At 70.6% G+C, this 112,579-nt stretch carries 105 protein-coding genes and 3 rRNA genes (2 of these 108 only partly in view); 50 read left to right on the top strand and 58 right to left on the bottom strand.

Annotated elements, in window-relative coordinates:
• Positions 1–715, top strand: partial view of a sensor histidine kinase gene (locus J2W45_RS14215; RefSeq protein WP_310133045.1) — the 3' portion only. The gene continues 710 nt to the left of window position 1, outside the view; only the last 715 of its 1,425 coding nucleotides appear in the window; its start codon lies off the left edge, out of view; it ends in the stop codon at positions 713–715.
• Between the two features lie 38 nt (positions 716–753).
• On the opposite strand, the gene J2W45_RS14210 is transcribed toward J2W45_RS14215, so the two are convergent.
• Positions 754–1,587 carry an aldo/keto reductase gene (locus J2W45_RS14210; protein ID WP_310133044.1) on the bottom strand — a complete coding sequence of 278 codons (834 nt, stop codon included), beginning with the start codon at positions 1,585–1,587 and terminating at the stop codon, positions 754–756.
• Positions 1,588–1,592: 5 nt separating this feature from the next.
• Positions 1,593–5,225, bottom strand: a complete 3,633-nt coding sequence (locus J2W45_RS14205; protein ID WP_310133041.1) for a bifunctional proline dehydrogenase/L-glutamate gamma-semialdehyde dehydrogenase — start codon at positions 5,223–5,225, stop codon at positions 1,593–1,595.
• Between the two features lie 83 nt (positions 5,226–5,308).
• On the opposite strand from J2W45_RS14205, the gene J2W45_RS14200 reads away from it, so the two are divergent.
• Entirely contained in the window at positions 5,309–6,898 is a 1,590-nt protein-coding gene (locus J2W45_RS14200; protein ID WP_310133039.1) for a phytoene desaturase family protein, read from the top strand.
• Positions 6,899–6,983: 85 nt separating this feature from the next.
• Positions 6,984–7,532, top strand: a complete 549-nt coding sequence (locus tag J2W45_RS14195) for an SRPBCC domain-containing protein (protein WP_310133038.1) — start codon at positions 6,984–6,986, stop codon at positions 7,530–7,532.
• Positions 7,533–7,601: 69 nt separating this feature from the next.
• Here J2W45_RS14195 and J2W45_RS14190 read toward each other — a convergent pair whose 3' ends face one another.
• The gene (locus J2W45_RS14190) at positions 7,602–8,567 is read right to left on the bottom strand and encodes a DNA-3-methyladenine glycosylase family protein (RefSeq protein ID WP_310133035.1); all 966 of its coding nucleotides are present in this window, start codon (positions 8,565–8,567) and stop codon (positions 7,602–7,604) included.
• A 96-nt stretch (positions 8,568–8,663) separates the two neighbouring features.
• Between J2W45_RS14190 and J2W45_RS14185 the strand changes: the two genes are divergently transcribed.
• Positions 8,664–10,034 (top strand): FAD-binding oxidoreductase, encoded by a 1,371-nt coding sequence (locus J2W45_RS14185; RefSeq protein WP_310133032.1) that lies wholly within the window; start codon positions 8,664–8,666, stop codon positions 10,032–10,034.
• 9 nt (positions 10,035–10,043) lie between these two features.
• On the opposite strand, the gene J2W45_RS14180 is transcribed toward J2W45_RS14185, so the two are convergent.
• From J2W45_RS14180 to J2W45_RS14170, 3 genes are all read right to left on the bottom strand, one after another.
• Entirely contained in the window at positions 10,044–10,604 is a 561-nt protein-coding gene (locus tag J2W45_RS14180) for a thioesterase family protein (RefSeq protein ID WP_310135042.1), read from the bottom strand.
• A 96-nt stretch (positions 10,605–10,700) separates the two neighbouring features.
• Positions 10,701–12,509 (bottom strand): 2-succinyl-5-enolpyruvyl-6-hydroxy-3-cyclohexene-1-carboxylic-acid synthase, encoded by a 1,809-nt coding sequence (gene menD, locus J2W45_RS14175; RefSeq protein WP_310133030.1) that lies wholly within the window; start codon positions 12,507–12,509, stop codon positions 10,701–10,703.
• Entirely contained in the window at positions 12,502–12,858 is a 357-nt protein-coding gene (locus J2W45_RS14170) for a PLDc N-terminal domain-containing protein (RefSeq protein ID WP_310133027.1), read from the bottom strand. The genes menD and J2W45_RS14170 overlap by 8 nt, the downstream gene beginning before the upstream one ends.
• A gap of 42 nt (positions 12,859–12,900) precedes the next feature.
• Here J2W45_RS14170 and J2W45_RS14165 point away from each other — a divergent pair, with 42 nt between their 5' ends.
• Entirely contained in the window at positions 12,901–13,212 is a 312-nt protein-coding gene (locus J2W45_RS14165) for a DUF4229 domain-containing protein (RefSeq protein ID WP_310133025.1), read from the top strand.
• Here the strand turns inward: J2W45_RS14165 and J2W45_RS14160 are convergent.
• Genes J2W45_RS14160 through J2W45_RS14150 form a run of 3 tightly spaced genes read right to left on the bottom strand, consistent with a single transcriptional unit; the run spans position 13,200 to position 16,357 of the window.
• Complete coding sequence (locus J2W45_RS14160) at positions 13,200–14,183, bottom strand: 1,4-dihydroxy-2-naphthoate polyprenyltransferase (protein WP_310133024.1); 984 nt, start codon at positions 14,181–14,183, stop codon at positions 13,200–13,202. The two genes, J2W45_RS14165 and J2W45_RS14160, sit on opposite strands and share 13 nt — an antisense overlap.
• Before the next feature lie 26 nt (positions 14,184–14,209).
• Complete coding sequence (locus tag J2W45_RS14155; RefSeq protein ID WP_310133021.1) at positions 14,210–15,436, bottom strand: AMP-binding protein; 1,227 nt, start codon at positions 15,434–15,436, stop codon at positions 14,210–14,212.
• Positions 15,437–15,445: 9 nt separating this feature from the next.
• Positions 15,446–16,357 carry a 1,4-dihydroxy-2-naphthoyl-CoA synthase gene (locus J2W45_RS14150; RefSeq protein WP_310133018.1) on the bottom strand — a complete coding sequence of 304 codons (912 nt, stop codon included), beginning with the start codon at positions 16,355–16,357 and terminating at the stop codon, positions 15,446–15,448.
• A 55-nt stretch (positions 16,358–16,412) separates the two neighbouring features.
• Between J2W45_RS14150 and J2W45_RS14145 the strand changes: the two genes are divergently transcribed.
• Positions 16,413–17,405, top strand: a complete 993-nt coding sequence (locus J2W45_RS14145) for an o-succinylbenzoate synthase (protein ID WP_310133016.1) — start codon at positions 16,413–16,415, stop codon at positions 17,403–17,405.
• 2 nt (positions 17,406–17,407) lie between these two features.
• Here J2W45_RS14145 and J2W45_RS14140 read toward each other — a convergent pair whose 3' ends face one another.
• The 10 genes from J2W45_RS14140 to J2W45_RS14095 form a co-directional block, all read right to left on the bottom strand.
• Positions 17,408–18,427 carry an HAD-IIA family hydrolase gene (locus tag J2W45_RS14140; protein WP_310133013.1) on the bottom strand — a complete coding sequence of 340 codons (1,020 nt, stop codon included), beginning with the start codon at positions 18,425–18,427 and terminating at the stop codon, positions 17,408–17,410.
• Positions 18,402–20,087: a hypothetical protein gene (locus tag J2W45_RS14135; protein ID WP_310133011.1), complete on the bottom strand. Its 1,686-nt coding sequence runs from the start codon at positions 20,085–20,087 to the stop codon at positions 18,402–18,404. The genes J2W45_RS14140 and J2W45_RS14135 overlap by 26 nt, the downstream gene beginning before the upstream one ends.
• 110 nt (positions 20,088–20,197) lie before the next feature.
• Positions 20,198–20,314: ribosomal RNA gene (rrf, locus tag J2W45_RS14130) — 5S ribosomal RNA — on the bottom strand.
• A 133-nt stretch (positions 20,315–20,447) separates the two neighbouring features.
• A 23S ribosomal RNA gene (locus J2W45_RS14125) occupies positions 20,448–23,561 on the bottom strand.
• Positions 23,562–23,998: 437 nt separating this feature from the next.
• A 16S ribosomal RNA gene (locus tag J2W45_RS14120) occupies positions 23,999–25,521 on the bottom strand.
• Together the 16S, 23S and 5S rRNA genes form the textbook arrangement of a ribosomal RNA operon.
• 702 nt (positions 25,522–26,223) lie before the next feature.
• Positions 26,224–27,291, bottom strand: a complete 1,068-nt coding sequence (gene ccsB / locus J2W45_RS14115; RefSeq protein WP_310133008.1) for a c-type cytochrome biogenesis protein CcsB — start codon at positions 27,289–27,291, stop codon at positions 26,224–26,226.
• 9 nt (positions 27,292–27,300) lie between these two features.
• Positions 27,301–28,929 (bottom strand): cytochrome c biogenesis protein ResB, encoded by a 1,629-nt coding sequence (gene resB, locus J2W45_RS14110; protein WP_396427091.1) that lies wholly within the window; start codon positions 28,927–28,929, stop codon positions 27,301–27,303.
• Positions 28,913–29,653 carry a cytochrome c biogenesis CcdA family protein gene (locus J2W45_RS14105; protein ID WP_310133004.1) on the bottom strand — a complete coding sequence of 247 codons (741 nt, stop codon included), beginning with the start codon at positions 29,651–29,653 and terminating at the stop codon, positions 28,913–28,915. Before J2W45_RS14105 ends, resB begins: the two co-directional genes overlap by 17 nt.
• A gap of 1 nt (position 29,654) precedes the next feature.
• Positions 29,655–30,272, bottom strand: a complete 618-nt coding sequence (locus tag J2W45_RS14100; RefSeq protein ID WP_310133001.1) for a TlpA disulfide reductase family protein — start codon at positions 30,270–30,272, stop codon at positions 29,655–29,657.
• Positions 30,269–30,988 (bottom strand): histidine phosphatase family protein, encoded by a 720-nt coding sequence (locus tag J2W45_RS14095; RefSeq protein ID WP_310132998.1) that lies wholly within the window; start codon positions 30,986–30,988, stop codon positions 30,269–30,271. The genes J2W45_RS14100 and J2W45_RS14095 overlap by 4 nt, the downstream gene beginning before the upstream one ends.
• A gap of 154 nt (positions 30,989–31,142) precedes the next feature.
• Between J2W45_RS14095 and J2W45_RS14090 the strand changes: the two genes are divergently transcribed.
• A complete protein-coding gene (locus tag J2W45_RS14090; protein ID WP_310132996.1) occupies positions 31,143–31,904 on the top strand; it encodes a JAB domain-containing protein in 762 nt (253 codons plus the stop codon).
• On the opposite strand, the gene aspS is transcribed toward J2W45_RS14090, so the two are convergent.
• On the bottom strand, positions 31,834–33,162 hold the full coding sequence (gene aspS, locus J2W45_RS14085) for an aspartate--tRNA(Asn) ligase (RefSeq protein ID WP_310132993.1): 1,329 nt from the start codon (positions 33,160–33,162) through the stop codon (positions 31,834–31,836). The two genes, J2W45_RS14090 and aspS, sit on opposite strands and share 71 nt — an antisense overlap.
• 64 nt (positions 33,163–33,226) lie before the next feature.
• Between aspS and J2W45_RS14080 the strand changes: the two genes are divergently transcribed.
• On the top strand, positions 33,227–34,411 hold the full coding sequence (locus J2W45_RS14080) for an acetyl-CoA C-acetyltransferase (protein ID WP_310132991.1): 1,185 nt from the start codon (positions 33,227–33,229) through the stop codon (positions 34,409–34,411).
• A gap of 65 nt (positions 34,412–34,476) precedes the next feature.
• Here J2W45_RS14080 and J2W45_RS14075 read toward each other — a convergent pair whose 3' ends face one another.
• Genes J2W45_RS14075 through J2W45_RS14065 form a run of 3 tightly spaced genes read right to left on the bottom strand, consistent with a single transcriptional unit; the run spans position 34,477 to position 38,133 of the window.
• Positions 34,477–35,604, bottom strand: a complete 1,128-nt coding sequence (locus J2W45_RS14075) for a bifunctional 2-methylcitrate synthase/citrate synthase (protein ID WP_310132988.1) — start codon at positions 35,602–35,604, stop codon at positions 34,477–34,479.
• 57 nt (positions 35,605–35,661) lie between these two features.
• Positions 35,662–36,561, bottom strand: a complete 900-nt coding sequence (gene prpB, locus J2W45_RS14070) for a methylisocitrate lyase (RefSeq protein ID WP_310132986.1) — start codon at positions 36,559–36,561, stop codon at positions 35,662–35,664.
• Complete coding sequence (locus J2W45_RS14065; protein WP_310132983.1) at positions 36,562–38,133, bottom strand: MmgE/PrpD family protein; 1,572 nt, start codon at positions 38,131–38,133, stop codon at positions 36,562–36,564.
• Positions 38,134–38,164: 31 nt separating this feature from the next.
• On the opposite strand from J2W45_RS14065, the gene J2W45_RS14060 reads away from it, so the two are divergent.
• Entirely contained in the window at positions 38,165–38,803 is a 639-nt protein-coding gene (locus J2W45_RS14060; protein WP_310132981.1) for a LysE family translocator, read from the top strand.
• Between the two features lie 66 nt (positions 38,804–38,869).
• Here J2W45_RS14060 and J2W45_RS14055 read toward each other — a convergent pair whose 3' ends face one another.
• Both J2W45_RS14055 and J2W45_RS14050 read right to left on the bottom strand, forming a co-directional pair.
• On the bottom strand, positions 38,870–39,400 hold the full coding sequence (locus tag J2W45_RS14055; protein WP_310132979.1) for a YbhB/YbcL family Raf kinase inhibitor-like protein: 531 nt from the start codon (positions 39,398–39,400) through the stop codon (positions 38,870–38,872).
• A gap of 9 nt (positions 39,401–39,409) precedes the next feature.
• Positions 39,410–40,183, bottom strand: coding sequence for a polyprenol monophosphomannose synthase (locus tag J2W45_RS14050; RefSeq protein ID WP_310132976.1), 774 nt, complete (start codon positions 40,181–40,183; stop codon positions 39,410–39,412).
• Between the two features lie 149 nt (positions 40,184–40,332).
• On the opposite strand from J2W45_RS14050, the gene trhO reads away from it, so the two are divergent.
• The gene (gene trhO, locus J2W45_RS14045) at positions 40,333–41,220 is read left to right on the top strand and encodes an oxygen-dependent tRNA uridine(34) hydroxylase TrhO (RefSeq protein WP_310132973.1); all 888 of its coding nucleotides are present in this window, start codon (positions 40,333–40,335) and stop codon (positions 41,218–41,220) included.
• A gap of 131 nt (positions 41,221–41,351) precedes the next feature.
• Complete coding sequence (locus J2W45_RS14040) at positions 41,352–42,938, top strand: Na+/H+ antiporter (RefSeq protein ID WP_310132971.1); 1,587 nt, start codon at positions 41,352–41,354, stop codon at positions 42,936–42,938.
• Positions 42,939–42,995: 57 nt separating this feature from the next.
• Here J2W45_RS14040 and J2W45_RS14035 read toward each other — a convergent pair whose 3' ends face one another.
• Positions 42,996–44,438, bottom strand: coding sequence for an LssY C-terminal domain-containing protein (locus J2W45_RS14035; RefSeq protein WP_310132968.1), 1,443 nt, complete (start codon positions 44,436–44,438; stop codon positions 42,996–42,998).
• A 45-nt stretch (positions 44,439–44,483) separates the two neighbouring features.
• Between J2W45_RS14035 and J2W45_RS14030 the strand changes: the two genes are divergently transcribed.
• The 3 genes from J2W45_RS14030 (at position 44,484) to J2W45_RS14020 (ending at position 46,883) form a co-directional block, all read left to right on the top strand.
• A complete protein-coding gene (locus tag J2W45_RS14030; protein ID WP_310132965.1) occupies positions 44,484–45,260 on the top strand; it encodes an isocitrate lyase/PEP mutase family protein in 777 nt (258 codons plus the stop codon).
• Between the two features lie 164 nt (positions 45,261–45,424).
• A complete protein-coding gene (locus tag J2W45_RS14025) occupies positions 45,425–46,447 on the top strand; it encodes an MDR family oxidoreductase (protein ID WP_310132962.1) in 1,023 nt (340 codons plus the stop codon).
• Positions 46,448–46,484: 37 nt separating this feature from the next.
• Positions 46,485–46,883: a DUF1304 domain-containing protein gene (locus J2W45_RS14020; RefSeq protein WP_310132960.1), complete on the top strand. Its 399-nt coding sequence runs from the start codon at positions 46,485–46,487 to the stop codon at positions 46,881–46,883.
• A gap of 88 nt (positions 46,884–46,971) precedes the next feature.
• Here the strand turns inward: J2W45_RS14020 and J2W45_RS14015 are convergent, their stop codons facing one another.
• The gene (locus J2W45_RS14015; protein ID WP_310132959.1) at positions 46,972–48,240 is read right to left on the bottom strand and encodes an FAD-dependent oxidoreductase; all 1,269 of its coding nucleotides are present in this window, start codon (positions 48,238–48,240) and stop codon (positions 46,972–46,974) included.
• A gap of 23 nt (positions 48,241–48,263) precedes the next feature.
• On the opposite strand from J2W45_RS14015, the gene J2W45_RS14010 reads away from it, so the two are divergent.
• Positions 48,264–48,653 (top strand): DUF1304 domain-containing protein, encoded by a 390-nt coding sequence (locus J2W45_RS14010; protein ID WP_310132957.1) that lies wholly within the window; start codon positions 48,264–48,266, stop codon positions 48,651–48,653.
• A gap of 40 nt (positions 48,654–48,693) precedes the next feature.
• On the opposite strand, the gene J2W45_RS14005 is transcribed toward J2W45_RS14010, so the two are convergent.
• Entirely contained in the window at positions 48,694–49,080 is a 387-nt protein-coding gene (locus tag J2W45_RS14005; RefSeq protein WP_310132954.1) for a hypothetical protein, read from the bottom strand.
• A gap of 105 nt (positions 49,081–49,185) precedes the next feature.
• On the opposite strand from J2W45_RS14005, the gene J2W45_RS14000 reads away from it, so the two are divergent.
• From J2W45_RS14000 to J2W45_RS13975, 6 genes are all read left to right on the top strand, one after another.
• Positions 49,186–50,367: an ROK family transcriptional regulator gene (locus J2W45_RS14000; protein WP_310132952.1), complete on the top strand. Its 1,182-nt coding sequence runs from the start codon at positions 49,186–49,188 to the stop codon at positions 50,365–50,367.
• Between the two features lie 138 nt (positions 50,368–50,505).
• Complete coding sequence (locus tag J2W45_RS13995) at positions 50,506–51,621, top strand: ABC transporter substrate-binding protein (RefSeq protein WP_310132949.1); 1,116 nt, start codon at positions 50,506–50,508, stop codon at positions 51,619–51,621.
• Positions 51,622–51,749: 128 nt separating this feature from the next.
• On the top strand, positions 51,750–52,580 hold the full coding sequence (locus J2W45_RS13990) for an ATP-binding cassette domain-containing protein (RefSeq protein ID WP_310135038.1): 831 nt from the start codon (positions 51,750–51,752) through the stop codon (positions 52,578–52,580).
• Positions 52,581–52,630: 50 nt separating this feature from the next.
• Entirely contained in the window at positions 52,631–53,854 is a 1,224-nt protein-coding gene (locus tag J2W45_RS13985) for a sugar ABC transporter permease (RefSeq protein ID WP_396427120.1), read from the top strand.
• Positions 53,855–53,973: 119 nt separating this feature from the next.
• Positions 53,974–54,891, top strand: a complete 918-nt coding sequence (locus J2W45_RS13980) for a CPBP family intramembrane glutamic endopeptidase (RefSeq protein ID WP_310132947.1) — start codon at positions 53,974–53,976, stop codon at positions 54,889–54,891.
• Positions 54,892–54,966: 75 nt separating this feature from the next.
• Positions 54,967–55,203, top strand: coding sequence for a hypothetical protein (locus tag J2W45_RS13975; protein ID WP_121263242.1), 237 nt, complete (start codon positions 54,967–54,969; stop codon positions 55,201–55,203).
• A gap of 100 nt (positions 55,204–55,303) precedes the next feature.
• Here the strand turns inward: J2W45_RS13975 and hemL are convergent, their stop codons facing one another.
• The 11 genes from hemL to hemE all read right to left on the bottom strand — a co-directional run bounded on the left by hemL (position 55,304) and on the right by hemE (position 65,154).
• A complete protein-coding gene (gene hemL / locus J2W45_RS13970) occupies positions 55,304–56,614 on the bottom strand; it encodes a glutamate-1-semialdehyde 2,1-aminomutase (RefSeq protein WP_310132943.1) in 1,311 nt (436 codons plus the stop codon).
• Entirely contained in the window at positions 56,602–57,528 is a 927-nt protein-coding gene (gene hemB / locus J2W45_RS13965) for a porphobilinogen synthase (RefSeq protein ID WP_310135035.1), read from the bottom strand. The genes hemL and hemB overlap by 13 nt, the downstream gene beginning before the upstream one ends.
• A gap of 117 nt (positions 57,529–57,645) precedes the next feature.
• Positions 57,646–58,452 (bottom strand): uroporphyrinogen-III synthase, encoded by an 807-nt coding sequence (locus J2W45_RS13960; RefSeq protein WP_310132940.1) that lies wholly within the window; start codon positions 58,450–58,452, stop codon positions 57,646–57,648.
• On the bottom strand, positions 58,449–59,450 hold the full coding sequence (hemC, locus tag J2W45_RS13955) for a hydroxymethylbilane synthase (protein WP_310132939.1): 1,002 nt from the start codon (positions 59,448–59,450) through the stop codon (positions 58,449–58,451). Before hemC ends, J2W45_RS13960 begins: the two co-directional genes overlap by 4 nt.
• Complete coding sequence (locus J2W45_RS13950; protein ID WP_396427090.1) at positions 59,447–60,643, bottom strand: ferrochelatase; 1,197 nt, start codon at positions 60,641–60,643, stop codon at positions 59,447–59,449. Before J2W45_RS13950 ends, hemC begins: the two co-directional genes overlap by 4 nt.
• Positions 60,640–61,371, bottom strand: coding sequence for a hydrogen peroxide-dependent heme synthase (hemQ, locus tag J2W45_RS13945; RefSeq protein WP_310132936.1), 732 nt, complete (start codon positions 61,369–61,371; stop codon positions 60,640–60,642). The genes J2W45_RS13950 and hemQ overlap by 4 nt, the downstream gene beginning before the upstream one ends.
• A 49-nt stretch (positions 61,372–61,420) precedes the next feature.
• Positions 61,421–61,636: a DUF3618 domain-containing protein gene (locus J2W45_RS13940; protein WP_310132934.1), complete on the bottom strand. Its 216-nt coding sequence runs from the start codon at positions 61,634–61,636 to the stop codon at positions 61,421–61,423.
• On the bottom strand, positions 61,626–62,045 hold the full coding sequence (locus J2W45_RS13935) for a phage holin family protein (protein ID WP_310132931.1): 420 nt from the start codon (positions 62,043–62,045) through the stop codon (positions 61,626–61,628). Before J2W45_RS13935 ends, J2W45_RS13940 begins: the two co-directional genes overlap by 11 nt.
• 35 nt (positions 62,046–62,080) lie before the next feature.
• Positions 62,081–62,401, bottom strand: coding sequence for a hypothetical protein (locus J2W45_RS13930; protein ID WP_310132929.1), 321 nt, complete (start codon positions 62,399–62,401; stop codon positions 62,081–62,083).
• A 9-nt stretch (positions 62,402–62,410) separates the two neighbouring features.
• Complete coding sequence (gene hemG, locus J2W45_RS13925) at positions 62,411–64,006, bottom strand: protoporphyrinogen oxidase (protein WP_310132927.1); 1,596 nt, start codon at positions 64,004–64,006, stop codon at positions 62,411–62,413.
• 5 nt (positions 64,007–64,011) lie between these two features.
• Positions 64,012–65,154, bottom strand: coding sequence for a uroporphyrinogen decarboxylase (gene hemE, locus J2W45_RS13920; protein ID WP_310132926.1), 1,143 nt, complete (start codon positions 65,152–65,154; stop codon positions 64,012–64,014).
• Positions 65,155–65,252: 98 nt separating this feature from the next.
• Between hemE and J2W45_RS13915 the strand changes: the two genes are divergently transcribed.
• The 4 genes from J2W45_RS13915 (at position 65,253) to J2W45_RS13900 (ending at position 71,286) form a co-directional block, all read left to right on the top strand.
• Positions 65,253–66,560, top strand: coding sequence for a glutamyl-tRNA reductase (locus J2W45_RS13915; protein ID WP_310132923.1), 1,308 nt, complete (start codon positions 65,253–65,255; stop codon positions 66,558–66,560).
• 22 nt (positions 66,561–66,582) lie between these two features.
• Complete coding sequence (locus J2W45_RS13910) at positions 66,583–67,206, top strand: GNAT family N-acetyltransferase (RefSeq protein ID WP_310132921.1); 624 nt, start codon at positions 66,583–66,585, stop codon at positions 67,204–67,206.
• Positions 67,207–67,279: 73 nt separating this feature from the next.
• A complete protein-coding gene (locus J2W45_RS13905; protein WP_310132919.1) occupies positions 67,280–68,668 on the top strand; it encodes a glycine--tRNA ligase in 1,389 nt (462 codons plus the stop codon).
• A gap of 77 nt (positions 68,669–68,745) precedes the next feature.
• A complete protein-coding gene (locus J2W45_RS13900; RefSeq protein WP_310132917.1) occupies positions 68,746–71,286 on the top strand; it encodes a bifunctional lysylphosphatidylglycerol flippase/synthetase MprF in 2,541 nt (846 codons plus the stop codon).
• A gap of 9 nt (positions 71,287–71,295) precedes the next feature.
• Here the strand turns inward: J2W45_RS13900 and J2W45_RS13895 are convergent, their stop codons facing one another.
• Complete coding sequence (locus J2W45_RS13895; RefSeq protein WP_310132914.1) at positions 71,296–72,363, bottom strand: PrsW family glutamic-type intramembrane protease; 1,068 nt, start codon at positions 72,361–72,363, stop codon at positions 71,296–71,298.
• Between the two features lie 121 nt (positions 72,364–72,484).
• On the opposite strand from J2W45_RS13895, the gene J2W45_RS13890 reads away from it, so the two are divergent.
• The 3 genes from J2W45_RS13890 (at position 72,485) to J2W45_RS13880 (ending at position 75,946) form a co-directional block, all read left to right on the top strand.
• A complete protein-coding gene (locus J2W45_RS13890) occupies positions 72,485–72,886 on the top strand; it encodes a hypothetical protein (RefSeq protein ID WP_310132912.1) in 402 nt (133 codons plus the stop codon).
• Positions 72,887–72,902: 16 nt separating this feature from the next.
• Positions 72,903–74,879 (top strand): M13 family metallopeptidase, encoded by a 1,977-nt coding sequence (locus tag J2W45_RS13885; RefSeq protein WP_310132910.1) that lies wholly within the window; start codon positions 72,903–72,905, stop codon positions 74,877–74,879.
• Between the two features lie 158 nt (positions 74,880–75,037).
• Entirely contained in the window at positions 75,038–75,946 is a 909-nt protein-coding gene (locus tag J2W45_RS13880) for a serine hydrolase (RefSeq protein ID WP_310132906.1), read from the top strand.
• A gap of 16 nt (positions 75,947–75,962) precedes the next feature.
• On the opposite strand, the gene J2W45_RS13875 is transcribed toward J2W45_RS13880, so the two are convergent.
• The 5 genes from J2W45_RS13875 to J2W45_RS13855 form a co-directional block, all read right to left on the bottom strand.
• Positions 75,963–76,451 carry a GbsR/MarR family transcriptional regulator gene (locus tag J2W45_RS13875; RefSeq protein WP_310132903.1) on the bottom strand — a complete coding sequence of 163 codons (489 nt, stop codon included), beginning with the start codon at positions 76,449–76,451 and terminating at the stop codon, positions 75,963–75,965.
• Between the two features lie 67 nt (positions 76,452–76,518).
• Positions 76,519–78,213 (bottom strand): ABC transporter permease, encoded by a 1,695-nt coding sequence (locus J2W45_RS13870; protein WP_310132902.1) that lies wholly within the window; start codon positions 78,211–78,213, stop codon positions 76,519–76,521.
• Positions 78,210–79,163, bottom strand: a complete 954-nt coding sequence (locus tag J2W45_RS13865) for an ABC transporter ATP-binding protein (RefSeq protein ID WP_310132900.1) — start codon at positions 79,161–79,163, stop codon at positions 78,210–78,212. The genes J2W45_RS13870 and J2W45_RS13865 overlap by 4 nt, the downstream gene beginning before the upstream one ends.
• A gap of 57 nt (positions 79,164–79,220) precedes the next feature.
• Positions 79,221–80,105 (bottom strand): hypothetical protein, encoded by an 885-nt coding sequence (locus J2W45_RS13860; protein ID WP_310132899.1) that lies wholly within the window; start codon positions 80,103–80,105, stop codon positions 79,221–79,223.
• A gap of 180 nt (positions 80,106–80,285) precedes the next feature.
• Complete coding sequence (locus tag J2W45_RS13855) at positions 80,286–80,906, bottom strand: hypothetical protein (RefSeq protein ID WP_310132896.1); 621 nt, start codon at positions 80,904–80,906, stop codon at positions 80,286–80,288.
• A 72-nt stretch (positions 80,907–80,978) separates the two neighbouring features.
• Between J2W45_RS13855 and J2W45_RS13850 the strand changes: the two genes are divergently transcribed.
• Positions 80,979–82,322, top strand: coding sequence for an MATE family efflux transporter (locus tag J2W45_RS13850; RefSeq protein ID WP_310132894.1), 1,344 nt, complete (start codon positions 80,979–80,981; stop codon positions 82,320–82,322).
• Between the two features lie 81 nt (positions 82,323–82,403).
• Here the strand turns inward: J2W45_RS13850 and J2W45_RS13845 are convergent, their stop codons facing one another.
• Positions 82,404–83,612 (bottom strand): amidohydrolase, encoded by a 1,209-nt coding sequence (locus J2W45_RS13845; protein WP_310132892.1) that lies wholly within the window; start codon positions 83,610–83,612, stop codon positions 82,404–82,406.
• A gap of 665 nt (positions 83,613–84,277) precedes the next feature.
• Entirely contained in the window at positions 84,278–85,351 is a 1,074-nt protein-coding gene (locus J2W45_RS13840) for a LacI family DNA-binding transcriptional regulator (protein WP_310132889.1), read from the bottom strand.
• 69 nt (positions 85,352–85,420) lie between these two features.
• On the opposite strand from J2W45_RS13840, the gene J2W45_RS13835 reads away from it, so the two are divergent.
• Positions 85,421–86,686, top strand: a complete 1,266-nt coding sequence (locus J2W45_RS13835) for an MFS transporter (RefSeq protein ID WP_310132887.1) — start codon at positions 85,421–85,423, stop codon at positions 86,684–86,686.
• A 313-nt stretch (positions 86,687–86,999) separates the two neighbouring features.
• Here J2W45_RS13835 and J2W45_RS13830 read toward each other — a convergent pair whose 3' ends face one another.
• A complete protein-coding gene (locus tag J2W45_RS13830; protein ID WP_310132884.1) occupies positions 87,000–88,058 on the bottom strand; it encodes a lactonase family protein in 1,059 nt (352 codons plus the stop codon).
• 59 nt (positions 88,059–88,117) lie between these two features.
• On the opposite strand from J2W45_RS13830, the gene nucS reads away from it, so the two are divergent.
• From nucS to J2W45_RS13810, 4 genes are all read left to right on the top strand, one after another.
• The gene (gene nucS, locus J2W45_RS13825; RefSeq protein WP_310132882.1) at positions 88,118–88,813 is read left to right on the top strand and encodes an endonuclease NucS; all 696 of its coding nucleotides are present in this window, start codon (positions 88,118–88,120) and stop codon (positions 88,811–88,813) included.
• Entirely contained in the window at positions 88,813–89,238 is a 426-nt protein-coding gene (locus tag J2W45_RS13820) for an SseB family protein (protein ID WP_310132881.1), read from the top strand. The genes nucS and J2W45_RS13820 overlap by 1 nt, the downstream gene beginning before the upstream one ends.
• A gap of 37 nt (positions 89,239–89,275) precedes the next feature.
• The gene (locus J2W45_RS13815) at positions 89,276–89,953 is read left to right on the top strand and encodes an HAD hydrolase-like protein (protein ID WP_310132879.1); all 678 of its coding nucleotides are present in this window, start codon (positions 89,276–89,278) and stop codon (positions 89,951–89,953) included.
• 105 nt (positions 89,954–90,058) lie between these two features.
• Entirely contained in the window at positions 90,059–90,514 is a 456-nt protein-coding gene (locus tag J2W45_RS13810; RefSeq protein ID WP_310132876.1) for a hypothetical protein, read from the top strand.
• 74 nt (positions 90,515–90,588) lie between these two features.
• Here J2W45_RS13810 and J2W45_RS13805 read toward each other — a convergent pair whose 3' ends face one another.
• A complete protein-coding gene (locus J2W45_RS13805; RefSeq protein ID WP_310135030.1) occupies positions 90,589–92,493 on the bottom strand; it encodes a BglG family transcription antiterminator in 1,905 nt (634 codons plus the stop codon).
• 201 nt (positions 92,494–92,694) lie between these two features.
• Between J2W45_RS13805 and J2W45_RS13800 the strand changes: the two genes are divergently transcribed.
• The 10 genes from J2W45_RS13800 (at position 92,695) to J2W45_RS13755 (ending at position 101,454) form a co-directional block, all read left to right on the top strand.
• Positions 92,695–93,003, top strand: coding sequence for a PTS sugar transporter subunit IIB (locus tag J2W45_RS13800; RefSeq protein WP_310132874.1), 309 nt, complete (start codon positions 92,695–92,697; stop codon positions 93,001–93,003).
• Positions 93,004–93,051: 48 nt separating this feature from the next.
• Positions 93,052–93,318, top strand: coding sequence for an HPr family phosphocarrier protein (locus tag J2W45_RS13795; RefSeq protein ID WP_121263210.1), 267 nt, complete (start codon positions 93,052–93,054; stop codon positions 93,316–93,318).
• Between the two features lie 2 nt (positions 93,319–93,320).
• Positions 93,321–95,036, top strand: coding sequence for a phosphoenolpyruvate--protein phosphotransferase (gene ptsP / locus J2W45_RS13790; RefSeq protein WP_310132869.1), 1,716 nt, complete (start codon positions 93,321–93,323; stop codon positions 95,034–95,036).
• The gene (locus J2W45_RS13785; RefSeq protein WP_310132866.1) at positions 95,033–96,553 is read left to right on the top strand and encodes a PTS mannitol transporter subunit IICB; all 1,521 of its coding nucleotides are present in this window, start codon (positions 95,033–95,035) and stop codon (positions 96,551–96,553) included. Before ptsP ends, J2W45_RS13785 begins: the two co-directional genes overlap by 4 nt.
• On the top strand, positions 96,550–96,987 hold the full coding sequence (locus J2W45_RS13780; RefSeq protein ID WP_310132864.1) for a PTS sugar transporter subunit IIA: 438 nt from the start codon (positions 96,550–96,552) through the stop codon (positions 96,985–96,987). Before J2W45_RS13785 ends, J2W45_RS13780 begins: the two co-directional genes overlap by 4 nt.
• Before the next feature lie 10 nt (positions 96,988–96,997).
• Complete coding sequence (locus J2W45_RS13775; RefSeq protein ID WP_310132861.1) at positions 96,998–98,170, top strand: mannitol-1-phosphate 5-dehydrogenase; 1,173 nt, start codon at positions 96,998–97,000, stop codon at positions 98,168–98,170.
• Between the two features lie 110 nt (positions 98,171–98,280).
• Complete coding sequence (locus tag J2W45_RS13770) at positions 98,281–99,411, top strand: type III polyketide synthase (RefSeq protein WP_310132857.1); 1,131 nt, start codon at positions 98,281–98,283, stop codon at positions 99,409–99,411.
• Positions 99,408–99,935: an isoprenylcysteine carboxyl methyltransferase family protein gene (locus tag J2W45_RS13765; RefSeq protein ID WP_310132855.1), complete on the top strand. Its 528-nt coding sequence runs from the start codon at positions 99,408–99,410 to the stop codon at positions 99,933–99,935. Before J2W45_RS13770 ends, J2W45_RS13765 begins: the two co-directional genes overlap by 4 nt.
• Positions 99,932–100,972, top strand: a complete 1,041-nt coding sequence (locus J2W45_RS13760) for an NAD(P)/FAD-dependent oxidoreductase (RefSeq protein ID WP_310132853.1) — start codon at positions 99,932–99,934, stop codon at positions 100,970–100,972. Before J2W45_RS13765 ends, J2W45_RS13760 begins: the two co-directional genes overlap by 4 nt.
• Before the next feature lie 143 nt (positions 100,973–101,115).
• Positions 101,116–101,454, top strand: coding sequence for a ParB family protein (locus tag J2W45_RS13755; protein WP_310132848.1), 339 nt, complete (start codon positions 101,116–101,118; stop codon positions 101,452–101,454).
• A 99-nt stretch (positions 101,455–101,553) separates the two neighbouring features.
• On the opposite strand, the gene J2W45_RS13750 is transcribed toward J2W45_RS13755, so the two are convergent.
• The 3 genes from J2W45_RS13750 to J2W45_RS13740 form a co-directional block, all read right to left on the bottom strand.
• Entirely contained in the window at positions 101,554–103,284 is a 1,731-nt protein-coding gene (locus tag J2W45_RS13750; RefSeq protein WP_310132846.1) for a hypothetical protein, read from the bottom strand.
• An 89-nt stretch (positions 103,285–103,373) separates the two neighbouring features.
• A complete protein-coding gene (locus J2W45_RS13745; protein WP_310132842.1) occupies positions 103,374–104,315 on the bottom strand; it encodes a hypothetical protein in 942 nt (313 codons plus the stop codon).
• Between the two features lie 48 nt (positions 104,316–104,363).
• The gene (locus tag J2W45_RS13740) at positions 104,364–105,569 is read right to left on the bottom strand and encodes an MFS transporter (RefSeq protein WP_310132840.1); all 1,206 of its coding nucleotides are present in this window, start codon (positions 105,567–105,569) and stop codon (positions 104,364–104,366) included.
• Between the two features lie 145 nt (positions 105,570–105,714).
• Between J2W45_RS13740 and J2W45_RS13735 the strand changes: the two genes are divergently transcribed.
• A complete protein-coding gene (locus J2W45_RS13735) occupies positions 105,715–106,185 on the top strand; it encodes a MarR family winged helix-turn-helix transcriptional regulator (RefSeq protein WP_310132837.1) in 471 nt (156 codons plus the stop codon).
• A gap of 19 nt (positions 106,186–106,204) precedes the next feature.
• On the opposite strand, the gene J2W45_RS13730 is transcribed toward J2W45_RS13735, so the two are convergent.
• Positions 106,205–106,708 carry a hypothetical protein gene (locus tag J2W45_RS13730; RefSeq protein ID WP_310132836.1) on the bottom strand — a complete coding sequence of 168 codons (504 nt, stop codon included), beginning with the start codon at positions 106,706–106,708 and terminating at the stop codon, positions 106,205–106,207.
• Positions 106,709–106,755: 47 nt separating this feature from the next.
• Between J2W45_RS13730 and J2W45_RS13725 the strand changes: the two genes are divergently transcribed.
• Positions 106,756–107,118, top strand: a complete 363-nt coding sequence (locus tag J2W45_RS13725; protein WP_310132833.1) for a nuclear transport factor 2 family protein — start codon at positions 106,756–106,758, stop codon at positions 107,116–107,118.
• A 12-nt stretch (positions 107,119–107,130) separates the two neighbouring features.
• Here the strand turns inward: J2W45_RS13725 and crcB are convergent, their stop codons facing one another.
• Genes crcB through J2W45_RS13710 form a run of 3 tightly spaced genes read right to left on the bottom strand, consistent with a single transcriptional unit; the run spans position 107,131 to position 108,472 of the window.
• Positions 107,131–107,505, bottom strand: a complete 375-nt coding sequence (gene crcB, locus J2W45_RS13720; protein WP_310132832.1) for a fluoride efflux transporter CrcB — start codon at positions 107,503–107,505, stop codon at positions 107,131–107,133.
• A complete protein-coding gene (locus tag J2W45_RS13715) occupies positions 107,502–107,891 on the bottom strand; it encodes a fluoride efflux transporter FluC (protein WP_310132830.1) in 390 nt (129 codons plus the stop codon). The genes crcB and J2W45_RS13715 overlap by 4 nt, the downstream gene beginning before the upstream one ends.
• A 56-nt stretch (positions 107,892–107,947) precedes the next feature.
• Positions 107,948–108,472 carry a universal stress protein gene (locus J2W45_RS13710; protein WP_310132828.1) on the bottom strand — a complete coding sequence of 175 codons (525 nt, stop codon included), beginning with the start codon at positions 108,470–108,472 and terminating at the stop codon, positions 107,948–107,950.
• Between the two features lie 86 nt (positions 108,473–108,558).
• Between J2W45_RS13710 and J2W45_RS13705 the strand changes: the two genes are divergently transcribed.
• From J2W45_RS13705 to J2W45_RS13690, 4 genes are read left to right on the top strand one after another with little or no spacing between them, the layout of a single operon-like run.
• Positions 108,559–108,987 carry a phage holin family protein gene (locus J2W45_RS13705; RefSeq protein ID WP_310132826.1) on the top strand — a complete coding sequence of 143 codons (429 nt, stop codon included), beginning with the start codon at positions 108,559–108,561 and terminating at the stop codon, positions 108,985–108,987.
• Positions 108,984–109,262: a hypothetical protein gene (locus J2W45_RS13700; protein ID WP_310132825.1), complete on the top strand. Its 279-nt coding sequence runs from the start codon at positions 108,984–108,986 to the stop codon at positions 109,260–109,262. The genes J2W45_RS13705 and J2W45_RS13700 overlap by 4 nt, the downstream gene beginning before the upstream one ends.
• The gene (locus J2W45_RS13695) at positions 109,252–110,292 is read left to right on the top strand and encodes a YihY/virulence factor BrkB family protein (protein ID WP_310132822.1); all 1,041 of its coding nucleotides are present in this window, start codon (positions 109,252–109,254) and stop codon (positions 110,290–110,292) included. The genes J2W45_RS13700 and J2W45_RS13695 overlap by 11 nt, the downstream gene beginning before the upstream one ends.
• Before the next feature lie 41 nt (positions 110,293–110,333).
• Positions 110,334–110,990: an NUDIX domain-containing protein gene (locus J2W45_RS13690; RefSeq protein WP_310132820.1), complete on the top strand. Its 657-nt coding sequence runs from the start codon at positions 110,334–110,336 to the stop codon at positions 110,988–110,990.
• A gap of 21 nt (positions 110,991–111,011) precedes the next feature.
• Here J2W45_RS13690 and J2W45_RS13685 read toward each other — a convergent pair whose 3' ends face one another.
• Both J2W45_RS13685 and J2W45_RS13680 read right to left on the bottom strand, forming a co-directional pair.
• Entirely contained in the window at positions 111,012–112,001 is a 990-nt protein-coding gene (locus J2W45_RS13685) for a hypothetical protein (protein WP_310132819.1), read from the bottom strand.
• 335 nt (positions 112,002–112,336) lie between these two features.
• A protein-coding gene (locus tag J2W45_RS13680) for a sensor histidine kinase (protein WP_310132818.1) crosses the window boundary here: on the bottom strand, positions 112,337–112,579 show its 3' portion. It continues 1,434 nt past the right edge of the window; the window shows 243 of its 1,677 coding nt (coding positions 1,435–1,677); the start codon falls outside the window, past its right edge; it ends in the stop codon at positions 112,337–112,339.

Genomic DNA, 112,579 nt, shown 5'->3' with positions numbered 1-112,579 from the left:
TGCGAGCCACGAGCTCCGGACGCCGCTGGCCGTGCTCCGCGGACAGCTGGAGCTGGCCGAGCTGGATGCGGGCGACGCCGACGCTCTGCTGCAGGACATCCGCTCATCCCACGCCACGGCCATCCGTCTCGCGCAGCTGGCGAACAACCTGCTCGAGCTGTCGCGCATCGAGGCGGGACCGTCGAGCGGGCGCATCGACTGGCGGACGCTCGTGGACGAGCTGACCGACGCGATCGACCGCGCCCGGCTGCTCGTGAGCAGCGACGACGACGCCACCGGGATCTCCGTCGACTTCGAATACGACCCGCGGCGCCGCCCGGACGCGGGCGCGCGCGTTGCGTTGTCGCCCACGGACTTCGGCCGCATCCTGGACAACCTGCTCGGCAACGCGATCACGGCGATCCGCTCGTCGGACGGCGATCACGCGGAGGCGACGGTGACCGCGTCGCTCGCCCTGTCGGCGGAGGCGCAGGGCGCCGAGTCGGTGGTGCTCACCGTCCGGGACTCCGGCCCGGGGATGCCGGAGGCGTTCATCCCGGTCGCGCTCGACCGCTTCACCCGCGCGGACGGCGCGCGCACCGGCCAGTCGGGCGGTGGACTGGGTCTCGCGATCGTCGGCGCGCTGGCGGGGGCGGCGGGCGGCAGCGTGGAGTTGCGGAACGCGGAGCCCTCGGGGCTGACCGTGACGGTCACGCTGCCGCTGCTGCGGGACTGAAGGTCGGTCTCCCGGTCCCCCGGCCTCCCGGCCCCCGGTCAGTGACCTGTGTGATCGGAGTCGACGCCCGCGTCCGGGCCCTCGTCGAGCCGGTCGAGCTGGGACAGATCGTCGGCGTCGAGCTCGAAGTCGAACACCGCGAGGTTCTCGGCCATGCGCTCGGGATTGCGCGACTTCGGGATGGCGACCAGCCCGTTCTGCACGTGCCAGCGCAGGACGATCTGGCTGGGGGTGCGCCCGTGCTTCGCGGCCAGGTCGGCGAGGACCGGCTCGGCCAGCAGGTCGCCGCTTCCGCCGATCGGGCTCCACGACTCGGTCACGATGTCGTGCTCGCTGTCGTAGGCGCGCTGCTCCCGCCGCGGGATCGCCGGGCTGAGCTGGATCTGGTTGACCGCGGGGGCGACGCCCGTCTCGGCGAGGAGACGGTCGATGTGCGCCGGCTTGAAGTTGGAGACACCGATCGCGCGCGCCTTGCCCGCCTCTCGGAGCCGGATGAACGTCTCCCAGGTGGACACGTACTGGTCGCGCTGCGGGAGGGGCCAGTGGATGAGCAGCAGGTCCACGTAGTCGAGCCCCAGCCGCTGCAGGCTCGCGTCCAGACCCGCCACAGCGCGGTCGTCGCCCTGGTAGTTGCCGTCGAGCTTCGTCGTCACGAACCATTCGTCGCGCGGGACACCGCTCGCGGCGACTCCGCGACCGACGCCGACCTCGTTGCCGTACTTGGCGGCGGTGTCGACGTGGCGGTAGCCGATGCCGGCAGCGGCCACGACCGCCTGCTCCACCTCGGCGTCGTCGAGCGGCCACGTGCCGAGACCGAGCTGCGGGATGCTGCCGCCACCGGCCAGCGGGAGGGAGGGGATCGAACTCGTCATGCCTGTCACCCTACGCGCGACTCGATGACCCCGTCCGACAGTGTCGTCGGGTTGCCGAACCGGTGGTTGGTGATCGAGATCGCCTGCTCGTGGAGGAACGTCAGCACCTCGACCCGCCCCGACGGCGTGACCGGACCGTGGTAGACCGCGACGTCCGGCGTTCCGCCCAGGGCGGCCGCGAGCGCCGCGGGGTCGCCGCCGATGAGGCGGATGCGGTGAGCGGTGATCCGGCGGCCGCGCACCCGCGACAGCCAGTGCGCATCCGACTCGACGGTCACCTCGACCTCCCGTTCGCGCAGCAGGGCGAGCATCCGCTTGGGCAGAGCTGCCGGCGTGCTGACCGTGAACGGCGAGCGCGCGACCGTCGCCGCCGCCATGACCCGCAGCAGCTCGGGCAGCGAGCTGCCCTCCGACAACCGGATCGCCACCGGGACCGGGCGATACCGGAACAGGTTCCGCTCGACCCCGAGCTCCGAGACGTCCTTCACCCGGTGGTATTCGGTGGCCACCGCGATCGCGTCGCTGAGCGCGGAACGCCGCACGAGGTCGAACGACGGGTAGTCCATCGACGACTGCCCCGATTCGATCAGGTCCGAGACGCGCGGTTCGAGCCCGCGCAGGTGCAGGCTCGAGCTGGAGCTGCCCGCCTCCGGCACCCACGAGCCGAGCCCGATCAGGTAGTTCGGCCCTCCGGCCTTGGCGCCGGCGCCGACCGACGACCGCTTCCACCCGCCGAACGGCTGACGGCGCACGATCGCGCCGGTGATGCCGCGGTTCACGTAGAGGTTGCCCGCCTCGGCGGTGTCGAGCCAGTGCGCGAGCTCCTCGGCGTCGAGCGAGTGGAGCCCGGCCGTCAGCCCGTACTCGACGGCGTTCTGGTACCGGATCGCCTCGTCGAGGTTGCGCGCGGTCATGATGCCGAGAACGGGTCCGAAGAACTCCGTGAGATGGAAGTACGATCCCGGCGCCACGCCCGTCCGGATCCCCGGAGACCACAGCCGCCCCGAGCCGTCCAGGGGCTTCGGCTGGACGAGCCACTCCTCCCCGGCGCCCAGCGTGGTGAGTGCATGCAGCAGCTTGCCCGACGCCGGTTCGATGAGCGGGCCCATCTGGCTGGCCGGGTCCTGCGGGTATCCCACTCGCAGGCTCGTCGTCGCGTCGACGAGCTGATTGCGGAACCGCTCGGACGTTCCCACCGAACCGACCAGGATGACCAGGCTGGCGGCGGAGCACTTCTGTCCCGCATGCCCGAACGCGCTCCTGACGATGTCGGCGACGGCCAGGTCGTAGTCGGCGCTCGGCGTGACGATGATCGCGTTCTTGCCGCTCGTCTCTGCCAGCAGCGGAAGGTCCGGCCGCCACGACCGGAAGAGCCGCGCGGTGTCGTACGACCCGGTGAGGATGACTCGGTCGACGCGCGGGTCGGAGATGAGCTGCCGGCCGAGGTCGTTCTCGGCGACGTCGACCAGCGCCAGCACCTCGCGCGGGATGCCCGCCTCCCACAACGCCTCCACCATGACGGCGGCCGCGCGGCGCGCCTGGGGCGCCGGCTTGATGATCACGCCGCTTCCGGCGGCGAGCGCCGCCAGAACCGACCCGGCGGGGATCGCGACCGGGAAGTTCCAGGGCGGCGCGACGACGGTGAGGCGGGACGGCACGAACCGCGCGCCCTGCACCGCATCCAGCTCGCGTGCCCGCGTCGCGTAGTAGTGCGCGAAGTCGACGGCCTCGCTCACCTCGGGGTCGGCTTCGGCGATGGTCTTGCCGGTCTCCGCGGCCATGACCTCGATCAGGCGGTCGCGATTCGCTTCGAGGGCGTGGCCCGCGCGGTCGAGCAGCACCGCGCGGTCCTGCCCGGAGCGTGCGCCCCACGCGGCGCCGGCCTCGGAGACCGACTGAAGGATCCCATCCAGTCGCGACGCGTCGGTGATGACCGCGGCTTCGATGGTGTCGACGCCGATGCTGGTCGACTCCGCGCGGACGAGGATGCGCCGCCCCCAGCCGCGGTTGGCGGCCCGGGACGGATCGGTGTCCGGCGCGTTCCGGAAGGCGTCCGGCGCCCGCAGCTCGGCGCCCGCGGACCCGCGCGTCAAGCCGAGCACCACGCTCGTCAGCCCCTCGTCGCCGCCGGGAGCTGCGTCGGCCGCGGGAGGATGCGTGAACGACGGCGCCGAGGCGTCCTGCCACTCGCGCGTCCGGTCCTGCTGCCGGTTCGGGACAGGCGTCGCCCCGCGCTGCCGGTCCGCCTCGAACTCGGCGACCGACGCGAGGAACCGCTGCTTCTCGCGCTCGAACAGCGTGGGGTCGGATCCCAGCTCGAAGACCGCGGACATGAAGTTCTCCGGGCTGGCGTTCTCCTCCAGCCGGCGGATCAGGTAGGAGATCGCGACATCGAACTCGCGCGGGTCGACCACCGGCGTGTAGAGCACCAGGCGCCCGACCGTCCGGGTCACGACCTCCGCCTGCGCCGTCGCCATGCCCAGCAGCATCTCGAAGTCGATCCGGTCGGTCACCCCGCGGCGCGACGCGAGCAGCCAGGCGTACGCGATGTCGAACAGGTTGTGCCCGGCGACCCCGATCTTGACCGCATCCGCGTGCTCGGGGGTGAGCGCCCAGTCGAGCACCCGCTTGTAGTTGGCGTCGGTCGACTGCTTGCTCGAGTAGGTCGCCAGCGGCCAGTCGTGGATGGTGGCGTCGACCCGCTCCATCGCCAGGTTGGCGCCCTTCACCACGCGCACCTTGACCGGGGCCCCGCCCTGGATGCGGCGCTGCGTCGCCCACTCGGTGAGCGTCTGCAGCGCGTCCAGCGCGTCCGGCAGGTACGCCTGCAGCACGATCCCCGCCTCCAGCCCGAGGAACTCGGGCCGGCTGAGGATGCGCATGAACACCGCCATCGTCAGGTCGAGATCGCGGTACTCCTCCATGTCGAGGTTGATGAACTTCGGGGTCGGCGAAGCCGCCGCGAGCTCGTAGAGCGGCGTCAGGCGGTCGACGACCCGGTCGACGGTCTCGTCGAACGCCCACATCGACAGCTGCGAGGCGATCGAGGAGACCTTGATCGAGACGTAGTCGACGTCGTCGCGCGCGAGCAGCGTCCGCGTCCCGTCGAATCGCCGCAGCGCCTCCTTCTCGCCGAGCACCGCCTCGCCGAGCAGGTTGAGGTTGAGGCGCGAGCCGTGACCCGCCGGGTCACCCGGCTCGCGCAGGCGGGCGAGAGCGGGGCCGAGCTTGTCGGGCGTCGCGTCGACCACCAGGTGGCCGACCATCCGCCGGAGGACCAGTCGCGCCAGCGGGATGACCACCCACGGCAGCACCGGACCGAACACTCCGCCGAGCCAGATCGCGGCGCGCTGCCACCACGGAAGGAATCGCGGGATGCGCTTGGCGACCCGCTGCAGGTTGTAGCCGGCGACGAACAGGTCTTGCGGACGCGCGACGCCGTCGACGAAGCCGACCGCGAACTCCAGACCCTCGGGATCGCTCAGCACCCCCGCCAGCCGCTCGGCGGCGGGGTCCCGCCGCGCCGTGGAGCCGTCGGCTCCCCGCCCGCTCTCGGCGAGCCACCGTCGCACCAGCTCGACCGCCTCGTGAGCGATCGCCGCCGGGCGCGTGTCAGCGCCATCTGTTGCATCGACCATGGTGACGACACTATTACCCGGCCCCGAACGCTCCCGGAAGCGACCTGAAGATGTGGATAACTCATCGCGGCTAGAGTCGATCCATGACCGACCGCTCCACCTCGTCCTCCGCCGCGACGCACGACATCGTCATCGTCGGCGGCGGCCACAACGGCCTCACGGCGGCCGCTTACCTGGCCCGCGCGGGCAAGTCCGTCATCCTGCTCGAGCGCCTGGACGACGTCGGCGGCGCCGCGGTCAGCGCGCAGGCGTTCGCGGGTGTCGAGGCGCGCCTGTCGCGCTACTCCTACCTCGTGAGCCTGCTGCCGCAGCGCATCATCGACGACCTCGGGCTCGACATCCGCCTGGCCCGCCGGCGCTACTCCTCCTATACCCCTGTGCCCGGCGACCCCGCCGGCGCGGGTCTGCTGATCGACAACACCGACCACGCTGCCACCGCCGCCTCCTTCGCGCGCATCGGCGCGGCCGACGACGCCGCCGGGTTCGACTCCGTCTACCGCAGCACCGGCGAGTTCGCCGCGGCGCTGTGGCCGACGGTCACCGAGCCGCTGCTCACCCGGTCGGAGGCGCGCGCCCTGGTGGGCGACGACGAGCTCTGGGATGCGCTCATCGAGCGGCCGATCGGCGAGTTCATCGAGTCCCGCGTGCAAAGCGATCTCGTGCGCGGCGTCGTCGCGACCGACGCCCTGATCGGCACGTTCGCCAGCGTCTCGGACCCCGACCTGTCGCAGAACCGCTGCTTCCTCTACCACGTGATCGGCCAGGGGACGGGCGAGTGGGATGTGCCGGTCGGCGGCATGGGCGCGGTCACCGGCGAGCTCGCCCGCGTCGCCCGGGAGGCCGGAGCCCGGATCGTGACCGGCGCCGAGGTGACGCGCATCGACCCCGACGGCACGGTCGAGTATGTCCGCAACGGCCACGAACGGCGGGTCGAGGGCGCGACGGTCCTCGTCAACGTCGCCCCCGATGTGCTCGACGGCCTGCTCGGCGAGACGCCGGAGCCGCCGCGCGAGCGGGCGGAGGGCGCCCAGGTCAAGGTGAACCTCCTGCTCGAGCGCCTCCCCCGCCTCCGCGACGACGCCATCGACCCGGCCGCGGCCTTCGGCGGCACGTTCCACATCAACGAGACGTACAGCCAGCTCGAGGAGGCGTACGCCGGGATGACCCGCGGCGTCATGCCCGAGCTCCTCCCCTGCGAGATCTACTGCCACACCCTCGCCGACCCGAGCATCCTCGACCCCGAGCTGGCGGCGACCGGCGCGCAGACCCTGACGGTGTTCGGGCTGCACACCCCCGACCGATGGCTCACCGACGAGAACAACGACGCCACCCGGCAGCGGCTGCAGGATGCGGTGCTCGCGTCGCTCGACTCGGTTCTCGCCGAGCCGATCGAGAGCCTGCTGCTGACCGACGCGAACGGCAGGCCCTGCATCGAGACGAAGACGACGCGCGACCTGGAGCAGGCGCTGAACATGCCGGGAGGCAACATCTTCCACGGCCCGCTCTCCTGGCCGTTCGCCGAGGACGACGAACCGCTCGCCACCCCGGCCGAGCGGTGGGGCGTCGCCACCCGGCACCCGCGCATCCTGCTCTGCGGCTCCGGAGCCCGGCGCGGTGGAGCCGTCAGCGGCCTCGGCGGTCACAACGCCGCGATGGCCGTGCTCGAAGGCTGAGAGCTCTCGAAACCAGCCCTCTGCCGCTTCCGGGCCGGCGTGACTAGTGTGTGCATCACCAGAGGCTGAGCCGACGGAGGTCACCATGATGCCGCAGCCGACAGGACGACTCGTCCGCAAGGACGACGGGGTCTATCTCGTTCTCGATCGCATGTTCCGTGCGCCCATCGAGGAGGTGTGGACGTACTTCAGCCGGTCCCCCCGGCTGGCCGAGTGGCTGGGCGAGTACACCGGCTCCGGTTCGACCGGCGCGGTGAAGCTGCGCATGACGGCCGACGGCGACGACGCGGAGTGGCAGGACGTGACGGTCATGGAGTGCGCGGCGCCGCACCGGCTCCACGCGGACATCGGAGCAGCCGGGTCCTCCCATCGCATGTTCGTGCACCTGACCGAGGCGACGGGCCGCACCACGGTCACCGTCGGGCGGCGGCTGCGCTCGCTGACCGAGGAGGCCGACGCCGGGCCGCGCTGGGACTACTACCTCGACCGCCTGGTCGCCGCGCATGACCACAAGCCGGCTCCCGAGTGGAGCAGTTACGGTCCCGTGATGATGGACCACTACAAGTCGCTGTGCCGGGAGCTCGACCGCGACCTGCGCACCGACGCCGCCGCCGCGCGCGCCGGCCGCGCCTGACGCAGTCCACCGTGCCGACGCGCGCCCGGCCAGGGCGGCCCAAGCCGGCCGCCGCCCCACGCGCACGGCTCAATGCCAGCGGTGATCCTGCAGCGTTATCCGCGGACCGCGTCGCTGGAAGCGGAACCCGCTCGCCAGGATGAGCCGCACGACCCGCTGCCGGTGGCCGCGCCACGGCTCCAGCAGCTCCAGCATCCCCTCGTCGTCGACGCGGCTCCCGGTCAGCGCCTCGCCGACCTGGTGCGCGAGGTGGTAGTCGCCGACACTCACCAGGTCGGGATGCGCGTGGGAGCGCTGCAGCGTCTCCGCGGCCGTCCAGACCCCGACGCCCGGGATGGTCTTCAGCGCGGTCTCCGCCGCGGCGAGCGTTCCCGCGCGCTCCACGCCCCGCTCCAGCGAGGGTGCGACGGCGAGCACGGCCTGGACGGTGCGTGCCCGGCCCGGGTCGACACCTGCGCGATGCCATTCCCACGACGGGATCCCCCGCCACTGCTCCAGCGTCGGGACGACGCGCATGCCCTCGGGCGCAGGGCCGGGCGCCGGCTCGCCGTACCAGCGCAGCAGCCGCGCCCACGAGCGGTACGCCTCCAGGCTCGTCACACGCTGCTCGATGATCGCCGGGATGAGCGCCTCCAGCATTCGGCCGGTGCGAGCCAGGCGCAGACCGGGGTTGCGGTGGCGGCTGTCGCGCAGCAGGGGGTGGCCGCTCACGTCGAGGCCCGACCAGTCGTCGTCATGTCCCAGCAGACCCGGGACCGCGGCGATGGCCCACTCGGCGCCCGGCCCCCAGGCCGCTGCCGCGACGGAGCCGTCGGGCGACGGACGTTGGATGCGCAGCGTCGCCGCGCCGTGCGGGGTGCGCCACGTGCGCCACATCCCGCGCAGATCCCACGCGGTGGTGGGATCGTAGGGACCCCGGGCGAGCAGGGCGAGCGTGCCCGGCATGTCGAGAGGGCCGGACGGACGGTACACGGTCTCCGCGTCGGGCGCCGCGCCCCGCCCGGCGGCGCGGGGTGCGGGCAGGACGGCGGACATGCTGGAATGCTACGTCACGCGGCTGACCTTCCGGCGTGCGCATCTCGCCCCCCGAGGCCCTTCCCGCGCGTCGGGGGTCTCCCCTAGATTTCCGCCATGGGAATCGAACTCGACACGTCCGCTGTCGCGCGCCTGCGCGACGCCGTGACCGGAACCGTCTATGTCCGCGGCGACGAGGGGCTCGCCGCCGAAGTCACCTGCTTCAACCCCGCCATCCGGCATGATCCCGACATCGTCGTCGCCGTCTCCGACGAGCAGGATGTGGTGGAGGCCGTGCTCTTCGCCCGCTCGGCCGGCCTGCCGGTCCGCGTCCAGGCCACCGGCCACGGCGCCGAGGCGCCGATCGACGGCGGCATGATCATCACCACGCGCGGCCTCGACGGCCTCACGATCAACGCCGACGCACGGCTCGCCCACATCGACGCGGGGCTCCGCTGGGCGCCGGTCATCGTCGCGGCGGCGGAGCACGGTCTCGCTCCGGTGACCGGGTCGTCCACCAGCGTCGGAGCGGTCGGTTACAGCCTCGGCGGCGGCCTCGGCCCGCTCGCCCGGCGTTACGGCTTCACCTCCGACTGGATCCGCGGCTTCCGCGTCGTCACCGCGGACGGCCGCATCGTCGTGGCCGACCGCGAGACCAACGCCGACCTCTTCTGGGCGCTCCGGGGCGGAAAGGGCGGCCTGGCGGTCGTCACGCGCATGACGCTGGAACTCGTCCCGCTGCGTTCCCTCTACGGAGGGAGCGTCTTCTTCGAGGGCGGCGCGATCGAACCGGCGCTGCGCGCCTGGGTCGACTGGTCCGCCGAGCTGCCGGATGAGGCGACCACCTCCGTCGCACTGCTCACGGTCCCGGATGTGGACGGGCCGCCGCCGCCCCTGCGCGGCCGAACGGTCCTCAGCGTCCGCTTCGCCTTCCCGGGCGACACCGCCGAGGGCGAGCGCCTGTTCGCCCCGATCCGGGATGCGGCCCCCGTCTACCTGGACTTCGTGGCGGAGATGCCCGCCACCGCTGTCGCGAGCATCCACAACGATCCGGAGGAGGGCGGCCCGACCTGGATCCGCGGCTACATGCTCGACACCTTCGATCAGGACGCGGCGGACGTCATCCTGGAACTCGCCGGCCCCGGCTCGGGTTCGCCGTTCCTCGCCGTCGAGCTCCGTCAGCTCGGCGGCGCCACGGCGCGCGACACCGATGACGGCTCGGCGGTGGGCGGTCGCGACAGCGGCTACACGCTCACCCTGCTCGCAGCGGACCCGTCCGTGTTCGCCGACGCGGCCCCCGCCCGCGCGCAGGCGATCGCCGAGGCGCTGCGCGACCGCATCTCGGCCGTCACCAACGTGAACTTCGCCGGCGACCTGGCCGACCGCGCGGCCTTCGAAAGCGGGTGGCCCAGCGATGTCGGCGAACGGTTGACCGCGGCACGCGCTCAGTGGGACCCGGAGAAGGTGTTCGCCTTCGGGCCTTCGTGAGTCGGCGGCTCACTCACTCCAGACGCTGGGCGCCTCGACGCGCGTCGAGGGCAGCCCGGCGTCCGCGCCCCACTGCAGCAGCCACTCCGGCACCGCGACGTCGGTGGGCGACGGACCGACCGCCTCCAGCAGCTCGGCGATCGATACGACGCCCCCCGAGCGCTTCAGGAAGCGTCCCCGGATGAACGCCTGCGTGTAGATCTCGCCGTCGACGGTGAAGCGCTGCTCCACGTAGACCGCCTTCTCGTCGAAGCCGAGGATGCGCGACTCCACGACGAACGGCTGCCACAGCTCCAGAGACTTCCGGAAGGAGATCGTCTCGGAGGCGACCACCGGATACCAGCCGCGGCGCTTGAAGATCGCCCAGACGCCGTTCCGTTGCAGCAGATCGAAGCGCCCGATGTCGGCGATCGACAGGTACACCCCGTTGTTCATGTGCTTGAGGATGTCGAGGTCGGTCGGCAGCACCCGGAAGCGGGTGCGCGCCACATCCCAGTGGCCGAGGCGTGGCCCGAAGCGCGAGAGGATCGCGTGAAGCATCGTCCGGAAGATCATGTGCACGCGGGCAATGGTAGTGATCAGCTCACGGATCGGCGCATTCGTTGTACGCCGTCTCCAACCGAGGCGGCGTCGGGCCGATGCGGCATTGTGCGCACCGCATGACGCTCAGCGCGGGAGCGGCACCTCGAGGATGCTGACGCCGGCGGGCGGCGCGGACAGCGCCTGATCGAGTTCGCCCTTGGTGCGCGCGACGCCGTGGTGCCAGCCGTAGGCGGCGGCGAGGGCGGCGATGTCCACCGAGTGCGGCGTGTACAGCACGCGATCGAACGCCGTCGCCGGCGCGGTGGCGGCGACCTCCAGACCGTCGAAGATGGTCCCGCCGCCGTCGTTGCCGACGACGACCTGGAGGTGCGGATGCGTCTCGCCTACCCCGAGGAGCAGCGATCCCGCGTCGTGCAGCAGGGCGAGGTCGCCGAGCAGCACCCGGGTGACACCCGAGGGCGCGCCGGCCTGTTCGGCCGCCGCTGCGGCGGCGCGGGCGATGCCGGTCGCCGTCGCGATGGTCCCGTCGATCCCCGCGAGACCGCGGTTCGCGTGCACGACGATCTTCTTGCCCGGCACGATCCGGTCGACATCCCGGATCAGGCGGGAGGCGCCCAGCACCAGGCGATCGTGCGGCCAGGTGTACCGCCAGACCGCCTCCGCCAGGATCGTCCGCGTGATCGGCGCGCGCACGGCCGCGAGCTCCGCCTGCGCGAAGGCCAGGGCATCCGCCGGATCGAACGACCGTGCCTTCTCGACATCCGGGGCGACGGCCGCCGGATTCGCCTCCTGCTCGGCCAGTTCGGCGATGCGGCGGCTCGCGAAGACCCAGCGGCCGACCCAGCCGCGCACCTCCGGCGACCGGAGGTCGGTGGATGCGTCGGCGCGGACCCCGCCCACGACCCGCGCCCGGCGAGCCGGGTTGTAGGCCTGCGCCCCCGTCGGCGCCACGACGACGACCTCGACGTCATCGCGGGTCAGCAGAACGGGAACCTCCCGGCTCAGGGTCGGATGGCCGAACACGATGGCGCGCTGGACGGCGCCGCCGAAGTCCTCGTCGCGCAACAGCTCGCGGTACGAGACCACCAGGTTGGGCCCGAAGTGTGCGCCGCTGGAGACCTCCGCGACCAGCGGGAGGCCGGCCTCCCGGGCGAATTCTTCGGCGCGCGGCCCGGCGTCGGCGCCGGCAACCACGACCGACCGCAGGCCCGGCTCGATGGTGACGATGGCACGTCCGAGGGCCTCGGTGCCGGCCGTGGAGGGCAGTGCCCCCGTGATCGGCTCCGGCAGCTCAGGAACCGCCGTCGAGAGCGGCTCCCGGAAGGCCACGTTCAGGTGCACCGGGCCCGGGTCGGCGCTGTCCGCACCGACGGCCGAGCGGACGGCCGTCTCGGCCAGCGCTGCGGCCCGGGCGTCCTCGCCCTCGTCGCCCGCCGGCGCCTCCACATCCTCGGACCAGCGCACGGCCGCCGCGTACAGTCCGTCCTGCTGGGTGGTCTGATTCGAGCGGATGCCGCGCAGCTCCTGGGGGCGGTCTCCGGTGAGGACGATCAGCGGGATGCCCGCCTCGTGCGCTTCGAGCACCGCCGGGTGCAGGTTCGCGGTCGCGGTCCCGCTGGTGGTGATGACGACGGCCGGCGCTCCGGTCTCACGCGCAAGGCCCAGTGCGAGGAATCCCCCGGACCGCTCGTCGATCCGTACGTGGAGACGCGCAGAGCCGGAGCGTTCCAGCTCGGCCGCGACGAGCGCCAGCGCCTGCGACCGCGATCCGGGGCTGACGACGAGGTCGCGCACACCGTTGCGGACCAGGCCGGCGAGGAGGGACAGAGCGAAGTCGGTCGCCGGGTTGCCCGTGGCCCGGCCGGCGAGCGCGGTCGTGCCCGCTTCGGTGGATGCGCCCGTGGCGTCGCCCGCCTGCGGGCGGTCACCCATCCCGGCGGCCGGTCTGGTCGTTGTCGGGACCGTTGTCGTCCAGCTCGGCCAGCTCCTTCTCGAGCTGGCGGATGCGCTCCTCCTGGTCGTGGTCCAGGCGCAGCTTGCCGAGGAACTCCGGGTCGTCGTCAGGCGCGGTCACGCGGCGCCCGACGTCGGATCTGCGGCGTCCGCGTCCGATGAGGAACCAGAGGATCCCGCCGATGACTGGGATCAGGATGATGATGAGCAGCCACACGGGCTTGGGGAGGCCACGCACTCGAGAACGGTCGAACAGGGCGCAGTCTGCCACCGAATAGATGTAGAACACCACGGCTGCGACGCCGAGGGCTATCCAGAGGCGAACCATGGGTCAATCGTAACTCTCAGAGACGGTCTCTAAGCTGGGAGGGTGAAGCGGATTCCCTCTTGGATCACCTACACCGTGCTGCGCCTGCTGGTGTTCGCGGTGCCGCTCGCGATCCTGCTGGTGGTGGGTGTGGTCTGGTGGCTCGCGGTGATCGCCGCCGCCCTCATCGGGCTCTGCCTCTCGTACATCTTCCTGAGCCGTCCCCGCAACGCGGTCTCCTCCGATCTCTACGCCGTCCGCCACCGCGAGACGCCCGCACACTCGGAGGACGACGACGTCGAGGACGCCGCCGTGGACGGTGCGACCGAGGACCGCGACACGGGAACCGGCCGGCGCGACGGTCAGAAGGCGTAGGCGACGCCGAGCGCGATCCCGACGAGCAGGCCGGTGATGCTCGTCAGCTGCAGGGCGGTGATCAGTTCGCGCGGCGTGCGGCCGAACAGCGTGATGACACAGGCCGGTAGCGCCGCCAGGAGCGCGAACATCCCGAACCAGGCGAACGGGTAGAACACCGCGAGCACAGCAAGGATGCCGAACGGCACGAGAAGCAGCACGCAGAACACGATCCGCGACGCGACGCTTCCGAGCAGCACGGCGAGCGTCCGCTTGCGGGCCTGACGGTCGGGCTCGATGTCGCGGATGTTGTTGACCATCAGCACCGCGCAGGCGATGAGCCCCGCGATCACGCCGCCGTACCAGGCCTCCTGGTTGACCGTTCCGGCCAGCATGAAGGTGGTGCCGACCGTGGCGACGAGCCCGAAGAAGACGAAGACGAAGAGTTCGCCGAGCCCGTAATAGCCGTAGGGGCGCTTCCCGCCGGTGTAGAACCAGGCGGCCGCGATCGCAGCGGCGCCGATCAGCAGGACCCACCAGTGCTGGGTGAGGATCACCAGGATGAGACCCGCGACCGCCGCGAGCGCGAAGAACGTGAGGGCCACCGTCAGCACCGCGCGCGGCGCAGCCTTGCCGGAGCCCGTGAGGCGTCCGGGCCCGACCCGGAACTCGTCGGTGCCACGCACCCCGTCGGAGTAGTCGTTGGCGTAGTTGACGCCGATCTGCAGCAGCACCGCCACGGCGAGGCAGAGCAGGGAGCGTACTGGGTGCCAGACGCCGGGACCTTCGGCGATCTTCGCCGCGCCGACGCCGATCAGCACGGGGGCGATGGCCAGCGGAAGCGTGCGCAGGCGCGCCCCAGCGATCCAGTCCGCGGTCGTGGCGGGCTTGACGGCCGCGGCGGCGGCACCCGGACGTCCGCTCCGGCCGCCGCGCGGTCCGCGCGCCGTCGGCGGGATGGTCCGCTGCATGCGTGGCTTGTTCTGACTCATCACAGAGCGAATCGTAACAACATCGGCTATGCCTCCCGGTCCGCGGCGAGCGCCGTCACCGCGATGCGGTCGGGCTTGCCGCTCGATAGCCGCGGCACGCGTGCCACCTCGAGGATGCGATCGGGTGCGGCAGCGCGCCCCAGTCGCTCCGCGACGATCCGGCGCAATTCGGAAACGCCCAGCGACGCTGCCCCCTCCACGACGACGACCGGCACCTGTCCCCATTCGGGATGCGGCACACCGACGACCACCGCGTGGCCGAATCCTGCGACCTCCTGGACCGCCCGCTCCACCGCATCCAGCAGAACTTTCTCGCCGCCCGAGATGATCACGTTGTCCGACCGTCCGAACACCGCGACCTCTCCGTCGGCGCCCACCTCGCCGAGGTCACCCGTCCGGTACCACCGGGTTCCGTCCGCCTCGTGGAAGGCAGCGGCCGTCCGTTCCGGATCGCCGAGGTACCCTTCCGCGAGCACGGGCCCGGAGATCTCGAGGAGTCCGTCGACGGCTCGAACGGTCGTCGTCCCGATCGGCATCCCGTCGTACACGCACCCGCCGGCCGTCTCGCTCGACCCGTATGTCGTCACGATGCGCGCGCCCAGCCGCTCCGCGCGATCGCGCAACGTCGGCGTCAGCGCCTGGCCTCCGACGAGAATGCCGTCGAACGCCCGAAGAGCCGCGCCCACCTCTCGCGACCCCGCCTCGGCGCCCTCCACCAACCGCGCGAGCTGCACGGGCACGAGCGAGGTGTACCGGAGGTCGCCGGTGAGCCGCCGCGCCGCCTCGGCGAAGCGTTCCGCGTCGAAACGCCCTTCGCCGTACAGCACCGGCTCGCTCTCCGCCGCCAGCGACCGGACCAGCACCTGCGCGCCGGCCACGTAGTGCACCGGAAGCGCCAGCAGCCACTGGCCCTGCCCGCCGAGAGCGCCGGCGGAGGCTGCAGCGCTCGCCAACAGCGCGTCCGCCGACAGTGCCACGCGCTTCGGCACACCCGTGGACCCTGACGTCTCGATGATCAGCGCCACGTTCTGCGCCACCGTGTCGCCCTGGCTCGGCCACGTCGTCGCGACGCCGCCGTCGCCTGACCTCTCGTCACCGGCGTCCGCTCCACCGGGCGCGGGGCCACCGGACCCGTTTGCCTGGTGCCGCGCCCGCGGAACCACGGCATCGCCGCTTCCCGTCAGTGCCTCCCGGAGAGCGACGAACACCTCCTCCGGGTGGGAGGCGTCCACGACCCGTACCTCTCGTGACATGCGCCCGCCTCAGTACTGCCAAGGGAACGGCGACCAGTCCGGTTCGCGCTTCTGCAGGAACGCGTCCCGGCCCTCCACCGCCTCGTCCGTTCCATACGCCAGGCGCGTCGCCTCACCCGCGAACACCTGCTGGCCCACCAGCCCGTCGTCCACGGCGTTGAACGCGAACTTCAGCATGCGGATCGCGGTCGGCGACTTGGTGAGGATCTCGTTCGCCCACTCCAGGGCGGTCGTCTCGAGCTCGGCATGCGGCACGACGGCGTTCACCGCCCCCATCTCGTACGCCCGCCGAGCCGAATACTCCCGCGCCAGGAAGAACACCTCGCGGCCGACCTTCTGCCCGACCTGGCGAGCGAAGTACGCCGACCCGTAGCCGGCATCGAAGGAGCCGACGTCGGCGTCCGTCTGCTTGAACCGCCCGTGCTCCTCGCTGGCGATCGTCAGGTCGCACACGACGTGCAGCGAGTGGCCGCCCCCCGCCGCCCATCCCGGAACGACCGCGATGACGACCTTCGGCATGAATCGGATCAGGCGTTGCACCTCGAGGATGTGCAGCCGACCGCTGCGCGCCGCGTCGATGCTCGAGGCGGTCTCCCCTTCGGCGTACTTGTACCCGTCCCGGCCCCGGATGCGCTGGTCGCCGCCGGAGCAGAACGCCCACCCGCCGTCCTTCGGGCTCGGCCCGTTGCCGGTCAGCAGCACCACCCCGATCCGCGGATTCGTGCGTGCGTCCTCCAGCGCGGCGTAGAGCTCGTCGACCGTGCGCGGCCGGAACGCGTTCCGCACCTCGGGCCGGTCGAACGCGACGCGTGCGATGCGCCCGGTGACATCGTGGTGGTAGGTGATGTCGGTGAGATCGCCGAAGCCGGGGACCTCGCGCCACGCGCCGGGATCGAAGAGTTCTGAGACGTCCGCTTGCATGTGTCCAGCCTACGGTTCAGGCACCCGCGCGGCCGGGCCGTGCAACACTTGGTGGATGCTTCCGGAACTCGCCGACCTGTTAGCAACTTCGCGGGTCGTGTCGCTCCCGATGACCACCCGCTTCCGCGGCATCACGGTGCGCGAGGCGGTGCTCTTCGAGGGGCCGCTGGGGTGGACGGAGTTCTCCCCCTTCGTCGAGTACGACGATCGTGAGGCGTCCGCCTGGCTCCACGCCGCCATCGATTTCGGCTGGCGGCGCACCCCGACGGCACTGCGCGATCGCATCCCGGTCAACGCCACCGTCCCGGCGGTCGACGCGGACGATGTCCCGGGCGTGCTCGCCCGCTACAGCGGCGCACGCACGGCGAAGGTCAAGGTGGCGGAGCCGGGTCAGACTCTCGCGGACGACGTCGCCCGGGTCCGCGCGGTCCGAGAGGCGCTCGGACCGGAGGGCCGCGTGCGCATCGACGCCAATGCCCTGTGGAACCTCGACGAGGCCGAGCACGCCATCCACGCCCTCGCCCCGTTCGATCTCGAATACGTCGAGCAGCCGTGTGCAACGGTCGACGAGCTCGCCGAGCTGCGCCGCAGGATCAAGTACATGGGCATCCCCGTCGCGGCGGACGAGAGCGTGCGCAAGGCGACCGATCCGCTCGCGGTGGCGCGGGCGGGCGCGGCGGACCTCCTCGTCGTGAAAGCTCAGCCGCTCGGCGGCATCCACTCCGCGCTGCGGATCGTCGAGGAGGCGGGCCTCCCGGCAGTCGTCTCCAGCGCGATCGACACCTCGGTCGGCATCGCCATGGGCGCGCACCTCGCCGCCGCGCTCCCCGAGCTCGAGTTCGACTGCGGTCTCGGCACCGTAGCGATGTTCGTCGACGACGTCTCGGACGACCCGCTGACTCCGCGCGATGGCGTCATCCCGGTGGTGCGCCCCTCCGTGTCGTCCCGACGGCTGGATGCGCTGCGCGCCGACGATGACCGGACGGCCTGGTGGCTCGACCGCGTCCGGCGCTGCCACCGCATCCTCGAGCGGAACGCCGCGCTCTAGCCTCAGCCGTAAAGACGTTCGGGGACGTTCAGCCCGTAGATCGCGCGGCCCGAGTCCCAGATCGCGGCGCAGGCGGCGCGCAGCAGGTTCAGCGGGTCGGACCCTTCCGCCACGATCTTCACGTCGTTGCCCTCGATCGTGACCGTCGCGTCCCCCACCGTCACCGAGCCGTTCCGTGCGGTCTTCACCGCCGGATACGGTTCGCGGAGGCCGCGGAGGTCGCGCAGGATGTACGTGGGACGCGACTCCGCATCCGCCGACAGCAGCTGCTTGCCGCCGTCGATGCCGGTGAGCACCAGCACCGAGAGGATGCCGGCCCGGTTCGCTCCCAGGATGTCGGTGTCCAGACGGTCACCGATGAAGAGTGGGGTCTGCGCTCCGAACCTCGCCACGGCCTCGTCGAAAATGGCCCGTTCCGGCTTGCCCGCGACCAGCGGCAGCCGGCCGACGGCCGTGTGCACCGCGGAGACGAGCGTTCCGTTGCCGGGCGCGATGCCGCGCGCGACCGGAATGGTCCAGTCGGTGTTCGTCGCAATCCACGGGCGCTCCGCATCCGACCGGCCCTGGAGGGCGAAGGATGCTTCCGCGAGCTGCGCCCAACCGATGTCCGGAGAGAATCCCTGGATGACCGCCGCGGGATCGTCGTCCGCCGAGCGGGTGACCCCGAAGCCGGCCTTCTGCACTTCGTCGACCAGCCCGTCCCCGCCGACGACGAGGATGTTGGCGCCGGCCGGCACATGCTCGGCGAGCAGGCGCACGGCTGCCTGGGGCGACGTGACCACGTCAGACGGTTTCACGGAGAGTCCGAGCTCGCTGAGGTGCTCGGCGACGGACGCATCCGTGCGGGAGGCGTTGTTCGTGATGTAACCGACACGCACGGTTTCCGCTGCAGCATTCAGGCTGTCGACGGCATGCGGGATGGCGTCGGGCCCCTTGTAAACGACACCGTCGAGGTCGGCGAGCACCAGGTCGACGCCGTCCAGCGGCGCCGCACCGTCAGTGTTCCGTCGGAACAGCGCCATCCTGCGCGTCCTCCCCCTCGTCGGTGTCCGCCGCAGCGCTGTCAGCGTCAGCGGCGTCGGTCTCGTCTGGGACGTCGACCTCGTCCGGGACCTCGACCTCGCCCGGGGCCTCGACCTCGTCGGCGTCGGCGAACTCGACCTCTTCCTCGATGACGTCGATCGTCTCCTGCTCGTCGACGGCGTGCGCCTGGTCGAAGGCGGCTTCAGCCCGCGCAGCGCGCTCGCGCCACCGCGCGGCCTGCTCGTCGCGGCCCAGCTCCTCGAGCACCTCGGCGTAGGCGTGGAACAGGTCCGCGCTGTAGCTGAAGGCCCGATCCGGGTCGAGCTGCGGGATCTCGAGCTCAGCGAGCGCGGCCTCCGGCTGGCCCAGATCGAGGCGCGCGCCGGACATCGCGATGGCAAGGGATACCTGCACATCGGGCGACAGGGTCGAGCGGTCGACGGACCGCCCGAGCTCGAGCGCTCGATCGGGACGGCCCACTCCGCGCTCGCTGTCGACCATCAGGGGCAGCTGGTCGTTCGACCCGGAGATGCGCCGATACGTCCGCAGCTCGCGCAGGGCCAGCGCGAAGTCGCCGATGGCGTACGCCGTGATCGCCAGTGTCTCGCGAACCACGGCGACACGACCGGCTCGCCGGGATGCGGACACCGCGTGGCGGTGAGCAGCCTCGGGATCGGTATCGATCAGCCGGGCGGCCATGACGAGGTGCTTCGCGACCCAGTCCGCGTTGTCCTTGCTCAGTGTCTTGAGCTCGACGCGAGCCTCACCCGGGAGGTCGCGCGCCTGGACGTCCTCGGGGATGTCCGGGTCGTCGTGGCGAGGACGGATCGACTGCAGCTCGCGGGCGCGCTGCGCCTCCGCGTCCAGCTGCCGGTCGCCGTCGCGGGCGTCACGGTCACCACGCGCCGGTCGGCCGTCACGGGTCCAGAGCTTCTCGTCGCGAGCGGGCCGGTCGCGGCGACCGTCGCCCCCCTGGTAGCGGGATGCGCCACCGCGGGACTCAGCGCCGTCACGGCGGCCGTACCCACCACGCTGCTCCGCACCGCGCGAGTCGTCGCGCCCACGGTAGCCGTCGCGCGGGGCGCTCGACCTCCGGTCGCCGTCCCCGCTCGGACGGTAGCCTCCGGAGCGCTCGGGACGACCCTGGCCGCTGCGACCCCTTTCGCCGCCGGCGCGGTAGCCGCCCTCACGGTCACGGTCTCCACCCGGGCGACCCTTCCACGGCGCACCGCTGCCGGATCGATCCCGCGAGGCACCGCCCGTACGTGGACGGTCGCCGCCTTCGTCGCGACGCGGGCGGTCACGCCAGTTGCCGTCGGTGCGCGGACGGTCCTGCCGACCACTCTCCGTGCGCGGACGGTCGTACCGACCACCTTCCGTGCGCGGACGGTCGTACCGACTACCTTCCGTGCGCGGACGGTCGTACCGATTACCGTCTGTGCGTGGGCGGTCGTATCGGCCGCCGTCGGTACGCGGGCGGTCGCCGGCGTCGTCGCGGCGCGGTCGGTCGCGCCAGTTGCCGTCGCGAGGCGAGCTCTTCCGCTCGCCATTGCCGGATGCGCGTCGCTGGCTGTCGCCGGATCGCGCGGGCCGCCCGGGCTGTTGCCTGCGGGCGGGACGCTCGCTGCTCGCGTTGTCGTCTGCCGGTGTGTCGCTCACGGCGTCTCCTGTCGGTCTCGGCGGGTCGTGGCCAGCCTATGCGTGGTGCGGCGTTCGACCCCGTTAACGCGAAATGGCCACCCATCACTGGGTGGCCATCTCACAAAGAAGTCCGGCGGTGTCCTACTCTCCCACAGGGTCCCCCCTGCAGTACCATCGGCGCAGAGAGTCTTAGCTTCCGGGTTCGGAATGTAACCGGGCGTTTCCCTCTCGCTATGGCCGCCGAAACACTATTGATGTATCAAAGTGAACGTCGAGCGTTAGCTCGAATCAGTTCTCGACCGTACATCGAGAACCACATAGTGGACGCGAACAATCTTGGCCCCTCATAGCTGCCTTACAACGTTTATGAGAGTGGTGATTATCAAGTTATCGGCTTATTAGTACCGGTCAGCTCCATGGGTCTTTAGTCCCCACTTCCACATCCGGCCTATCAACCCAGTAGTCTAGCTGGGAGCCTCTCGCCCGAAGGCATGGAAATCTCATCTTGAGGCCGGCTTCCCGCTTAGATGCTTTCAGCGGTTATCCATCCCGAACGTAGCTAACCAGCGGTGCTCTTGGCAGAACAACTGGCACACCAGAGGTTCGTCCAACCCGGTCCTCTCGTACTAGGGTCAGATCCTCTCAAATTTCCTACGCGCGCAGCGGATAGGGACCGAACTGTCTCACGACGTTCTAAACCCAGCTCGCGTACCGCTTTAATGGGCGAACAGCCCAACCCTTGGGACCTACTCCAGCCCCAGGATGCGACGAGCCGACATCGAGGTGCCAAACCATGCCGTCGATATGGACTCTTGGGCAAGATCAGCCTGTTATCCCCGAGGTACCTTTTATCCGTTGAGCGACAGCGCTTCCACAAGCCACTGCCGGATCACTAGTCCCGACTTTCGTCCCTGCTCGACTTGTCAGTCTCACAGTCAAGCTCCCTTGTGCACTTACACTCGACACCTGATTGCCAACCAGGTTGAGGGAACCTTTGGGCGCCTCCGTTACTTTTTGGGAGGCAACCGCCCCAGTTAAACTACCCACCAGGCACTGTCCCTGAACCGGATTACGGTTCTAAGTTAGATATCCAGAGTGACCAGAGTGGTATTTCAACAATGACTCCACCGACACTGGCGTGCCGGCTTCAAAGTCTCCCACCTATCCTACACAAGCCACACCGAACACCAATACCAAGCTGTAGTAAAGGTCACGGGGTCTTTCCGTCCTGCTGCGCGTAACGAGCATCTTTACTCGTAGTGCAATTTCGCCGAGTTCGCGGTTGAGACAGCTGGGAAGTCGTTACGCCATTCGTGCAGGTCGGAACTTACCCGACAAGGAATTTCGCTACCTTAGGATGGTTATAGTTACCACCGCCGTTTACTGGGGCTTAAATTCTGAGCTTCGCCGAAGCTAACCCTTCCTCTTAACCTTCCAGCACCGGGCAGGCGTCAGTCCGTATACATCGTCTTGCGACTTGGCACGGACCTGTGTTTTTAGTAAACAGTCGCTTCCCACTGGTCTCTGCGGCCTTCAAACGCTCCCGGAGCAAGTCCGTTCACGCCTCAGGCCCCCCTTCTCCCGAAGTTACGGGGGCATTTTGCCGAGTTCCTTAACCACGATTCTCTCGATCTCCTTGGTATTCTCTACCTGACCACCTGAGTCGGTTTGGGGTACGGGCGGCTGGAACCTCGCGTCGATGCTTTTCTCGGCAGCATAGGATCACCCATTTCGTCAATGAAGACTACGCATCGTGCCTGGGCCTATGCGAGAGACGGATTTGCCTATCTCTCGGCTTACACACTTACACCGGGACAACCATCGCCCGGCTGGGCTACCTTCCTGCGTCACACCTGTTAATACGCTAGCCGCACCAGCATGGGGTCGAGCGTTAGGCCCGGACCTTCACCCCGAAGGGATCCGTGTCCAGGATTAGGACTCTTAGCACCACTGGATTAGCTTGGGCGGTTCTTCGCCGGTACGGGAATATCAACCCGTTGTCCATCGACTACGCCTGTCGGCCTCGCCTTAGGTCCCGACTTACCCAGGGCGGATTAGCCTGGCCCTGGAACCCTTGGTCTTTCGGAGGACGGGTTTCTCACCCGTCTTTCGCTACTCATGCCTGCATTCTCACTCGTGTGGCGTCCACGGCTGGTTTACACCGCCGCTTCACTCGCCACACGACGCTCTCCTACCCATCAACACGGCTGGACCACGAAAGCCTACCAATAATGTCAATGCCACAACTTCGGTGGCGTGCTTGAGCCCCGTTACATTGTCGGCGCGGAATCACTTGACCAGTGAGCTATTACGCACTCTTTCAAGGGTGGCTGCTTCTAAGCCAACCTCCTGGTTGTCTGTGCAACTCCACATCCTTTCCCACTTAGCACGCGCTTAGGGACCTTAGTTGGTGGTCTGGGTTGTTTCCCTCTCGACGATGAAGCTTATCCCCCACCGTCTCACTGCTGCGCTCTCACTTACCGGCATTCGGAGTTTGGCTGACGTCAGTAACCTTTTGGGGCCCATCGGCCATCCAGTAGCTCTACCTCCGGCAAGAAACACGCAACGCTGCACCTAAATGCATTTCGGAGAGAACCAGCTATCACGAAGTTTGATTGGCCTTTCACCCCTATCCACAGCTCATCCCCTCAGTTTTCAACCTAAGTGGGTTCGGTCCTCCACGACGTCTTACCGTCGCTTCAACCTGGCCATGGATAGATCACTTCGCTTCGGGTCTAGGACATGCGACTGAATCGCCCTATTCAGACTCGCTTTCGCTACGGCTACCCCTCACGGGTTAACCTCGCCACATATCGCTAACTCGCAGGCTCATTCTTCAAAAGGCACGCTGTCACCCCTACAAGGAGGCTCCAACGGTTTGTAAGCAAACGGTTTCAGGTACTATTTCACTCCCCTCCCGGGGTACTTTTCACCTTTCCCTCACGGTACTTGTCCGCTATCGGTCATCTGGGAGTATTTAGGCTTATCAGGTGGTCCTGACAGATTCACACGGGATTTCTCGGGCCCCGTGCTACTTGGGATACTCTTCGCGCCATTGGACCATTTCGGTTACGGGGCTGGCACCCTCTGTGGCTGGCCTTTCAATGCCATTCACCTATGATCCTTTGTAACGCTCGCTGTTCGGCAGAAGCAGCAGAAAAGTCCCACAACCCCGACCATGCAACGCCTGCCGGCTATCACACATGATCGGTTTAGCCTCTTCCGGTTTCGCTCGCCACTACTAACGGAATCGCTTTTGCTTTCTCTTCCTGTGGGTACTGAGATGTTTCACTTCCCCACGTTCCCTCTACCCGCCCTATATATTCAGGCGGGAGTCACTGGGTCACCCAAAGGGCCCAGCGGGGTTTCCCCATTCGGAAATCCTCGGATCAAAGTTCGTTTATCAACTCCCCGAGGCTTATCGCAGATTACTACGTCCTTCTTCGGCTCCAGATGCCAAGGCATCCACCGTTTGCTCTTAGAAACTTGAAATCACATGAGTTTGAATCGATCGGCGTCTCATCTGCCGAAGCAGACTTTGACGCAGATTGACCAATGATCTAATCAGTACTCGAAAATACTGTGATCATCTTTTGTGATCCGAACCCGAAGGTTCGAATCTAAGATGCTCGCGTCCACTGTGTAGTTCTCAAAGTACGGGCGGTACCCTTCCTGCCGGCCAGTCATGCCGACGAGAAAAGGTCCAGAGGTTCGGTTCTCATCCGATCGGATGAGGTCCGGTCCCTCAGGACCCAACAGCGTGCATGTGCGGGGCTTCCGAGTCCGAACCGTTCCTACCTGCAAGAGGTGTACTGAGTTCGAGCTGTTCAGCTCCGCACCAATGTCAATGTTCCACCCATGAGCTAACCGGCTGAGACGTTCGCTCAGATCCGGCGCCTGGACACCCGAGGGTGCCAGATGCTCCTTAGAAAGGAGGTGATCCAGCCGCACCTTCCGGTACGGCTACCTTGTTACGACTTAGTCCTAATCACCGATCCCACCTTCGACGGCTCCCTCCAAAAGGTTGGGCCACCGGCTTCGGGTGTTACCGACTTTCATGACTTGACGGGCGGTGTGTACAAGGCCCGGGAACGTATTCACCGCAGCGTTGCTGATCTGCGATTACTAGCGACTCCGACTTCATGAGGTCGAGTTGCAGACCTCAATCCGAACTGAGACCGGCTTTTTGGGATTCGCTCCACCTTACGGTATTGCAGCCCTTTGTACCGGCCATTGTAGCATGCGTGAAGCCCAAGACATAAGGGGCATGATGATTTGACGTCATCCCCACCTTCCTCCGAGTTGACCCCGGCAGTCTCCTATGAGTTCCCGCCATTACGCGCTGGCAACATAGAACGAGGGTTGCGCTCGTTGCGGGACTTAACCCAACATCTCACGACACGAGCTGACGACAACCATGCACCACCTGTTCACGAGTGTCCAAAGAGTTCCCTATTTCTAGGGCGTTCTCGTGTATGTCAAGCCTTGGTAAGGTTCTTCGCGTTGCATCGAATTAATCCGCATGCTCCGCCGCTTGTGCGGGCCCCCGTCAATTCCTTTGAGTTTTAGCCTTGCGGCCGTACTCCCCAGGCGGGGCGCTTAATGCGTTAGCTGCGACACGGAAACCGTGGAATGGTCCCCACATCTAGCGCCCAACGTTTACGGCGTGGACTACCAGGGTATCTAATCCTGTTCGCTCCCCACGCTTTCGCTCCTCAGCGTCAGTTACGGCCCAGAGAACTGCCTTCGCCATCGGTGTTCCTCCTGATATCTGCGCATTCCACCGCTACACCAGGAATTCCATTCTCCCCTACCGCACTCTAGTCTGCCCGTACCCACTGCAGGCCCGAGGTTGAGCCTCGGGTTTTCACAGCAGACGCGACAGACCGCCTACGAGCTCTTTACGCCCAATAATTCCGGACAACGCTCGCACCCTACGTATTACCGCGGCTGCTGGCACGTAGTTAGCCGGTGCTTTTTCTGCAGGTACCGTCACTTTCGCTTCTTCCCTACTAAAAGAGGTTTACAACCCGAAGGCCGTCATCCCTCACGCGGCGTTGCTGCATCAGGCTTGCGCCCATTGTGCAATATTCCCCACTGCTGCCTCCCGTAGGAGTCTGGGCCGTGTCTCAGTCCCAGTGTGGCCGGTCACCCTCTCAGGCCGGCTACCCGTCGTAGGCTTGGTGAGCCGTTACCTCACCAACTACCTGATAGGCCGCGAGTCCATCCTTGACCGAAGTTCTTTCCACGTACAGGAGATGCCTCCGTACGTCGTATCCGGTATTAGCTTCCGTTTCCGGAGGTTATCCCAGAGTCAAGGGCAGGTTACTCACGTGTTACTCACCCGTTCGCCACTAATCCCCTAGAGCAAGCTCCAGGTTCATCGTTCGACTTGCATGTGTTAAGCACGCCGCCAGCGTTCGTCCTGAGCCAGGATCAAACTCTCCGTAAATGTTTAGCTCCACAGTCGCAAGCGACTGGGAAACATAGTGCAAGCTTGGACAGGAAATGTGTCCGCGCACTGCGAGTTTGTCTTGACTAGTTTCGAATATCTACTGACATTCTGTTTCTAATCCAAAGGAATCTCGCATCGACCACTAGACTAGGTCTAGACAGTCAATGCCGAGGTTGTTTGGCATTTGACATTGTGCACGCTGTTGAGTTCTCAAGGATCGGACGCTCTCGCCTTTCAACCTTCCGGCTGTCTCTGCGAGGCAACTTCTCTACCTTACCACTCTCAGTCAGTTTGTCAAGTCGGCGTTTCGTGTTCCTCGTTGGCCCGATATGTGGTGGGCACAACCGATTCACACGACCCGGTCCGGTTAGACCTGCTCAGTGAGTGGGTGTTAATCCTAAGCGCAGCAAGCGAACTTATTCAAGTTCAGGTTTGCCGCTAGGCTTTGGATTCTGGTCCCGCTTGAGGCCGGGGAGCTCTTCCGCTCTCCCGCACCTTTGGGGTGACAAGTAAGTACTTTACGCAGGGCTCCGGAGCGGTGCAAATTCGGCCGCAGCCCGGGCGTGTCGCGCTTGACTTCCGCGGAATCACGCGGAACTTGCCCACCAGCGAGCCTGCTGGGCTGCTCCGCAACGCGAAGAACCCCTCGCGAGCCGGCGGCTCTCGAGGGGTTCTCCGTATGGGTGTTCTGACGACCGATCACAGACCCGAGTACGCGTGGAGTCCGTGGAAGAAGACGTTCACGATGCCGAAGTTGAACAGCACCGCGGCGAAACCGATGATCGCCAGCCACGCGGAGCGGGATCCGCGCCAGCCGCGCGTCGCCCGCGCGTGGATGTATCCGGCATAGATCACCCAGATGATGAAGGTCCACACCTCCTTGGTGTCCCATCCCCAGTACCGGCCCCATGCCTTCTCGGCCCAGATGGCTCCGGCGATCAGAGTGAAGGTCCACGCGATGAAGCCGACGATGTTGATCCGGTACGCGAGGTTCTCCAACGCGACCGAACTCGGAAGGGTCGACAGGAACCGGAACTGCTGCGGGCGGGACTCCGCCACCTGGCGCTCGCGCCGGTACTGCAGCAGCTGCAGTCCGGACAGTGCGAACCCGAGGGCGAAGAACGCCGTGCCCAGCACGGCCACGATGATGTGGATGACCAGCCAGTACGACTGGAGCGCCGGCTGGAGCGGAACCACCGGAACGTAGTACCGCAGGAGTGCGATGCCCTGCAGTACCAGGACCAACCCGAGTACGAAGGTTCCGACGTACTTGATCGGCCACCGCAGGTTGGCCACCAGGAACACCCCGATGATGACGAGCGTGCCCGTCATCGAGAACTCCCACATGTTGGCCCACGGGACGCGCGCCGCGGCGATCCCTCGGAGCACGACTGCGACGAGATGGAACGCGAACCCGACGATCGTCAGGGCGAACGCCCACTTCAGAGACGCACCACCGCCGGACCCGTTCATGACGTCGTCCTCGACGCGCGTGCTGATGCGCGACGACAGACGGCCGAGAGCGGAGGACGGCGGCGGCGGGGTGTCCGCAGGCGCGCCGCCGATGATCGTCCGCGCCGGCGCGCCGACCGGTGCGGCCACTTCGGCGCGACGCGCGACAGCGCTCGGGACGACGGCCGCCTCGACTGCGGTCGCCCGGGCGCCTCGTCGGGCGAGATCGAGCGCGAAGGCGATGAACGCCGCCGCATAGAGACCCATCGCCGCGTACAGGAACACGGTCGACAGTTGAGCCAGGGTTTCGGTCACGATGCCAGCCTAAGTCGTCGGAGGTCCGGTGAGGACCCGGGAATGCTGATCGGCGACGGCCGTCACCGCCGCGAGGAGGTTGGGGTCGTCGCCCCGGGCGAGACCGGCGTACTCGAGAGTGAGCGAGCCGTCGGCGTTCTCGATCGCCTTCACCCACAACCGCCGCCGGGGGACGAACAGCGAGGTCAGCAGCCCCAGCAGGATGAGCACGGCGAACAGCAGGACCCAGACCTGCGCGGGATCGTGGTGGACCTCCAGGGTCGCGAAGCGCTTGACGCCGTCGAGTGAGATCGTCCCGAGGCCGTTCGGCAGCTCGACCGTCTGCCCTGGCTTGAGCTCGAGCGCCTTGGCCTTCGTGGGCGGACCGGCCAGCTGCTCCAGGGTGTCGGTGTTGAGGCTGTAGACGGACTGGGGCACCCCGTCGTCGACGCCGAGATCGCCGGCGTACACGTTCAGGCTGAGCACCGGATCCCGCAGCCCGGGGAACTTGGAGGCGAGCGCGCCTTGTGCGGTCTGGCTCGCCGTCACGGTCGGATAGAAGAAGCCGATCATCCCGACCTGCTCCTTCAGCCCGTCCGGGATCTTCACGAACCCGAGGGACGTCAGGTTCGGATCCGCTTGCGGGATGAAGGGCACCGAGTCGCTGAACACGACCTTGCCCGCCGTGTCCTTGACCGTGATCGTCGGGGCGTAGCCGTTGCCGAGCAGGTACACGTTGGTCCCGCCGATCGCCAACGGGTCGTTGACCTTGATCACCGTGTTCGCTCGCGCATCCCCCGGCCCATTCGTCGTGACATGAGCTGTGTAGTCGAGCGGGGTGCCGATCGCATCCTGGTTCCTGGTCTCGTAGGCCACGTCGAGCTTGTTCACGGCGATCGAGAACGGGGCGAGCGAGGAGTCGCGGAAGAAGCGCCCGGGATTGAACGAGTTGTACGACGGGAGGCTGTTCACGAAGCTCTGCCCTTCGACCACGATCTTCTGGCCGGTGTACCCGAATCCGCCGCCGACGCCGATCGCGAGCAGCACGCCCAGCAGCGCGATATGGAACACGAGGTTGCCGCTCTCGCGCAGGTAGCCGCGCTCGGCCGAGACCGACGTCGACCGCGCATCCTGATACAGGGCGACGCGGTAGTGGTTCGCCTTCAGCACGTCCCGGGCGCTCACGATCGGGTCGACGCCGCGGCCGCGAAGGTCGGCGGGGAGGATCCGCGACTGGAAGCCGGCCATGCGCGACAGCCGGACGGGCGTCTTCGGCGGCTTCGCCCGCATCGCATCGAAGTGGTGCCTGGTGCGCGGGATGATGCACCCGATCAGCGACGCGAACAGCAGCAGGTAGATCGCCGAGAACCACACCGACGTGTAGACGTCGAAGAACTGCAGCTTGTCGAGAACCGGCGCGAGTGACGGGTTGTCGGTGAAGTACTTGGTGACACCGTTCGGGTCGGAACTGCGCTGCGGCACCAGCGATCCCGGGACGGCGGCGATCGCCAACAGCAGGAGCAGGAACAGCGCGGTGCGCATGCTCGTGAGCTGGCGCCAGAACCAGCGGAGCCACCCGAGCGGGCCCAGCTTCGGCTGGACGACGTCGGGATCCTCGCGCGGGGGCGCCGAGTCGATGTGGTCAGAGGGCCGGCTCAAAACCTTGGATCACCGCCAAGAACTGGGACATGAGCTCGCTCCACAGGCCGGTGACCATCAGGATGCCGATGACCACCAGCAGAACGCCGCCGATGATGTTGATCGCCCGGATGTGCCGCTTCAGGAAGGCCACCGAGCCGGCGACCCAGTCGAAGCCGAGCGCCACGAGGAGGAAGGGGATGCCGAGGCCGATGCAGTAGAACAGCCCGAGAAGCGCTCCGCGCCAGGGCGAGCCGCTGCCGACGCTCAGCGCGCTGATGGCTGCGAGCGTCGGGCCGATGCACGGCGTCCAGCCGAGGCCGAAGACGATGCCGAGCAGCGGCGCCCCGATCAGCCCGGTGGCCGGGCGCCACGACGGCTTGATGGTCCGCTGCAGGAACGAGAACTGCCCGATGAAGACGAGGCCCATCACGATGACGAGGGCTCCGAGGATGCGGACCACGACATCCTGCCAGCGCACCAGCCAGTAGCCCAGCGCACCGAACGCGGCTCCATAGGCGACGAACACGATGGCGAAGCCCAGGATGAACAGGGCCACCCCGGTGAGCAGCCGCGAGCGGTCGCGCTTCGCACCCGGGTCGCTGATGCCGCCGACGTAGGCGAGGTAACCCGGGACGAGCGGAAGGACGCACGGGGATGCGAACGAGACCAGTCCCGCCAGGAGTGCGATCGGCAGCGCGAACAGGAGCTGCCCGCTGAAGACGATCTGACCGACGCCGCCCACGTCAGTGCTCGGCCACGGCGTCGGAGATGAGGGAGTCGAGGATGCTCTTGTCCGGGATGGCGCCGAGGATGCGCGCGGCGACACGGCCCTGCTTGTCGACGACCAGGGTGGTCGGCGTGGCCTTCGGCGGCACCGTCTTGCTGAACGCCAGGAGCACCGAGCCGGTGTCGCGGTCGAGCACCGACGGGTAGGTCACTCCCTTGTCCTTCTCGAAGCTCGCCGCGGTCTGGGCCGAGTCGTAGAGGTTGACGCCCAGGAAGTCGACGCCCTGATCGGCGTACTTCTGGCTGAGCTCCTGCAGCGCGGGAGCCTCCACCCGGCAGGGCGGGCATCCGGCGTACCAGAAGTTGACCACCAGGACCTTGCCCGCGTACTGGCGGGAACTGACGGTGCTGCCGTCCTGCAGCGTCCCGGTGAAGGTGACGGCTTCCCCACGGTTGCCTGCCGCGTACTCGCTGACGGTGCCGTCGCCGGCGATGTAGTTCTGCCCGTTGCCGGACCGGTACTGCGTCGCGAGGCTGTCGTTCGCGGTGCATCCCGTCAGGGCGAGCGCTGTCGCAGCCGCGATGGCGACGACGGATGCGACGAGGCGAGAACGGACGCGGGACCGGATGCTCACACGGCCCCCACATCGGTGGCGGCGACCAGGAGGCTCGCGGCCGGCTCGACATACGAGACCTCGGTGAGGCGCTGCGACTCGGGGGTGTTGCCCAGACGCCCTGACGGTGCGGCCGCGGACGGCTCGCCCGTCTCGCTCGCAGTCTCCGGGGCGACCGCCGCCGCGAGCTCGAACGTGGTGATGCTCGACAGCACACAGCGGCGCTTGCGCGGATCGTGCGGGTAGCGCTCGCCCGCGACCGAGAGATGCGTGACCCAGATCGGGAGCTGGTGGCTGACCAGGACGACGTCGCCGGAGTCGACCGACTCGAACGCGTCGTGGACGGCGAGCAGCATGCGCCGCTCGATGCTCACGTAGGGTTCGCCCCAGCTCGGCCGCAGAGGATTGACGAGGTACGGCCAGTACGCGGGCTTCCGCACGGCGAGCTTCATCTTCGTGCCCTCGAACCGGTTCGTCGGCTCCATGATGCGCTCGTCGACGATCGGCTCGAGCCCGAAGGCGGCGGCGATCGGAGCGGCGGATTCGCGGGTCCGCTGAAGCGGGGAGACGCGCAGCGCCGTGATCGGCCGACCGCGCTCCGCGAGATCGTCCGCGGCGGCCTGCGCCATCCGGTGGCCGAGTTTGGAGAGGCCGAAGCCCGACAGCCTGCCATACAGGATGCCGTCGGGATTGAACACCTCGCCATGTCGGACGAGGTGGACCTGGCTCGCTACCACCGGTCCAGTCTACGGAGGGGTTCCCCTTGAATTCACTGAGCGCGGGATCGGTCAGCATGAGCGCACTTTCTCCACAGACAGCCGCCGGCAGAAGTTGTCCACAGATCGTCGCCTTCACGACCTCTCAGGGGGCATCCCTTTCTAACGTCGAGCCATGGCCGACGAGGAAGAAGAGGGTGAGGCACTTGCGAACATCCCCCATCACGACCGCCCGCGAGAACGCATGCGACGACTGGGCATCGGATCGCTCACCGATGACGAGGTCCTGGCGCTGGTGCTGGGATCGGGGCAGACGGGGCGCAGCGTGCTGGCGCTGGCGCGCTCCGTCCTCCGGCGCACCGGCGGGTTCCCCGGCCTGGCGACGATGGACTTCGCCCGCCTGGAGAATCTTCCGGGCGTCGGGCCGGCCACGGCGGGGCGGCTGGTCGCCATCACCGAGATCTGGCGGCGAGCCGGTGCATCCTCGGCGTGGACCAGGCTGGTCGACCAGAAGGCCGTCGCGGATGTCGTGCGGCCCGAGCTGCTTCACCGCGACAGCGAGCGCTTCGTGGTCGTCGTGGCCGACCGGGCTTCCCGGCCCATCGAACTCGTCCTCCTGCGGGACGGCGGAGTCGACGAGTCCGCCATCCAGCCCGCGGACGTGCTGCAGGCGGTCCTCACCCGCGGTGGACGGTCGTTCGCCGTGGCGCACAACCACCCGTCGGGCGTGCTCGACGCATCCGTCGCCGACCTCATGCTCACCCGGCGGCTGGATCAGTCCGCCGCGACGCTCGGGCTCCGCTTCCTCGGCCACGTGCTCGTGGCCGGCGACGCCTGGACATCGCTGCCCGCTGCAGGCTCCGCCGCTACGGGGTCAGGCGCGTCGGTCCGCGGAAGAGGTAGGTCGTCTCGCGCAGGTTCGAGAGGTGCAGCATGAGCATCAGCACCCGGGCGAGGCCCATGCCGAAGCCGCCGTGCGGCGGGATGCCGTACCGGAAGAACGCGAGGACGTCCTCGAGCTCCTCCACGGACAGACCCTTCTCGACCGCCTGCTTCTCGAGGATGTCGACGCGGTGCTCGCGCTGGGCGCCCGTGGAGATCTCGACGCCGTTGAAGATCAGGTCGTAGCTGCGCGTGATCGACGGGTCCTCGGGATGACGCATGTGGTAGTACGGGCGGATGCTCGCGGCATAGTCCGTGAGGAAGACGAACTCGTGGCCGTAGGTCTCCTTCACGTACGCGGAGATCTGGCGCTCGCCCTCCGGGTCCATGTCGTCGTCCTCGCGCTGCACTTCGTAGCCGCGCTCCGCGACGATGCGCTTCGCCTCCGCGAGAGGGATGCGCGGGAACGGCGTGGAGGGCACCGTGATCTCGACGCCGAACAGGCGCTCGATCTCCTCGCCGTGCTTCTCCTTCACCGCGGTGAAACCGGCGACGAGGAGCTCCTCGTGCACCTTCATGACGTCCTCGTGGCTGTCGATCCAGCTGATCTCGGTGTCGACGCTCGTGAACTCGGTCGCGTGACGGCTGGTGAAGCTGGGGTCGGCGCGGAACGCCGGGCCGATCTCGAACACCCGGCCGAAGCCTGCAGCCTGGGCCATCTGCTTGAAGATCTGCGGGCTCTGCGCCAGGTAGGCGGTCGTCTCGAAGTAGGGCAGCTCGAACAGCTCGGCGCGCGACTCGGAGGCGGAGGCCATGAGCTTGGGGGTGTGGATCTCGACGAAGCCGTTGTCGACCCAGTACTGGCGCAGCGCGTGCTCGAAGGTCGTCTGCACGCGGAAGATCAGGTTGTGACGCGGCTCGCGGAGATCGAGGAAGCGCCAGTCCATGCGCTTGTCGATGCCGCTGTCGGCGGCGATCGGGGTCTCCGGGATGGCGGTCGTCTCGACCTCGAGGGTCGAGAGCCGGATCTCGATGCCGCCGAGCTTGACGCGCTCGTCGTGCTTCAGCTCGCCCGTGGCGCGGACGAACGTGCCCTGGGACAGCGAAGAGATGGTGACCGCGGGCTCGTCCGCCACGACCACGCCGTCGTCACCGACCGTCCGCGGGTTGACCAGCTGCACGGCGCCGGACTCGTCGCGCAGGACGACGAACTGCACCTTCTTCTGGTCGCGGACGGTCTCGACCCATCCGGCGACGCTTACGGGGCCGTCGGGCAGGGCGGCGAGGTCTTTGATCAGAACGCGTGCGGTCACGAGCCCCAAGCCTACCGGTGCGGTCGGTGTGAGAATGGAGGGACCAGGCACGAAGGAGTAGCCCATGAGTTCCGACGACGTCGTCATCCTGTCCGCCGCCCGCACCCCGCTGGGGAAGATCAAGGGGACGCTCGCCTCGCTGACCGCCGTGCAGCTGGGGACGATCGCCGTCCAGCGCGCGCTGGAGCGGTCGGGCGTCGGTGCGGACGCGGTCGACACGGTGCTGTTCGGCCAGGTGCTCCAGGCGGGAGCCGGTCAGAACCCGGCACGTCAGACGGCCATCGGCGCGGGGATCGGCTGGGATGTGCCCGCCACGACCATCAACAAGGTGTGCCTGTCGGGCCTCGCCGCCGTGATCGACGCAGCCCGGCTCATCCGGACGGGCGAGGCGACGGTCGTCGTGGCCGGCGGCCAGGAGTCGATGACGAACGCGCCGCACATCCTGCCCGGGTCGCGGATGGGCTGGAACTACGGCTCCATCCAGGCGCTCGACTCGGCAGCGCACGACGGGCTGACGGACGCCTTCGACGGGGAGTCGATGGGCGCGTCCACGGAGAAGTACACGGAGAAGCTCGGCCTGCGGCGCGAGGCTCAGGACGAGTTCGCGGCGCGGTCACACCAGCGAGCCGGGGCGGCGGCGCAGAACGGGGTGTTCGCGGACGAGATCGCACCGGTGACGATCCCGCAGCGCAAGGGCGACCCGGTCATCATCAGCACCGACGAGGGGGTGCGACCCGACTCGACGCCCGAGACCCTGGCGGGTCTCCGCCCGAGCTTCGCAGCGAACGGCACGCTGACCGCAGGCAACTCCTCCCCGCTGAGCGACGGTGCGGCCGCACTGGTGCTGACCAGCCGGGAGAACGCGGAGCGGCTCGGGTTGGAATGGCTCGCCCTGGTGGGGGCGAGCGGTCAGGTCGCCGGACCAGACAACTCCCTCCACTCGCAGCCGTCGCGCGCGATCGACGCAGCGCTGCGGCGCGCCGGGTGGAGCGTCTCCGAACTCGACCTGATCGAGATCAACGAAGCGTTCGCCGCGGTGGCGCTGCAGTCCATGTCGGACCTCGGTCTGGACCCGGCCAAGGTGAACATCCACGGCGGGGCGATCGCACTCGGACACCCGATCGGCGCCTCCGGCGCCCGACTGGCGGGTCATGCGGCGCACGAGCTGGCACGACGCGGCGCGGGGCGGGCGGCGGTCGCGCTCTGCGGTGGGGGCGGTCAGGGCGAGGCCCTTCTGCTCTACCGCTGAATCGCGCCGCGGTCGCGGGGGCGGGGCCGGGCGCAGCCCGACCGCTCCCCCGGACCGCCGACGCGTCAGCGCTCGAGGTGGCGCTCGGTGGGTCCGGTGTACTGCGACAGCGGGCGGATCAGCGAGTTGGCGGCGTACTGCTCGAAGATGTGCGCGGTCCATCCGGTCACGCGAGCCGCGGCGAACAGCGGTGTGAACGTCTCCGTGTCGAAGCCCATCAGGTTGTAGGCCGGCCCGGACGGGTAGTCCAGGTTCGGCTTGATGTTCTTCCGCTCCGCCATGGCGGACTCGAGGGCGTCGTAGAGATCCAGCAGCTCCTGGCGGTCGTAGTGCTCCACCAGGGTCACGAGCGCCTCGCGCATGGTCGGCACGCGGGAGTCGCCGTTCTTGTAGACGCGGTGGCCGAAGCCCATGATCTTCCGCTTCTCGGCGAGCGCCGTGTCCAGCCACTCGGCCGCGCGATCGGCGGTGCCGATCTCGTCGAACGCGTGCATCACGGCCTCGTTCGCACCGCCGTGCAGCGGTCCCTTCAGGGCGCCGATGGCACCGGTGACGGCCGAGTACACGTCCGACAGGGTGGACGCGATCACGCGGGCGGTGAAAGTGGACGCGTTGAAGGAGTGCTCCGCGTACAGGATCAGCGAGACGCGGAAGGCGTCCACCACGACGTCGTCGGGCACCTCGCCGAACGTCAGCCAGAGGAAGTTGCGCGAATAGTCGAGGTCGTCACGCGGTTCGACCGGGTCCAGCCCGCGCTTGCGCCGCTGGATGTAGGCGACGATCGCGGGCAGCTGTGCCAGCAGGTACAGCGCACGACCCTCGTTGAGGTCCCGGTCGAGGATGCCGTCGGGCTGCTGGAGCGTCGCATCCAGCCCGCCCAGTTGGCTCACGGCCGTTCGGAGCGCGTCCATCGGGTGCGCCGATGCCGGGATGTCGTCCAGGGCGCGACGAGTGCGGTCGTCGAGGCGGCGCATCGAGCGCTCCAGCGATTCGAACGCCTCCAGTTCGTCATCCGTCGGCAGCTCGCCGTGCCACAGGAGGTACGCGACCTCTTCGAAGGAGCAGTGCCGTGCCAGCTCCTGCACCGGGTAGCCGCGATACAGCAGCGAGTTCGTCTCGGGGTTCACCGACGAGATGGTCGTCGTGTCGACGACGACGCCGGCGAGGCCCTTGTGGATCTCGGGGTCGGTCATGTGAGCTCCTTTGCTGGTGGCGGGGCCGCCGGCCCGGCGGATCGCCGCGGACGATGCCTAGCGGCGCACCTCGAAGTTGTACACCGAGGTGTCGAACGCGTTGTATCCCTCGTAGTCAATCAGGTCGTACAAATCCGCGCGATGCTGCATGCTGCCGAGCATCGGCTCCAGCGTCCCCTCGCTCAGGAGCTGGTCGAGGCCGCGTTCGGCCGCACCCATCGCGAGGCGGAGCAGGGAGACCGGCCAGATGACGATGTTCACACCGACGTCGCGCAGCTGGTCGACGGTGAACAGCTCGCTCTTGCCGAACTCGGTCATGTTCGCCAGCACCGGTACGTCCACGGCTTTGCGTACCGCCTCGAACTCCGAGAGGTCCGCCATGGCCTCGGGGAAGAGCGCATCAGCGCCCGCGTCGACGAGCGCCTTCGCGCGGTCGATCGCGGCTCCGAGGCCCTCGACCGCCCGGATGTCCGTGCGGGCCATGATGAGCAGGTTCGCGTCCCGGCGCGCATCGACGGCGGCGCGGATGCGCTTGAGCGCGGTGTCCTCGTCGACGACCTGCTTGCCGTCGAGGTGGCCGCAGCGCTTCGGGTTCACCTGGTCCTCGATGTGGAGTCCGGCGACGCCGGCGTCCTCGAGTGTCTGGACGGTCCGGGCCACGTTCATCGGCTCGCCGAAGCCGGTGTCCGCATCCACGAGGGCAGGCAGGTCGGTCATGCGGGCGATCTGCGCGGAACGTCCGGCCACCTCGGTCTGGGTGGTGAGGCCGATGTCGGGCAGCCCCAGCTCGGCGGAGAGCACGGCGCCGGAGATGTAGACGCCCTCGAAGCCCTTGCGCTCGATCAGGCGGGCGCTCAGCGGGTTGAAGGCGCCCGGCATGCGGATCAGCTCGCCGGAGGCGAGGCGGGCACGGAAGGCGGCGCGCTTCTCGTGAGCGGGAACAGAGGAGTACAGCATCTAGAACAGTCCCTTCGGCGCGGGCACCGAGGCGAGCACGCCCGTCCGCGCGGTGATGGTCAGACCGCCGAGCTCGGCGGCACTCAGCTCGGGAAGCCGCTGGGCGAGCGTCAGGAAGCGCTCCACCTCGGCGTCCTCGAGCACGCCCGTGGAAAGCGTGCGGAACTTCGCGATGTAGTCGTCGCGCGCGAACGGGCGGGCGCCGAGAGGGTGCGCGTCGGCGACGGCGATCTGGTCCTCGATGACGCGACCGTCCGCCAAGGTGATGACCACGCGACCGCCGAACGCCTTCTCGGCCGGGTCGGTGGAGTGGTACCGGCGGGTCCACTCCCCGTCCTCCGTGGTGGTGACCTTGCCCCACAGCTCGACGGTGTCGGGACGGGCCGCACGCGAGGGCAGGTAGGAGTCGACATGGTGCCACCCGCCGTCCTGCAGAGCGACGGTGAAGATGTACGGGATGCTGTGGTCCAGCGTCTCGCGCGAGGCCGTGGGGTCGTACTTCTGCGGATCGTTCGCGCCGGAGCCGATCACGTAGTGCGTGTGGTGAGACGTGTGGATGACGATGCTCTCCACGCGAGACGGGTCCGCCGCCTCCGGATGCTCGTGGTGCAGCTTGCGCGCGAGGTCGATCCACGCCTGGGCCTGGTACTCGGCCGAATGCTCCTTCGTATAGGAGTCGAGGATCGCGCGCTTGGGCTCGCCGCGGCCGGGAAGCGGGACGTCGTACGACGCGTCCGGCCCGTCGAGCATCCACGCGATGACGCCGTCCTCGCCCTCGTAGATCGGGGTAGGGCTGGTCTCGCCGCGGAGCGCGCGGTCGATGGCCTCGACGGCCATCTTCCCGGCGAAGGCAGGCGCGTGAGCCTTCCAGCTCGAGATCTCGCCCTTGCGGGACTGACGGGTGGCCGTCGTCGTGTGCAGCGCTTGACCGATCGCCTGGAAGATCGTCTCGGCCGGAAGGTGGAGGAGCGTCCCGATCCCCGCGGCTGCGGACGGCCCGAGGTGGGCGACATGGTCGATCTTGTGGCGGTGCAGGCTGATGGCCCGCGCGAGGTCGATCTGGATCTCGTAGCCGGTGGCGATGCCCCGGACCAGGTCGCGTCCGGTGAGTCCGTACGCCCGGGCCGCGTGCTGGGCGACGGCGACGATCGGCGGGATGTTGTCGCCGGGGTGCGAATACTCGGCGGCCAGGAAGGTGTCGTGGAAGTCGAGCTCCCGCACGGCGACGCCGTTCGCCCACGCGGCCCACTCGGGCGAGACCCTCGTGGTCGGCCACTCGCCGAACACCGTGGAGCCGTCCTGCGGGTGCTCCGCGGCCTCGGTCAGCTCCTCGAGCTGGCGCGACGGGATGGGGTGGGCCAGCGCCTGCGCCCGGGCGGACACAACCGGCCGGCGTGTCAGCGACGCGGCGGCGACCGCCGCGTTGTCGATCACGCGGTTGATCACCATGTCAGTGACGTCCGCATCCACCTCCACCGGGTCGGTCGCGACCTCCGCGATCTTCCACGCCAGCTGATCCTGGCGGGCGAGGTTCTCCTCGCTGCTGTGCACACGAACGTTGTGGAGCTTCACGTATCGAACCTACCTCCCCTACGCTCGGCTCATGGTTCCTGGCCCCGCTCTGCTGGCGTTCGCACTGGCGTCGCTCGCGCTGATCGTCATCCCGGGGCCGAGCGTGCTGTTCGTGATCGGGCGGGCCCTCGCCCTGGGCCGGGTCGGCGGCCTGCTCAGCGTGCTGGGCAACGCGCTCGGGATGCTGCCCTTGATCGTCGCCGTGGCGCTGGGCATCGGCGCGGTCGTGGCGCAGTCCGTCGTGCTGTTCGACGTGATCAAATTCGTCGGCGCCGGATACCTGGTCTACCTGGGCATCCAGGCCATCCGCCATCGCCGCCACACCGCGGTCACGCACGAGGCGACGCCGGTTCCGCGATCGCGCTGGCGGATCCTCGGCGAAGGATTCCTGGTCGGCGTGACGAACCCGAAGTCGCTCGTCTTCTTCGTGGCCGTGCTGCCGCAGTTCGTCGATCAGCAGGCGGGCGCGGTCCCCCTGCAGCTGTTCGAGCTGGGTGTGGTGTTCCTCGTGCTCGCGCTCGCCTCGGACAGCGTCTGGGCGCTCATCGCCGGGACGGCCCGCGAGTGGTTCGGTCGTTCGCCCAAGCGCGTCGAGCGTCTCGGGGCGACGGGTGGGGTGCTGATGATCGGGCTGGGCGGCGTCCTCGCCGTCACCGGAGTCAAGCACTGACCCACGGTCACGGCGAGGGCGGCGCGTCGGACGAGGCCGTCGACGGCGTGGCCGTCGCGGTCGGGATCAGATGTCGCCGGCGGTGGCCACCGGGGTGAGGACGGCGCGGGCGAGCGTGTGGAAGTGCACGTTGAAGCCCAGCACCGCCGGGGTCGACGCCGGGTCGAGGTCGAGTCGCTCGACGTCGAGGGCGTGGACGACGATGTTGTAGTGGTGGGTTCCCGTGCCCGGAGGCGGCCCCGCCCCGGTGAAGCTCTTGGCACCCAGCTCGTTGGACAGCATCGCGGCGCCCTGCGGCAGGCCGCCGCCGCCCTCGGCTCCGGCGCCCGTCGGGAGCTCGGTCACGGTCGCCGGGATGTTGTAGACGGCCCAGTGCCAGAAGCCTGAACCGGTCGGCGCGTCCGGGTCGTGGATCGTCACCGCGAAGCTCTTGGTCTCGGGAGGGAACCCGGTCCACGACAGCTGCGGCGAGATGTCGCCACCGCCGCCGCCGGCGCCCCACTGTTCGCGGGAGAGCGGGCGGCCCTCCGCGACGTCGTCGCTGGACACGGAGAAGGAGGGAACGGCGCCGAAGCGCTCGAGAGGATCTTCAGCCATGGCGCCAGGCTACGCCCGCGCCACAGGCTCCGCGGTCGGGGCCGGAGTGCGCTTGCGGAACCGGCGCGGCAGACCGGTGACACCCCACAGCGTCACACGCAGCATCGCCTCCACCACGATGCCGCCGCCCATCTTCGACGCGCCGCGCTCACGCTCCACGAACGTGATCGGGACCTCCACGATCGACAGCCCCGCATCGTACGCACGTCGCGTCATGTCGATTTGGAAGCAATAGCCCTGGCTCTCGGTCCGGTCGTACTGCAGGGCCCGGAGCGCCTCCGCGGTGAACGCGCGATACCCGCCGGTGACATCCTTCACGGGGAGCCCGAGAGCGATGCGCGAGTACGCGCTGCCGCCGCGGGAGATCGCCCGGCGACGCGCCGGCCAGTTGACCACCCCGCCACCCTCGACCCAGCGGGAGCCCAGCACGACATCCGCACCCGGACGGTCGACGCCGCGCAACGCCGCCAGCAGGCTGGGCAGTTGCTCCGGCTGGTGGGATCCGTCCGCATCCATCTCGACGATGGCGCCGAATCCGGCGTCCAGCCCCCAGGTCATCCCGGCGCGATAGGCCGCCCCCAGACCCTCCTTGCCCGACCGGTGCATCACGTGCACGTTCGCGTCGGTCGCGGCCAGCGCGTCCGCCAGCTCACCCGTGCCGTCCGGGGAGCCGTCGTCGACGACGAGGACCTCGGCCTCGGGCACCGACGCCCGCACACGTCCCACGATCGAGCCGATGTTCTCGCTCTCGTTGTAGGTGGGGATGATGACCAGGGTTCGCACGACCCGCCTTTCTGTCAGGGGCGCGCCCCACGGACCTCATCCACACTGTCCTAGGAGTCTGAACAGCAGGCGAACGACTCTTCCGGCGCTCACAGGCTCCACGATCCTACGATCCGGGCGCGACGGAAAGGCTCGCCTACGATGAACCGGTGGCTGTGCCGAAAGTGATCCTCTTCTACGTCTTCGCGCCGCTGCCCGACCCGGAGGCCGTCCGGCTGTGGCAGCGGACGCTGTGCGAAGCCCTCGGCCTGCGCGGCCGGATCCTGCTCTCCGCGCAGGGAATCAACGGAACGCTGGGCGGCGAGCTCGACGCGCTGAAGCGCTACCTGCGGGTCACCAAGGAGTACGGAGCCTTCCGCGCGCTCGACGTCAAATGGAGCGAGGGATCCGGCCTCGATGCGGACACCATGAGCCTCGACTTCCCCCGGCTGTCGGTGAAGGTCCGGGAGGAGATCGTCTCGTTCGGCGCCCCGGAGGAGCTCCGGGTCGACGAGAACGGCGTCATCGGAGGCGGAACCCGCCTCGCACCCTACGAACTGCACGAGCTCGTGGAGCGACGCGACGATGTCGTGTTCTTCGACGGCAGGAATCGGTTCGAAGCGAGCGTCGGCCGCTTCCGGGACGCGATCGTGCCCGAGGTCGACAACACCCGCGAGTTCGTCGAGGCGCTCGACAGCGGGGCGTACGACCACCTCAAGGAGCGGCCCGTCGTCACCTACTGCACCGGCGGCATCCGCTGCGAGGTGCTGTCGTCGCTGATGCGGTCGCGCGGGTTCCAGGAGGTGTACCAGCTCGACGGAGGCATCGCGCGCTACGGCGAGGCGTACGGCGACGACGGGCTGTGGGAGGGATCGCTCTACGTCTTCGACGGGCGCGGCTCGCTCACCTTCAGCGATCACGCCGCGGTCATCGGGGCCTGCGTGACCTGCGGAGCGGCCACGAGCCGGATGCGCAACTGCCCCGACCCCGCGTGCCGCGAACAGCTCGTGGTGTGCGAGACCTGCGACACCGCGGCCTGCGCACGGCACGCGGCCTGACGTCCGCTGCGTGACGGTACGCCGCCTGACGGTCCGGCGCTGATTCGTCCACATCGCGGACGGCGAACGCGTTCTCCACCGACTCCGGGAAATCTTGGCGCGCATCTTGCGTTGCGGCCATCATGAACAGCATGGATCCGGTCACCACCATCGTCTGGATCGTGTCGTTCGTTCTCGTCACGGTCACCGTCACGGGCCTTTCGCGCCGGGTGGGATGGTCCGCGCCGGTCGTGCTCGTGTTCGTCGGCGCAGCGGCGTCGTTCGTGCCCGGCGTTCCGACCGTGGCCCTGGAGCCCGAGGTGGTGCTGTTCGGGCTGCTCCCTCCCCTCCTCTTCGCCGCCGCGATCCAGACCTCCATCGTCGACGTCCGCGCCAGGCGCGACGGCATCCTGCTGCTCTCTGTCGGCCTAGTCGCGTTCACCGTCGTCGTGGTGGGGTTCACGACCTTCCTGGTTGTGCCCGCCATCACGCTCGCGGCGGCGTTCGCGTTCGGGGCGGTGGTCGCGCCGACGGACACGGTCGCGGTCCAGGCCGTGGCCGGCCGGGTCCGGCTGCCCCGACGGCTCGTCACCGTGCTCGAAGGCGAGAGCCTGCTCAACGACGCCACGGCGCTGGTCGCCCTGAACGCGAGCATCGCGGCGATCATCAGCGTCCTGAACCCGTGGGCCGTCGGCGGCGACTTCGTCCTCGCCGTCGTGGTGGGCGTGGGCGTCGGGCTCGCGGTGGGGCTGCTGCTCGCGATCATCCGGAAGCAGCTTCGGTCGCCGGTGCTCGACACCTCGCTCGCGCTGGTGACGCCGTATCTGGCGTTCATCCCCTCGCAGTTCCTGCACGGGTCGGGCATCCTCTCCGTGGTCGTCGCGGGGCTCTACCTGGGCTACCGCTCCCCGACGATCCAGACGGCCGAGGCGCGGATCGCGGAGACGATCAACTGGCGCACGGTGAGCTTCCTGCTCGAGAACGCGGTCTTCCTCTTCATCGGGCTGGAGCTGCGGTCGATCCTGTCGGCGGCGTTCACGTCGGGAATCACGGTGCCCGACACGATCCTCATCAGCGTCGTCGTGCTGCTCGCCATCTTCCTCGCGCGATTCCTCTGGATGATCGGCACCACGGCGCTGTACCGGTACGGTCCGCGACGCCTCCGCGAGCGCGGCTGGTCCTGGCCGACGGGGATCGCCGTGTCGTTCGCCGGGATCCGCGGCGTGGTCACGCTGGCGGCCGTCTTCCTGCTTCCGAAGGAGACGCCGCACCGCGAGTTCCTCCAGTTCCTGGCGTTCGTGGTCGTGGTCGGGACCCTGCTCCAGGGGCTGGCTCTGCCGTGGGTGATCCGCCGGCTCAAGCTGCCACCGCCCGATTTCGCGCAGGAGGCGAGCGAGATGCAGCGGCTGCTGGCGGAGGCGCAATCCGCCGGTCTGGAGCACCTGGAGTCGCAGGTGACCGGCGACGAGGACGAGCGGGTCATCGAGCGGCTGCGCATCAACGCGCTCTTCCTCTCGGATGCGCTCGAGAATCCGTCGCCGGATGAGGCCGCCGACCTGCCCCTCGAGTACCGGAGGCTCCGGCGCACCATGATCGTCGCCGAGCGTCAGGCCGTGCTCGAAGCCCGGGCGGAGGGGCGCTACCAGGAGCCGGCGGTGCGGTCGGTGCTGGCGTTCCTGGATGCGGAGGAGACGGCGCTCAAGGCGGGAGGGACGGACGGCAAGAAGTCGCTGATGTGAGCGGCTCGGTGCGGCACCAGCGGCTCGGTGCGGCACAGCGGCACCAGCGGCGCATCCTCAGCGGACCACGGTGTCGTCGCCGGGCGCATCCATCGCGGCAAGCGCGCCGGGCGTCGGGACGGCGGACGCACCGGGGACGCCGCGGCTGGGCCGCTGCCGGAGGTCGCGCGGGCGGCGCGCCCACAGTCGCGACCGCTTCGACGAGAGGGCGAGCACCACGAGGATGTCGAGCGCCAGCCCGAGGAGGTTGTTGTGCAGCGACACCTGCGGGCCGCCGTTGAAGAAGTCGATCGCGGACAGCACGATGATCAGGGTGCTGTACGACATGGCCGCGATGCGCGCCCAATTGCTGCCGAAGTAGATCAGCAAGGCGAGCAGGAAGTAGACCACCAGCCCGGCCGCGAACACCCCCATGGCGATGCCGAGCACGAGGCTCGCGGACTCCCGCTCGTCCGGGCTCACCGCCCCGGCGGCCAGCTCCGAGCCGACGAACTTCTGCCAGTCGAGGACGTTCAGCACGATGTATCCGACGCCCGCCAGGATGCGCAGCAGCATCAGCAGCACGCCCAGCGTCGTCGGCACCGGCCGGCGCTGCACCAGCGCGAGCCGGCGCGCATCCGCGTCGGCGGCGACGGAGACGCTCTCGGCGTCCACGACCACCCGGGTCAGGTCCACGACCGGCAGGTCGCCATCCGTCTCGATCGTGTCCCCGCCTCCGTTGCGCGCGTGATACCCGGTCGAGAAGTCCCGGATGACGTCCACGCCGACGCCGATCCCCGCATCCATCAGGGTCGCGACGATGTGGTCGCGTTCGATGTCCGTGTTCGCGTCGATCTTGTGGGTGATCTGGAGGGTGAAGAGCGAGAAGCCGACCGAGCGATCGAACGTCCCGGCGGCCAGCCAGTCGACGCGCCGGCCGCCCGGGAGCAGCCAGCCCTCCGGGCATCGCCAGAAGCGCACGTGGTGCCGCTTCGCCGGGTTGCCCTTCACCTCCTGCTGGTAGGCCACATCCTGCTGGCGCCCGAACAGGAACAGCGGGCTCACCGGCGCCTCGTCGTAGCTTCGGCGCAGCAGCGTCCCGGTGATGATGCGCCAGCTCGAGCGGGCGGTGATCTCGTCCGCTCGGGTCCACCCCGCCTGGCGCATCGCGTCGTCGAGCTGCGCCTCCGAGCCGAGGAACGCCAGGTTGATCGGGTCGCCGAGCAGTCCGTCACTGGTCCGCGCGCGACCGATGAAGTAGTCGGGCACGTAGATCTCGGTCAGGATGCGGTGCAGCCGCGGCAGCACCAGGTACGCGAGCACGACCCAGAACAGCACGAAGAACAGGATGAGGAACCAGCCCCACTCGAAGCTCTCCGTCAGCACCAGCCACGCGAGCCAGACCGCCGACAGGCCGCCGACCAGGAAGAACAGGTAGTCCAGGGTCGAGCTCCGCGAGGCGCGGCGGCGGGATGCCGAACGGCTCTTCGGCACCTCCTGCGGCTCCCCCGTGCGGGCCATGGCGCCATCCTAGAGCCCGCGATCGCCGCGACGTAGGGTGTGCCTATGACCAGCATCCAGGCGCGCGGCGCCGAACTCCGCCGACTGCACGAAGCACCCGAGCTCCTCCAAGTCGTGAACGTCTGGGACGCGATCAGCGCCCGCGTCATCGCCGACCTCCCCGACACCCGGGCGCTGGCGACGGCGAGCCACTCCATCGCGGCGACCCTCGGGTACGAGGACGGCGAGAACATCCCCCTCGACCTGATGCTCGACATGGTCGGCCGCATCGTGCAGGCCACCGACCTCCCCGTCAGCGCCGACCTCGAAGGCGGGTACGGCGACGCCGGCGAGACCATCCGGCGCGCCATCGGCGTCGGTGTCGTGGGCGCCAACCTCGAGGATCGGATGCGCCCCTTCGACGACGCCGTCGCCGAGGTGCGGGCCGCCATCAGGGCCGCGGAGGCCGAGGGCGTCCCCTTCGCGCTCAACGCCCGCACCGACGTGTTCGTCCGCAATGCCTTCCCCACCGACGACGAGAAGATCGAGGAGGCCGTGCGGCGCGGCCGCGCCTTCCTCGACGAGGGTGCGACCTGCGTGTTCGTCCCCGGCAAGCTCGACGAGCGGACGGTCGAGCGGCTCGTCGGCGGCCTGGGCGCGCAGAAGCTGAGCGTCATCGCGGTTCCCGGGTCGCTCGCCCCCGCCCGGCTGCAGGAACTCGGCGTCGCGCGCGTCTCGTACGGCCCGTGGACGCAGCGTGTCGCCCTCACGGCGCTGCGGAATTCGGCGCTCGAGCTGTACGCGGGCGGCGAGCTTCCCCTCGGGACCCAGCCGCTCAACTGACGCGCCCCGGCGGCCCTGCTGCCAACCCGGCACCGTTGACGCGTCCGGCACGGCCCGGTGACGCTGACGCCCGCGTCCCGCGCCACCTCCGGCGCGGCCCGGAAACGCAGACGCGCGCCGAGGCGCGCCCGGACCCCTTCGATCCCCCGGCGTAGGGTGAGGGCATGAGCGACTTCCGCGCCCTCGTGATCGAACAGCAGGTCGACGGCGGACGGATCACCGCCCACCGCGCGGAGGTGCGCCGGGTCGACGACGCGTTCCTCATGCCGGGCGATGTGACGATCGCCGTGGAGTTCTCCGACCTCAACTACAAGGACGGTCTCGCGATCGCCGGTCGTCCCGGCGTGGCACGCACCTCGCCGCTCATCCCGGGCATCGATGTGGTCGGGACCGTGCAGCAGTCGCGCGACCCGCGGTGGCATCCGGGCGACCGCGTGGTGCTGAACGGCGCCGGGCTGGGCGAGTCCCACCACGGTGGCCTCGCGGAGCGGGCGCGCGTCGACGGGTCCGCGCTGGTGCGCATCCCGGACGCCCTCACCTCGGAGCAGGCGGCGGCGATCGGGACGGCCGGGTTCACCGCGATGCTCGCCGTGCTGGCGCTGGAGCGGAACGGGATCGACCCGCAGGAGGTCGCCGAGAGCGGGAGCAGCATCCTGGTCACCGGAGCGGCCGGCGGCGTCGGATCCGTCGCGGTCGCCCTCCTCGCGAAACTGGGTTACCCGGTCACCGCGTCCACCGGCCGTGCGGATGAGGTGCGCGACTACCTGACGGACCTCGGCGCGACCACGATCATCGACCGCTCGGAGCTCGACGCGGCCGGCAAGCCGCTGCAGTCGCAGCGCTGGGCGGGTGCGGTCGACTCGGTCGGCAGCCAGACGCTCGCGACGGTGCTCGCGCAGACCCGCTACGGCGGAGTGGTGGCGGCGTGCGGACTCGCGCAGGGCCCGGACCTTCCGGCGACGGTGCTGCCGTTCATCCTGCGCGCGGTGACGCTCGTCGGGATCAACTCGGTGGAGGCGCCGGCCGCGCTGCGGGAGACCGCGTGGCGGCGCCTCGCCACCGACCTCGACGAGGAGTCCCTCGCCGCGATGACACGGTTCGTCGCGCTCGCGGACGCGATCCCGGCCGCGGAGGACATCCTCGCCGGCCGGCTCCGGGGACGCACCGTCGTCGACGTCCGCGGCTGAACCCGGAGGCGGGTGGACCCGTCGGTATGCTGACGCCATGATCGTCCTCGCCACCGTCGTGGTCACTCTCGCCGCCGCGCTGCACATCGTCATCTTCTTCATGGAGAGCGTCGCCTGGACCCGGCCGACCGTCTGGCGCCGGTTCGGGGTGGCGAGCCAGGCGGCGGCGGACACGGTGCGCCCGATGGCGTACAACCAGGGGTTCTACAACCTGTTCCTGGCGATCGGGGCGGTGGTCGGGCTCATCCTCTACGGCGTCGGGCAGCATGCGGCGGGACTGGCGCTCATCATCTTCACGACGGCCAGCATGATCGCGGCCGCGGTGGTGCTCGTCACCACGGGCCGCGGCTACCTGCGCCCGGCGCTCATCCAGGGCACCCTGCCGCTGCTCGGCCTGGTGCTGCTGCTCGTGGGGCTGGCGACCGGGCAGAGCTGAGCCGGGCAGAGCTGACCGGGCCCTGCTGACCCGGGCAGAGCTGACCACCGGCGGGCTGACCGGGCAGCGGCCCAGCGCTCGCGCCGGTTCAGCGCAACTCGGGCGCAACGGACTCCGGCCGGAGCCCCCGCCCGATCAGCCGCGAGCTCACCATCTGCACCACCGGCGTCGCCGCGGCGAGCGCCAGACGCAGCGGGGCCGGCAGCGGATGCGGGAGCAGGCGCACGCCCTCCGGACGCGAGATGAAGCGGTGCGCCGCGAGCTGGATGCGCTGCATGGCGGCGACCGGGGGCGTGCGCCGTCGCTGGATTCCCTCCAGCAGCCTCAGGTCCACCTCCCCGGCAGCATCCGCCGTGAGCGCCTCGCGCGCATCCGCCGCGGGACCCAGCTCGCGCAACGTCGCCGTCAGGGCGTTGGCCGTCGCCACCGCATCCTGGATCGCGTAGTTCACGCCGACGCCGAACGCGGGCGACATCGCGTGCGCCGCATCCCCGATGGCGAGGAAACCGCGCCGGAACCATCGCGGCAGGCGGTCGATCTGCACGCTCAGCAGCTTCACCTGGTCCCACTCGGTGATCGTCTCGAGCGACGCGCGCAGGTGAGGTGCCGCACCGGCGACCGCCTCCCGGAACGCCTCGAGCCCGGACTCCCGCAGGCCGTCGAACCCGCCCTTCGGGATGATGAGCCCCGCCTGCACGTAGTCCTGGCGCTCGATCGTGACCACCATGCCGCCGTCGCCGATGTAGGCCAGCGTGTGCGGTGAGGAGCCCTCGGGCTTCGGCAGGCGGAACCACAGCACGTCGATGGGGACGCCCGTCCGCCGCGGACGTAGGCCCGCCGCCGCGCGGAGCACCGAGTCCCGGCCGTCCGCCGCGACGACGAGCCGCGCCCGGATCTCGAGCGGACCGTCGGGCCCCTGCGCCAGCACGCCGCGGACCACGTCCCCCTCGCGGACGAGGTCCGTCGCCTCGGTCTCCATCAGCAACCGGAAGTTCGGGTGGCGGGCGGCGTCCTGGGCGAGGAAGGTCAGGAAGTCCCACTGCGGCGCGAGCACCAGGAAGTCGTCGGGGGCGCCCAGCCGGCCGAAGTCGATGGGGTGGAGGCGGTTCCCGTTCACGACCACATCGAGCGTCCGGATGCCCGTGTGCGGAAGCCCGAGGAAGGCATCGCGCAGCCCCAGCTCGCCCAGCACCCCGACGGTGGACGGATGGATGGTGTCGCCGCGGAAGTCGCGGAAGAAGTCGGCGTGCTTCTCCAGCACCACCACATCCACGCCGTTGCGGGCGAGGAGCAGGCCCAGCATCATCCCAGCCGGCCCGCCACCGGCGATCACGCACGTCGTTCGCACCGTCTCCATGATCGGCAGCGTATCCTCCCGCCATGGCCATCATCGCCAGCATTCTGATCGCAGCGGCGGCGATCGTCCATCTCGCGTTCTTCGCCATGGAGAGCGTGCTGTGGTCGTCGCCCGGCGTCTGGCGGCGTTTCGGCGTGGGCTCGCAGCGGGATGCGGACGCCGTGCGGCCGATGGCGTACAACCAGGGCTTCTACAACCTGTTCCTCGCCGGGGGCGCGGTCGTCGGGCTCGTGCTCTACTGGACGACGCTCCGTCAGGTCGGCTTCGGGCTGATCTTCTTCTGCGGCGTCTGCATGGTGCTGGCGTCGCTCGTGCTGCTCACGACGGACCGGCGGTTCTGGCGCGCCGCGCTGCTGCAGGGGGCGATCCCGCTGGCAGGCCTCATCCTGTTCGTGATCGCCGAGAACGCCTGACTGCGCCGAGAATCGGGGGCGCCGGAACCGGGCACGCCGGTCAGTCGATGACGCCGCCGTCGGTGGCCAGCTCGCTGCCGTCCACGCGCAGCGCCTCGACCAGGCGTGCGGCGTGCGGGGTCGAGACGATGATGCGCGAGTACTCCTCGCCGTCCAGGTCGATGACGACCGCGGCACGCTGCTTGCCTTTGATCAGCAGGAAGTCCTTGCCGCCGTGGAACTTCCACGTGCCGAGCGACAGGGTCAGCGGGACGGCCGCTCCGGGGGCGCGGATGCCGCGGATCCAGATCCACGGGTCTTCGGTGATGGCGACCGAGCGGATGCTGTCGCGCGGGACGACGACATCCTCACGCTTCACGGCCAGCACCTTCTCGGCCCGCGTGAGATGGATCTCCAGGCGGTCGGGGTGCACGTGCAGGTCGGCCATAGCTCTATCCTGCCAAGGCGCGGCCGCCCGCGCGTCATAGGAATCTCACAAAGCCATCACATTCGTCGGGGATCGACCCGTCCGCGGCCATGTATCCTTCTCGTCGTGGCAGCGCAGCGACGAACTCCGGGTTCGCAGACTTCACTTCGTGAAGCCAACCGAGCCCGCATCGTCGACGCCATCAAGAAGCACGGGGGCCTGACGCAGGTCGAGCTGGCCGGTGCGACGGGGCTCTCCCCGGCCACCGTGTCCAACATCGTCAAAGAGCTCTCGACCTCCGGCGTGCTGCACACCGCGCAGAGCATCCGCTCGGGCCGCCGGGCCCAGCACGTCACCCTCGCCCACGCTCTCGGGCTCGTGGTCGGCGTGCACTTCTCGACCCGGCACCTGCGCGTCGCGCTGGCCGACGTCGCCCACACCGTCGTGGCCGAGAACCACATGCCGCTGGCGCGCGACCACCGGGCCGACAACGAGCTCGACAAGGTGTCGCTGCTGCTCAACGACATGCTGGAGTCGGTGGATGCGTCCCGCAGCGACCTGCTGGCGATCGGCATCGCCGTGCCCGCCCCGATCGACCGGGCGACCGGCACCATCGCGCGCAGCGGGATCATGCGCGGCTGGGACGGCGTGGCCATCGCCGAGTCGATGGAGCGACGGATCAAACGCCCGGTCTTCATCGACAACTCCGCCAATCTCGGCGCGCTGGGCGAGTCCCGGTTCGGCGCCGGCCGGGGCAAGAGCAACACGATCACGCTCGACATCGGCGACGGGATCGGCGCGGGCCTGATCCTCAACGGGCAGGTGTTCCGCGGCAACCACGGCGTCGCCGGCGAGTTCGGCCACACCACCATCCGCGAGAACGGACCGCTCTGCCGCTGCGGCAACCGCGGATGCCTGGAGGCACTGGCGGGCGGCCCGGCCATCCTGGAGGAGCTCCGCGATCACCTCGGCAGTCTGAAGCTCGGCGACGTGGTGCTGCAGGCGATGGCCGGGGATGCGCGCTGCATCCGGGCGATCGCGGACGCCGGCCGGCACATCGGGGTGGCGACGGCGAACCTGTGCAACCTCCTCGACCCGGAGCGCGTGATCGTCGGGGGCGAACTGGCCCGGGCCGGCGAGCTCCTGCTGGGGCCGATGCGGCACTCCGTGGAGCGCTCGATCATCGTCAATCCGGACCTGATGCCGGACATCGTCCAGGGGCAGCTAGGGACCCGCGCGGCCGCCCTCGGAGCCGTCGCGTACGCGGTCGACTGCGTGTCGATCTCCTCCGACGGCGTCTCGTACTGAACGCGCTCCCACCGTGTCCCCCGAACCGGGCGCGAACCGTTACGGAATCGGTTGGCTTCAACTCTTGACGCCAAAAGCCGCCTCTGGGACACTCAACGCAGCCGCCAACGAAGGCGGTCCCGAATCGGAGGTTTTTCAATGAAGATCGCCACCAAGAGAGCGGTCATCGCGTCGGCCGCGATCCTGCTCACAGCCGTCACCCTCACAGCGTGTTCCAACGGTTCCGGAAACAGTTCGGGTGGAAGCACCAAGGACGCCGCCAACGCACAGATCGGCCTCCTCCTCCCCGACTCCGTCACGGCCCGCTACGAGGCCGCGGACAAGCCGTTCTTCGAGGCCAAGGTCAAAGAGCTCTGCTCCGGCTGCAAGGTCCTCTACGCGAACGCCGACGGCGACGCCAGCAAGCAGCAGCAGCAGGCGGAGTCGATGCTGACCCAGGGCGTCAAGGTCCTCGTGCTGGACCCGTTCGACGGCGAGGCGGCCGCCTCCATCGTCGGCGAGGCCAAGGCGAAGAACGTCCCGGTCATCTCCTACGACCGTCTCATCAACAGCCCGGACAGCAACTACTACATCTCGTTCGACAACGAGAAGGTCGGTCAGCTGCAGGGCCAGGCGCTCGTCGACAAGCTGAAGAAGGACGGCGTGCCGTCCGGTGCCGGCATCCTGATGGTCAACGGTTCGCCGACCGACAACAACGCGACGCTGTTCAAGAAGGGCGCGCACAGCGTCATCGACTCCAGCGGCTACAAGGTGCTCGCCGAGTTCGACACCCCCGGATGGGACCCGGCCAAGGCCCAGGACTGGGTGTCCGGCCAGGTGTCGCAGTTCAAGGACCAGATCAAGGGCGTCTACGCGGCGAACGACGGCACCGGTGGTGGCGCGATCGCGGCCATGAAGGCGGCCAACGTCAACCCGCTCCCGCCGGTGACCGGTCAGGACGCGGAGCTCGCGGGCATCCAGCGGATCCTCGCGGGTGACCAGTACATGACCGTGTACAAGGCCCTCAAGCCGGAGGCCGAGAAGGCGGCGGAGCTCGCCGTCGACCTGACCAAGGGCAACAAGCCGAAGGGCGACACCACGGTGAACACCGCGGGCGGCGCGGCGATCCAGTCGTTCCTGCTCACGCCGGTCTCGGTCACGACGGACAACATCCAGAGCACGGTGGTCAAGGACGAGTTCTACGGAGCCGACTCCGCCTCGAAGATCTGCACCGCCGACTACAAGGCCGACTGCGAGAAGTACGGCATCAAGTAACCCCGTAGGACGATCCCGGCCCGGGATGCCCCTCTCATTCGGAAGGGTGCATCCCGGGCCGGGTGGTTCCGATCTAGCCTGAGAACAGGAAGCATGCTGCGCACAGCTCGAAGGAGAACGCCGTGACCATGGAATCCGCCATCGTGGACGAGGAGCGGTCGACCCGCCGGCCCGTCCTCTCCCTCCGCGGGGTCTCGAAAGGGTTCGGCGCCGTCCAAGCGCTCACCGACATCCACCTCGACGTCTACGCCGGAGAGGTCGTCGCCCTGGTCGGCGACAACGGCGCCGGCAAGTCGACGCTCGTCAAGATCCTCGCCGGGGTGCACCCGCAGGATGCGGGGACGATCGAGTTCGACGGCCAGGAGGTCTCGATCCCGTCGCCCGCGGCATCCCGCGAGCTGGGCATCGCGACCGTGTTCCAGGACCTCGCCCTCTGCGACAACCTCGACGTGGTCTCGAACCTGTTCCTCGGGCGCGAGATCACGAAGGGCACCCTCGACGAGGAGGAGATGGAGAAGCGCTCGTGGAGCCTGCTCCGTCAGCTCTCCGCGCGCATCCCCTCGGTGCGCATCGCGGTCGCGTCCCTCTCGGGCGGGCAGCGGCAGACCGTCGCGATCGCCCGGTCGCTGATCGGCGACCCGCGCGTCGTCATCCTCGACGAGCCGACCGCCGCCCTCGGCGTCGCCCAGACCGCCGAGGTGCTCAACCTCATCGAGCGGCTGCGCGAGCGCGGCCTCGGCGTCATCCTGATCAGCCACAACATGGCCGACGTGCAGGCCGTCGCGGACCGCGTCGCGGTGCTGCGCCTCGGCCGCAACAACGGCGACTTCCGCGTACCGGAGGTCAGCTACGAGGACATCATCTCCGCCATCACCGGCGCGACGGACAACGTGGTCGTCCGCCGTGCCGAGCGCCTCATGGAGGCCGAAGAATCCGCAGAACGGAGCCCGGAAGCATGACGAAGGCAGGACAGACGACGGCGTCCTCCGCCGCCGAGACACCGGCCGAGATGGCGGCCGACCTCCAGGACGAGCGCCTCATCCGCGAGGAGGGCCTCGCCGGAGCGGTGCGCGCGTTCGGCCGGCGGGTGCGCGGCGGCGACCTCGGGTCGCTCCCGGTGGTCATCGGGCTGGCCGTGATCTGGGTCGTGTTCCAGATCCTCAACCCGAACTTCCTGAGCGCGAACAACCTGGTCAACCTGACGCTGCAGTGCGCGGCGATCGGCACGATCTCGATCGGCATCGTGCTGGTGCTGCTGCTCGGCCAGATCGACCTGTCGGTCGGCTCGGTCAGCGGTGTCGCCGCGGCCATCCTGGGCGTCGGCTTCACCCAGCTGCACTGGCCGCTGTGGCTCACGGTGATCCTGGCCATCCTGGCCGGCTCGGCGATCGGCCTGCTCTACGGGTTCCTGTTCACGCGGTTCGGCGTGCCGAGCTTCGTGATCACCCTGGCCGGACTGCTCGGGTTCCTCGGCCTGCAGCTGTGGATCCTCGGCGCGAACAGTTCGATCAACATCCCCTACGACTCGTGGATCGTGAAGTTCGCGCAGCAGTGGTTCCTCCCGCCGTGGGCGGCCTACGCGCTGGCCGTGATCGCCGCGGGCGGGATGTTCTTCTCCGACTTCCGCCGCAACGTGCGCCGCCGGAACGCCGGGCTCTCCGAGGGCTCGATGACGGTGGTCGCGGTGAAGGCCGTCCTGCTGCTCATCGGCCTCTGCATCAGCGTCTGGTACCTCTCGACGGACCGCGGGACCGGGGCGATGTTCCTGTTCTTCGTGATCCTCGTGATCGTGATGAACTTCCTGCTCACCCGCACCCGCTGGGGCCGCTCGGTCTTCGCGGTCGGCGGCTCGGTGGAGGCGGCCCGGCGCGCCGGTATCCGCGTCAACCGGGTGTTCATCAGCGTGTTCATCCTCTGCTCGACGTTCGCGGCGGTCGGCGGCCTGCTCGCCGCCGCGCGACTGGCGTCGGTCGGCGCCGGCTCGGGCGGCACGGACACCAACCTCAACGCGATCGCGGCAGCGGTCATCGGCGGCACGAGCCTGTTCGGCGGGCGCGGCTCGGCGTGGTCGGCGCTGCTCGGCATCCTGGTCATCCAGTCGATCTCGAACGGCCTGACACTGCTGAACCTGGACTCGTCGTACCGGTTCATGATCACCGGAGCGGTGCTGCTGCTCGCTGTCATCATCGACTCGCTGTCGCGGCGCTCTCGCGAGTCGCACGGCCAAGCCTAGGGACCGTCAGCCAGCGGTGGGTGACGCCTCGTGCGTCACGTTCCGGATGAAATGCACGTCATAAGTCGGAGGACGCTCACTCGAGCGTCCTCCGACTCATTTCATCCAAGGAGCGCCGCATGCGCACGCAGTACCATTTCGAAGCCGGGCCGGTCAGGAACGGCTTCTATTCCCGACTCACCCGTCTTCCCGCCGCGGTCTATGTCGCCCTCGGCACGGTGGGGGCGTTCGCTCTCGCATCCTTGACCATCGCAACGGGCACGCTGTCCGACACGCTGCTGAAGCCCCTGAAGGAGAGCAACCCCGAACTGGGCAGTCTGCTCGGCATGCTGGCGACCTTCGCTCTGTTCTGGGTCGTCTTCCTGGTCTGGGCGGTGCCCAACCGATTCCGCGCGAGCGGCATGAGTCGGCACCGGATCGGGATGTTCATCCCTGTCGGTCTGCTGCTCGGGGTGCTCATGTCGGCCGCGACGACGGGCATCAAGAGCCTGGTCTTCGGCTCGCGGTTCACCTTCGATCCCGGCCCGCTGGGCACGCCGATGTTCTGGCTGATGGGCCTGGCGCTGCTGCTCGCATTCTCCGTGCAGGGTGGGGCGGAGGAACTGATCTTCCGGAGCATGGTGCCCGCCTTCCTCGCCCGAAAGGCCAACGCGCTGACCATCGTCATCGTGATGTCGGTCGCCTTCTCTGCGGCGCACTTCGCCATCGCGGTCGAGCAGCCGCTGGTCTTCCTGTACACGTTCCTGCTCGGTGTCTTCTTCGGTCTGCTGGTCCTCGCCAGCAACTCGCTGTGGTTCGCGATCGCCGCGCACGGGGCCTTCAACTTCGGGAGCAGCTATCTGGTGCAGGTGTTCCCCCCTGCTCCGGGCGGCTTCGAGCTCGCTCCCTACCTCGGCCCGGCCCTGACCGGGCTCCTGGCCACGGTGGTGATGCTGGTCGTGCTCCAGAAGACGCGTCCGGGCTGGCACCGGGAGTCGCTCCGAACCCTCACGGACCCGTCCTCGCGCGACATGGCGCGCGAGGGGGCGCTGGCCTGATCCGGTCGTGACGGCCGGGCCGCTGCCCGGGCGGCCGCGGTCCCGCACCTGGGGCGGGCGTGGGAAAGTGGTGGGATGACCCGGACCACCACCTTCCGCGCCCGCCTCCTGCGTTCCGGCGCGGAGCCGCAGACGGTGACCGTGCGGTCGTCGTCGGACGCCCCGCCGCGCACGCTGCGGCGCGCCGCAGGCGGAGGCGGGACGCTCAACTTCGACGTCTACGCGCTGCTCGACGCGGACGGCTGGCCCGCCTCCGCCACGTACACCTACGTGGAGTCGCTCTCGCGCGAGCCCGCCGCCCCCGACGCGTAACCCCTCCCCCGATTCCTCTTTCGTCGAGGTGCACGTTGTTGCGGTCGACACGCCGTGGGAGTGCGCAACAAGGTGCACCTCGGCGAAGGGGGGACCCGGGTTAGAGCGTGGCGGCGGCCGCCGCGCGGGCGGCGGCGGGGGCGGCGTCCAGGATGCGGGCGACGGCCGCGTCGTCGTGTGCGGCCGTGACGAACCAGGCCTCGAAGACGCTCGGCGGGAGCGAGACGCCCTGGTCGAGCATCGCGTGGAAGAACGCCCGGTAGCGGTACGCCTCCTGCCGCTGGACCTCCGCGTAGGTGCGCGGCGCGTGCGGGTAGTCGCCGAAGACGAAGCTGAACAGGTTGCCCGCCCGCTGCACGCGGTGGGCGACGCCGGCGGCGCCGAGCGCGTCCGAGACGCCGCTGGACAGCGTCGCGGCCACCTCGTCGAGCCGCGCGTAGACCGCCGCGTCGGCGTTGGCGAGCGTGGCGAGACCCGCGGCGACCGCGACCGGGTTCCCGGACAGCGTGCCCGCCTGGTAGACCGGGCCGGCCGGCGCGAGGAAGTCCATGAGCTCCGCGCGTCCGCCGAGAGCCGCCAGCGGCATCCCGCCGCCGATGACCTTGCCGAACGTGACGAGGTCCGGGGTGTAGCCGCGGTCGAGACCCCAGTAGCCGGCCGGGCCGACCCGGAAGCCGGTGAGCACCTCGTCGAGGATGAGGAGGGCGCCGAACTCGTGGGCGAGGTCGGCGAGGGCCGCATTGAAGCCGTCCTCCGGAGCTACCACGCCCATGTTGGCGGCCGCGGCCTCGGTGATCACGGCGGCGATGTCGGGGCCCTGCGCCTCGAAGACCGCGCGGACCGCATCCAGGTCGTTGTAGGGCAGCACGATGGTCTGCGCGGCCGTCGCCTCCGTCACGCCGGCCGAGCCGGGGAGGGCGAGCGTCGCGAGGCCCGAGCCGGCCTCGGCGAGCAGGCTGTCCGAGTGCCCGTGGTAGTGGCCGGCGAACTTGATCAGCAGCGGGCGTCCCGTGAACCCGCGCGCCAGACGGATCGCGCTCATCGTCGCCTCGGTGCCGGTCGACACCAGCCGCAGCTTCTCGACGAACGGGACGCGCCCGATGACGGCCTCCGCCAGCTCTGTCTCGGCCGGCGTGGATGCGCCGAACGAGAGTCCGCGCGCCGCCGCCTGCTGCACCGCCTCCACGACCGCGGGATGCGCGTGGCCGAGGATGGCCGGACCCCACGACGCGACGAGGTCGACGTACTCGCGCCCCTCCGCGTCGGTGACGTACGGGCCGCGCGCCGACACCAGGAACCGCGGCGTCCCGCCGACGGATCCGTAGGCGCGGACCGGCGAGTTCACGCCGCCCGGGATGACGCGCTGCGCCCGCTCGAACTGCTGGAGGTTCACATCGGTCATCGCAGCCATCCCGCCACTTCGGTCGCCCAGTAGGTCATGATCGCGTCGGCGCCCGCACGCTTGGCGCCGATCAGGGTCTCGTGGATGATGCGGTCGCGGTCGATCCAGCCGTTGGCCGCCGCGGCCTCCACCATCGCGTACTCGCCGGACACCTGGTACGCCCACACCGGGACATCGCTGATGGCGGCGACATCGCTCAGCACGTCGAGGTAGCTCAGCGCCGGCTTCACCATGAGGATGTCCGCGCCCTCCTCGAGGTCGAGCCGCGCCTCGCGCAGGGCCTCGCGTCGGTTCGCCGGGTCCTGCTGGTACGCGCGGCGGTCGCCGGAGAGCTGGGAGTCGACGGCCTCGCGGAACGGCCCGTAGAAACCGGACGCGTACTTGGCCGCGTAGGCGAGGATCACCACGTCGGTGTGCCCGGCGTCGTCCAGGGCCTCGCGCACGGCGGCGACCTGGCCGTCCATCATCCCGCTCAGCCCGAGCAGCTGCGAGCCGGCCTCGGCCTGGGCGACGGCCATGTCGCGGTAGCGGAGGAGGGTGGCGTCGTTGTCGACGTGCCCGCGTTCGTCCAGGACGCCGCAGTGGCCGTGATCGGTGAACTCGTCGAGGCACAGGTCGGTCTGCACCACGAGCGCGTCGCCCACCTCGTCGGCCAGCACCCGGGTGGCGACGTTGAGGATGCCGTCCGGGTCGGTCGCCGCGGAGCCGACCGCGTCGCGGGTCTCCGGCACGCCGAAGAGCATCAGGCCGCCGACGCCGGCCTCCGCGGCCTCGTTCGCGACGCGCTTCAGCGAGTCGAGGCTGTGCTGCGAGACGCCGGGCATCGAGCCGATGGGGACGGGCTCGGTGGCGCTCTCGCGCACGAAGAGCGGAAGGATCAGCTCGGCGGGGTGGAGGCGGGTCTCCGCGGTCAGCCGGCGCATCGCCGGGGACTGCCGCAGCCGTCGGGGACGGATGACGGGATGCAGTTCACTCACTCACATCAGCCTACGCCCGCGTGGCTGAGCGGCTGCCGAACGGTCCGGGTAGCCGGTTCGGTGTCAGTACTCGTCGTCGGAGGTGTCGACCGCCCGGGAGAGCGCGACCTGCACGACGGCGTCGATGAGGGATGCGGCGGTGCGCTCGGCCGCGATGACGTCGACCCGCAGACCGAAGGCGCGGGCGTCGCGGGCCGTCTGCGGGCCGATCGCGGCGATCAGCGTCGACTCCGGCACCGGGCCCAGCTGCTGCTGCACCTGCTCGGCCACCGAGCCGCTGGTCACGAGGATCGCCTGGAACAGTCCGTCGCGGACCTCCGTGACCACGTTCTCCGGCACCGGGACGCCGACCGTGCGGTACGCGACGACCGACTCCACGTCGTGGCCGATCCGGCGGAGGCCTTCGGTGAGCAGCGGCTTGGCGATCTCGGACCGGAGCGTGAGGACGCGCAGCGGGAAGGCTCCCTGCGTGGCGGCCTCCCACTCCGCGAGCAGCCCGCGCGCCGAGTTGTCCTCGGACGGCACCAGGTCGACGTGGTAGCCGGCCGCGGCCAGGGCGGCCGCGGTCGTCTCGCCGACGGCGGCGACGCGGGTGCTCGGCGGCACCACCGCGCGCTGCGAGCTGAGGACGTCGACCGTGGTCGCGCTCGTGACGGTCATCCAGTCGAACTCGCCGTTCGCGAGCCGGGCGAGGGCGGCCTCCAGGGCCGGCGCGTCCGCCGTCGGCGCGAAGTTGATCATCGCGGCGACGACCGGGGAGGCGCCCTTCGACCGCAGGTCGGCGGCGACGGAGTCGCCCCACGGACCGCCGCGCGGCACGAGCACGCGCCAGCCGGCGAGCGGCTTCGGGGTGGGAGCCGTGTTCGTCATCGCGAGCTCCCCAGCGGCGCCAGGTCGGCGGCGCCCGCGCCGAGCAGCTCGGCGACGACGCGATCGCCGACGTCGTGGGCGGCCTCGACGAGGTGGGCGGCGCCGAGCGAGTCGGGCGTCGCGGCATGGGAGGCGGTCAGGTGCTCGGAGCCGTCGGGCCGGTACACGGTCGCGGTGAGGAAGAGGAGGCCGTCGTCGACGAGCGCGGTGGCGCCGATCGGGGCGGCGCATCCTGCCTCGAGTCCGGCGAGCACGATCCGCTCGGCGACGACCGAGGCGTGGCTCGTGACGTGGTCGACCGCCGAGAGGGCCCGGGCGATCGGGCCGCGGCCCTTCTCATCCCCGGCGCGCACTTCGAGGGCGAGGGCGCCCTGGCCGGGTGCGGTCGGCATGAGCGACAGCGAGAAGTAGTCGGTCACCGCGTCGAGGCGGCCCAGCCGGCTGAGACCGGCGGCGGCGAGCACCACCGCGTCCAGCTCACCGGACGCGACCATCCCGAGGCGGGTGTCGACGTTGCCGCGGAGGTCCACGATGTCGAGGTCCGGGCGCTGCGCCTTGAGCTGGGCGACGCGACGCGGAGATCCCGTGCCGACGCGTGCTCCCTCCGGGAGCGTCTCCAGCGTGAGGCCGTCCCGGGCGCACAGGGTGTCGCGCGCGTCCGCACGCTTCGGGATGGCGCCGATCACGAGCCCGGGAGCGGGCGCGGTCGGCAGGTCCTTGAGCGAGTGCACGACCAGGTCCACGTGCCCGGCGCTCAGCGCATCCCGCAACGCCGTCGCGAACACCCCGGTGCCGCCCAGCTGCGCCAGCGATTCCCGCGAGGTGTCGCCCTGCGTCGTCACCGTGACGAGCTCGACGTCGGCGCCCGTGGCACGGGCGATCGACTGGGCGACCGCGGTCGTCTGCGCGACCGCCAGGGCGCTGCCGCGCGTGCCGATGCGCAGCACGCCGTCGCGGCGCTCGGCCGCGCCGTCGACCCTCGTCACGGTCCCGGTCACGGCGCCAGTCCCGCAGCGGCCGGCTTGAAGCCGAGCCGGACGTTCTCGCAGCATCCCGGACGGCACACGTCGTACCAGGGGCCGAGCGCGGTGACGGCCGGGCGCTGGTCGGCCGGGACGGCGTCGCGCCGCTCCAGCACCAGGTCGACGAGGCCCTTCACGTAGGCGTGGTGGGTGCCGGGGGTCGGGACGCGGACGGCGACCAGGCCGTTCTCGTCGCTGGTCTCCATGGCCTCGTTGTCGAGGTCCCAGAGCACCTCCATGTGGTCGCTCACGAAGCCGAGCGGCACGATGACGACGGCCTTCACGCCCAGCGCGGGAAGCTCGGCGATCCGGTCGTTGATGTCGGGCTCCAGCCACGGCATCGACGGCGGGCCGGAGCGGGACTGGTAGACCAGATCCCACTCGACGGTGCCGCCGGTCGCGGCCTGCGTGACGACCTCGGCGACCGCGAGGTGCTGCGCGGCGTACGCGCCGCCCTCGCCGAAGCCGCGCGACGCGGGTCCGGACTTGGCCGCGTCGGTGGAGGGGATGGAGTGCGTCGAGTACAGGATGCGCACCTCGGTCGCGGGGTCGAGGCCCGGCAGCTTCTGCTGCAGCTCGTCGATCGCTGTGCGGACGCCCTCGATGAACGGCTCCACGAAGCCCGGGTGGTCGAAGAACTGGCGCACCTTGTCGATCTGGATGCGCCCCTCCAGGCCCGTCGACTCCAGCGCGGCCGCGAAGTCCTCGCGGTACTGGCGGCAGCTCGAGTAGGACGAGTAGGCGCTGGTCGCGATGGCGATGAGCTTGGTGAACCCGCGCTCGTCGGCCTCACGCAGGGCGTCCGCCAGGTACGGGTCCCAGTTGCGGTTGCCCCAGAGCACCGGCAGGTCGATGCCGCGCTCGGCGAGCTCCCCCTCCAGGGCCGCCTTCAGCTCGCGGTTCTGGTCGTTGATCGGGCTCACGCCGCCGAAGTGGCGGTAGTGGTGCGCGACCTCCTCCAGGCGCTCCTCCGGGATGCCGCGCCCGCGGGTGACGTTTCGGAGGAACGGGATGACGTCGTCCTGGCCCTCCGGGCCGCCGAATCCCGCGAGCAGGATGGCGTCGTAGGCGGTCGGCTCGGTGACGTGCTCCGGGCCGGATGCCGCCGCGGGGGTGGCGCCCAGCACCCGCTGGGTGGGCTGGGCGTCAGGGGTCTGCGCGTCGGTCACTGGAGGACCTCCACGACCTCGGCCGCCTCGATGCGGCGGCCGGTGAAGAACGGGACCTCTTCGCGCACGTGGCGGCGGGCCTCCGTGTAGCGGAGCTCGCGCATCATGTCGACGAGGTCGGTGAGCTCGTCGGCCTCCATCGGCAGGATCCACTCGTAGTCGCCGAGGGCGAACGAGGCGACCGTGTTGGCGAGCACCGAGCGGAACGCGGCGCCCTTCCTGCCGTGCTCGGCGAGCATCTTGCCGCGCTCCTCGTCGGGCAGCAGGTACCACTCATAGCTGCGCACGAAGGGGTAGACGCACAGCCAGTTGCGCGCCTCCTTGCTGCGGAGGAAGCCGGGGACGTGGGACTTGTTGAACTCGGCGTCGCGGTGCACGCCCATCGCGTTCCACGTCGGGAGCAGGCTCTTCAGGAGGCGCGTGCGGCGCAGCTGACGGAGTCCCCACTGCAGGGTCTCGGCCTCGGGACCGTGCAGCCAGATCATCAGATCGGCGTCGGCGCGGAGACCGGAGACGTCGTAGAGCCCGCGAGTGGTCACCCCCTGCAGCTCGATGTCGGCGATGACGCCTTCGAGCTCGTCGACGAAGGTCGGCACATCCGTGCCGTCGAGGTCGTCGGGGCGCGCCGGGTCACGGCGCAGCACGGCCCAGAGGGTGAAGCCGGTCGGGTTCTCGTCGGGGGTGTCGGGGGCGGACGACTCTGCCGGAACGGCAGCCGGGGTACTCATACCCACAGTCTCCCTCCGAAACCTGGGAAGGCCAAAAACGTGCCGGCGCTCACCGTCGGACGAGGACCACGATGCCCCAGACCGCGCCCGCCACCGCGACAGCGGCTCCGACCGCGAGCCCCGCGAGAGCGGCCGGGTTGTCCTTGCGGAGGCGCTGGATGCGCTCGCTCGCCCGCTTGGGCACGTTCAGCTTGTACTCGATCGCGTCCACGGTCGCGGCCAGCTCGGCGCGCGCCCGGTCGACGTCGCTGCGGTCAGTTGTCATACTTGCCCAGCCCCTTCAGCGCGTCCGCGTCCTCTTTGATGCTGTCGATGGTCTGCGACGGAGCAAGGCCGTCCATCTTCTTGAACGAGCGGATGCCGATGAGCGCGAGCACGACGGCGATCACAATCAGCGCGCCGAACACGATCAGCGCGGCCGCCCACGCGGGGAGCGCGACCGCGATCCCCAGGATGGCCGCGGCGATCAGCGCGCCGAGCGCGTAGAACGCGAGCAGCGCGGCACCGATGAGCAGCCCTATGCCGACCCCGGCATATTTGGCCTTCTCGGCGAACTCCGCCTTCAGATGGGCGAGCTCCGCCTTCAGCAGCCCGACGAGCTGTCGCGGCAGGTCGGAGACCAGCTGCCCCAGAGACTTCGTGCGCGCACTCTCGGGCCGTACCGGGTCGGTCATCGCGTCTCCCCTCGTCGCTTCCGTACAGTACTCCGTCAGGAGGCCGACGGGCCTGAGCCGTCTGCGGCCCGGATGGCCGCCTCGGCGGCCGGCGACGGGTAGGGGGCCCGCGCCTCGCGGCGGCGCTCGTTGGCGCGCACCACGAACTTCTTGATCGTCACGTAGACGGTCTCGGGGAACTCTCCCACCTTGTCGGCGACGAAGTCCTCGACCGAGTGCACCTGCTTCTGCACTCCCGGCGACTCCCAGACCTTCGCGGCCGCGGCCTTCAGCTGCTCGTAGCGTTGGCGACCGGCACGCGCGCCGAGCACGTAGCCCACCGCCGCTCCGGTGATGAAGAGGATCTTGCCGCGCATTCCGTCTCCCTATTCCGTGTCCGTCGGTCCGTGTTCCGTCCCGCCGTCGGCCTGCAAGGCCTCCGTCAGGGCTTTCCACCGTAGACCTCGTGCCCGCTCGGCCGTGCGGCGAGCATCCGGGATGACGGAGGCGAGGCCCGTTCCGGTCAGCCAGGACCCGGTGACCTCGAGACCCTCGACGCCGTCGACCTCGGAGCGGACGCGCTCGATGCGTTCCCGCTGCCCCACTGTCGCATACGGCAGGGCGTTCGTCCAGGGGGTGCGGGCGAATGCCCTAACGGCGGATTCCGCGAACGGAATATTGAGCAGCCGCGCCGCGTCGGCGATGGCGATCGCCCGGAGTTCGGCGTCCGACAGGGTCGACGTCCCGTCGGTGCGTCCGGCGCGGCCGTAGGAGAGGCGCACCACGTGGCGGCCGGGGCCGGCGGCCTCCGCGACCCAGGCCCACTTCGCGCTGGAGTGCGTCATGGCCTTGGCGCGGACGTCCGTGCCCGGAACGTCCGCCACGAGCACCCCCGTGCCGACCGGGCTTGTCGCGAGCCGGGCGTCGTCGATGACAAGGGTCACGAGCTCGACGCTCGACGCGGGGGGCCAGTCGAGCGCGCGCAGTGCGGCGAGCTCATCCCCGAGCCCGGCGAGCAGCTCCAGCGAGGCGTCGGCCGGTGAGGCGAGCACCACGGCGTCGGCCGGAAGCTGCGTGCCGTCGCGCAGGGTGAGGAGCCAGCGCGCGGGGCGCGCCTCGGCATCCTCGCTGACGTCTGCTGCCTCAGCCTCCGGCGCGACGCTCCACGGGCGGATGGAGGCGACCGGCGAGTCCGTCCTCACGATCCCGCCCCGCGCCTCGATGTCGGCGACGAGCGCCTCCGGCAGCCGCCACATCCCACCCCGGATGCCGCCGACCGCGCTTCCGGCCTTGGAGGCGGACCGCAGCTCACCGACCGCTCCCGAGAGCGAGCCGAGCCGGGTCAGCGCCGCATTCAGGCCGGGTGCGACCACGTCGATGTCGAGGTCGTCGGGCGATGCCGAGTACACGCCGGTCGCGACCGGGGCGACCAGCAGGTCGAGGACCTTCCGTCCCATCCGCTTGCGCACGAGGGTGCCGAGACTCCGCTCCTGCCCGATCTTGAGCACCGGCATGAGCCGGTCGAGGTACGCGCGGAACGCGCCGCCCCACCCGATCGCCGCCGCGACATCCGTCGCGAGCGGGGAACTCGGGATGCCGAGCAGTCCGGCCTTGGGAAGCGGGACGGAGCGCGAGCCGTGACGCACCCAGGCGCCAGACGGGTTCGGCTGGACAACGTCGTCGTCCAGGCCGAGGTCGTGCAGCAGCTCGGCGACGTGACCGCCGCGGGTGGCGAAGCTCTCCGCGCCCGCGTCCACGACCATCCCACCGAGGGACAGAGGTGCGACGCTGCCGCCGACCCGGCCCGACGCCTCCAGCAGCGCGACCTCGAACCCGGGACGTGCGCACTCGCGCGCGACCACCAGACCCGCCACTCCCCCGCCGACCACGACGATGCGCGTCGGCGGCGCCTCCACCACATGGCGGAGCTCCTCGCCGACCTCGTCCTCGGTCACCGGGCCGTCGCCCGGGAGATCGGGCACGTCGCTCATTCCGGGCGCCACCCGTGGACCAGCTCGACGACCCGGGTCAGCACGGCCGGGTCGGTCTCCGGCGGCACGCCGTGGCCGAGGTTGAGCACGTGCGACGGGGCCTCGCGTCCGCGGTCGAGCACGTCGCGGACGTGGGCCTCGAGCACCGGCCAGGGGGCGTCGAGCATCGCCGGGTCGACGTTGCCCTGCACCGGAACGACATGACCCAGCCGCCGGCTGGCCTCGTCGAGCGGGATGCGGTAGTCGACACCGACGGTGTCGGCCCCGGCCTCGTGCATCGCCTTCAGCAGCTCTCCGGTCCCGACGCCGAAGTGCACCAGCGGCACGTTCCGAACCTCGGCCTCGGCGACGCCGCCCTCCTCCGCAGCGGCGCCGGCCACCTCGTAGGTGAGGTCGCGCACGTGCGACAGGGCCCGCGCGGACGCAGGCGCGACATGCGTGACGTAGTCGTGCAACGACAGGGATCCGGCCCACGAGTCGAACAGCTGCGCCGCGCTGGCGCCGGCGAGCACCTGGGCGCGCAGGAAGGCGCCCGAGATGTCGGCCGTCCAGGCCATGAGCCGCGCCCACGCCTCCGGGTCGGCGTGCATGAGGGTACGAGCCCGGATGTGGTCCTTCGACGGACCACCCTCGACCAGGTACGCCGCCAGGGTGAACGGCGCTCCGGCGAAGCCGATGAGCGGCGTCTCGTCCAGCTCCGCGATGGTCAGCCGCACGGCCTCCTGGATGGGCGTGAAGACGTCGGCGCCGAGGGCGGCGGGGTCGACGGCGGTCAGCCGGTCGACGTCCTCCGCCGTGCGCACGGCCTGCGCGAAGACCGGGCCCTTGCCCGGCTGGATCTCCACGTCGACGCCTGCGAGCTTCAGCGGCACGACGATGTCGCTGAAGAAGATGCCCGCATCCACCCCGTGCCGGCGGACCGGCTGCAGCGTGATCTCGCTCGCCATCGCCGGATCGAGGCAGGCGTCGAGCATGCGGGTGCCGACCCGCAGCTCGCGGTACTCGGGGAGCGAACGCCCGGCCTGCCGCATGAACCAGACCGGGGTCACCTCCGGCCGGTCGCCCTGGTAGGCGCGGACGAGCGGGCTGTTCGGGGTGCGCCCGGAGGCGAGGGGATGCTCGGGTGGGAGGGAGGTCACCCCACGATTCTGCCAGGGTGGTGTCTGGGCGCGCGCTGGGCTAACCGCCGACTGGGCGCCGATTCGAGGTTGGCCGGACGCGAGCGTAGGCTTTCGTCGTGCTTCTGTGCTTCTCGTCGAGTCACCGGACGGCGGACTTCGACCTCCTGGAACGGCTCGAGCGTCACGCTCCGGCCATCACCGCCGCACTCTCGGAGCACAGCGACATCGTCTCGGGCTCGGTCGTGCTCGCGACCTGCAACCGGTTCGAGGCCTACCTCGAGATCGACGAGCCGCTGCCCGCGGCCCGCGCCGTCTCGACCGAAGCCGTGCTGGACGCGGTGAGCAGCGCCGCCGGCATCGACCCGGACACCCTGCGCGCGGCGAGCGCCGTCTACAGCGACCACGCGGTCGCCGAGCACCTCTTCGCCGTGACCAGCGGGCTCGAGTCCGTCGTGGTGGGCGAGGGCGAGATCGCCGGCCAGGTGCGTCGCGCCCTCGAGTCGGCGCGCGCCGCCGGATCGGTGACCAGCGAGCTCGAGCGGGTGTTCCAGGTGGCCTCGCGCACGTCCCGCGGCGTGAAGAACCGTACAGGGATCATGTCGGCCGGCCGCTCGATGGTTCGGCTCGCGCTCGACCTCGCCGAGAGCCGCGTCAGCGACTGGTCGCAGACCCGGGTGCTCCTCGTCGGGACCGGCAAGTACGCGGGCGCCAGCCTGGCCGCCCTCCGCGACCGCGGAGCGACCGACGTGCGGGTGTACTCCCCCTCCGGCCGTGCGCCGAAGTTCGCCCGCTCGCACGACATCCTCCCCGTCGCCTCCGACGGCCTGGTGGATGCGCTCGCCGAGAGCGACCTCGTCGTCACCTGCTCGGCGGTCACCGACTACGTGCTGACCCGATCCGTCCTGGCCGACGCGCTCACCCGTCCGGGAGCGCTGGAGCGCCGCCTGGTCATCGACTTAGGGCTCCCCCGCAACGTCGACCCGGCCGTCTCCGAACTGCTCGGCGTCGAACTCCTCGACCTCGAGACCATCACGCTGCACGCGCCGCTCAAGGAGCTGCAGGCCGCCGACGACGCACGCAGCATCGTGGACGCCGCGGCCGCCGAGTACCGCGCGCGGACCGCGGAGCAGGCTGTCACGCCCGCCCTCGTCGCGCTGCGGAAGCACGTGTTCGACGTGCTGGACGCCGAGATCGATCGGGCGCGCGGCCGCGGCGACGGCAGCGAGCAGACCGAGGCGGCCCTGCGCCACCTCGCCGGCGTGCTGCTGCACACTCCGTCCGTCCGCGCCCGGGAGCTCGCCCGCAACGGCGACGCGTCCGCGTTCGTGGACGGCGTGGCCGCCCTCTTCGGCGTCGACGTCGAGGCCGAAGCCGCCTCCCGCCCCCGACTCTCCGCCGTGGACGACGAGTCCGCAGCATCCTGAACCGACCGCGTAAGGAGCGACCGTGAGCGACGAAGCAACCACGACCGCCGTCGCGCCGCATGGCGCCACCGGCCTCCCGTATGCCGCCGAGCAGCTCCGCACCGAGCGGCTGCTGCTCCGGCCGCTCAACACGGGCGACCTGGAGGACGTGCACGCCTACCAGAAGCTCAAGGACGTCGTCCGCTACCTCTACTGGGAGGTGCACGACCACGACGAGTCGGCCGAGCACCTACGCAAGCGCATCGCGATGAACCGCCTCGCGGAGAACGGCGACGGCATCGTCTTCGCGGTCGAGCTGGCGGACCCGGACGGCGGCGTGGGCCGCGTGATCGGCGACATCAGCCTGTTCCTCAAGAACGCGACCTGGGGCAAGTTCGAGATGGGCTGGGTCTTCCACCCCGCCGTGCACGGCCGTGGCTACGCGACCGAGGCCGCGCAGCGCGTGCTCGAGCTGTGCTTCGACACCCTCGGCGCCCACCGCGTGTTCGCGCAGCTCGACGCCCGCAACGACGCCTCCGCGCGTCTCTGCGAGCGCCTCGGGATGCGCCAGGAGGCCCTGCTGCGCGAGACGGAGATCTTCAAGGGCGAGTGGTCGGACACCGCGGTGTACGCGATCCTGGAGCAGGAGTTCCGCGCCGGCTCGTGACCCGGCGGCGGGCCGGGGCGCATCCTCAGTAGGATGGACGGGTCCCACCACCCGCATCGCACAGGGGAGCACCATGGCCGCACCGTCGAGACTGGATTCCGTCATCACGCTGGCGCAGCACCGCGGATTCGTGTTCCCCTCCGGCGAGATCTACGGCGGCACCCGCTCGGCGTGGGACTACGGCCCCCTCGGCGTGGAGCTGAAGGAGAACATCAAGCGCGAGTGGTGGAACGCCTTCGTGCGCGGCCGCGGCGACATGGTGGGCCTCGACTCGGCCATCATCCTGCCGACCGCCGTGTGGGAGGCCTCCGGCCACGTCCAGGTGTTCAGCGACCCGCTGACCGAGTCGCTGATCACGCACAAGCGCTACCGCGCCGACCACCTGTTCGAGGCGTACGAGGCCGAGCACGGCCACCCGCCGGCGAACGGCCTCGACGACATCCCCGACCCGGACCACCCGGACAAGGTGGGCCAGTGGACGCCGATCCGGCAGTTCTCCGGCCTGATGAAGACCTACCTCGGCGTCGTCGACGACGAGTCCGGCCTGCACTACATGCGCCCCGAGACGGCGCAGGGCATCTTCACCGACTTCGCGTCGGTGCTGCAGACCTCGCGCAAGAAGCCGCCGTTCGGCATCGGCCAGATCGGCAAGGCGTTCCGCAACGAGATCACGCCCGGCAACTTCATCTTCCGCACCCGCGAGTTCGAGCAGATGGAGATCGAGTACTTCGTCGAGCCCGGCACCGACGAGCAGTGGTTCGACACCTGGATCGACCTCGCCTGGGACTGGTTCACCGAGCTCGGCATCAAGCCGGAGAACATCCGCCGGTTCGAGCACCCGAAGGACTCGCTGGCGCACTACTCGAAGCGCACCATCGACATCGAGTACCGGTTCGACTTCGTCGGCAGCGAGTGGGGCGAGCTCATGGGCGTCGCGAACCGCACCGACTTCGACCTGAAGACCCACATCGAGCACTCCGGCAAAGACCTGAGCTACTTCGACCAGAACAAGAACGAGCGCTACGTGCCGTTCGTGATCGAGCCGTCCTTCGGCCTGACGCGCGCGCTGATGGCGTTCCTGGTCGACGCCTACGACGAGGAGCAGGTGCCCAACGCCAAGGGCGGCACCGACAAGCGCACCGTGCTGCGCCTCGACCCGCGCCTCGCGCCGGTGAAGGTCGCCGTGCTGCCGCTGTCGCGCAACGAGGCGCTGTCGCCGCTCGCCCGCGGCCTGGCCGACCGGCTGCGCAAGCGCCGCAACGTCGACTTCGACGACTCGGGCGCGATCGGCCGCCGCTACCGCCGTCAGGACGAGATCGGTACGCCGCTCGCGGTGACCGTCGACTTCGACTCGCTCGAGGACGACGCCGTGACCGTGCGCGACCGGGACTCGATGCAGCAGGAGCGCATCCCGCTGGAAGGCCTCGACCGTTACCTCGGCGAGCGGCTGCGCGAGTTCTGACCGGCCCGTCCCCCGCGCGGTGCGCGACGCATGCTCTAGCCTGACCTCGGACTGAGCCCACCGCGACGGAGGCCCGAATGAGCACCGGAGAGACCGCCCGCCGACCCGGCGTCGGCAGCGCGCTCGCCCGCTACGCGCGGGTGGCCCCCGCGAGCATCGCCCTGGCCGTCGTCGTCCTCGCGACCTCGATCGCCACCGGCACGCTGTGGAGCGTCGCGGCTGTCGGCCGGCCGGCCACCGTCTGGGCGGCCGGGGTTACGACCACCCTGCAGGCTGGCTCCTGGTGGACGCCGGTCACGGCGCTGTTCGTACCCGAGGACCCGCTGCAGCTCGTCGCCACGGTGCTCCTGTCCCTGACCGTGCTTGCCGCGGCCGAACGGCTGCTCGGCACGGCTCGCACGGTGTTCGCCTTCCTGGTGACGGGCGTCCTCGCCGTCGTCCTCGGGGTGCTGCTGCAGGCGGGTGCGGCGAGCATCGGCGAGCTCTGGGCGAAGGCCACCGAGTTCGACGTCACGCTGGACCCGACCATCGGGATCGTCGGCGCGCTCATCACGGCGAGCGCCTTCGCCGCCTCGCTCTGGCGCCGCAGGATCCGGCTCCTCACCTTCTCGGTCGTCCTGGTCTTCGTGCTCTACAACGGCGACCAGAACAACGTCTACCGGCTCATCGCGGCGTTGCTCGGGCTGGCGCTCGGCGTGATCCTGCGACGCGGGAGCATCCGGCGCCTCCACCGCAGCTCGCACCAGGAGACGCGCACGCTCGTCGCGGGAATCGTCGCCATCACGGCGTTCGGACCCCTGCTGGCCCTGCTCCCGCCCGGCGGCTTCGGACCGCTGTCGTTCGTGGCCGCCCTGTTCCAGCAGCCCGCGGTGGATGTCGCACAGGTGCTCTCGCGCTGCGACACCTCGTACTCGAGCAACTGCCGCGCCGAGCTGCTGCTCGTGTCGGTCCAGGGCCCCGGCGCGCTGCTCCTCTCGGTGCTCCCGCTCGCCCTCCTGCTGCTCACCGCGATCGGCCTGCGGCGTGGGCGCCGCTTCGCCCTCGTGCTCGGCATCGTCGTCAACGCCGCGATGCTGGTGCTGCCGTTCACCGCCCTGGGCGACATCACGGTGGTCGCTGACGACGTCAGCGCTCTCGGTCCCGCGCTCGAGGTGCTGCTCTGGCTGCTCGCGGCGATCCTGGTGCCGGTGGCATCGATCGCCCTGCTGATCGCCACACGACGGCAGTTCCAGCTGCGCTCCCCGCGCGACGCGTTCGTCCGCTTCGGCATCGTCGTCGTCTGCACCTTCGGCCTGCTCGCCCTCGCGTACCTGGTCGCCGCGCTGTCGTCGCTGACCGAGTTCGTGCCGGACGCGACGGTGGCCGACGTGTTCGCCTCCACGCTGCGCCGGTTCGTGCCCGCCGGGTTCCTCTCCGCGCTCGGCACCCCGATCATCCCGACCGCGCCGGTCGTCTGGCTGCTGTACCAGTGGGTGGGGCCCGCCTTCTGGACCGTGTTCGTGTTCGCCACGCTGCGGCTGTACCGCGCATCCTTCACCGGCCGGACGGTCGCCGACGAGGAGCACTTCCGCGCGCTGCTGCGCGAGGGCGGGGGCGGCACGCTCGGGTTCATGGGCACGTGGCCGGGCAACGTGTACTGGTTCAGCGCCGACGGGGAGGCCGCGGTCGCCTACCGCGTGATCAACGGGATCGCGATCACCCTCTCGGACCCCGTCTGCCCGCCGGGACGCGCACAGCGCACCATCTCGGAGTTCGTGCAGTTCTGCGACGTGAACAGCTGGGTGCCGGTGTTCTACAGCATCCACGGCGAGTACCTGCCGGTGTTCGAGGCCCTCGGCTGGCCGACGATGTCGGTCGGCGAGGAGACGCTGATGCACCCGCAGACCTTCGACCTGGTGGGCAAGCCGTGGCAGAAGGTCCGGCAGGCGCACAACCGCGGCATCAAGGCGCGCATCTCGACGCTCTGGACCCGGTGGGACGACCTGTCGCCGCTCATCCAGACCCAGATCACGGCGGTCAGCGAGCAGTGGGTCTCCGAGAAGGAGCTGCCGGAGATGGGCTTCACTCTCGGCGGCATCGCGGAGCTCAAGGACCCGGACGTGCGGCTGTATCTCGCCTTCGACCCGGACGGCGGGCTGCAGGCGGTGACCAGCTGGCTGCCGAGCTGGCGCGACGGACGGATCGTCGGCTGGACGATCGACTTCATGCGCCGGGCCGACGGGTCCATGTCCGGGATCATGGAGTTCGTGATCGCCTCGGCCGCGCAGCGGATGCGCGACGAGGGTGTCGAGGTGCTCAGCCTGTCGGGCGCGCCGCTCGCCACGAAGCCGGACGCGGACCTCGCGGCCGCCGGCGAGGGCGAGGGAGAGGGAGACGGCGACGGGCCGACGGCGATGGACCGCGTCCTCGCCTTCCTGGCCCGCACCCTGGAGCCGGCCTACGGCTTCGCATCGCTGTTCTCGTTCAAGAGCAAGTTCAACCCGACCTACGAGACGCTGTACCTCGCGTACCCCGACCCGCTGGCGCTGCCGGCGATCGGGAACGCGATCAGCCGGGCCTACCTGCCCGACGCGAACGCGCGCGAGTACGTCGCCCTGGCGCGCACGCTGGTGCGCTGACGTCGCGTCCTAAACCGCCTCGCGCTCCTCATGGCGTCGCCGGATGCGCCGTGCGATGAGCAGCCGCGCCAGTCCGCTGCCGAGCACGAACAGCAGCTCGAACAGCAGGAGCAGCCCGCCCCGCGCGGCGGCCGGCCACGGAAGCACCTGGGCGAGCCAGGTGGCCCCGTTGAAAAGTCCGTGCGCGGTCGCCACCGCGAGATAGGCCAGCACGACGCTCCACGTCAGCCGGAAGCGGCCGCCGCGCGCCGCGGCGAACACGGCGGCGCCGAGCAGGGCGGAGAACACGGGATGCAGGAACGGCCCGGTCAGCTCCCGGCCGATGACCGTGGCCAGGAACATCCCGAAGCCGGACCCGTTCTCCTGACCGCGCGCGAACGCCTCCTGCAGGTAGACGAGGTTCTCGATCACGCTGAAGCCCAGGCCGACGGCACCGCCGACGAAGAGGCCGATCCGCGCATCCTTCACCGGCAGCTTCAGCGCGAGCACGACGACGGCGGCCATCTTGACCAGCTCTTCGACCACCCCGGCGAGCACCAGCGCGAGCCCGCTCGGGTGCGAGGCGGTGCCGCCGCTGAGCACGTCGATCAGGCTGTTGATCGGGGCCGCCACCAGCGTGGCGGCCAGGCCGCCGACGCCCGCGATGATGACCAGCCGGGATGCGGTCAGCCCGTCCTCGCGCCGCAGCCGGTACGCCATCGTGTACAGGATGGCCGCCCCCACGGTCGCCGCCCCCGTCATCAGCAGGTAGGGCGAGAGCACAACGGGCCCGTCGTCCGCCGCGTGCGGCGCGATCGCCGAGAGCAGCAGGCTGAAGCCGAAGAGCCACGCCCAGATGAACGCACTCGCGCCGACGATGATCCACCCGCCGAAGCGGCCGATCCACTTGCGCGGCTGCCGGGGACGCTGCCGCACCGGCGCCTGCTGCAGCGGAGCGGTGTACGCGGTCCAGCCGGCGCCGCTCCACCACCGCAGGAACCGCGCGTCGTACGGGTCGCCGTACCAGCCGGCCGGCGGCAGCGCGGTGTTCTGCGGGTCGTACCCGGTGGGCTGGTTCTGCGAGGGAGCGACGGTCACCGAGCCAGCATACGAACGGAAGCCATGCGGCACCTGACCCCGTCCGGGTCGCACGGCGAGCCTCCGCACCCGACCCGGCAGGCGCCTGACATGCTGGACCTCAGGCACCAGAAGGATCACCATGCGCTTCACCACACCCGGCCGGAAAGCGGCCGTCATCGCGGTGCTCGTCGCGATCAGCCTCCTGCTGACCCTGCTCTTTGACGCTCTGCACTCGCAGGCCGGCTCGATCATCCTGACCGTGCTCCAGGTGATCGCCTGGTACCTGGTGACGCGGCTGTTCCGCGGGCCCGGGGAGCCGGTGCGCGCCGCCCGGCCGTGGTGGCGCATGACCAGCCGGCCGCTCCTGAGCGGCGTGCTCGCGGTGATCTACGGCCTGCTCGCCGTCGTGAACATCGGGTTCTCGTTCGCCGGTTTCGGCAGCCTCTCCGGCACGGTCTCCATCCTCGCCGAGCTCGTCCTGGCCGCGCTGTTCGCCGTGTCCTTCCGGCGGCTGTCGTCGCTGGCCCGCGCGACGGCCTGACCCGTAGGCTGGGCGCATGACGCTCGATTCCGGCATCCGCACCGACGAACTCGATGAGACGATCCGCCCGCAGGACGACCTGTTCCGGCACGTGAACGGCAAGTGGCTCGACCGCACGGAGATCCCAGCCGACAAGGCGCGCTGGGGATCGTTCATGATCCTGGCCGAGGAGTCCGAGAAGGCGGTCCACGAGATCGTCGAGCGGGCGCAGACCGCCGACGAGGGCACCGAGGAGCGGAAGTTCGGCGACCTGTACACGAGCTTCATGGACGAGGAGCGCGTCGACGCCCTGGGCGTGGAGGCCATCCGCGACGAGCTGACCTTCGCCGACGGTGTGGACAGCATCCCGAGCCTCCTCGAGACGGTCGGGAAGCTGGAGCGCCGGGGCCTCGGCGGCTTCTACCAGCTGTTCGTCGACAACGACCCGGGCGACCCGGAGCGCTACCTCGTGTTCCTGGAGCAGTCCGGGATCTCGCTGCCGGACGAGTCGTACTTCCGCGAGGAGCGGTTCGCCCCGGTGCGCGAGGCGTTCGTGGCGCACATCCAGCGGATGTTCGAGCTCGCCGGGTTCGACGACGCGCCGGCCCGCGCGCAGCGCGTGTTCGACCTGGAGACGGCGATCGCGGCCCAGCACTGGGACAACGTGGCCTCCCGCGACTCGGAGAAGACCTACAACCTCTACAGCTGGGCCGACGCGACCGCGGTCTTCGACGGCGGCGCTCCGGCCGGCCACGAGGCCGACCTGAACGTCTGGGCACAGGCCCTCGGAGCGCCGGAGGGAGCGCTGGCCGAGGTCGTCCTGCGGCAGCCGTCGTTCACCTCCGGGCTCGCCGGACTTCTCACCGAGGACCGCCTGGACGCGTGGCGCGACTGGCTGAGCTGGCAGGTCGTCCACGGTGCGGCGCCGTACCTCTCCGGCGACTTCGTCGAGGCCAACTTCGACTTCTACGGCCGCACGCTGACCGGCACCCCGCAGATGCGCGCCCGCTGGAAGCGCGGCGTCTCCCTCGTCGAGGGCGCGATGGGCGAGGCCGTCGGCCGCATCTACGTGCAGGAGCACTTCCCGCCCGCCGCCAAGGAGCAGATGGATGCGCTCGTCGGCAACCTGATCGAGGCCTACCGGCAGAGCATCCGGACGCTCGACTGGATGGGCGAGGAGACCCGCAAGCGCGCGCTCGACAAGCTCGAGAAGTTCACGCCCAAGATCGGCTACCCGGTGAAGTGGCGCGACTACTCCAGCCTGGAGATCGACCCGACGAACCTGGTCGCCAACGTGCGCGCGGCCGCCCTCTTCGAGTTCCACCGCGAGCTCGGCAAGATCGGCAAGCCGCTGGACCGCGACGAGTGGTTCATGACCCCCCAGACGATCAACGCCTACTACAACCCGGGCTTCAACGAGATCGTGTTCCCGGCGGCGATCCTGCAGTTCCCGTTCTTCGACGCCGACCGCGACGCCGCCGCCAACTACGGCGCCATCGGCGCGGTCATCGGTCACGAGATCGGCCACGGCTTCGACGACCAGGGCTCCAAGTTCGACGGCGACGGCCGCCTGGAGGACTGGTGGACGGAGGCGGACCGCGCGGCGTTCGAGAAGCGCACCGCGAGCCTGATCGAGCAGTACAACGCGCTCGCGCCCGCCCAGGTGCCGGAGCACCACGTCAACGGCGCGCTGACCATCGGCGAGAACATCGGCGACCTCGGCGGCCTCGGCATCGCCTGGAAGGCGTACCTGCTGTCGCTCGGCGGCGAGGAGCCGCCGGTGATCGACGGGCTCACCGGTGCGGAGCGGTTCTTCCTCTCGTGGGCGCAGGCATGGCAGCAGAAGGGACGCGACGAGGAGGTCATCCGGCTCCTCGCCATCGACCCGCACGCGCCCAACGAGTTCCGGTGCAACCAGATCGTCCGCAACATCGAGGCGTTCTACGACACCTTCGGCGTGACCGACGGTGACCGGCTCTGGCTGGCGCCCGAGGAGCGGGTGACCATCTGGTGACCCTCGGGCCCCTCCCGGATCCGGCCGCCCATGGCCCCCGATCACGGGGTAACATCGTCCCTGTCGTCTCCGCGGACACCCTCGCGGAACGGCGGCGGAGCCGGGTGGGGCGCCGCGATTCCGGGAGAACCGATTCGGAAGAAAGACCCAGCGACACCGTGACGATCCAGGCACAAGAGTCCGCACGCCGAGCACGCCAGGCGACAGCCGGTCGTGCCAGGCACCGGGCGCCGGGATCGACCGAGACGTTCAGCCGCGGCTTCGACGCGCTCGGGCGGCTCGCGGTCTCCGGGGTGCAGGTGTCGGCGCGGGCGACCGACCTCGCCACGGGCGCTGTGCTCTTCTCGGTCGACGACCACATCGTCATGCCGACCGCCAGCATCGGCAAGGTGCTCCTCCTCGTCGAGGTGGCCGCACGGCTGCAGTCCGGCGAGCTGAGCCCGCTCGCCCACCTCGACCGCGACCCGCGCGACGTCGCCGGCGACTCGGGCATCTGGCACCACCTCCACGTGCCCTCGCTGCCGGTCGCGGACCTCGCGGCGCTGGTCGGCGCGACGAGCGACAACCTGGCGACGAACGTCCTGCTCCGCCGGGTCGGCCTGGAGGCGGTCAGCGCACGCACGGAGTCGCTCGGCCTCACGCGCACCGCGCTGCTCGACCTGGTACGCGACCACCGCGGACCGGATGACGCACCCCAGCTGTCCGTCGGCAGCGCCAACGAGCTCACCTGGCTGTTCTCGGCGCTGGCCCGCGGCGAGATCGTCAACCCCGCGACGAGCCAGCGCGTGATCGCGTGGCTGTCGCTGAACAGCGACTTCTCGCTGGTGTCGAGCGCGTTCGGCCTCGACCCGCACTCGCATCGGCATCCCGAGCACGGCATCCTGCTCGTCAACAAGACCGGGACCGACGACGGCGTGCGCAGCGAGGTCGGCGTGCTCCGCGGTCCGCGCGCCGGCGTGACGTACGCGGTGTCGACCTACTTCGACGACACCAGCCTTCCGGAGCGCTTGGCGGTCATCGACGGGATGCGCGCGGTCGGGCTCGACCTGCTCGAGTACGTGTTCTGAGGGCGCTGCCCGCGCGTCACGCGTTCCGCGCGGCGTCGTTCCGGGAGGCGCGGACCTGCTCCCACTCCGCGATCATCTCGGGGAGCCGCTCCTGCACGAACCGGTAGAAGCCGGCCATGTCGCGCAGGCGCTCCGTCGCGGGCGAATCCGGGTCGCCGACGGCGGCGAGACCCGCATCCGCCTGGTCGGCGAGGGTGCCGTAGATCGGGCTGTTGCGCACCATGAGGGCGTACCAGTCGCTGGGGAGCTCGTAGCGGTCACGCCGGGTGCCGGTCTGCGAGAGGCGGCGGATGATGCCGATCGTCTGCAGGTAGCGCACGGCGCCGGAGATCGCGGCGGGGCTCACGTCGAGCCGTTCGGCGAGTTCGGCCGCCGTGAGACCGGGTGTCTCGGTGACGGTCAGGGCCATCATCACCCGCGCGGGCATCCTCGGCATCCCCGCCGCGGTGAGCACGGCCGCGGAATGCTCCATCACCTCGGCGAGCGCCGCCTCGTCTTTGGCCATGGATCCGTCCCTCTGTTCGTGCTGGATGAGCGGCCTCACGCGCTGAGTGGCCGCCCGCCCGCGCTGACTATCCGATCGCGAAGTCTCTCCGGCGGATCAGCGCCGCGGAGCCCGCGAGGGCCGCGACGGTGATTCCGAGCATCCAGTATCCCCCGGTCCAGTCGACGTTCCCGACGACGACCGGGGCGTCGGCGAAGGGCGAGACGTGCCGCAGCCACTCGGGCAGCTTGATGAGGCCGCCGAAGATGCCGACGAATGCGCCGAGACCCAGAGCCGCCCAACCGACCGGGATGGTCCAGGTCGGGAGGACGACGAACACCAGCGTCAGCACGCCCAGGTAGACCAGGGCGACCGGCAGCTGCGCCGCCGCCGCCGAGAACGAGTCGCCGATGGTGGAGGCCGGCTCGCCCGCGGACACGGCCGACAGTCCTGAGGCGACCGCTGCGGCCAGCAGCACGAGCACGATCGCGATCAGCCCGACGGCCACGATCGAGAACAGCCAGCGCACGCGCGAGAGCGGCGTCGCGAGCAGCACCTCCGCCGTGCCGGACGCCTCCTCCTGCCGCAGCCGGATGACGCACTGCACGGCGGCCGCAGCGGCGAGCACGCCGACGATGGAGAAGATCGCCGAGATGAAGAGCTGCGTGAGCGGGCCGGAGCCGCCCGCGCCGATCCGCGTCATCGCCTCCCGGATGCCCGCGAGGTCCGGGTTCTGTGCGAGCGAGCTGTTGATCGCGCTGCCCAGGGCTCCCGCGAGCAGTCCGCCGAGCGCGCCGCCGACGGTCCAGCCGACGACGGTCGGCCACTGCAGGCGCCAGGCCAGTCCGAACATCCCGCCGAGCGCCGGGGAGGCGTCCGCGCGCCCCGGACGCGCTGCGATGAGGCCGGCCCCCGAGTCCCTGACCGCCTGCAGGCCGAAGACGCCCGCGACCAGCACCGCCGCGAGAGCCACCTGGAGGAGGAGCGGCCGCGGGTCGTCGGCGGTGAACGCGGCGGACTGCTCGCCCCAGCCGATGGGGCTGAGCCAGCTGGGCCACGCCGCGCGCAGGTGCGTGCCGTCGCCGAACGGCGTGCCCATCGCGTCCCCGATGCCGCGCAGCACATAGGCCAGGAGGACCACCGCCGCGGAGAAGCCGTTGGCGGCGCGGGATGTGCTGAACACCTGGGCGAGCAGGAGACCGACCCCGAAGAACGCGAGCCCGGCGCCGCCGGTGACCGCGCCGGCCACGAACGATCCCGCGACCGGGAGACCCGTCGAGATGAACCCCAGGGCGACGAGCACGGCGAGCAGGATGTTCGCCAGCGTCGCGTGGATCACGGTCGCGGTCGTCGGCAGCAGCCGGCCGGCCGGGCTGGACGCGATCAGCTCGGCGCGGCCCGACTCCTCCTCCGCGCGGGAGTGACGCACGGCGAGGAAGGTGTTCATCAGGCCGGCCAGCAGCGCGAGGAACGTGAAGATCTCGAAGAAGGTCAGAGCCGCGAGGGTCGTCCCCTGCGGCAGACCGCGGAGGACGAGGATGGTCGGGTCGGCGATCGCGAGGCGGATCAGCTGCACGCGCGACGCCGCGCTTCCGTACGTCTGCTGCAGGCTCGCGGCGGAGAACGCTCCGAGCGCCGCGATCGAGAGCAGCCAGATCACGAGCTGCCAGCGGTCGCGGCGCAGGCGCTGGCGGACCAGCGCGGCGAGGGTCGCGGCGGTGCTCGACCGGGGCGCCGTCGCACGTGTCGCAGCCGGCGCCGCGGGAGTCGTCACGGTGGTCATCGCGCCGCTCCGGCCGGCGCGGCGGCCCGTCCAGCGGTGTCCTCGCCCGGGTCGTCGCCGTAGTGGCGGAGGAACAGCTCCTCGAGTGACGGCGGTGCGACGGTGAGACCGCGCACGTCGAGGCGCGCGAGCGCATCCAGCACCGGTCCGAGCGCATCGCTGTCTGCGGTGAAGCGCACCCGGCCCTCGCGGACGGTGGCATCATGGGCGCCGGGCACCCGCGCCAGCGCCTCCGGCGGGACGGCCTCGGCCCGGAAGGAGATCTCGGTGCGGGTCAGATGCCGCAGCTCGTCGAGCGTGCCCGTCTCCACCGTGCGGCCGGCCCGGATGATGCTGACCCGGTCGCAGAGCTGCTCCACCTCGGACAGGATGTGGCTCGAGAGCAGCACCGTGGCCCCCTCGGCGGCGACGCGGCGGATCTCGGCGTCGAACACGGCCTCCATCAGCGGGTCGAGACCGCTGGTCGGCTCGTCCAGGATGTACAGGTCGGCCGGGGTGGCGAACGCGGCGACGAGCGCGACCTTCTGCCGGTTGCCCTTCGAATAGGCGCGGCCCTTCTTGGTCGGGTCGAGCTGGAAGGCTTCCACGAGACGCTTCTTGCGCGCCGCGTACGCCGCCCGGTCCGCCGTTCCGCCCCGCAGGCGGCCGAGCAGGTCGATCGCCTCCCCGCCGGACAGGTTGGGCCACAGGCTGACGTCGCCGGGAACGTAGGCGATCCGGCGGTGCAGCTCGACCGCATCCCTCCACGGGTCGCGGCCGAACAGGGCGGCGCGGCCGCCGTCCGCGCGCGCCAGGCCCAGCAGCACCCGGATCGTGGTGGACTTGCCCGCGCCGTTCGGCCCGAGGAAGCCGTGGACGTCTCCCGGAGACACCTCCAGGTCGAGGCCGTCGAGGGCGCGCACGCGCCCGAATCGCTTTTCGAGTCCGGAGACGTCGATCACCGCATCCATGGACGGCATGCTACGCCGTTTTCAGTAATTCGTGAAAGCTATGTTTTCAGCGAAGCATCATGCTTGTCCGCAATCGACCGCATCGATGCCGGCGTAGTCGTGCACCGACGCGGAGTCGGGGATGGTGAACGTGTACGGGACGCCCTCCTCCAGATCGACCGTCGTGCTCCACTGGTCCACCTCATCGCCGTCCGGCGTGTCCGAGAACCCGGCCGTGACCGTAGCGCCCGCGCAGGTCTGGTCGGGGGTCAGCTCGAACGTCCAGCCGTCGACGTAGTGCACGTGGACGCCGTCGACGTCGTAGTCGTCGACGGTCGCCGGGTCGTCCGGGGCGGCGTCCGTGGGGTCGTCCGACGGCGTGTCCGAGGGAGCGGCGAACGGCGCCTCGGTCGACGATCCGCCCGGCTGCGCGAGACGGCTGGAGTCGTGGGCGATCGCGGCGATGGTGAACAGTGCGACCAGGAGGATGACGAGCCCGCCGGCCATGCTGCCGAGCGTGATGCCCACGATCGCGCCCGTCGAGAGCCCGCGGCGCGCCGGCGGCGCGGGGTACCAGGGGGCGGGGGCGGCCGCATACGGAGGCTGCTGCGGCGGGTAGCCGGGAGGTGGCGGGGTGAACGGCTGGCCGGTTGGATGCTGCGGGGGTGTGGGAGGCTGCGATGCAGACGGCTGCGCTGCGGCCTGCGGGGGTGCGGGAGGCTGCGCTGCGGACGGCTGCGCCGCAGGAGGCTGCGTGGCCGGTGAGTGCATCGCCGCGCTGTTGCCCCCGGGCGCCTGCCACGAGGATGCGGCGAGCAGCGCATCCCGGGCCGCCGTCACCGCGTCGCGCCGCTGCACGTCGGCACCGGCCTCCACGATCCGCTGCTCGTATGCCCGCTGCACCTCGTCCGTCCCGGCCGAGGCCGGGATGCCGAGCAGTTCGGCCGCTTCGTTCGGACTCACCGCGCCCTCCATCTTCCACCGGCGCAGCTTCCACCGGCGCCGCAGCGCCGGGCACGCGGTGGCCGGGTCAGCGCGTCCGGGACGATCGTATCCGCCGGGCGCACAGGAGCCCGACAGGGTGGCCTTAGCCGACGGGCCTCGATCGTCTGCGGCACTCGGACACGGTCTCCGCGGCCCCGCTCAGGCGCTCAGCGTCGTGAGTCCCCGACTCAGCCCCTGGTCGCGCCGCCCCGGACGCTCCGCCGTCGCGATCTCGCCCAGCTCGCGCATCGTCCGGGCGTAATAGCCGCCTGCGACACCCGAACGATAGGCGGCCGGCTGCAGGTCGGCCTCGTTGCGCAGCCGGATCTCCGCCCGCGCCGCCTCGATGGGCGTGATGATCTTGACGCCGGCGCGGTACCGGATCAGGCGGTGCACCCACTGGTCCAGCTGCTCCGGAAGACCGGAGGGAACGCGGTCGTGCTCGCTCGCGAGGGAGCTGCGCGAGCGTCCCCCCGTTCGGTTCTCGACGGGCGCGCCCCGATCCGCCGCCTCGCGCTCTGCCCGCCGTCGGTCCGCCGCCATGACCGACAGCAGGTCGTCGTGGCGGTTCGCCTGCCGGGAGAGCACGTCGAGCTCATCCAGGGCGGCCGCGTACTCATCCTCGTATCCGGCGTAGTCGTCGGGATGCGCGGCGCGGTCGTGCGTCAGGTCGGCGCGAGCCGTGGCCGCCTGAGCCCGCGTGAGCACCGTCCGGCCGCTGCGCACGCGCTCCAGGCGCCAGGTCCAGGTGGCGAGACGCTCCGGCATCAGGTGGCTCATGCGTCCACCGTATGGGCGGCCACCGACATCGGACGGAGCGGGCCCGCGCGTCGGTGGGGCGGGCTAGCGTGGATGGTCGTGAGCACCATCCTGCGCCGCCGGCCTATCGATCGGGAGATCCTGCGTCTCGCCGTTCCGGCGCTCGGCGCGCTCGTGGCGGAGCCGGTCTTCCTGCTCGCGGACTCGGCGATGGTGGGGCACCTGGGAGTCGACCCGCTTGCGGGTCTCGGGATCGCCAGCGCGGTGCTGCAGACGGTGGTCGGGCTGATGGTGTTCCTCGCGTACAGCACCACCCCCGCGGTGGCCCGCCGGATCGGCGCCGGCGACCTGCGCGGCGCGGTCGCCGCCGGGGTCGACGGCTGCTGGTTCGCGCTCGCCCTCGGCGTCGTCCTCGCGGCGGCGGGGTTCGCGGCCGCGCCGTTCCTGGTCGGCCTGTTCGGCGCATCCCCGAGTGTGACCGCGCGGGCGACGCAGTACCTCGCGCTCTCGATGTTCGGCCTGCCCGCCATGCTGCTCGTGTACGCCGCGACCGGCCTGCTGCGCGGCCTTCAGGACACCCGCACGCCGCTGGCCGTCGCCGTGGCCGGGTTCGGCGTCAACATCCTGCTCAACTACCTGTTCATCTACGTGGCGGGTCTCGGGATCGCCGGCTCGGCGCTCGGGACCGTCGCCGCCCAGTGGGGCATGGTGGCGGTCTACGTCGTCATCGTGGTGCGGCACGCCCGCCGTGCCGGCGCATCCCTCCTCCCCCACCACTCCGGACTCGGACGCACCGCGCGCTCGGGCGGCTGGCTGTTCCTGCGGACGGCGAGCCTCCGCGCCGCCATGCTGCTGGCCGTCTTCTGCGCGACGCAGCTGGGACCCGACGAGCTTGCCGCGTTCCAGGTCACGATGACGGTGTTCGCGACCCTCGCCTTCGCGCTCGACGCGCTCGCCATCGCCGCCCAGGCGCTGATCGGCAAGGGCCTGGGCGAGGGAGACCTGGAGAGCGTGCGCGCCGTCCTGCGCCGCTGCCTGCAGTGGGGTGTCGGCGCGGGCGTCGTGCTGGGGCTGGTCACGATCGCGCTCAGCCCGGTCGCGGCGGTGGTCTTCACCTCGGATCCGTCCGTCGCCGCGCTGCTCCCGCTGTCGCTCGCGATCGTCGGAGTGGGCGCACCGCTCGGCGGGTACGTGTTCGTGCTCGACGGCGTGCTCATCGGAGCGGGAGACGCGCGGTACCTGGCGCTGACGGGGCTCGTCAACGTCGCGGTGTTCGTCCCGTTGGCCATGGCGGCCGCGGTGTTGGGCGGCCACGACGGCGGCGGGCTCGCGGCGCTCACGGCCGCGTTCGCGATCGGGTACCTCGGCGCCCGCGCGGTGACCCTGGGGTTGCGGGCGCGGGGGCGCCGGTGGATGCGGGCGGGGGCGACCGTCTAGGGGTTCCGGCGGCTGCCGGGCGCGCTGCCGGGTCGGTGGTCGATGCGCGGCCCGCCGCTGCTGTCGCCGCCCCGGTGGGCGTCAGCCCAGCCACTCCCGCGCCGCGACCACCAGCGCGCGGACCCCGGTGTCGATCGTCGGCTGCGGCAGCGGTGCGAAGAACGGCGAGTGGTTGGTCGGGATGTCGGTCTCCACGGTCCCGGCCGCCATCGCGCGGAGCACGGTCTCCGGGTCGGCGCCTCCGAGCATCCAGTACACGAGGGGGGCTCCGGCCGCGGTGGCCAGGTTCCCGACGTCCTCGCTGCCCGACAGCGCGCCCGGGTGGAGCACGCTCGCCTCGCCGAACTCCCGCGCGAACGCGGTGTTGACCCGTTCGGTCGACTCCGGATCGTTCACCGTGACCGGATAGCGCTCGCCCCACTCGATGTCCGGATCCTGCGGGGCGCCCGACGCGTGCGACTCGGCGGCGATGACGCGGTGGACGCCATCCAGCACCTTCTGCCGCACCTCCTCGTTGAAGCTGCGGACGCTGATCCCGAGCGTCGCCTCCGCCGCGATGATGTTGTTCTTGTTCCCCGCGTGGAGGCTGCCCACCGTGACGACCGCCGTGTCCTGCGGCGCGATCTCGCGGGAGACGACGGTCTGCAGCCGCATCACCGTCGCGGCGGCCATCACGACCGGGTCGATCGTGGTCTCGGGACGCGAGCCGTGGCCGCCGCGGCCGTGGAGCGTGACCTCCATCGTGTCGACCGCCGCCATCGCGGCGCCGGGGTGCGCGCCGACCATGCCGGCCGGGTAGGGCAGCACGTGCTGGCCGAGCACCACATCCGGGACGGGCACCTTCTCGAACAGGCCGTCGTCGACCATCACCTGCGCGCCGCCGCCGTGCTCCTCGGCCGGCTGGAACAGCGCGACCAGGGTGCCGGACCACTCCGTCCGGGCGGCGTCCAGCGCCTCGACGGCGCCGAGAAGGCAGGTGATGTGGATGTCGTGGCCGCACGCGTGCATCAGCGGGATCGAGTTGCCCGCCTCGTCGGTGACCGACTGCGTGGACGCCCACGCGAGGCCGGTCTGCTCGCGCACAGGGAGCGCATCCATGTCGGCCCGCAGCAGCACCGTCGGGCCGTCACCGTTGCGCAGCACGCCGACCACGCCGGTCGTCGCGATGCCGGTGTGCACCTCGAGGCCGAGCTCCGTGAGGCGGTCGGCCACGATGCCGGCGGTGCGGTGCTCGGTGAACGCGAGCTCGGGGTGGGCGTGCAGGTCGCGGTACAGGGCTTCGAGATCCATACGGCCACCCTACGACCGGGGGCGCTGGGCCGCTGGTGGGGGTGGGGTGGGGCCGGGTTGGCGGCGCGGGTCGTCGGAGAACGGTGTTGAAATCTCCGACGCAAGGCTCTGCGGAGGGAGATGCGCGGCTGATCGGCGCGGATCTCCGACGTAAGGCGACGGATCTCCGACGCACCGCGCCGGCGCGGGGGAAGCGGGCGACAGCGGGCCAGGGAGGGCGGGCGGCAGCACGATCGTCGGAAGAAGGGTCCCAAATCTCCGACACAGCGCTCTGCGGAGGGAGATATGGGGTAGATCGGCGCGGATCTCCGACGAACGGCGTCAGATCTCCGACGCAACGCCGGGCACGGTGACCGGGCAAGAGCGGCGCCGTAGGGCCCGGCGGCAGCACGATCGTCGGAGAAAGGGTCCCAAATCTCCGACGCAACGCTCTGCGGATGGAGATGGGGGGGTAGATCGGCGCGGATCTCCGACGAACGGCGTCAGATCTCCGACGCAAGGCGCCTGCGCGGGTGACAGGGCAATCCCCCACTGAAGGTCACGGATGTCAGACGCAACGATGGGGACGGCGCAACGACGGGCACGCCGAGGTGCGCCGCCCGCGCGGCGCGGCGACCACGCGGCGCGCCGCCGCGGCGACCGCGCGGGCGCCGCCCCCGCCCGCGCTACGCGGCGGGGCGCGGCGCGGCCGTCGTGTTGCCGCGGTGGAAGACGCTGGTGAACGTGGAGGGGCGGGGCACGCCGCCCTCCAGCATCTCGACGACCGCTCGTCCGGCGGCGCGACCCTTGTCGACGGCGGGCTGCACGAGGGTGGTGAGGTCGTAGGGCCACAGGCCGTCGACGCGGACGCCGTCGAAGCCGACCACGCTGACGTCGCCGGGGACCTCGAGTCCCAGCTCCTCCGCCGCGCGGATCACCCCGGCGGCGAGGAGGTCGCTCTGGGCGATGATCGCGGTCGGGCGGGTGGACGGAGCCTCGAGCAGGGCGCGGCCGGCGAGGCGGCCCTCCTCCACGAACGAGCCGCGCGTCACCCATCCGCCGGCGTCCGGGAAGACGTCGCGGGCTCCGGCGAGGCGCTCGATCGCGGTGGTGGAGCTCGCCGCGGCCACGCGGTCGGGCGTCAGTGCGCCGCGCGCTCGGTCGCGCGTCAGCGACAGGGTGACGACGGCCACGTCGCGGTGACCCAGGTCGGAGAGGTGCTGGGCGGCGACGCGCGTCGCCTCCCGGTTGTCTTGCCCGATGGTCGGGACGCCGTCGGCCGGGTCGCCCTCGATCGCCACCAGGGGGATGCCGCGCTGGCGGAGCATGGCGACCGACTCGTCCAGGCGGGGGCTGCAGCCGATCAGGACCACCGCGTCCATCGGGGCGTCCTCGATGCGCTGGGCCGTCTCCCCCGCGTCGGTGAGGATGAGGAGGCCGGCGTCGATCGCGCCGATCTCCTCGGTGATGCCGTCGAGCAGGGCGATCTTGATCGGGTCGCGGAACGCATCCCGAACGCGCTCCTCCATGACCACGCCGACGATCCCCGAGCGTCCGCGGCGCAGCGAACGCGCCCGCGGGTCGGGTCCGGCGTAGTTGAGCTGCTTCGCGGCGGCCAGCACGCGCTCGCGCGTCGCCTCGGAGACCGGTCCGGTGCCGGAGAAGGCGAGAGACGCGGTCGAGTTGGACACGCCGGCCAGGCGGGCGACCGCGGCGAGGGTGGGGCGCGCGGTCGCCGGGGCTGTGCTGGGTTCGTTCACGTGTGATAGCTTAGTCGAATCGTTTCGATCGAAACGATTCGAGCCACCAGACACTCAGGAACAGCGACGATGTCACAGCCGACCTCCGCCCCGACGCGCACCCGCCGAGAGCTGACCGCGTGGCGCAACGCCGTGTTCGTGATCTTCATCCTCAGCGGGCTCGCGATGGCCACCTGGGTGGCGCGCATCCCGGGCGTCCGCGACGACCTCGGCCTCGGCAAGGACCCCTCCGCGGTCGGCCTCCTCATCCTCGGGATGTCGGTCGGCGCGATCGCCGGCCTCTCGGTGTCGTCGCCGCTCCTCGTCCGCTTCGGGCCGCACAAGGGGATGGTCGGCGGGCTCGTCATCGTGGCCATCGGAACTTTGAGCATCGGTTTCGGGTCGACCACGTTCCACAGCGTCCCGCTGGTCGCGATCGGGCTCATCCTGCTCGGCTTCGGCAACGGCATGGTCGACGTGATGATGAACGTCGAGGCGACGGCGGTCGAGCGCGAGATCGGGAAGACGCTGCTGCCCCTGATGCACGCGTGCTTCAGCCTCGGGACGGTCTTCGGCGCCGGCATCGGCGCGCTCGCCGCCTGGCTGCTGGTGCCGGTCGCCTGGCACCTGCTGGGCATCGCGGTCGTGATCGTGGTCGTTGCCGTGGTGGCGATCCGTTTCATCCCGCGCGAGGCGGAGCTGGGGGACGACGCGGTCGAGACGGAGCGCATCCCCTTCGGCGAGCGCTTCCGCACCTCGCTGGCGGTGTGGGCCGACTGGCGTCTCATCCTCATCGGCGTGGTCATGCTCGGGATGGCGTTCGGCGAGGGCTCGGCGAACGACTGGATCTCGCTGGCCGTCGTCGACGGACACGGCCAGACGAACTCGGTCGGCGCGGTCGTCTTCGGCTTCTTCGTCGCGGCGATGACGGTCGGCCGCGTGGTCGGCGGACCGATCGTGGACCGCATCGGACGCGTCGCCGCCATCCGCATCACGGCCGGCATGGGGGCGGTCGGACTCGTGCTCTTCATCGTCGGCGGACCGATGTGGGTCGTCGTGATCGGGACCGTGCTCTGGGGCTTCGGCGTGTCGCTCGGCTTCCCACTCGGCATGTCGGCCGCCGCGGACGGCGCGGCGAACCCGGCCGCCCGCGTGTCGGCCGTGGCGATCATCGGCTACTGCGCGTTCCTCGCCGGACCGCCGCTTATCGGCTTCCTCGGGCAGCACTTCGGGCTGCTGAACGCACTGTTCCTCGTGCTGGCGCTGCTGGTCGCGGCGTTCCTCGCGGCGCCGGCCGTGCGCCCGGTGTCGGCGCCGCCCGCCGACCGCCGGCAGAAGGCGGCCGAGCCCGCCTGACCCGCGGGGCGGGCGCGGAACGGGTGCGGCCCGCCTCGCGAGTAGCGACATCAACTCACCACTCGCGCGCAATTCGCGCATCCACTCACGACTCGAGGCCGGCGCACGAGTCGCAAGGAGAGCTCGGTGCCGCTAGTTGCGACATCTAGTCACCACTCGCGCGCAATTCGAGCATCCACTCACGACTCGAAGCGCGCTCGGGTTCGCGGAGAGGTCGCGTCGCCGCGAGTTGCGACATCAAGTCACCACTCGCGCGCGATTCGCGCATCCACTCACGACTCGATCGCGAAGCACGGGCGCGCGCCGCGCGCGCTCACACGAACACGAGGCGCACCGGGGTCGGGACGGGGGATGCGCCAAGCGGCGTGAGCGTCCGCGTCGGCTCGTCGAAGGCGAAGACCGTGACCTCGTCGCTGTCCTGGCAGGCCGCGAGCACGCGGTCGCCGTCGGGCGCGATGACGAGGTCGCGCGGCGACCGGCCGCCGACGGGCACGGATGCGACCAGCGTGAGCCGGGAGTCGTCCGGGTCGAATGCGAACACCGCGATCGTGTCGTCCCCGCGGTTGCTCGCGAGCACCGTCGTCCCGGATGCCGTCACGCACACCGCCGCGGGCGCGTTGTCGCCGGTGGCGCCATCCGCGCGGGTGGTCGTGCTCTGCACCCGGACGAAGCGGTCGCCCTCGCGGCGGAGCACGTCAATGCTGGAGTCGAGCTCGTTCACGAGCAGCGCGTGTGCGCCGTCCGGGTGGAACGCCAGGTGCCGGGGACCCGCGGACCCGATGACCACCGTCGCACCGGGCCGCAGGGCGAGCGACCCGGCGTCCGACAGCCGGTACCAGCGCACCTCCCCCAGCCCGAGGTCGACAACGACGACGTCCCCTGTCACCGGGTCGATGCTCAGCTGGTGGACGTGCGGCCCCTCCTGGCGGTCGGGGTCCGGGCCGCGGCCTTCGTGCTGGATGAACGCGGTCCGCTCCCCGAGCGAGCCGTCCGAGCCGAGCGCGTAGACCGACACCGTGCCGCTGCCGTACGTCCCGGTCACCAGCAGGCGGCGTTCGGGATGCACGACGAGGTGGGCGGGCGACGCCCCGCCGCTCGACGCGGAGCCGAGCTCGGTGAGCGCGCCGTCGGCGGCCCGCGCGAAGGCGACGACGCGTCCGTCCGGCTCGGTCTCGCTCACCGCGTAGACGGAGACGGAGCCCGCCGCGTCGCCGGGCGCGACCGCGACCCACGAGGGATTGGTCACCCGGGCGGCGACCGCGACGTCCGACACGGCGGTCCCGTCGAAGCTCGCCGAGAGCACCCCCTCCGCGTGACCGTCGACGTGCGGGAGGGTCTCGGTGTACGTGCCGATGAGGAGTTCGCGGGCCATGCGCCCATCCAACCACCGCGCCCGGGTGCGCCCCGGCGCCCTGCACGTAGGATGTTCCGGTGCGTCTCGTCATTGCCACCTGCTCCGTCGACTATGCCGGGCGGCTCAGCGCGCACCTGCCGCTGGCCACGCGGCTGCTGATGCTGAAGGCCGACGGCAGCCTCCTGGTCCACTCCGACGGCGGGTCGTACAAGCCGCTCAACTGGATGAGCCCACCCTGCACCCTCACCGTCGACGAGCCGGACGAGCTCCAGGCCGCCGAGGGCATCCGCGAGGTGTGGCGCGTCACCCAGGCGAAGACGGCGGACATGCTCGTGGTGTCCATCCACGAGATCCTCAGCGACACCGCGCACGACCTGGGCGTCGACCCGGGCCTGCAGAAGGACGGCGTCGAGGCCCACCTGCAGAAGCTTCTGGCGGAGCAGATCCACCTCCTGGGCGACGGGCACGTGCTGGTGCGCCGCGAGTACATGACCGCAATCGGGCCGGTCGACATCCTGGCGCGGGATGCCGCGGGCGCGGCGGTCGCCGTCGAGCTGAAGCGCCGCGGCGACATCGACGGGGTGGAGCAGCTCACCCGCTACCTCGAGCTGATGAACCGCGACCCGCACCTGGCGCCGGTGACCGGCGTGTTCGCCGCGCAGGAGATCAAGCCCCAGGCCCGCACGCTCGCCGAGGACCGCGGCATCCGCTGCCTGGTGCTCGACTACGACGCGATGCGCGGCCTCGACGACAGCGACAGCAGGTTGTTCTGATGGCCAAGCCCCGACCCCGGTTCCCGCAGACCTACGAGAACGCGCCCGTCCGGAAGGCGCTCGCGGCCATCGCCGCCGAGCCGACGCTGGAGAACCTGGATGCGCTGCTCGCCGCGGCGACGAAGGGCGGGCTCGTCGTCGATGTGACGGGGTCGACCCCGCAGGACACCCGCCTGCGCACCATCAACTCCACCACCGGCGAGCCCGTGCTGCCGCTGTTCACGTCGACGACCGCGCTCCGCGCCGCCGTCGCGCAGACCGCCGAGGGCGACGGCGCTCCCGTGCAGGCCGTGATCGTGCCGGCCGTCGAGGCGCTGGGCTTCATCCGGACCGCCGACTTCGTCGCCGTTCAGTTCGATCCGGGCGCGGAGCACACCATGATCGTCGCGCGCTCGCACATCGAGTCCGCCCTCGGCGAGCACTGAACCGGCGCTCAGAAACGTCACATACCATAGGACCGCTATGACCAACCCGACCACCACCGTCACCCGGACGTGGACCTGCATCCTGTTCGACCTCGACGGAACCCTCACCGACTCCGCCCCCGGCATCACCTCCTCGCTCGCGCGCATGTTCGCGACGCTGGGCCAGCCGGTCCCCTCCCCCGCGCAGCTGCTCGAGTACGTCGGGCCGCCGCTGCTCGAGTCCCTGCAGGAGCTCGGCGGGATGACGGAGCCCGCGGCGCGCGACGCGCTCGCCGTGTACCGCGCCGACTACTCGCAGCACGGCGCCTTCGACTCGGCCGTGTTCCCCGGAATCCGCGGACTGCTGGAGCGGCTGCACGCCGCCGGCATCCCGCTCGCGCTGGCCACGAGCAAGCCCGAGCTGCAGGCCACGCGCATCCTGGAGCACTTCGGCCTCGCCCAGTACTTCGAGGTGATCACCGGCGCGACCGAGGATGAGAGCCGCAGCGCCAAGGCGGATGTGGTGGCCGAGGCCCTGCGCCGGCTCGAGGAGCGCGGCGTCGACCTCGATCACACCGTGATGGTCGGCGACCGCCAGTACGACGTCGAGGGCGCCGCCGCACACGGCCTGCCGACGATCCTCGTGGAGTGGGGCTACGGCTCCCCCGCCGAGGCCGCCGGCGCGATCGCCGTCGTGCACTCGGCCGACCAGCTCCGGTCCCTCCTCCTCGGCTGACGCGGGCCTCTCAACGGGCCCGAGGACGGGACTAGGCCGCGCCACGGCTGCCCGGGTAGGCTGATGTGTTGCGAAACCGCACCTCATACAGCACTAGGAATCATCATGCGCACACGTAATCCGTTCGTTCCGGCCGCCATCGTCGCGGCCCTGACCATCGGTTCCCTGGCCGGGTGCTCCACCGCCGGGAACAGCAACTACGTCACCCCGCAGACCGCCGGCTCCTCGTCCTCGGCGCAGGCGACCTCCGGGTCCTCGGACTCCTCCGACTCCGGGGCGACCTCCGAGGAGCTGCCGTCCGACTTCCCGAAGGACGACGTCCCCCTTGTGGACGGCACCGTCGTGGTCGCCCGCGGCGACAAGGACAACGGCTGGTCGGTCACCGTGCAGCCGTCCGGCAAGGACGCCTTCGCAGACGCCCAGTCGGCGCTGAAGGCCAAGGGTTACACCGAGCAGCCCGGCGCCACGGACGGCGCCGCCGTCTACACCAACGACAAGTACACCGTCGCGGTGAAGACCCCCGGCGTCTCCGTCACGTACGCCGTCACCGCCAACCAGTGACGCGCTCCTCGTAGCGCACCGGCCGCCCACCGTCCACGTGACGGTGGGCGGTCCGCTTTTTCCGGGATCGGCCGTCAGGCGTCGATGATGCGGACGAGCTCGTCGATGAAGGCCGTGAAGGTGTCGGCGCGGCGGATGAGGCCGAGCACGGCCTCCCGGTCGGAGAAGACCTCGACGAACTGGTCGAAGACCGTCTGGAACGACGCGCGCCCGGCGGCGGAGAACGCGATGAACGCGATGACGTTGACCCGCGCATCCCCCCAGTCGATGGCGGTGTCGTTGATGACGATCGCGATGGCGGTGCGTTTCGCGCTCATCGTCATCGCGTGCGGCACGGCCAGCGAGTCGGTGAACGCCGTGGACGACATCTGCTCGCGCTCGACGGTCTGGTCGACGTACTCCTGGTCGATCGCCCCGGCCGCGATCATCCGGTCGCCGAGGGCACGGATGAGGGTGATCGAATCGCGGGCGTAGAAGTTGCGGAGGAACAGGCTCTCGTCGAAGTACTCGAGCAGCTCGCTCTTGATACGCGCCCGGTGGCGTTGGCGGCGGATGCGCGAGGCGGCCTGGCGGATGTGCTCCACGTCCGTCTCGGTGAGGAACGGCTGCACGATCACCGTGTTCTCGCGCCTCCCCCGCGGGTCGATCGTGGTCAGCACCAGGTCGGCGTCGAGCTCCTCCCAGTCCACGTCCGTCGAGGTGATGACGCTGGTGATGTCGAGCTCGTCGCCGAGCGTGCTCTCGAGCCGGTCGCGCAGCAGGATGTGCATGTCGTAGTAGTTGGGGCACACGACCGCGCAGGTGACCGCGTCCCGCCGCCGCGACTGCTGCTCCAGGTAGGCGCCGACGTGCATGGCGATGTAGGCGATCTCGTCGTCGTTGACCGCGATGCCCTCGGCGGCCTGCAGACGGCTGGCGATGTAGACGGCGAGCTCGTAGATCATCGGGTACGAGCTCTTGATCGACCGGGTCAGGGGGTTACGCGAGTACGTGTTCTCGTGGGCGCGCGCGACGAGGTTCTGCACGTGGAGGCTGAGGCGCACGATGAAGTCCTCATCGTGCAGGTCGACGAGGTACTCGCTGGAGGCGCGGTCGATGATCCCGCGGACGACGTCGAGGTCGGCGGGGCTCACGAACTCCTCGATCGGGTCGCGGCCGGCCCCGGGCGCGATCACCCGTGTGCGCATCAGGATGGCGAGGTAGCGCAGCTCGGTCGTGTCGAGCGTGGTGCCGAACCGCCGCTCGATCAGTTCGCCGAGGTCGTGGGCGAGCGACTGGATGGTCTCGCTGGTCTCCGGCTCCTCCACCGTCGGGAGGACACGATCCTTGGCGACCCGGTCGAGCGCCACCGCCATGTGCAGCAGCACGTCGTTGATGCCGTACTCGTTGACGAAGAACCCGCGCGCATCGAGCATCGCGACGAGGTCCGACTTGAACTCGGCCAGCCCTTCCGCGCCGAACGCCTCCTGGATGCGCGCGACGTCGATCACGCTCTGGCGCATCTCGTCGCGGAACAGGCGGCTCAGCAGCTTCCGCCGCGCGATCTCGGGTCCGAGCAGCTGCACCGCCGAGCCGTGCCGCTCGAGGGTGAGCTCGGTGCCGGTGAGCAGCCCGCGCATCCGGGTCAGGTCGGACTCGATGGTCGAATCGGAGACGAACAGGCTCTCGGCGGTCTCATAGACGTCGATGCCGTCCGGCTCGTCGAGCAGCCTGCGCGCCAGGAAGACCAGCCGCTCCTGCGGCGACCCGGCCTTCCCGGTGTCGGAGCTGCCGTCGCCCGCCAGGTAGGCGGCGTACGCGTCGGGCTTGACCCGGTATCCGCTCGGACCGGACTCGACGACGTCCCCGAGCGCGGCCGCGTACGAGCGGATGCTGCGGGTCGTCACGCCGATGTCGTGGGCGAGTTCGCCGGCCGTCACCCAGGCAGCACGACGCGCCAGGATGTCCAGCATCCTCGTCTGCTTCGCCGAGAGCGCCACCGCGATCACCTTCCCGTCACGAGTCAACCACCCCTCGCGCCCGCGACCGGGCGTTCCGGCGATGTTTCCGCACCCCCGGAAGAAACGCTGCTGGAAGCGTCTCGCCGCCCGGAGGGACCATGACTGTCGTCCCATGAGCTCCACCCAGCACCTCCCCGCATCGATGGATGCGGCCCTGCGTCACCCGGAAAGGCAAGATCGATGAGGATCGTGGTCGTCTGCGGCGCCGGTGCGTCCAGCACCTTCGTCGCCGTGAAGCTGCGCAGCGCGGCACGCAGCCGCGGAGCCGTCGTGGAGGTCGAGCCGGGCAGCGCCAGCCAGCTGGAGTCCCTCACCGGCGTCGACGTCGTCCTCGTCGGCGCGCACCTCGAGTACGCCGTGCCTGGCCTCCGCGAGCGCGCCGCCGCGACCGGCACCGCCGTCGCCGTGCTCCCTCCCGTCTCCCCGGCCGCCCTCGACGGCGACAGCGCGCTGGACCTGGCCCTCAGCGCCCAGGCGACGACACTATGAGAGACGGCGGCCGCCTCCGGCCGACACCGAGCGAAGGAGATCAGAACCATGGCTGAACGGATCATCACCGTCGGATCGACGCACGGGCTGCACGCCCGCCCGGCGAAGCTCTTCGTCGAGGCGGTCAACGGCTCGGGTGCGAAGGTGAAGCTGACCAAGGAGGGCGGCAAGACCGTCGACGCGGGCAGCATCCTCGGAGTGATCTCGCTGGGCATCGACCACGGCGACAAGATCGTGCTCACCACCGACGCCGCCGACGGCGAGGCCGTGCTCGACGACCTGGCCGAGATCCTGGCCACGGACCACGACGCCTGATCATGACCGCCAACGCGAACGAATCAGCCACGCTGCTCCGCGGCGCCGGCATCGGCCAGGGTGTCGCCGTCGGCCCGGTGCTCCGGATGTCCGCTCCGCTGCCCGAGCCCTCCGACCAGCCCAGCACCCGCACCCCCGGCGAGGAGAAGGCGCGCGTCCAGGAGGCGGTGGCCGCGGTCGCCGCGGACCTCCGCCGGCGCGCATCCACCGTCCAGGGCACCGCCGCCGATGTGCTCGAGGCCCAGTCGATGATGGCGGAGGACTCCACCCTCGCCGACGACGTCGCGTCGCGGATCGACAGCGGCCGCACTGCCGAGCGGGCCGTCTTCGAGGGGTTCGCGGTGTTCCGCGACATGCTCAAGGAGCTCGGCGGCTACATGGGCGAGCGCGCCGGCGACCTGGACGATGTCTCGCAGCGCGTCGTCGCCGCGCTGGAGGGCAAGCCGGCTCCCGGCGTTCCGGACTCGGACACCCCGTACGTCCTGGTCGCCCACGACCTCGCTCCTGCCGACACGGCCCTGCTCGACCTGACGAAGGTGCTCGGCCTGGTGACGAAGGAGGGCGGACCGACCTCGCACACGGCCATCCTGGCCCGGGAGAAGTCGATCGTCGCGATCGTCGGGGCCGACGGCGCCGACCGGCTCTCCGACGGCGACGAGGTGATCGTGGATGCGGCCTCCGGCACCGTCACCGTCTCGCCCACCGACGAGCAGCGCGCCGACGCGCAGCGCCGCATCGAGGAGCGGGCCGCGGCGCTCGCCGGCGGCGTGGAGCCGGGCGCCCTCGCCGACGGTACCGCCATCCCCCTCCTGGCGAACCTCGGCTCGGCCGAGGGCGCCGAGGCGGCGATCGCCGCGGGCGCGGAGGGCGTCGGGCTGTTCCGCACGGAGTTCCTCTTCCTCGACCAGCGGATGGCGCCCACCGTCGAGCAGCAGCGGGAGCAGTACCTCGCCCTGCTGCGCGCCTTCAGCGGCGGCCGGAAAGTCGTCGTCCGTGTGCTTGACGCCGGCGCTGACAAGCCGCTGGAGTTCCTCAACGACGCGCACGAGGACAACCCGGCGCTCGGGCTCCGCGGGCTGCGTTCCCTCCGCGCCAACGAGGACATCCTGCGCGAGCAGCTCACCGCCCTCGCCGAAGCGGACGCCCAGACCGACGCCGACCTCTGGGTCATGGCGCCGATGGTGTCCACCGTCGAGGAGACGCGCTACTTCACGGAGCTCGGCCGCGAGTACGGCCTGAAGACCGTCGGCGTCATGGTCGAGGTGCCGTCGGCCGCGCTGCTCGCCGACCGCATCCTCCCGCTGGCCGACTTCGCGTCGATCGGCACCAACGACCTCACGCAGTACACCCTCGCGGCCGACCGCCTGCTCGGCTCGGTCGCCGGCTTCCAGGACCCGTGGCATCCTGCCGTCCTCCGCCTCATCGGCGAAGTCGGCGCAGCGGGTGCGGCGACCGGCAAGCCCGTGGGCATCTGCGGCGAGGCGGCGGCGGACCCCCTGCTCGCCGTCGTGCTGGTGGGCCTCGGCGCCACCACCCTCTCCATGTCGCCGGCGGCGCTCGCCGACGTGCGGCTCTCCCTGAAGCGCTACACCCTCGGCCAGGCCCGATCCCTGGCCGAGACCGCCCTGGCCGCCGACGGCGCGGCCGAAGCCCGGGAGGCGGTCCGAGCGGCCGCCGACCGATTCACGTCCCAGGACAGAAACGAGGCACCAGAATGACATCGGCGACACAGACGTCGGCGACGGCGTCGACCCCGAAGAAGCCCAACAGCGCGCGCGTCCACGTGCAGCGGTTCGGCACCTTCCTCTCCAACATGGTGATGCCGAACATCGCCGCCTTCATCGCGTGGGGCATCGTCACGGCGCTCTTCATCGACAAGGGCCCTCTCCCCAACAAGGACATCGCCAGCCTCGTCGGCCCGATGATCACCTACCTGCTCCCGCTGCTGCTCGCCAACACGGGCGGTCGCCTGGTCTACGGCGTCCGAGGCGGCGTGGTCGGCACCATCGCCGCCATGGGTGTGATCGTCGGAACCGACATCCCGATGTTCATCGGCGCGATGATCATGGGACCGCTCGGCGGCTACCTGATGAAGCTCGTCGACCGCATCTGGGAGGGCAAGATCAAGGCGGGCTTCGAGATGCTCGTCAACAACTTCTCCGCGGGCATCCTCGGCTTCCTGCTGGCGGTCGGCGGATTCTTCGGCATCGCACCGCTCGTCCAGGGGCTGAGCAAGGCGCTCGAAGCGGGCGTGGATTGGCTGGTGTCGGTGCACCTGCTGCCGCTGGTCAGCATCCTCGTCGAACCGGGCAAGGTCCTGTTCCTGAACAACGCGATCAACCACGGCGTCTTCACGCCGATCGGGACGCTGGAGTCGCAGCAGGCGGGCAAGTCGATCCTATTCCTCATCGAGACGAACCCCGGCCCCGGCGCAGGCATCCTGCTCGCGTGGGCGATCTTCGGTCTCGGCGCGGCGCGCGCTGCCGCTCCCGGCGCGTTCATCATCCAGTTCTTCGGCGGCATCCACGAGATCTACTTCCCGTACGTGCTGATGAAGCCGATCCTGATCATCGGCGCCATCCTGGGCGGCATGACCGGCGTCGCCGTCAACGTGGCCTTCCAGACGGGTCTCCGTGCACCGGCTGCGCCAGGGTCGGTGTTCGCCATCTTCGCCCAAGCGCCGGTGTCGAACATGCTGGGGATCGCGCTGGCGATCATCTCCGCCGCCGCGGTCTCGTTCGCCTTCACCGCGATCGTGCTGCGGTCCAGCCGCAAGCGCGACCTGCTGGCCGGCAACGCGGGCGACCTGTCCGCCGCCGTCGCCCAGACCGAGGCCAACAAGGGCAAGTCGTCCTCCGTGCTGGAGGGCCTCGTCCAGGAGGGCGAGCACGACACCGGCGACGCGCAGGGCGACGCGACCGACCGGCTCGTGCGCAACATCGTGTTCGCGTGCGACGCTGGCATGGGCTCGAGCGCGATGGGCGCGTCCGTGCTCCGGAACAAGATGAAGAAGGCCGGCATCGAAGGGGTGACTGTGACCAACCAAGCGATCAGCAACCTCGACGGCACCGCCGATCTCGTCATCACCCAGCAGCAGCTGACCGACCGCGCGAAGGGCCAGTCGCCGAACTCGGTGCACGTGTCCGTCGACAACTTCATGAACAGCCCCAAGTACGACGAGGTCGTCGACCTCGTCGCCAGCCAGCAGAAGACCCCGGAGGACGCCACCAAATGACCGACACCATTCTCGACCGGGCGAACGTCGTGGCCGCGGGCACCGCGACCACGCGGGAGGACGCGATCCGGGAGGCGGGTGGGCTGCTCGTCGCAGCCGGCGCCGTCGAACCGGGCTACGTCGACTCGATGCAGGACCGCGAGAACACCGTCTCCACCTTCATGGGGAACGGCCTCGCCATCCCGCACGGCACCAACGAGTCCAAGGACGAGATCAAGCGGTCGGCGCTCTCCTTCATCCGCTACTCCTCGCCGCTCGACTGGGGCGGCGAGGAGGTGCGGTTCGTCGTCGGCATCGCCGGGCAGAACAACGAGCACCTCGAGATCCTGTCGAAGATCGCGATCCTCTTCTCGGAGGAGGACGACGTGCAGAAGCTGATCGACGCCCCGGACGCGGACGCGCTGTTCGCCCTGCTCGGCGACGTCAACGAGTGAGGAGCGCATCGTGAAGGCCGTCCACTTCGGCGCGGGCAACATCGGACGCGGCTTCGTGGGGCTCCTGCTCCACGAAGCCGGGTACGAGGTGGTGTTCGCGGACGTCAACGCGGAGCTGATCGACGCGCTGGCCGCCGCGGACTCGTACGACGTGCACCTCGTCGGCGAGGACTCCGAGACGAAGACGGTGACCGGCTTCCGGGCGATCAACAGCGCGACGGATGAGGACGCCCTGGTCGCGGAGATCGCGTCGGCGGACGTCGTCACGACGGCGGTCGGCCCGCGCATCCTGCGCTTCGTCGCGCCGGTCATCGCCCGCGGGCTGGCGGCCCGCGCCGATGACGCGCCCCGGCTCGCCGTGATGGCGTGCGAGAACGCGATCGGCGCGACCGACCTGCTCGCCGCCGAGCTGATGGACGGCCTCCCCGACGACGACACCCGCGAGGAGCTCGCCGCGCGCGCCGTCTTCGCCAACACCGCGGTCGATCGGATCGTCCCGGCGCAGGCCGCCGATGCGGGCGTCGATGTCACGGTGGAGACGTTCTACGAGTGGGTGGTCGACCGCACGCCGTTCGGCGGGCACGAGCCGCGCATCCCCGGCGCGCACTTCGTCGACTCGCTGGGCCCGTACATCGAGCGCAAGCTGTTCACGGTGAACACCGGCCACGCGACGGTCGCCTACAGCGGCTTCCTCGAAGGGGCGACGACGATCAGCGAGGCGATCGCCATCCCGGCGGTCCGCGCGGCCGCCGAGGCGGCGCTGCGGGAGACGTCCGCGGCGCTGTCGGCGAAGCACGGCCTGGCCGAAGCGGACCTCGCGGCGTACCGCGAGAAGATCCTCGGACGGTTCGCGAACCCGTACCTGGTGGACGAGGTGACGCGGGTCGGCCGCGAGCCCATCCGCAAGCTCGGGCGCAACGACCGCTTCATCGGTCCGGCGTCCGACTACGCGGAGCACGTCGGCGGCGTCCCGACGGCGCTGCTGTCCGCGATCGGCGCGGCCCTGCGGTTCGACGTCGCAGAGGACACGCAGAGCGTCGAGCTGCAGCGCCTCCTCGACGAGGCGGATCCGGCGGCGATCGTCGAAGAGGTGATGGGCGTCGAGCCCGGATCCGCCCTCCACGACCCGCTGGTCGGCGTGGTCTCGGAGGCGCAGCAGGACCGCATCCACCGGGCCCGCTGAGCCCTTCTCCCGCGGGCGGTCGCGCGGCTCCTCACGGGGTGGCGCGACCGCCCGCTGGGTATCCGCCGACCGCCGGTGCCGGTGGCGGGACCCGGTGGTACGTTTCGCATGTGAGCCGAATCGTGTCGGTGGCCCCGGTGCTCCCCGCCCGGAGCTACAGCCAAGGGGAGATCACCGCTGCGCTGCTCGCGATGATCACGTCAGACCCTGCGCGGCAGCAGGTGATGCGCCGCATCCACGCCTCCTCGGGGGTGCAGACGCGGAGCCTGGTGATGCCCCTGGAGCGGTACAGCTCGCTGGCGTCGTTCCAGGAGTCCAACGACTACTTCATCGCGGAGGGGACCTCGCTCGCCGAGCGCGCTCTCACGGCCGCGCTCGCCTCCGCCGGGCTCGAACCGGCCGACGTCGACTTCCTCCTCTTCACCTCCGTGACCGGCATCGCCGCGCCCTCCATCGACGCGCAGCTGGTCTCGCGCCTGGGCCTGCGGTCCGACGTGAAGCGCCTCCCGAGCTTCGGGCTGGGCTGCGTCGCCGGGGCCGCGGGCATCGCCCGTGTCAACGACTACCTGGCGGGGCATCCCGACGAGGTCGCCGTGCTGCTGTCGGTGGAGCTGTGCTCGCTGACCGTCCAGGCGAGCGACGACTCGATGGCCAACATCGTCGCCAGCGGCCTGTTCGGCGACGGAGCGGCCGCGGTTGTGATGGTCGGCGAGCGTCGCGCCGAGCAGCTGGGTCTCGCCGGCCCCGAGGTCGTCGACACCCGCAGCCACATCTACCCGGACACCGCGGACGTGATCGGCTGGGACATCGGCGGCACCGGGTTCCGCATCGTGCTGAGCGCCGGCGTGCCCGAGGTGATCGAGCGCAACTTCGCCGGTGACGCCCGCGGCATCCTCGCCGCCCACGGCCTGGAGGTCGCCGACGTCGGCGCCTGGGCCGCGCATCCCGGCGGCCCGAAGGTGCTCGAGGCGTTCTCGCAGGCACTCGACCTGCCCGAGGGGGCGCTGGATGCGAGCTGGCGCTCGCTGGCCAACGTCGGCAACCTGTCGTCGGCGGCCGTGCTGCACGTGCTCGCCGAGCAGCTGGATGCGCATCCCGCCGGCACGATCGGGCTCCTGTTCGCGCTCGGGCCCGGTGTGACGAGCGAGCTGGTGCTGCTGCGCTGGGCTGAGGGCGCCGAGCGGGCGATCCTCGCGCCGCTAACGGTCGCGGAAGTCTCGGCCCCGGACGCCGCTGCATGATCTGGTACACCGTCCTGGTGCTGGCCACCGGCGCCGAGCGCATCGCCGAGCTGGTGGTGTCCACCCGCAACGCGAAGTGGTCGTTCGCGCGGGGCGGCGTCGAGTTCGGCCGCGGCCACTTCCCCGCGATGGTGGCGCTCCACACCGGTCTGCTGCTCGCCTGCCTCGCCGAGGTGTGGTTCTCGGGTCGGCCGTTCCTCCCCTGGCTCGGCTGGCCGATGCTCGTGCTCGTCCTCGCCAGCCAGGCGCTGCGCTGGTGGTGCATCGCGACCCTCGGTCCGCGCTGGAACACCCGGGTGATCGTCGTGCGCGACCTGCCGCTGGTGACCGGCGGCCCGTACCGCTGGTTCACCCACCCCAACTACGTCGCCGTGGTGGTCGAGGGGTTCGCCCTCCCGCTCGTGCACACGGCCTGGATCACAGCACTGACGTTCACGGTGCTGAACGCCTGGCTGCTGGTCGTCCGCATCCGCTGCGAGAACCGGGCGCTCGCGACCGTGGTCGGATCCCCGGCGCCCGCATGAAACCGCACGTCGTCGTCGTGGGCGGCGGCCCGATCGGACTGGCGTGCGCGATCGAGGCGCGCATCGACGGGATGGACGTGGTGCTCGTCGAGCCACGCGTCGGCCCCATCGACAAGGCCTGCGGCGAGGGCCTGATGCCGGGGGCGCTGGCCGCCCTGCACCGGATCGGCGTCGACCCGCACGGCCGCCGGCTCGACGGCATCGCGTACCTGGACGGCGCCTCGCGCGTCGAGCACCGGTTCGCCGAGCGTCCGGGTCGCGGGGTGCGGCGCACCGTTCTGCACCAGGCGCTCGCGGAGCGGGCCGCTGAGCTCGGCGCTCACCGCATCCACGCCAAGGTGACCGCCCTATCGCAGACCGCGGACGGGGTGACGCTGACCCTGAGCACCGGCGAGACCGTCGAGGCGCCGTGGGTGATCGCGGCCGACGGGCTGCACTCGCCGGTGCGCCGCATGGCCGGGCTCGACGGACGCGCGCAGGCGGCCCAGCGGCGGCGCTTCGGGCTGCGGAAGCACTTCGGCGTGGAGCCGTGGACGTCCCTGGTCGAGGTGCACTGGTCGCACGGCGCCGAGGCGTACGTGACGCCGGTCGACGACCGGACGGTGGGGGTCGCGGTGCTCGGCTCCCGTCCGCTCGACATCGATCAGGTGATCGCCGGGATCCCCGAGCTCGCGGGACGGCTCGACGGTGTGCCGTCGGTCTCGGACCCGCGCGGTGCGGGCCCGCTCCTCCAGCGGGCGCGGTCGCGCTCCGCGGGGCGCGTGCTGCTCGCCGGCGACGCCTCCGGCTACGTGGATGCGCTCACCGGCGAGGGGATGCGCGTCGGCTTCGCGCAGGCCAGGGCGTCGGTCGCCGCGGTGCGGGCCGGCAGCACGGAGCAGTACGAGCGGGCGTGGCGCGCGACGACCCGCGACTTCCGGATGCTCACGTCGGCCCTCGTGCTGGCCGCCCGCTCCAGCTTCCGGCCCCGGATCGTGCCGACCGCGGCGCGTCGCCCGGAGCTCTTCGGCTCGATCGTCGAGCGCTTGTCGCACTGACGACCCTCCTCGCGCTCCTCCAAAATGCCTGCATTATCGGGCTTTTAAAGCATGCGTAGCATCTGTGGATACTGGTCCGCGGTCATCGCTGCCAATTAGTATGTGAGATCGATGATGGACATTCGAGATACGGAAGGTGAGCCATGGACCATCCCGCTGACACCGGCGACGAGACCCTGACCCCTGCAACCGGAGCCGAGGTGCGACCGTCGTCCGCCCCGCCGACGGCAGATGCGCCCGGCCACTCGAAGCGGCCCCCGAAGCGCACGACGGTGACCTTCTACCTGACCGACGCGATGCGCAACCGGGCGCGGGCCGCATACCGCCGGACGTCCTTCGATGAACGGGACAGCAGTTGGTCGGAGATGCTCAACAAGGCCCTCCTGGCGGAGGTGCAGCGGCGTGAGCGCGCGTACAACGGCGGCCGCGCCTTCGTCGGCAACGACAAACCGCTGACCCCGGGGCGGCCGATCGGCTTCTGAGCCGGGAACGGCTGCGGGCGCGCGAATTCCCGGCACGCCGGCGGCTGGGGTTGCCGGCGTGCCGGGAAGACATCACCCGCGCTCAGCGGGCGCGGACACTCACCGCAGGTGGTGGTGCCGACGGCCGCGACCGGCCGTGGTGAAGGCGAGCATCACTCCGAGGAGCGCCAGCAGCGCACCCAGCGCCCCGAGGCCGAGGTCGTCCGACCCCGTCGAGGCGAGGGCCGCGGTACCCGACATCGCACCGGACATCGCGCCGCCCGCGAGCGCCGTGGCACCCCCGGTCGAGGCGACCGTCGCCGGTGCCGACAGCTCGCCGGCGGACGGCGTCGACGGGGTGGTCGGCGTCGTCGGGGTGGTCGGCGTCGTCGGCGTCGTCGGGGTGGTCGGCGTCGTCGGGCTCGTCGGCGTGGTCGTCGAGCCCGTCGTGGTGGCGTCACCGACCACAGAGATCGCTCCACCGCCCACCGTCACGGGAACGTCGACGCCGATCGGGAGACCGATGCCGTCGAGCAGACCGCCGCCGGTGGTTCCCGTTCCGCCGTTCGTCCCGCCGTTCGTCCCGCCGGTCGATCCGCCGCCGGCGGTGGCGCCGCCGGTCGCGGGAGCGGTGGTGGACGATCCGGCCGACGTGGCGTCACCGATCCCGGAGACCGCCGTGCCGCCGACCGTCACCGGGACGCCCGCACCGACGGGCACCTGGATGCCGGACAGCACGCCGCCGTCCGTCGACCCTCCGGTCGCGGTGGTTCCGCTGCCCGAGCCGGCCGCCGGAGCGGTCGTCGTCGACCCGGAGGTCGTCGCGTCGCCGATCGCGGACACCGCGTCACCGCCCGCCGTCACCGGCAGCGCAGCGTCGACCGGAGCCTGGATGCCGGACAGGATGCCGCCCGAGCCGCCGTTCGCGGTCGAACCGGTCGCAGTCGAGCCGGGCCCGGTCGCGGGCGCCGTCGTGGTGGAGCCGGACGTGGTCGCATCGCCGATCACGGACACGGCGTCACCGCCGACCGTCACCGGGACCGCCGCACCGATGGGCGCCTGGATCCCGGAGAGGATCCCGCCGTCCGAGCCCGAGCCGCCGGTCGCGGTCGCGCCGCCGCCGGAGCCGCTTCCGGACGGTGCGGTCGTGGTCGATCCCGTGCTGCTCGCGTCACCGAGCACCGAGATCGCGTTGCCGCCCGCCGTCACCGGCGCCACAGCGCTGATCGGCGCCTGGATGCCCGAGAGCACGCCGTCCGAGCCGGAGCCCGACGCGGTCGCGGTCGACCCGGATCCGGCCGCCGGGGCCGTCGCCGAGGAGTCGGACGACGCCGAGTCGCCCACCACCGAGATCGCGTTCCCGCCCGCGGTCACGGGCACGGCGACCGAGACCGGCGCCTGGATGCCCGACCCGACGCCGTCGGAGCCGGACGAGGTCGCGCTGCTGCCGGACCCGGAGGCCGCCGGAGCGGACGCATCGGAGCCGCTGCTGGCGGAGTCGCCGACGACGCTCACGGCGTTGCCGGAGACGTCCACCGGGACGCTGACGGCCACGACCGCCTGGTCGCCGCTCAGCACTCCGCCGACGGAGTCGGGAGAGATCGAGGCCGACGGGGCGGCGGGCGCCGCCGGGGCGCTCGCGGTGGATCCGGTGCTCGTCGCATCCCCGAGGACGGAGATGCCGGTGCCCGAGATCGAGACGGGGACGGTGATGCCGACGACCGCCTGGTCGCCGGTGGCGACGCCGTCGCCGCCGGACGTTTCGGCCGCGTTCGCCGCGGCCGTTCCGGCGAGCCACAGCCCGCCGACGCAGAGGGTGAACCACATCCCTCTGGAGACGTACTTGTTCATGGGTCATGCCTTTCGACTGAGAGTTGTCGCCCGGGCACACGAGTGCCGGGCAGGGGTCATGTGCTGCCTGCGCGGCAGCCGTGACCTGCTCAGTCGGGGCTGATGTCGTGGTCGGCGACGGGGCCGGCGGGGACGGGATCGTCCGCGGCCGCGCCGCTGAGCCGGATCCACGAGGACCCGGAGAAGAAGAAGCCGTCTGCGGTCGCGGCGAATCCGGGCGCAGCTCCGCCCGGGCCGCTCCCGCCGCCCGTCGAGCCCGCGGATCCTCCCGGCAGCCCGCCGGGCGCCCCACCTCCGGGAGCCCAGGGGTCTCCCGCGGGAACGCCTGCAGGCGCCGAACCGCTCGCACCGGCACCGGCCGACGAGCCGAACGGCAGCAGTCCGCCGGGGAGGCGCGTGCCGGAGGCCGCGAGCAGGGCGGGCACGGATGCCGCGAGCGCGGCCGAAGAGGCCAACGCCGCGTCGAGGCCGCCAGGGAGCTCGGACGCGGGCGAACCCGGCTCCGGCCCGGCCTGTTCGCCGTCCGACGCGATGATGGGGGCGACGGCCGTGTCGACCGCGCCCACCACGTCCGACACCGTCTGGTCGACGGCCCCGGTGACCGGCTCCGTGACCGTCGCGACGGGCGCTGGAGGCAGGACGTCGCGCACCACGGGGACGGCGGCGACAACCTGGTCCACCGCGTCCGCAACCGGCTGCACCGCACTGCCGACAGGCGACTGCTCGACCACCTGGTCGACGGTGGCGGTGACCGGGGTGACGACCGCGGACACCACGCTCTGCACCGGGTCGGGAAGCGCCGGCGTCACCGCTTGGGTGACCGAACCGACCGCATCCCCCACCCCCGTGGTGACGCTCGAGACGAGTGCGCCGACCGGTGCGGCGGGCGGCGCCGGTTCGGCCGCCGAGGCGGCGGACCCTCCGGCGAAGAAGCCGAGAACGGTGAGACCGGCGCCGGCGATCAGAGAGCCGACCAGCACGCGCGCAGGGGTGAGGATGCTGTGGCGGGCCTTCTCAGCCAGCTCCGGCATACGATCACCCCCTGACCGTTCGAGACGAGGGCGACTATACGCTCCGTTCTAGGGGACCGGAAGTGCGGATTCCCGATCGGCACTCGCGTGCGCTGCGCCGGGCCTGCGGGAACGACGCGCCGAGGCCGCCGCGATGGCGACCACGATGAGCGCTCCGACGGTCATCGCCGCGCCCACCCAGAGCGGCGAGGTGTACCCGAGCCCGGCCGCGATGGTGAGCCCGCCGAGCCAGGCGCCGAGGGCGTTCCCGAGGTTGAAGGCGGCGATGTTCGCGCCCGAGGCGAGGGTCGGAGCGTGCGCTGCGGAGGAGAGCACCCGCAGCTGCAGAGCCGGCACCGTGGCGAACCCGAACGCGCCCATGAGCACGAGCCCGATGATGGCTCCGGCCGGGACTCCCGCCACGAGCGCGAACGCGGCGAGGACCACGGCGAGCGCCGCGAGCAGCCAGAGCAGCGTGCGGTCGATCGACCGGTCGGCGAGCCGCCCACCCGCCCAGTTGCCCGCGAACAGGCCGAGACCGAACAGGATCAGCAGCCACGGCACGGCGGCGGATGCGAAGTCCGCGACACCGGTCAGCGTGTACGCGATGTAGGTGAAGGCGCCGAACATCCCGCCGAAGCCGAGCACCGTGGCCGCCAGCGACAGCCAGACCTGGCCGGAGCGGAACGCCGACAGTTCGCCGCGCAGCCCGGTCGCGGACCGTCCGCCCGCGCTCGCCGGAACCAGCAGGGCGACGCCGATCAGGGCGATCACGCCGATCCCGGTGATGGCCCAGAAGGTCGAGCGCCATCCCAGCGCCTGGCCGAGGAGCGTGCCGAATGGAACGCCCAGCACGTTCGCGGCCGTGAGTCCGGTGAACATGACCGCGATGGCGCGGGCCTGCTTCTCGGGCGCGACGAGTCCGGCCGCGACGACCGAGCCGATGCCGAAGAAGGCGCCGTGGCAGAGCGCCGCGATGATCCGGCCGGCGAGCATCGTGCCGTAGTCCGGGGCGACGGCGGAGAGCAGATTGCCGACGATGAACAGCACCATCAGCCCGATGAGCGCGGCCTTCCGCGGCAGGCGCGTCGCCGCGGCGGTCAGCCCGAGGGCGCCGACGACCACCGCGAGCGCGTACCCCGAGATCAGCCACCCGGCGGCCGCCTCGTCGACGTGGAAGTCGGCCGCCACCTCCGGCAGCAGCCCGGCGATGACGAACTCGGTGAGGCCGATCCCGAATCCTCCGAGAGCGAGGGCGATCAGGCCAGCGGGCATGGATGTCTCCTTCTGGATGCAGTGGGGGTGCGCTACTCTGTTAGTTGCAGACGCGCTATAAATAGTTGCACGTGCAACTATACATTGTGCAACCCCGTCTGCCCCGACCGCGGCCCGATGCGGCCGGACACCGAAGGGAGCGCCCATGGGCATCGCGGACGACGCGGTGGAGGTGCGCGCGCACGGCTGGCGCACACTGGCCGCCCTGCACGGGTACATCGAGGCCGAGCTGGAGCGGGAGCTGAGCCGCACCGTGCAGCTGTCGGTGGTCGAGTACACCGTGCTCGACGCGCTCGCCCGCCAGGACGGCTGGCACATGCGGATGCAGCAGCTCGCCCGCGCGAGCGCGCTCAGCCCCAGCGCGACGACCCGCCTCGTGAACCGGCTGGAGGACCGCGGGCTGCTCACGCGCATCCTGTGCGACGACGACCGCCGCGGCATCTACACCGAGCTGACCGGGCCGGGACACGAGCTGCTCGACACCGCGCGGCCCGTGCACGACGACGCGCTGGCCCGCGCGCTCGACGGCGCCCGTCAGGTGCCCGAGCTCGCGCCGCTCGTCGACGCGCTGCCGGAGCTGACCGCGCTGCCGAAGCTGACCGCGCAGCCGGCCTGACCGCGTTCCGCGTGACGGCTCAGCGCAGCACTTCGACGAGCGCGACCCACGAGAACGCGACGGTCGCCACGATGGCGACGATGGTGCCCACAGCCACCAGCACCAGCCCGGCGGCCCAGGCCGTGGACGCGACGAGCAGGATCCCCGCGACGGCGTAGATCAGCGTCGGCACCGCGAAGAAGGCGATCCGCTCCAGCGTGTAGCGCCGGAAACCGGTGCGCACCGCATCCCGCGCGACCGTGATCCCGCAGCGCACGTCGATCACTGCGCACAGCGCCGCCCCGACGAGGACCTGGATGCCGTAGCCCACGGTCTGCTGCCCCGGGATGAGTGCAGCGCACGACAGCGCCACCCCGAGGATGAGGGCGGCGATGGATGCGCCGGCGCGCGCCGCCAGCCCGGGCGACTTCGCGATCGTGGCGATGTTGACGGACAGCGCCACGATCAGCAGACCGCCCAGCGCCGCTCCGGCGCCCGCGACCGCCACGTTGAACTCGGACCAGGACGCGAACGGCTCCTCCATGCGGCCCAGCGTAGCGGCGCCTCACCGGCAGGGCGTATAACGGGGGCATGGCGGACGCGATCACGAACTGGATCGAGCTCTACCGGCGCGCATGGGAGAGCAACGACCCCGACGACATCCGGGCGCTGTTCACCGAGGACGCGAGCTACCGCACCGAACCGTTCGCCGAGCCGTGGGACGGGCACCTCGAGATCGTGGAGGGGTGGCTCGACGCCCAGGACGACCCCGGTGCCGCGACGTTCGAGTGGCGGCTGCTCGGGCAGGACGGCCCCGTGTACTTCGTCGAGGGCGTGACCGACTACCGCGAGGGCCCGATCTACAGCAACCTGTGGATCGTCCGGCTCGCCCACGACGGGCGTGCCGAGGAGTTCACCGAGTGGTGGATGGAGCAGGAGCCCGACCAGGACTGAGCGCCGCACCGGTCACAGCTGGCCCAGCCACAGCCCGAGCCCGGCCGCGGCGAGCGCCAGCACGAGCATCCCGACGCCGTTGAAGGCTGCTGCCCGGTAGCGTCGTTGCTGCGCCAGGCGGACCGTCTCGTAGCTCGCCGTGCTGAACGTTGTGTACCCGCCGAGGAAGCCGGTGCCGAGCACGGCCCGCCACTCGGGCGGCAGGCCGTGGGCGAGCGCGAGTCCGGTCACCAGCCCCAGCAGGAACGAGCCGGTCACGTTGATGATCGTGGTCCCGATCGGGTAACCGGTCCGCAGCCAGGAGCGGAGCCCCCCGTCGAAGAGGAGGCGCGCGACGGCTCCCACGCCGCCCGCGGCAGCGACCGCCAGCACCAGCAGCGGGCTCATCCGTTTCCCCCTCCGGCCCGGCGGCGCGCGATCGCCGACGCGAGGGCGATGCCCGCCACGGAGGCCAGCGCGCCCACGGCGATGGTCGCCACGGCGTACAGGATGCTCAGGCCGACGCTCTGCGCGGCGATCAGTCCGTCGGTGTCCACCGCGAGCGAGCTGTACGTCGTGTACCCGCCCAGGATGCCCGTGCCGGCGAACAGCCGCACGTCACGACGGCCGCCCTCGTCCGGCCCGCGCAGCGCGAGCGATTGCAGCAGCCAGCCGAGCACGAATGCACCGGTGACGTTGATGAGGAAGGTGATCAGCGGCACGCCCGCGACGGGCGGCACCGACAGCGTCAGCAGGTAGCGTGCGGCCGTGCCCAGCGCGCCTCCCACGAACACGAGCAGGATCGAGCGCGACCGCAGGTGCAGGGGCCCTCGACGGCGGTCGGCCGGCACTAGACCGGCGGGTCTTCCCACGGGAACGACTGCGTGCCCGGGATCGGGTTCAGCGGCACCACGATCACGGGACGGTGCTGCCGGTGGGCCAGATGCACCGCGATGGAGCCGTTGAAGAACTCGCGCACGCTGCCCCGCAGGCCCGCCTCGCGCGTCCCGACCACGATGTAGCGCGCGTTCATGTCGTCGGCGAGCCGCGCCAGGCACCACGCCGGGTCGCCCGCCAGCTGCTGCAACGAGTACGGGATGCCGCGGCCGTCCAGCACGCGCCGGATGTGCGCCTCCAGGTCGGGGTCGAAGCGCTTCTCCTCCGTCTCCGGTAGATCCGGATCGTAGGGAAGGGCCACCACTGTTCCGTCCACGTAGCTCGAGACGACGTAGCGGTCCGGATCGACGTTGGCGCAGACCAGCGGCACATCGAGGTCGTCCGCGAGCCGCGCCGCCTCCTCCAGCACCGCGACCGGCTGCCCGGGGACCACGGCCGCGAGGATGCCACCCCGGCCGGCGATCTCGTTGCCGCTCATGCCCCTAGTGTGCACCATCACGGGTTCACTCGCGTCTGAGCGTGGGGTACGGTCGGCCTACCAGTGTCCGAGAGGAGCCCGAACCGATGGCCGACAAGCCACCGCTGCCGCGGGAGCGCCGACGTACCACCCGTGGACTCCGTCCGCTCCCCGAGCTCACCAAGGACCTCGTCGCCCAGCTGCGCCGGCTGGTCGCGACCGAACTCGCCCTGTTCAAAGCCGAGATGGCCGCCAAGGCGAAGGCGGCGGGGATCGGCGCAGGGCTCCTCGTGGGCGCCCTGCTCTTCCTGTTCTTCGCGTTCGCGGTGCTCATCACGGCGGCCGTGCTGGGCTTCGCGCTCATCCTCCCGGCGTGGCTGGCGGCGATCATCGTCGGCGTCATCCTCATCGTCATCGCCGTCGTGGTCGGCCTCATCGGGCTGCGCAGCCTCAAGAAGGGCATGCCGCCGGTGCCCGACGACCTGGGCAGCGAGCTGAGCGCCGACGCGAAGGCCCTGAAGGGAGAGCAGCCGTGACCTCCGACACCACTCCGTCGATCGGACGCCAGGGGCAGCGTCCCGCCGGCCGCCCGCCGCTCCCCCCGGGAGCCGGCATCAACCAGATGAAGCTCGACCTCGAGGTGACCCGCGACGAGCTCGCGAGCACCCTGGACGACCTGTTCGCGACCTTCAACATCCGGGTGCAGATCCGCTCCCACCCGGTGGTGTTCGTCGGCGTGTTCCTGACCATGGTGGGCGCGGCCGCCGGCATCGCGACCCTGCTCCTGCGGAGGCGCGGGCGTGCCCGTTGACGACGGGGGCGTCGGCAGCGCCCGCGCGAAGGCAGTCCGCCGCATCGAGGACCGCCGCAGTGAGCCCTGGTACCGCCTGCCGTGGGGGTTCATCCTCAAGCGCACGATGCGGAGCTTCTCCACGGACCAGTGCACCGACCTCGCCGCCGGCCTGACCTACTTCGCCGTCCTGTCGCTGTTCCCCGCACTGCTCGCGCTGGTCAGCCTCCTGGGCATCGTCGGCCAGAGCAAGGCCGGGATCGACGCGCTCTTCGGGATGGTGAACGACCTCGCGCCGGGCATGACCGACGTGCTGAAGGGTCCGATCGAGACGCTCGCCGCCTCGCCCGCGACCGGATGGGCGCTCGCGATCGGCATCATCGGCGCCGTCTGGTCAGCGTCGGGCTACGTCGGCGCGTTCGGTCGGTCCCTGAACCGCGTGTACGGGGTGCAGGAGGGGCGGACCTTCTTCACGCTCCGCCCGGTGCAGCTCGGCGTGACACTGCTCGCGCTGGTGCTCATGGCGCTCCTTGCGCTGCTGCTCGTCGTCTCGGGTCCGGTCCTCGAGTTCCTGGGCGCGTTCCTCGAGTTGAGTGACGCCTTCCAGGCGATCTGGTCCGTCGTGCGGTGGCCGGTCGTCGTCGTCGTCATCGTGCTGCTGGTCGCGGTGCTTTACGCCGCCACGCCGAACATCAAGCACCCGCGCATCCGCTGGCTCACGCCCGGGTCGATCGTCGCGATCGTCGTGCTCGGCGTGGCCTCCGCCCTGTTCGCGTTCTACGTCGGCAACTTCGGCAACTACGACCGGACGTACGGCGCACTGGCCGGCATCATCGTCTTCCTGCTGTGGATCTGGATCGCGAACAACGCGCTGCTGCTCGGCGCGGAACTGGACTCCGAGGTGGAACGGGCGCGGGAGCTGGTCGCCGGAATCGAGGCGGACGACGTACTCCGCCTGCCGCTGAAGTCGGACAAGGCGCTCGCGAAGATGCGGGAGGCGCACGCGGGCGACGTGCTCGCCGCGCGCGAGATCCGCCGCCGCTACCGCTGACCTCCTCCGCCCGGCTCCGGGCCGCTCGCTAGGCTCGGAGCATGAGCGACCCGCGCCCCGGCCACGACGTCCCCGACTCCCGCGGCCGCACCGGCCTGCACCGCACCGGAATGGACCTGGCCGGCAACCCGGACGTCCGGATGCGCGAGGTCGAGGTCACCTCGGACGGTTGGCACGTGCTGCGGCGCACCACCTTCGACTACCGCGGACGCTCCGGCGAGTGGACGACCCAGTCGCGCGAGACGTACGACCGGGGCAACGGCGCGACGGTGCTGCTGTACGACCCGGTCGGGCGCACGCTGCTGCTCTCACGGCAGTTCCGTTTCCCCGTGTACGTGAACGGCCATCCCGACGGCATGCTCATCGAGTCGGCGGCAGGACTCCTCGACGGCGACGGCCCCGAGGAGGCGATCCGCCGGGAGGCGGCGGAAGAGCTCGGCGTGACGATCGGCGGGCTCACGCACCTCTTCGACCTGTACATGAGTCCGGGCTCGGTCACCGAGCGCGTGCACTTCTACGCGGCGCCCTACACCCCCGCGGACATCGCGGGAGGCGGCGGCCTGGAGGACGAGGGCGAGGAGATCGAGCCGGTCGTCGTGCCCTACGACGAGGCGCTCACCATGGTCGCCGACGGCCGTATCGCCGACGGCAAGACCGTCATCCTCGTGCAGTGGGCGGCGCTCAACCTCTTCGGTTGACGGCCGCGATGCGGCGACGGGTCAGCCGTAGCGGAGGGCGGGGCCGTCCGACTTGAGGAAGTCGATGTGCAGGTGGTTGCACGTGTCGTCGAACGGCTTGAAGTTGCTGAGGTCCATGGAGGCGCGGCAGCCGATCTGGCCGAGGCCCGTGCCGTCCGGGACCAGCGGGTCGAGGATCTTGATCAGCTGAACCGACTTCGCGTCTCCACCTGTCAGCGGAGAGCCGTTGAGGAGGTAGAAGTCGACCGCGTGACCGCCGCCGTCGGCGTAGTGGGCCGAGTCGGTGCCCGCGCCCTCGATCTGGCCGGTGCAGCGACGGTTGATGTCGCTGACGCCGACCTGGTTGAAGTTGTCGAGCGCCACCGAGATGGCCTGCAGCACGCGGTAGTCGATGCCGCAGCCGGGGACCGCATGGCCCTCGGCCAGGTCCGCGATCTCCGGGATGTGGTTGGGGACCGAGCCGACGAGGCGGCCGGATGCGACCGCGCCCATGAGCTGGACGGCAAGCGCCTGCACGGTGGGCGAGACCGTCGTGTTCATGGTCGAGTCGAGAGCCTGCGGGCTCTCCTGGATGTCGAGGCCGTCACGGGCCACCACCTGGGTGACGCCGCCGCCGGTGAGGGTCTGCACGGCGAGCGCGGTGCGCGCGGCTCCGACGGTCGATCCCTCGCCCGTGGTCGCGTAGGCCGGGAGGGCGGCGGTGCCGAAGAAGGCGGCGAGGGCCACCATCACGACGGCGTGGACGCCCCAGCGACGGCGCTCCGGACGCGCGGTGCGCACCCGCGGCGCGCGGACAGCGGCGGCGGTGCGCGCGGGACGCTCGGGCTTGGGCCGGCGCTCGGCGCGGGCGGGCTTAACGACGACGCGCTCCCGCGTGCGGGGCCGGCTGCGCTCCGCTTCGAGGCGTGCGCGACGGCTCGGGAACGTCTGGGTCGCGGTCAGCTCCTCCGCGGTGGTGAACGCGCTCACGGGATCGTCGGAGAGCTGCGACTGCTGGTCCACATCCACCACGACGGGTGCCTTGACACTGCGGCGAGGCCGCACGGAAGGAGTGGACTGGGGCAAGCTGCTGGTACTTCCTGGACGAGTCGGTCGGGGCGACGCACCGGGGGAGGCGCGAAAGGCGTACTCCCTTTTCTATCGGATTTCGGCTGGATGTTCCATCAATGCAGACGAATAGATCCCGGCGGGGGGCGCATCCTGCGCGTTCGGGTCATGCAGGGGCCCCCGATCCGGGACCGGACGGCAGCGTCGCCGTCACCCACGAAAGTACGGTCCCCACCTGTGCCCGGCAGGCCGCGGTACGGCTGATACGACGGGGATCCGCGCGGATGCCCGACGAGGTCTCAGGGGATGGCGACGGCCAGCTCCACTCGGCCCGACGCTTCGCGGAGCGCGACCGTCCCGCGTTCTGCGAGCTGTCTCAGACCGATGCCCGAATCCGCCGCCCCGAGAGTGCCGCCCGACTCGATGACGACCTTCACGCCATCGCAGTCCGCGGCGCGCAGGGCGATCGCGACCGGCGAGCCGTCGCCGTGCCGCACGGCGTTGGCGAGTCCTTCCGAGACCGCATCCACGACGGCGGAGGC

The organism is Leifsonia shinshuensis (assembly GCF_031456835.1).
GTDB lineage: Bacteria > Actinomycetota > Actinomycetes > Actinomycetales > Microbacteriaceae > Leifsonia > Leifsonia shinshuensis_C.
Note: the sequence above shows the minus strand (reverse complement) of the source record. Positions and strands in the feature narration are given on the sequence as shown.

What these genes read in the sequence shown, in the direction of transcription:
- J2W45_RS14210 (WP_310133044.1), bottom strand. Translation starts at nt 1,587, where the DNA reads ATGACGAGTTCGATCCCCTCCCTCCCGCTGGCCGGTGGCGGCAGCATC.
- J2W45_RS14205 (WP_310133041.1), bottom strand. Translation starts at nt 5,225, where the DNA reads ATGGTCGATGCAACAGATGGCGCTGACACGCGCCCGGCGGCGATCGCT.
- J2W45_RS14200 (WP_310133039.1), top strand. Translation starts at nt 5,309, where the DNA reads ATGACCGACCGCTCCACCTCGTCCTCCGCCGCGACGCACGACATCGTC.
- J2W45_RS14195 (WP_310133038.1), top strand. Translation starts at nt 6,984, where the DNA reads ATGATGCCGCAGCCGACAGGACGACTCGTCCGCAAGGACGACGGGGTC.
- J2W45_RS14190 (WP_310133035.1), bottom strand. Translation starts at nt 8,567, where the DNA reads ATGTCCGCCGTCCTGCCCGCACCCCGCGCCGCCGGGCGGGGCGCGGCG.
- J2W45_RS14185 (WP_310133032.1), top strand. Translation starts at nt 8,664, where the DNA reads ATGGGAATCGAACTCGACACGTCCGCTGTCGCGCGCCTGCGCGACGCC.
- menD (WP_310133030.1), bottom strand. Translation starts at nt 12,509, where the DNA reads ATGGGTGACCGCCCGCAGGCGGGCGACGCCACGGGCGCATCCACCGAA.
- J2W45_RS14170 (WP_310133027.1), bottom strand. Translation starts at nt 12,858, where the DNA reads ATGGTTCGCCTCTGGATAGCCCTCGGCGTCGCAGCCGTGGTGTTCTAC.
- J2W45_RS14160 (WP_310133024.1), bottom strand. Translation starts at nt 14,183, where the DNA reads ATGAGTCAGAACAAGCCACGCATGCAGCGGACCATCCCGCCGACGGCG.
- J2W45_RS14155 (WP_310133021.1), bottom strand. Translation starts at nt 15,436, where the DNA reads ATGTCACGAGAGGTACGGGTCGTGGACGCCTCCCACCCGGAGGAGGTG.
- J2W45_RS14150 (WP_310133018.1), bottom strand. Translation starts at nt 16,357, where the DNA reads ATGCAAGCGGACGTCTCAGAACTCTTCGATCCCGGCGCGTGGCGCGAG.
- J2W45_RS14145 (WP_310133016.1), top strand. Translation starts at nt 16,413, where the DNA reads ATGCTTCCGGAACTCGCCGACCTGTTAGCAACTTCGCGGGTCGTGTCG.
- J2W45_RS14140 (WP_310133013.1), bottom strand. Translation starts at nt 18,427, where the DNA reads ATGGCGCTGTTCCGACGGAACACTGACGGTGCGGCGCCGCTGGACGGC.
- J2W45_RS14090 (WP_310132996.1), top strand. Translation starts at nt 31,143, where the DNA reads ATGGCCGACGAGGAAGAAGAGGGTGAGGCACTTGCGAACATCCCCCAT.
- J2W45_RS14080 (WP_310132991.1), top strand. Translation starts at nt 33,227, where the DNA reads ATGAGTTCCGACGACGTCGTCATCCTGTCCGCCGCCCGCACCCCGCTG.
- J2W45_RS14075 (WP_310132988.1), bottom strand. Translation starts at nt 35,604, where the DNA reads ATGACCGACCCCGAGATCCACAAGGGCCTCGCCGGCGTCGTCGTCGAC.
- prpB (WP_310132986.1), bottom strand. Translation starts at nt 36,561, where the DNA reads ATGCTGTACTCCTCTGTTCCCGCTCACGAGAAGCGCGCCGCCTTCCGT.
- J2W45_RS14060 (WP_310132981.1), top strand. Translation starts at nt 38,165, where the DNA reads ATGGTTCCTGGCCCCGCTCTGCTGGCGTTCGCACTGGCGTCGCTCGCG.
- J2W45_RS14055 (WP_310132979.1), bottom strand. Translation starts at nt 39,400, where the DNA reads ATGGCTGAAGATCCTCTCGAGCGCTTCGGCGCCGTTCCCTCCTTCTCC.
- J2W45_RS14040 (WP_310132971.1), top strand. Translation starts at nt 41,352, where the DNA reads ATGGATCCGGTCACCACCATCGTCTGGATCGTGTCGTTCGTTCTCGTC.
- J2W45_RS14035 (WP_310132968.1), bottom strand. Translation starts at nt 44,438, where the DNA reads ATGGCCCGCACGGGGGAGCCGCAGGAGGTGCCGAAGAGCCGTTCGGCA.
- J2W45_RS14030 (WP_310132965.1), top strand. Translation starts at nt 44,484, where the DNA reads ATGACCAGCATCCAGGCGCGCGGCGCCGAACTCCGCCGACTGCACGAA.
- J2W45_RS14025 (WP_310132962.1), top strand. Translation starts at nt 45,425, where the DNA reads ATGAGCGACTTCCGCGCCCTCGTGATCGAACAGCAGGTCGACGGCGGA.
- J2W45_RS14020 (WP_310132960.1), top strand. Translation starts at nt 46,485, where the DNA reads ATGATCGTCCTCGCCACCGTCGTGGTCACTCTCGCCGCCGCGCTGCAC.
- J2W45_RS14015 (WP_310132959.1), bottom strand. Translation starts at nt 48,240, where the DNA reads ATGGAGACGGTGCGAACGACGTGCGTGATCGCCGGTGGCGGGCCGGCT.
- J2W45_RS14010 (WP_310132957.1), top strand. Translation starts at nt 48,264, where the DNA reads ATGGCCATCATCGCCAGCATTCTGATCGCAGCGGCGGCGATCGTCCAT.
- J2W45_RS14005 (WP_310132954.1), bottom strand. Translation starts at nt 49,080, where the DNA reads ATGGCCGACCTGCACGTGCACCCCGACCGCCTGGAGATCCATCTCACG.
- J2W45_RS13995 (WP_310132949.1), top strand. Translation starts at nt 50,506, where the DNA reads ATGAAGATCGCCACCAAGAGAGCGGTCATCGCGTCGGCCGCGATCCTG.
- J2W45_RS13990 (WP_310135038.1), top strand. Translation starts at nt 51,750, where the DNA reads ATGGAATCCGCCATCGTGGACGAGGAGCGGTCGACCCGCCGGCCCGTC.
- J2W45_RS13985 (WP_396427120.1), top strand. Translation starts at nt 52,631, where the DNA reads ATGGCGGCCGACCTCCAGGACGAGCGCCTCATCCGCGAGGAGGGCCTC.
- J2W45_RS13980 (WP_310132947.1), top strand. Translation starts at nt 53,974, where the DNA reads ATGCGCACGCAGTACCATTTCGAAGCCGGGCCGGTCAGGAACGGCTTC.
- J2W45_RS13975 (WP_121263242.1), top strand. Translation starts at nt 54,967, where the DNA reads ATGACCCGGACCACCACCTTCCGCGCCCGCCTCCTGCGTTCCGGCGCG.
- hemL (WP_310132943.1), bottom strand. Translation starts at nt 56,614, where the DNA reads ATGGCTGCGATGACCGATGTGAACCTCCAGCAGTTCGAGCGGGCGCAG.
- hemB (WP_310135035.1), bottom strand. Translation starts at nt 57,528, where the DNA reads ATGCGCCGGCTGACCGCGGAGACCCGCCTCCACCCCGCCGAGCTGATC.
- J2W45_RS13960 (WP_310132940.1), bottom strand. Translation starts at nt 58,452, where the DNA reads ATGACGAACACGGCTCCCACCCCGAAGCCGCTCGCCGGCTGGCGCGTG.
- hemQ (WP_310132936.1), bottom strand. Translation starts at nt 61,371, where the DNA reads ATGAGTACCCCGGCTGCCGTTCCGGCAGAGTCGTCCGCCCCCGACACC.
- J2W45_RS13940 (WP_310132934.1), bottom strand. Translation starts at nt 61,636, where the DNA reads ATGACAACTGACCGCAGCGACGTCGACCGGGCGCGCGCCGAGCTGGCC.
- J2W45_RS13935 (WP_310132931.1), bottom strand. Translation starts at nt 62,045, where the DNA reads ATGACCGACCCGGTACGGCCCGAGAGTGCGCGCACGAAGTCTCTGGGG.
- J2W45_RS13930 (WP_310132929.1), bottom strand. Translation starts at nt 62,401, where the DNA reads ATGCGCGGCAAGATCCTCTTCATCACCGGAGCGGCGGTGGGCTACGTG.
- J2W45_RS13905 (WP_310132919.1), top strand. Translation starts at nt 67,280, where the DNA reads ATGGCCGCACCGTCGAGACTGGATTCCGTCATCACGCTGGCGCAGCAC.
- J2W45_RS13900 (WP_310132917.1), top strand. Translation starts at nt 68,746, where the DNA reads ATGAGCACCGGAGAGACCGCCCGCCGACCCGGCGTCGGCAGCGCGCTC.
- J2W45_RS13890 (WP_310132912.1), top strand. Translation starts at nt 72,485, where the DNA reads ATGCGCTTCACCACACCCGGCCGGAAAGCGGCCGTCATCGCGGTGCTC.
- J2W45_RS13885 (WP_310132910.1), top strand. Translation starts at nt 72,903, where the DNA reads ATGACGCTCGATTCCGGCATCCGCACCGACGAACTCGATGAGACGATC.
- J2W45_RS13875 (WP_310132903.1), bottom strand. Translation starts at nt 76,451, where the DNA reads ATGGCCAAAGACGAGGCGGCGCTCGCCGAGGTGATGGAGCATTCCGCG.
- J2W45_RS13870 (WP_310132902.1), bottom strand. Translation starts at nt 78,213, where the DNA reads ATGACCACCGTGACGACTCCCGCGGCGCCGGCTGCGACACGTGCGACG.
- J2W45_RS13865 (WP_310132900.1), bottom strand. Translation starts at nt 79,163, where the DNA reads ATGGATGCGGTGATCGACGTCTCCGGACTCGAAAAGCGATTCGGGCGC.
- J2W45_RS13855 (WP_310132896.1), bottom strand. Translation starts at nt 80,906, where the DNA reads ATGAGCCACCTGATGCCGGAGCGTCTCGCCACCTGGACCTGGCGCCTG.
- J2W45_RS13850 (WP_310132894.1), top strand. Translation starts at nt 80,979, where the DNA reads ATGGTCGTGAGCACCATCCTGCGCCGCCGGCCTATCGATCGGGAGATC.
- J2W45_RS13845 (WP_310132892.1), bottom strand. Translation starts at nt 83,612, where the DNA reads ATGGATCTCGAAGCCCTGTACCGCGACCTGCACGCCCACCCCGAGCTC.
- J2W45_RS13835 (WP_310132887.1), top strand. Translation starts at nt 85,421, where the DNA reads ATGTCACAGCCGACCTCCGCCCCGACGCGCACCCGCCGAGAGCTGACC.
- J2W45_RS13830 (WP_310132884.1), bottom strand. Translation starts at nt 88,058, where the DNA reads ATGGCCCGCGAACTCCTCATCGGCACGTACACCGAGACCCTCCCGCAC.
- J2W45_RS13820 (WP_310132881.1), top strand. Translation starts at nt 88,813, where the DNA reads ATGGCCAAGCCCCGACCCCGGTTCCCGCAGACCTACGAGAACGCGCCC.
- J2W45_RS13815 (WP_310132879.1), top strand. Translation starts at nt 89,276, where the DNA reads ATGACCAACCCGACCACCACCGTCACCCGGACGTGGACCTGCATCCTG.
- J2W45_RS13810 (WP_310132876.1), top strand. Translation starts at nt 90,059, where the DNA reads ATGCGCACACGTAATCCGTTCGTTCCGGCCGCCATCGTCGCGGCCCTG.
- J2W45_RS13800 (WP_310132874.1), top strand. Translation starts at nt 92,695, where the DNA reads ATGAGGATCGTGGTCGTCTGCGGCGCCGGTGCGTCCAGCACCTTCGTC.
- J2W45_RS13795 (WP_121263210.1), top strand. Translation starts at nt 93,052, where the DNA reads ATGGCTGAACGGATCATCACCGTCGGATCGACGCACGGGCTGCACGCC.
- ptsP (WP_310132869.1), top strand. Translation starts at nt 93,321, where the DNA reads ATGACCGCCAACGCGAACGAATCAGCCACGCTGCTCCGCGGCGCCGGC.
- J2W45_RS13785 (WP_310132866.1), top strand. Translation starts at nt 95,033, where the DNA reads ATGACATCGGCGACACAGACGTCGGCGACGGCGTCGACCCCGAAGAAG.
- J2W45_RS13780 (WP_310132864.1), top strand. Translation starts at nt 96,550, where the DNA reads ATGACCGACACCATTCTCGACCGGGCGAACGTCGTGGCCGCGGGCACC.
- J2W45_RS13765 (WP_310132855.1), top strand. Translation starts at nt 99,408, where the DNA reads ATGATCTGGTACACCGTCCTGGTGCTGGCCACCGGCGCCGAGCGCATC.
- J2W45_RS13760 (WP_310132853.1), top strand. Translation starts at nt 99,932, where the DNA reads ATGAAACCGCACGTCGTCGTCGTGGGCGGCGGCCCGATCGGACTGGCG.
- J2W45_RS13755 (WP_310132848.1), top strand. Translation starts at nt 101,116, where the DNA reads ATGGACCATCCCGCTGACACCGGCGACGAGACCCTGACCCCTGCAACC.
- J2W45_RS13750 (WP_310132846.1), bottom strand. Translation starts at nt 103,284, where the DNA reads ATGAACAAGTACGTCTCCAGAGGGATGTGGTTCACCCTCTGCGTCGGC.
- J2W45_RS13745 (WP_310132842.1), bottom strand. Translation starts at nt 104,315, where the DNA reads ATGCCGGAGCTGGCTGAGAAGGCCCGCCACAGCATCCTCACCCCTGCG.
- J2W45_RS13740 (WP_310132840.1), bottom strand. Translation starts at nt 105,569, where the DNA reads ATGCCCGCTGGCCTGATCGCCCTCGCTCTCGGAGGATTCGGGATCGGC.
- J2W45_RS13735 (WP_310132837.1), top strand. Translation starts at nt 105,715, where the DNA reads ATGGGCATCGCGGACGACGCGGTGGAGGTGCGCGCGCACGGCTGGCGC.
- J2W45_RS13730 (WP_310132836.1), bottom strand. Translation starts at nt 106,708, where the DNA reads ATGGAGGAGCCGTTCGCGTCCTGGTCCGAGTTCAACGTGGCGGTCGCG.
- J2W45_RS13725 (WP_310132833.1), top strand. Translation starts at nt 106,756, where the DNA reads ATGGCGGACGCGATCACGAACTGGATCGAGCTCTACCGGCGCGCATGG.
- crcB (WP_310132832.1), bottom strand. Translation starts at nt 107,505, where the DNA reads ATGAGCCCGCTGCTGGTGCTGGCGGTCGCTGCCGCGGGCGGCGTGGGA.
- J2W45_RS13710 (WP_310132828.1), bottom strand. Translation starts at nt 108,472, where the DNA reads ATGAGCGGCAACGAGATCGCCGGCCGGGGTGGCATCCTCGCGGCCGTG.
- J2W45_RS13705 (WP_310132826.1), top strand. Translation starts at nt 108,559, where the DNA reads ATGGCCGACAAGCCACCGCTGCCGCGGGAGCGCCGACGTACCACCCGT.
- J2W45_RS13690 (WP_310132820.1), top strand. Translation starts at nt 110,334, where the DNA reads ATGAGCGACCCGCGCCCCGGCCACGACGTCCCCGACTCCCGCGGCCGC.